The following is a 104,459-nucleotide window of genomic DNA, read 5'->3' as shown; positions in this document are numbered from 1 at the left end:
CAAGATATCAAAATTTTATTTATCGCTTTCAGCAAAAGATGTTAGCAAAAATATCGATGAAAGAAAATTCAAAAGTAATTGGTTGGAAATTAGAAGACCTGATGGGTCTAAAGTACATTATTTTGGAATTTATTGTAGACCAGATTATTATTCATTGGAAAATAATGTATTTATAATGCGCAAAAATTCAGATTTTGTAATAGATATAAGAGATATTTATTATAATTATTATTTTGTTCCAGGTGAAATGGTTATTATTAAGTATAATGGACCTCTTGGGGAAAGTAATGAAATCGAATGTAAAATTGGAAATATTCTCCCGTATGAATAATTTTTATTACTCCCACAAATTGCGATTTGTCGGGCTAAGGGGTAAAATTGACGTGAACAGGCCGGTACAGTTCCAATGCCATTGATGAAAATAAATGAATCAAATTTTCTGGAGGTGACTAAGAAATATCGTCGTTCGTTTTTTCTTGAAATGCAGTATAGGAAATACTATGTGGATTATTTCATAAGATATCTGGGAGATCAGAAAACTTATTGGGCCGAATGTAATACCTACAGAAACGGGTGTCATACGGGACGCGTTGATAATGTTATAAAGGTGAATGGAAAACTTGTTCCTGTTGAAGTTAAATTGAACATTGCATCTGAAGTTGATTTTGAAGGCCAATGTGAGCAGTATTGCAATGTGATGGCTTAATAAGATTCTGTAACATACCTATAAATTCACGTCGTCGTCTTAAAGTCATACATTCATATATTTTAATTAAAATTATTAAAAAAATGGAAAATCTTTCGCAGTAAAGTAAAAAATGATTTTCAGACTGCGAATAATTTCTGAGATTCTGCATGAATTTCAATTATGAGAAGTATTCTATGGCGATTCCAGTTAAAAATGCCTCAAATTTAATTTAACCGTTTTACCGTGTTAACAAAACGGTTAAAATCGGTTAAAATAGAAGAATCGAGGGATTTATGACAGAGATTGAAAAACTTGAGAATCAGATTGCAGAACTGCCAAAGGGATATGTAACTCATAGAACCGTAAACAAGAAAGTCTATTATTACCGGCAGGGAACAAATAATGGCGAACAATTTAGTATCCGCATCCCAGATGAAGAAGTTGATTTTGTTTCAAAACAAATTGAATTACGAAAACAACTTGAAACAAAGCTGAAATCTCTTGCTGTAAAAACTACACCAAAAAAAATTGCAAATCCCTCTCTGAACCTTTCAACCAGCTGTTCAACAGGACAAGCATTAAGAAATTTTGCAGAACCTTCCAGAAAATTTCAAAAGCGTGACTGTTATGAAACTGTAAAAAAATATGTTTATGGAGAAACAGAAGACAAAGTTTGTGTTGTATACGGACTCAGAAGAACTGGAAAAACAACAGTTCTAAAACAGCTTATTTCTGAATTTGACGAAGAACATTTTTCAAAAACAGCCTATATAAAATGCCGTACCACAGACACTATTGCAAATCTCAACAAAGACATCATTCAACTCCGTGATACAGGTTATAAATACCTTTTCATTGATGAAGTTACCCTTATAAATGATTTTATTGATTCGTCTTCGTTATTTTCTGATGTGTATGCTGCCCAGGACATGAAAATCGTACTTTCAGGAACAGATTCCCTTGGATTCCATTTTGCAATTAATGATGAACTCTATGACCGTGCCGTTATGGTTCATACGACTTATATTCCGTTTAAAGAACATTCAAGGCTTCTTGGCATCAACGATATTGATGAATATATACGATACGGAGGAACTCTAAAAGCCGGAGAAATTGACTTTGACAGCAAAGAGTTGAATGCAAAAGACGCTTCTTTTAGAGATGATGAATCAACACGCTACTATATCGATACTGCAATCTGTTCAAATATCCAGCATTCTCTTGAATGTTTCAAAGACGGCAGATATTTCCGACAGCTGAAGTCCCTGTATGAAGCAGATGAACTTACAAATGCCATCAACAGAATCATAGAAGACCTCAACCACAACTTTACGGTCAAAGTTATTACAAGACTTTTTAAGTCCAGAGATTTTGGTTCTGCTGCTCAAGAGCTTCGTTCTGCAAAAAATGATGAAAAACGAACAACGATATTAGACGAGATTGACACAACACAAATTCTGGAAACTCTAAAACAAATTCTTTCAATCAAAGAAAAAGAAGAACAGTCAATTGGAATTACACCTGTTCATATTGAAGAAATAAAGGAATATTTAAAATCACTGGATTTGATTGAAAAAGTTAATATTGAACAAAGATATGCAGATAATACAGCCCTTAACTCAACTGAATATTATTACATTTTTACACAGCCGGGAATGCGGTACTGTCAGGCACAGGCTTTAATTTTTTCATTGCTAAAAGATCCTCAAATAGATGGTCTTGATATTAAACTGAAAAATCTGATTAAAACAAAAATTTCAGAAGATGTTATCGGCCATATGCTTGAAGATATTGTTATGCTGGAAACCAGAAAATCGCTTTCAAAAAAATGGAACAACAAAAAAGAAGCCTTCAAACTGCAGTTTTCTGATGGTGAATTTGATATGATAATTACAGATTCTGAATCAGGGACTTGCCAGATTTTTGAAGTAAAACACTCAAAGGAAAGATTTGAAAAACAGTATCAGCATCTTATCAATAAAGAAAAGCTGGAACTCACGGAAAAAATCTACGGCACCATTCTTTCAAGAACTGTTCTCTATAAGGGTGAAAGCTGCATGGAAGAAAATGGCATAGAATATAAAAACGTAGAAGAATATCTGAAAGAATTATATTGAGCCAAAGGATTAGTAATAATGTCCCCAATCGATCTTCTTTCCCATTACATAATAGCTTCTGGTTGTAACAGAACAGTATCTGCTAATTTCCATTTGCTGGCTATAATTTAGAAAAAAAGAAGGCATATCTTGAATATCCTGATGGACACCGTGAATATGCCTGAAATAAAAATACAGGCAGCAATAAGAATGTGTGTTGATGATTTAACAAAGTATCTCATGAACAAGTATAATCTGTCACGGGATGTTGCATTTGCAAAGCTTCAGGGAACTGTTTTATTTTCTTTGTTGAATAATCAGGATTCCGGACTGATTTTTGAACAGAATGAATATTTATTTGAAGCTCTGGATATTGAACTTGATAAAGGTCCTGAAGCTTTGAATTCCTTCTTCATGAATAATTAATAGATTCTGGCTGAAAAAATATCACCTGAAATGTCAACTAGAAAAAAATCACCTTCATTATCACCTTAAAATTTGTGAATATTCATCGATATTTAACCCAAAAAGTGCTATAATTTGGGTATAAATCAGTAGATATCTATATGTAATATATCTTGAGCCCTTCAAAATCCAAGTTTTACAAGTCTTCTGCCGGAGTACTCTTTACAAAAGGTTTTCTGGAACAGAGGGGACAGACCCCTGACGAAAGCATTGCTCCCTAGAAGCAGGTGCTTTTCCTAACTTTCGTCACAAGAATCGCTGAAGCGATTCTTGGAACAAAGGGGACAGACCCCTATGTTTCAAACGCTCTTGTACTATTATATATAAACTGGTTTGAAAACTAGTTGATTTATAGTTGGATTTATCTTATCTTTATGTTGAGTGAGGTGGAAATATGGCTCTTTCACTTGAAAAACGATCGGACAATGCCTTTTCGGTAGGATCCTTTGCTGCCAAGACCTATTTTGCAGAACTTTTGCGCATGGTTGAAAATGGGTCAGTCATAACCATTACAAGAAATGGTCATGATGTTGCGACCGTGCAATCACCAGAGACAAAAGAAAACAAGAAGGCGCTCGCTGCATGGCGTGGTCTTTGTGCGATAGGAAAGGAATTGAGTTCCAGACAGAAGCCTGTTTCTCTTGATGAAATCCAGGAGTGGAAAAATGAAGGCAGAAAGTGAATTCGTGACAGTAAATTCCTGTGGTGAAATAGAGTCTTCTTTTCCTGCTGCCGTGGTTGACACTTCTTTTCTTGCAGGTGCGATTTTAAGTGATGTTGTTGGCGATGAATCAAAAGAGGCTGCAGAATTCATTGAAGATTTGATTTCAAAAAATGGTCAGCTTGTTGTTCCCCAATTGTTCTGGTTTGAAATTGGAAATGTATTTCTTAATGCCGTAAAACCTAAAAAGGACGGGCGAGAATCAAGGATTTCAAAGATGCAGCTGCTGAAAATAGAACAGCTGTTGACCGACCTTCCAATTTATACTGATTTACAGCCAGATTCTGAAACACGAATGCGTATCCGTGAAATAGCTATGGAATTTGATCTTTCGTATTATGATGCCTCTTATCTCGAGCTTGCACAAAGGAAAGGCCTGCAATTAAAGACCTTTGACCGACAGCTTCTGCAGGCAATCTCCCGTTGTGGAAGTTTGTAAGTTTTTTCTATATACTTTTATTTATGACAGAATTATTAGCTCCTGCGGGAAATATTGAAGCACTTGATGCCGCTATCGGTGAAGGTGCAGATGCAGTTTACATGGGACTCAAGAGCTTTAACGCTCGCCTTAGATCATCAAATTTTGCATGGAACCAGTTTGAGGCTGCAGTACAGAGTGTTCACCGCCTTGGAAAGAAAATCTATGTTACGGTAAATACGGTCAGCGAAGAGCACGAGACTGAACGACTTTACCGCTTTTTGAATTACCTCAATAAAATCGGTCCTGATGGACTTATTGTTCAGGATTTTGGCGTTGTAAGAATGTGCCAGGAATTCTGTCCTGATCTTGAGCTTCACGCATCTACACAGATGAATGTTGAGTCCGCCGCAGCCGCAAACCTTTTGAGCAAGGAAGGACTTAAACGAGTTGTTGTCGCACGAGAGCTTGGTCTTGAAGAAATCAAGCAGATCAAGGCTAAGACAAATGCAGAGATAGAGATGTTTGTTCACGGTGCGCTCTGTGTAAGTGAAAGTGGTCTTTGTCTTTTTTCAAGCTATCTTGGCGGAAAATCAGCCAACCGCGGTATGTGTACCCAGGCTTGCCGTCGCCTTTACAATGCGGAAATTCCTGGCAACCTTTCTACTGGATATTATTTTTCTCCTTGTGACCTTGAGCTTATAGGACAGGTTCCAGAGCTGATGCAGGCGGGAGTTGACAGCTTTAAGATTGAAGGCCGTATGAAGAGTGCAGAATATGTCGGTGCAGTTACAGCCGCATACCGCTATGTAATGGACCACTGGGAAAATGACAAGAAGGGTGCCATTGCAGAAGGACGCAGAATTCTTTCCACAGACTTTGCAAGATCCAAGACAGATTATTGGTATGGTTTCAAGACTGTTGAAGATGGCGTCGAAGAAGCTGGTGCAAAGATTCTTAATCCAAAGCAGGCGGGCGGTACAGGTATCTACCTTGGAAAGCTCAGCGGTCTAAGACCTGCCAGTGCAGAAGAAAAACAGCAGGCCGCAAACATTGCGGCAGAAAGCGAAAAGGCAACCGACATCCAGATGGCGATGATAAGTGGCGGTGACTATGATCCAGATCCTGGTGACAGCATCCGTCTTCATAAGCAGGATGACAGCGGCCGTGAAAGCCACAAGGTTCGTGTGCTTACCGTAGACGACAAGGAACAAAGATGGATCGATGTTCCTAATGGATTTGTAAAAGGAGACAGCGTATATCTACTCCAGACAAAGAGCATGTCCAAGAGATACAAGAGAATTCTTCCTCCTGATCTTTCTAAATTCAGAAAGCAGCCTGGACCAGAAAGGCTTCCAGTCCTTGACCTTACTCCTGTAGAGAAAAATGGACTAAGCTGGTTCCCTGAAGGACTCTATGTTGGAGTTTCAACGGTTGCAGATGCCCATCTTATGGGACCATTGCATCCTGTACGCGTTATCATTGAACTCAACTGTGAGACCACATATGACCTTCTTGTAAAGGACAAGCCAGAAAAACCTGTTCTGCCGTACAGCAAAAAAATGGTTATGATTTCGCTTGATCCTTTTGTACCTGAAGGCTCGGAACCAAAGCTTGAAGAAACCTTGAATAAGCTCATTGAAAAGGGATACACCACCTTTGTTGTCAACAACCTTGCCCACATCAACATCCTCAAAGGAAAGAAGGGCGTGCGTATGGTTGCGGGGCAGTATCTTTATACATTCAACAGATGGGCTGTCAGCTTCCTTGAAAACCAGAACATCATGGCTGTGATTCCTCCTGCTGAAAATTCGGAGCGTAACCTTAACGAAACATTTGAATCAGAAAATGAACGTTCTCGTGTTCTCGTAAGCGTTTTCTCTTATCCTGTTCTTTTCCGCATGAGGTTCAAGCTGCCTAAGGACTATGATTTTACATATTTCAGCGACAAGGAAAAGATGGGGTTCAAGGTGAACTCTACAGCCGACGGTTCCTTTGTAATGCCTGAAGCTCCGTTTAGTCTCCTGGACAAAATGGACAGCCTCAAGACAAAAGGCTGGAAGCGACAGCTTATCGACTTTTCAAAGACAAAGGTTACTAAGGGTGATATCCGCGGTCTCCTTAACCTGCTCCAGAGTCATGGATATATAGAAGGTTGTTCCCGCTTTAACTGGAAGGACGGATTCTACAATCCTGAAAAAATGGAAGCATACCAGGCTGCCAATGCAAGACGCGAGATGGAAGAAGCCACAGGAGTCAGAAGCGGCAGAAAACCATATCATGGCAAGCCTGGTAAAGGAAAAGGAAACGGCGGTAACCATCGTCGTTAGAAAACTGCTTCTTCTTCTACTGCATCCTCCTGTTCCTTCTGGGTGGCGGCGGCAACTTCTGCAAGCATTGCAAGTTTTTCCTTCTTGCTTGCAGAAGCCTTTGGTGCGCTTTCTGCACCCGCTTCCTCTGTTTCCTTGTCGCCGCTTTTCTTCAATACTGGCTTGAATTCAATGTGTTCCGCGATGATGTCGACACGGCTGTTTTTCTTGCCATTTTCATCGGTTGTCACATTCTGCTTGAGTCTTCCGACAACGCGGATTCCTCTTCCCTTGAGACACCATTTTTCGCAGGTCTCGGAAAGGCTTCCGAAGGTTGAAATGTCAAAGAATGAAACATCATCGACATATTCTCCGTTGGTATTCTTGTAGTATCTGTTTACTGCAATTGGGATTCTGCAGAAAGAAGCACCGTTCTTACATGTTTTCTTTTCTGGTTGGCGGACAACATTTCCTTCGATGATTACCTGGTTCAATGAATTCATAAAATATTCCTCACAAAATAAAAATGCGCATGCAGGAGAAAAATCCGCGCGCAATTTTTTCTTCCGCATACGCTTAAATTATTTTCGCAAAAAAATATTTTATGTCGGTTTTTAGAAATTATTTTTGAAAATTTCTATGCTGCGGTCAAGAATACCGTTTGCATGTGCAAGAAAAATTCCGTAGTTGCAGAAAGGAACCTTCTGATCTTGGGCGCATTTCATTCTGTAGAGAACTTCTTTTTCCGTTATCATGCATCCGCCGCAGTGGATTACGGCAGAATATTTTGAAAGATCCTCTGGGAAATCTGTTCCACTTGAGGTTTCTATGTTCAGTTTTTTGCCTGTAAGTTTTTTCAATGCCGCAGGAATTTTTACGGTTCCAATGTCGCCGCACTGCCTTCTGTGTGTGCATCCTTCACTGATTAAAACTGAATCTCCGTCCTTCAGCTCCTGGATTGTTTTTACGGCTTTGATGGATTCCTTTAAGAATCCCTTGTATCGTGCCATCAATATTGAAAAAGATGTAAGTTGAATTCCATCTGGAACTTTTTTTGACACGGAATTAAACGCCTGGCTGTCCGTTATTACAATGGCAGGTGGATTTTTTAGCATAGCCAATGTGTCTTCAATTTCTTCAGGCTGGATTACAATTGCCTTTGCGTGAATGTCCAGAAGTTCTCTCAGTACCATCTGCTGCGGAAGAATCAGCCTTCCTTTTGGTGCCGCTTCGTCAATTGGACATACAAGGATTACGGTGTCGGTTGCCTTTACAAGTCCATCAAGAATTGTTTTCCTGTTATGCAATGCCGATGAAAGTCTGATTATTTCCTGGACTGCCTTTTCTTTTATTGATTCCTTTCCCCGGGAAATAACTGCATATGGAATCCTTTTTTCTATAAGAAGTTTTTCAAAGTTTTTGTCTTCCGTTGTTTTTCCAACAGATTCATCTATGACAAGGAGAGCGATGTCTGTTCTGTTAAGGACTTGCTTTGTTTTTAAAACACGTTTTCCGCCAAGTTCTCCATCGTCGTCGTAACCTGCTGTGTCCGTAATTACAACTGGGCCAATGGGAAGCAGTTCCATGGCTTTGCTTACGGGATCTGTTGTTGTTCCTTTTGAGTCGGAGACAATAGAAAGATCCTGTCCTAGAAGTTCATTTGCAAGTGTTGATTTTCCTGCGTTGCGGCTTCCAAAAATCGATATGTGTATTCTCTCTGAACTTGGCGTATTCATTTTAAAACCTAAAATCCCTTTCATCTGATGTTTTTATCTTATCAATGTGGGCTGAGCATATTCCCCTTGTCTTTTCGCGTGGAATGTTTTTAAGTTCTTCTTCAATAAGTTTTTCTCCGACTGCCTTTGTTTCACTGGATGCATAGTCGGTAAGATATTCCTGCAGAGTCATCAGTGCATTTGGATGACAGCAATTTTGAATCTGACCTGTCTTGCAGAGGGACATGAAGCGGTCTCCAGTTCTTCCTTCCCTGTAACAGGCTGTGCAGAATGATGGAATGTGGTTCTGTTCTATGAGCCAGCCGATTACTTCGTCCAGGGTTCTTGTGTCGCTTACATCAAACTGTTCGGAGTCGTGGGGTCTTTCCTTTTCGGTATATCCGCCAACGCTTGTTCGTGATCCGCCGCTTATCTGGCTGATTCCTGCGTTCAATGCACGCCGTCTTGTTTCTTCATTTTCGCGGGTGCTGATGATCATGCCTGTGTATGGAACTGCAATCCTTATGCATGCAATTAGCTTTAAAAACATTTTGTCGCTGATGCCGTTGTCAAAAACATCAGGATCAATGTCGTCTGCCTTTTTTACTCTTGGAACAGAAATTGTATGAGGTCCAACGCCGTGAACCGCTTCAAGATGTTCCGCGTGCATTAAAAGGCCTGCAAATTCATAGCGGTATTTATCAAGGCCAAAAAGAACGCCAAGGCCTACATCGTCAATGCCGGCTTCCATAGCCCTGTCGTGGGCTTCCGTGTGCCAGCAGTAGTCGTGTTTTGGTCCAGTAGGATGAAGCTGCTCGTAGCTTTCCTTGTGGTAGGTTTCCTGAAAAAGAATGTAGGTTCCGATGCCTGCGTCCTTCAGCATTTTGTATTCTTCGACTGTAGTTGCGGCGATGTTTACATTTGCGCGTCGTATGGAACCGTTCCTGTGCTTTACGCTGTAAATGGTTTTCAGGCTTTCAAGAATGTATTCAATTGGATTGTTCTTTGGGTCTTCGCCTGCTTCTATTGCAAGTCTTTTATGCCCCATGTCCTGCAGAGCTTTTACTTCTGCTGCGATTTCTGCCTGTGTAAGTTTTTTTCTTGCAATGTTTTTGTTCTTCAGGTGATACGGGCAGTAAAGGCAACCGTTGATGCAGTAGTTGGAAAGGTATAGTGGAGCAAACAAAACTATTCTGTTTCCGTAAAATGCTTTTTTGATTTCTTCTGCAAGCTTGAAAATTTTACCGTTGATTTCTTTGTCTTCGCATGCAAGGAGAACGGAAGCTTCCCTGTGGGTGAGTCCATGGCAATGCCATCCCTTTTCTGTTTTTGTCGGGCGGGCTTTTTCTAAAAGTGAATCTATAAGTTCAATGTTGTTTTTGTTTTCGTCTGCAAATTTCAACGAGGCAAGAATTTCTTCGTGACTGATGAATTCTTCTGCCTTCATGGATTTTGGGTTATACATGGGTAACATTATAGAATTTCTTTGAAAAAATTCAAATTGACTTTTTTAGCCTTGAAGTGAATCACCTCTGTCTATGACAACTTCATATCCTATGGAATTCATCTGCTGTTTTAGGAATTCAAGTTTTTCTGCGGCTTGATTTCCGTTGCTGGATTTCCTGTCATAGAGGCTGTAATTGTTTCTGACTGAAACGGGTGTAAGGTTTGGCATTACTACATTGGCACCTGCTTTCATTCCCAGTGCAATGCCTTCGCTGCATATTGTCGCAAGGGCAGTGGTTGCAGGCAATAGGATCTTTGGATTTGCAAGTCGGACAAGGCTAAGGCACAGCAAGGTTTGATTCAATGTTCCGGCAGGATGATTATTAAACTCAGTGTCTTTGTGTGGAATGAAAGGTCCAAGTCCGCACATTTGCGGTTTTAAGCTCTGTATGAAATGCAGATCAGCGGCAAGGTTTCTTTCAGTCTGAAAAGGGGATCCAACCATAAATCCTGCCCCAATCTGGTATCCCATTTCCTTAAGGTTCCTTAGGCATTCCATTCTGTTTGTAAAAGACATTTCTGACGGATGGAGTTTCCTGTAGTGTTCTTCCGTTGCAGTTTCGTGCCGCAGAAGGTAGCGGTCGGCTCCAGCTTGCTTTAATTTTCCGTAGCTTTCAGAAGTCCGTTCTCCAAGCGAAAGTGTTACTGCACAGTCTGGAAATTCTTTTTTTATTCCTTCTATTGTTTTGCATAAAATCTCATCGGTGAAAAAAGGATCTTCACCGCCCTGAAGCACAAAGGTTCTGAATCCAAGTTCATGGCCTTTCCTACAGCATTGAAGGATTTCTTCTGGAGATAGGCGGTAGCGGATTGCATTCTTGTTGTCTCGTCTTATTCCGCAGTAGAGGCAGTTGTTCTTGCAGATGTTTGAAATTTCAATGAGTCCCCGGATGAAAACTCTGTTGCCGTAAATGGATTTCCTGACCTCATCTGCTTTAAAGGATGCGTACTCAATGTGCTTTTCTTTAGCAATTGAGATTATGAACTCATATTCCTGAATCGAAAGGTCTTGAGAAATGCGAAGTTTATCAATAAGTTCTACTACTTCCACGGAATGCATTCTAGCAGAAATTGAATGAGGATTCCACTTTTGAGATTGTTAAAAATGTTATTATTATTTTGATAATATCATTGACAAAATATTATTTAGGTGTTATTATTAAAATGTAAATAAGAAAGGTATCAAGGAGGTAACCTATGTTATTACAGCCAATCATTTCAAGTTTGCTTGAAACAGATCTTTACAAGTTTTCGATGGGACAGGCCATCTACCACCAGTATGCATCTTACAAAACAAACTGGACTTTCAAATGCCGCAATAAGGATGTTAAGTTTACCGGGCAGATGATTCAGGAAATCAAGGATCAGATCAAGCATTACTGCGATCTTAGGTTCACTGAAGAAGAGCTTGAATACCTTGCTGGTATCGAATGGCTTCATGAGGATTACATTGACCACCTTAGGTTGTGGCATGCCCGTTTTGAAGATTTTGAGATATCTGATGAGGCTGAATGCGGTCTGTCTATTGAAACATGCGGAACATGGCTCAATACCTCAATGTATGAAATTCCTGTTCTTGCAATTGTAAATGAAGTTTTCTTCAGGATGACATACAACTATGCTGAACTTTTTGAACAGTACAAGAGAAAGCTTGAAGAAAAAAAGAACTGGCTTGTCAGTGGAAAGTACAATATCGGTACATTCTCTGAATTCGGACTTCGCCGTCGTCTGAGTGCCGAAGCTCAGGAGCTTGCAGTAAAGACCTTGTGTGGGGCAAATGACAGCTACAAGGGTTCTAGGTGCGTTGGTACTTCAAATGTTTACCTTGCAAAAAAATACAAGGTTATTCCTGTAGGTACAATGGCACATGAATTCATCATGTGTGTAGGTCAGGGAAATCCAATGTTCAATCCTGCATATTCAAACAAATTTGCGATGGAAGCCTGGACAAAGGAATATGGCGTTCTTAACGGAACCTACCTGACTGATACTATCGGTGATGCAACAACAAAGCGTGATATGGGTTATACCTACTCAATCTGCTTCTCTGGTGTCCGCCATGATTCTGGAGATCCTTATGAATGGGGTGATGAATGGATCAAGCATTTTGAAGAGTATTACAACAAGTATCACGATGAAAGAGTCAATCCAAAAACAAAAACACTTTTGTTCAGTGACAGCCTTGATTTTGAACGTGCATCAAAACTGTATGATTACTTCAATGGCAAGATAAAGGTTGCTTTTGGAATTGGAACATACATCGCAAACGATACTGATGTGGCTCCATTAAACATTGTCATGAAGGTAACCGAATGCAATAACAGGCCTGTTGCAAAACTTTCAAATGCACCTGGAAAAACAATGTGCAAGGACAATGACTATGTCGAATACTTGAAGAAAACAATTGACTGGAGGTTGAATCACAAATGGGACTAAAGGAAGAAGCAGTTGAATTCGTAAAGAATTATTTTGCAAATAACGGTAATGAAAATACAAAGGTAGTAATCGGTATTTCTGGAGGAAAGGATTCAAGCGTTGTTGCGGCCTTGTGCTGCGAGGCCCTTGGTAAGGATCGCGTTGTTGGGGTCATGATGCCTAATGGTGTTCAGAAGGATATCGGCGATTCAAAAAGGGTCTGTGAAATACTTGGAATAGAAAACTATACGATAAACATTCAGGATGCTTACGCAGGACTTACTGGAGAATTCAAGAATGTATTCAAGGTTGATGGAACTCCAGATCAGTACAACACAAATACACCGGCCCGCTTGAGAATGGCGACTCTGTATGGTGTTGCGGCAATGATCGGCAATGCTAGAATTTCCTGCAACGGAAACCTTAGCGAAAGACTGGCAGGATTCTATACCCTTTGGGGAGATGGTGCCGGAGATTTTGCTCCTCTTGCCTATCTTTTTGTAAGCGAAGTCGTTCAGCTTGGTCTTGAACTTGGTCTCCCAGAAGAACTTGTCCGCAAGGCACCAAGTGATGGAATGTGCGGAATGACAGATGAAGACAAGCTTGGATTTACTTACGATGAACTGCAGAAAGTAGCTGAAGGTAAGAAGTCTGAAGTGTCACAGGAGAAGGCAGAAAAAATTTCTGCAAAGCTTAAAGCAATGGCATGGAAGAAAAGGCTTTTGAATCTTCCTTGTTTTGTTCCGTCTTGGAAAAATATTTCGGAGTGGCAGTAATGAAAATCATAATCTTCGGAGGAACTTTTGATCCCTGGACAAGTGCTCATCAGGAAATAGCTGAAAGGCTTTCAAAAAATTATGACAGCGTCCTGATAGTTCCGACTACAGTTCGTTACTATAAAGTTAACAAGCAGATGTTTTCTTTTAATGAGCGCTTTGAACAGGCAGAAAAGAAAGTTGCAGGTCTTAAGAATGTGGAGGTGTGTGACATAGAACGCTCTGTAGATGATGACTGGCGTTTTGTAGATACACTGGAAAAAATCATTGAGCTTAATGGAACCAAACATGAATACTATGTTGCCATTGGCTCTGATTCCCTTCAGAAATTCAAGACCTGGTATGAATGGGAGAAAATTCTTCAGCTGGCAAAGCTCGTTGTTTTCAACAGACCTGGATATGAAAGTGATTTCCCTGATATTCCTTTTGAATACCTTGAGATGAATAACAGCATCAGCTCAACGGCCCTGCGTCAGAAATTGATGCAGATAATGAGCGATGAAGAATTCGAGGATTTGCTTGATGAGGACTGGCTTATAAAAGGCCAGAAGAATTTAATGGAGGACTAAAATGAAACTTCTTGTAGTCGTTGACATGCAGAACGATTTTATCGATGCGGCATTGGGAACAAAAGAAGCCGTTGCCATTGTTCCTGCTGTCCAGAAAAAAATCGAAGAATACAGAAAGGCTGGTAATCCTGTAGTTTTTACAAGGGATACCCACCAGAAAAATTATCTTGAAACACAGGAAGGAAAAAATCTTCCAGTGGAACATTGCATTGAAGGAACAAAGGGCTGGGAAATTACAGAAAAGCTTGATGTTGCAGATTCAAAGGTAATCAACAAGCCTAGCTTTGGTTCTATGGAACTTGCTGATTATGTTGCAGGCCTTGCAGATCTTGAAGAGGTTGAACTTGTGGGGCTCTGTACTGACATCTGCGTTATTTCCAATGCATTCATCATCAAGGCAAAAGTACCAGAGCTGAAGATTACCTGTGATGGAAACGCTTGCGCTGGTGTAACTCCAGAGAGCCATAGTAATGCGTTGAATGCAATGAAGATGTGCCAGATAAATGTAATCTGAACGGACGGCCTTATGACGGAAAAAGAGTTTTTGGCAAATTACGATATTACAAAATATCCAAGGCCCAGCGTTACAGTCGACATCGTTACTTTTGGAGTAACGGGAGAATCTGAAAGAAACTATAGACAGGATGAAAAGAAAACGCTTTCATTACTCCTTATCAAGAGAGGTGGGCATCCTTTCATGAATAAGTGGGCTTTGCCTGGTGGATTTCTGAACATTGATGAATCCATAGAGGAGTGTGCCTTCAGGGAACTAAAGGAAGAAACAAATCTTGTGCCTTCCTCCCTCATGCCTATGGGTGCCTTCAGCGAAGTAGACAGAGATCCTCGCGGAAGAATCATTTCCAATGCCTACATAACGATTGTTGATGAGGAAAATGTAAAGGCTCTTGCTGGTGATGACGCCGTTGATGCCTTGTGGTTTAAGGTGAGTCTGGAGAAGACTTCCTCAAAAGGAAAATTTTTCCTACACCTTGATAATGATGATGTTAAACTTCACATCAAGGCTGAGTTGAAGTTGAGTAAGACTCGTTTCGGACAGAATGAATATGAGATAATTGACAGTGACCAGCTTGCTTTTGATCATGCAAAGGTTATTGCTACTGCCATAGGATTGATTAAAAAAGCTGCGGAAGACTTTGATTTTCTCTTTGATTTCATGCCGGAATGCTTTACCCTTACTGGCCTGCAGAAAGTTCAGGAAACCATCCTTGGTGTGGAAGTGGCCCCTGCAAATTTCAGGCGAAAGATCACTCCGTATGTGGAAGAAACTGATCGAGTAGTTACTGGAGCAGGACACAGACCTGCAAAGCTTTACAGAAGAAAAAAGGATTCATGATGCTTCGGCGGTTTATTTTGTAAGCCGCCGATTTTTTTTGTTTTGGATGGATTGCTTTGCTGAAAAATCTTGCGCTTTGTTCTATAGAAAATTCACTGCTTTATGTAGTATAATATTGTGATTATTTTATCAGGGGTTTTTATGGTAGAACTACATGAGTCTGGCGAAGACTATCTTGAAGCTGTCCTCGTTTTGAAAAGACAGAATGGAATTGCCCGTTCAGTTGATGTTGCAAGGAAACTTGGGGTTTCAAAGCCAAGCGTAAGCCGTGCGATGAGCATACTTACAGAAAATGGTTTTATTACTGATGGACCTATCGGCTCCCTTGAGCTTACAGAAGAAGGTCTCAAGCGTGCTGAATCAATCTATGCCCGTCATGTTCTTCTTACAAAATTCCTTATGAAAATCTGCGGAGTTGATGAAGAGCAGGCAGAAGCAAATGCATGCCGCATTGAACACGATATCGATGATGACATTAAAAACGGCATTGAAAAATGGATGAAGAAAAATTCATAAATCAATAAAAAACTGTAATGTGGTGGTTGAGCCTGTCGAAACCACCATGTTTTTGCGTTACTGCGATGATTTCGACAAGCTCAATCGACGCAGCAACCAGCATAAATTATGGGTGTAGGAATTCAAATTAAATAACAGAGGAAAATATGGCAGCAAAATCACACGGTACACATACTGATGACAATCACAAGGCACTTTGGTCTGGTCGCTTTGCAGAAGGACCTGATGCAGCAGCAGTAGAATTTGAAACTTCGATTTTCGTTGATGAGCGCATGGCTCTTGATGACATTCACGGTTCTATTGCACATGCAGAAATGCTTGGCGCAAGTGGAATCATCAGCAAGAAGGAAAGCGATGCAATCGTAAAGGGTCTTAAGTCCATTGAAAAGGATCTTGAAAGCGGAAAGCTTAAGATCGACTACAGCGCAGAAGACATTCACTCTTTTGTTGAAGCAACTTTGACAGACAGAATAGGCGAACCTGGAAAGAAAGTTCATACTGGACGCAGCCGCAACGATCAGATTGCTTTGGATGAACGTCTTTACCTTAAGAGAATCATTCCTTGCCTTCAGAATGAAATCATCACTTTGATTGAAACTTTGACAGCCATTGCAGACAAGAACAAGAAGACATTGCTTACTGGCTATACCCACATGCAGCATGCACAGCCTGGGACACTTGCACAGCATCTTATGGCATGGGCAACAATGCTCAAACGTGACTGGCTCCGTCTTGAAGATTCCCTCAAGCGTGTAAACCTTTCTCCACTTGGAGCAGGTGCACTTCAGGGAAGTACCCTTCCTTTGAACCGCGAACTTGTTGCAAAAAAGCTTGGCTTTGAAGGTGTTACAGAAAACTCTCTGGATACTTCTGCAGACCGCGACTATTGCATTGAATTTACATCTGACTTTGCAATCCTTCAGAGCCATCTTAGCCGTATGTGCGAAGAAGTTGTCCTCTGGTCTACAACTGAATTTGCTTTCATCGAGCTCAGTGAAAAATGGTCCACAGGTTCTTCTATCATGCCACAGAAAAAGAACCCTGACTTTGCGGAACTTATTCGCGGAAGAACAGGAAAGGTATACGGAGACCTCATCAACCTCCTTACAATGGTAAAGGGACTTCCACTTGCCTATGACCGCGACATGCAGGAAGACAAGGCGCCTTTGTTTGAAGCTCTTGATACAGTGGAAGGAAACCTTAAGGTTTTCACAGCAATGATTTCTTCTGCAAAATGGAATGTTGCGAACATGGCTGCTTCCTGCGAAGGCGGATTTGCAAATGCAACTGACCTTGCAGAATATCTTGTACGCAAGGGAATGCCATTCCGTACAGCTCATACAGTTTCTGCAACGGCAGTCAGAATGGCAATAGATGCTGGACTTACAAAAATAGAAGATCTTTGCATGGAAGAACTACAGCAGTGTTCAAAGCTTATTGAAGAAGACGTTTATGAATGTCTTTCTCCTGTTGCTTGTGTTGAGCACCGCCAGACAACAGGTGCTCCATCTTCAAAGACAACTTCTGTTCAGATCCGCAATATGAAGGCTTTCTGCAAGAAGAGCACAAAATAATCAGTGATTAATCCACTGTTCCTTGAGAACGGTGGAATTTAGTTTTTAGGAGTAGAATATGAAAAAAATTATGACAGTTCTTTGTGGACTCATGGCATGTCTTTCAATGGCATCGGCAGCAAAGAAGAATGCAAACAAGTTTGTTCTTGGTCTTGACGATTCATTCCCACCAATGGGATACCGCGATGCAGACAACAACATCGTAGGTTACGACATCGACCTTGCAAAGGAAGTTACAAAGCGCCTTGGTCTTGAGCTTGTATGCCAGCCAATCGACTGGTCTGCAAAGGAAATGGAACTTAAGACAGGAAAGATCGACTGCATCTGGAACGGCCTTACAATGACAGAAGAACGCCAGGCTAAGATGGCATTCACATCTGCATACCTTGAAAACGCTCAGGTTGTAGTTGTTCGTGCAGACAGCGGATACAAGACTCTTGCTGACCTTAAGGGAAAGAAAGTTGGTGTTCAGGCTGGATCTTCTGCTCAGGATGCATTGGACGAAGCAAAGGAATTCAAGGCTTCCCTCAAGGAAGTTGTAGAATTCCAGGAAAATGTTACAGCCCTCAATGACCTTGAAATCAAGAGCATCGACGGTGTAGTAATGGACCTTATCGTTGCCAACTACAGCATCCAGCAGGGAAAGAAGAATTTCGTTGTTCTCGGTGAAACACTTTCTCCAGAAAAGTACGGTATCGCTTTCAGCAAGAAGAACAAGAAACTTCGCGACAGCGTTCAGAAGACTCTTGAAGACATGGCAAAGGACGGAACACTTGCAGAAATTACAAAGAAGTGGTTCGGTTCTGACATTTCAAAAATCGGTAAATAATTTATAATTCATAAGGAGATGTCCAATAAGTATGATTTACGGTGGTTGAGCCTGTCGAAACCACCACGTATAGTGTCATTGGTCATTTCGACAGGCTCAATGACCCTGCCATGAATACTTATGGGCAGGCCCTTGTGAAATACCATTTAATTTTATGATTGAATACATTACAGACTACATTTCAGATTTAAGCTTGAACAAACTCATTCCTGCCATGCTTAAAAGTACTGGCGTTACTCTCGAAGTTTTTGTTCTTGTATTGTTGTTTTCAGTTCCACTTGCACTTTTGATCTGCTTTGGTCGTATGTCCCGCATCAAGGTGATTTCGGAAGTTACAAAATTCTTCCTTCTTGTCATTCGTGGAACTCCTTTGATGCTGCAGCTCATCTTTGTTTATTTTGCACCGCAGATGATTTTTGAAATCGGCTTTGACCGTTTTACAGCGGGTATCATCGCCATGGTGATAAACTATGCTGCATATTTTGCGGAAATCTATCGTGGTGGAATCCAGTCAATTCCCCAGGGGCAGTATGAGGCTGGAAAAGTCCTTGGCTTTACAAAGAATCAAACTTTCATGCGAATCGTAATGCCTCAGGTTGCAAAGAAAATAATTCCTCCTATGGGAAATGAAGTAATAACTTTGGTAAAGGATACAGCGCTTATTCAGGTTCTAGGGGTTGCAGAACTTTTCCATGTTGCAAAAACCCAGAGCGGTGCCCTTGTAAGCGTAATGCCTCTTTTTATTGCAGGCGTTTTCTATTTCATCATGAACTGGGCTGTTTCAAAGGCCTTTGATTACACGGAGAAAAAACTTGACTACTACAGATAATGAAATAATCAAGGTTGATCACCTTAAAAAATCTTTTGGCAGCCTTGAAGTTCTAAAGGACATTTCTTTTTCTCTTCATCAGGGAGAAGTTCTTGGAATTATCGGTCCAAGCGGTAGCGGAAAATCTACTTTGTTAAGATGCATCTGCCAGCTTGAAACTGTTACTGACGGAACAATAAACATCTCTGGAAGAAATCTTGTTGAAAACGGAATCTATACGGACAAAAATACACAGAGGGCAATAGGTCTTGATATCGGCCTTGTTTTCCAGAACTTCAATCTGTTTCCGCATTTTTCTGTATTGAGGAACATTACGGAAGCACAGCGCATTGTCCTTGGAAAATCAAAGGAAGAGTCAGAAGCCGTTGCCATGGAACTTCTTAAAAAGATGGGACTTGAATCAAAGGCAAGCAGCTATCCATGCGAACTTTCAGGCGGCCAGCAGCAGCGCGTTTCCATTGCCCGTGCTCTTGCCCTTAAACCACAGGTGCTTTTCTTTGATGAGCCTACATCTGCATTGGACCCGGAACTTACGGGAGAAATCCTAGCTGTAATCCGAGAACTTGCAAAGGAAAAAATGACCATGGTTATCGTTACACATGAAATGTCCTTTGCCCGTGATACAAGTGACCACCTTATCTTTATGGATGGCGGTGTAATCGTAGAGCAGGGTAATCCTGTTGAGCTCATAAACAATCCAAAGGAAGAAAGGACAATCCAGTTCCTTAAGAGATTCAACGATAAATAGTTTTTCAGGAAAATAAGGATGAAAAAAGTAATCATTATTTTCTTGATGCTGCAATTTTTTCCATCACCATTGTTAAGAATACAAACTCAAAATTCAAATATGGCTATTGGGAAATGACATATCCGAAACATTTGTCCAAGGTTTATGGTTTACTCCGTTCATATATGAATAATGTAGAATTTGATTTTAAAGAAATCTCTTATGATGATTCAGGTGCAGTTCAAATACAATATGTCATGATAATGAATAAAAACGCAAACCATCCCTTCAGTAAATTTATTGGAAAAAACGATGATGATGTCTTAAGAAAATATTCCAAAAATATTGATTATGAAAAATCCAATTCAGAATTAAGATATGATTCAGAAGATTGGACATCTTTCATTCAGTTTAACATAAAAGATGAAAAGGTTAGTCGGATTGTTATTGGGAAGAATTTATAAGCTTATGAAATGCTCTTTTGAATTTAATAGTTTCTCCCACAAATTGAAATTGATTGGGGATAATGGAAATGGAGATGTGATATGTTTTCTTTAGCATATGATGTAATTATGGTTTTTGTGAGTATTGCTATATTGCTTTATTCAATTTTTTACGTTTCTCGAAATGGGAAAAAGGATAGTAAATTATGGAGCAGGCGATTAAATGTAATAGCTACGGCTATGTTAGTTGGTTTTATAATTGATCTAATAATGAACTTTTTTTATTTTTGGTAAATCAAATTTAATTACTCCTATAAAATCTGATTATAAAAATTCAGCTTATTGTGGTATATTTATAAACAGATTAATTGAAGGTAAAGAAATGCCATACGATGTATTAGAAAAGACAATTAATTCATTGCCAGAAGAAGCAGTAATTGTTTAGTCAGATGATTTTAATAATGAACAGAAGAAAATCAAATATGATTTCATAATTTTACTTGCGATTATAGGTCAAATCTCATGAAGGTGTTTTTCATATCTGCCACTGTTTTAGGAATGCTTCTTTTTGTTGTACTTGATTCAAAGTTATATTTAATCGCTTCTGTAATAGGTCTTTTGGGACTTTGTTATTTTGTTTGGCAAAGGATTTCTCATAACAGTAAATCAAGTTATCTCGATTATAAGATGCTGGTGTTGTACATATCCGTGATAATTGCTTTCCTATATGTAATAATAAAATGATGAGAATTAATTCTTTAAATGAAAGGATTATTTTTTGTTTGTGGTTTAGTGATTTTGGGTTTACTTGTAATAATGGGTATTATATGCAGGGGGTTCTATGTTTATGAGGAAATTTATTGTTTTCATTTTTAGTATTGCATTTAATGCATCCATGATGTTTGGCTTGGGTTTTGGATGGTCAATTATTGAAACTAACAATCCCAAAATGGGGGAATGTTCAGTAGATGTGTTTGAAGGAACGGATCTATATGACTTTGCCTGCTTGGTAGACAAACAGGATGTAAATGGAATTAAAAACAGTTATTCAAAATATGAAGGACTTTTTGATTCGCTGGAATCGAAGGGGACTGATAATAAGCATGTCCATTTGAAATTGATGCATTGGGCAGTAGGCAATAAAAAATATGAAGCCTTGGAAACATTGCTTGTACTGGGAATGAATCCCAATGTGCTGGTTGAATATGGGGATTACAAATTATCCCCATTGTATTTTGCATTGTTCAATTCAAGAAATCATGGGATTAATGAAACCGATAAATTCATTTCACTCTTATTAAAATATAAAGCTGACCCTAATATTGGCAGATCTCCCTTGTGGTGTTTTACAAGTGCAGAATCAGTCAAAGGTGATTTGGGCAAGTTGAAATTATTGGTTGATAATAGTGACATCAATTTGGAACAGTATGGATATCTTGATAAACCTCTGTTCATGATTTTGATTGAAAAAAGATCTAGCAGCCTGGATTTGGCAAAATATTTACTGATAGATTGCAGCATAAACATTGACTGCAATTATTTCGATGATGATGGTTTAAAAAAGAAAAATGAAATGACCAATTCCATTGATAGAATTAAATTTCTTTCCAAAGATAAAAATTATAAATTCAAGAAAAACAAAGACTTTTTGTTGATACTTGAACGAGCAAAATCCTGTTCGAATTGAAATGGGAAAGTTAATTTTTTGATGAAATTTGATGCTGGCAGTTTGTCATGGCATGGTGTAAAATATTTGTATAGCAGTTAATTTAAGGGGTAAGTATGGGTAACATTTTTTCATTTCCAGGTTCAGGAAAAAAGACAGAAGGAAATTCTGAAGAAACAACAACAACTTTTGAATATGAAAAGCTTGTAGGCAAAATCTGCCACTCAAAGGAATTCTGCAAGACAGGCATGATTCTGGCTGTAAAAAAAGACGCAAAGGATAGAATTCAGTATCTGGTTTCAGATGTTGATGCAGGCCTTGGCCTTATAAGCGACAAGGATCTTCTTGAAAAATGGGACATTGAAGACTAGTTCCGCTCTTGATTACTAAATAATGAACCTGGAATGGCGGACTTAAGATTTGAGTATTTGCCATTCCAGGTTTACTTCAGCTGTTAGATCATTTCTTTATTCCGTTTCAAGTTCTCCTGTGAAATCATAGAATACTCTGACATAATTGGCGATTGAATATGTAGTTATGTCATGTGAAGCTGATGTACCTGCAGTTCCCGCAAAATGAGAAATTAAATTCAACTGATATGTATAAAAGTCCGTTGCTTTGTTGTCTATAGTAGAAGTCCAATATATTCCTGCTACATCAAGAGGAGTTACATTCAATGCATTCAGAGCGTTGTTTATCAATGAAAGTTCATTTTGAACGAAATTAAATTCCTTAACAGTTGGAATATACCATATTTCGCCTGTAAATCCATTTAATTCAATTGCAGAATAATGTGCTGCATAACTGAATGTAGGGAAACTTTGTGAAGAACTTGCTCTGGCATTACTTCCTGTAATTGCATAAGGCACATTGATACCAGCCCAATTCTGCATTGGCTTAAAAGCACTTGTCTGATATGTTTCAAGATTATCTTTTCCCATACCGTCGGTAGTTCCACAAATTGTTTGACTCGTTGTCTTTATAAGGTCTATAACCTGATATGATTTTGCTTTGTCCCCTGTTCCCAAAGTTTCTGTTACATCATTAAAGAACTTAAGTTTTCCAGGATAATAATAATCTTGTGTTGGAACCTTAAGTCCCATTCCAAGTATCTGTGTACATTCTGAAGCAGCTGGAGTGGCTGAATTAGTTGCATATCCGGTTCCAGAAACAATAAGCGCAATTGGTTCTCCAATAGAAGGATTTTCAAGATAGTCATCAAGGGCACATACATATTTTTTTGTAGAGTTCAATTTTCTGTAAACAATATCTCCTGGACCTGCTATTGAAGTTGTTAAACCAGACAAAGTTTTTCTTGAAGGAGTAAGGAATCCATATCTGTTTGCAAGTCTGATGTATGCAGACTGAAAAGCTGTTGAACGTTTAAGAATACTTACTGTTTCATCATATCCATTTGTACTGAAATATGGTTTTCTAAAATGACATCTACTAGTACTTGATGAATAATAAACTAGGTATGGATAATCAGTTGAAGTTGGATCATTATCTGTAATATATCGAACATAAACTGTTGTTCCCCCGGCTTTTCTCAAAGCAGCAGGTTTTTTTAAATTTGCACCCTGTTCAGAGTCTTTGAACTCAGGTCTTGGATATTCAAGACATATTGTTCTTTTTTCTGTTTCATTACCTTTAGAATCTATTGCCGAAATTTCAAACTGATGTATACCTCCAAATGGAATGTTGAAATTCAAACCAAAAGTAAAGGTTACAGTTGTGGTTTTTCCAGTTTGTTTACTTGATGTGAAATTTGCTGCAGTGGTTATTGTTTTGCAGGTTTCAATTAAATTGCCTGCACATGAATAAACCTCTGGATAAAGATCAGAATCAAAGGCTCTTGCAGAAGTTATGCGTACTGTAGACTTTTCATCATTTTCAGTCATGTAATACATGTTTGCATAAAGGCCAACAAGTTTTTCTGTTACTTTGACTTTTACAGGAACATAATCCTCATTTCCAGGGAAGTTTGCATTTGAAGCTTCCAATGTTACAGAGAAACTGTTAGAACCTGTTTCTCCTGTAAATACATTTTTCAAACTTGTTGAGGTATATTTTGCTTCATTGCTTGCAATCTGAGTTCCTCCAGCTGCAAGTGCCTTGGAATCTATGTAGTAATTCTGGTTCGTTGCAGGAGAAAGAGTTGTATTTGCAGAGATTGTAACAGTCTTAATCGCTGTTGTATTAGTCAAATCATAATATGAACCATTTTGAGTATTTGTGTATTTAACTGGATAATAACTTAATCCACAGCTTTCAAGGGTTGGTCCTAAAGAACCTTTTACATATACTGGAACAATTTTATATCCATCTACAGAAGGGGCTGTAACTGTCAGTGTTCCTGAAATTTTTTGTCTTGAAGCAGAAGCAACTGTAAGATTTGAGAATGAAAGTCCTGCAACAGATGTTCCTGCAGTTATTGAAGATGGACCTACAGAATAGGTTGATTTTAAAGTTCCTGCGGAATCATATACCTTAAATTCTTTAAGATAATAACCAGTGGATGCAGTGTAGATAAAGTTCAGCTTAGTCGAAAGCAAACTTGGAGATGAGTATGCCTGAGCCTGAGTTATATTGTTTATTTTCAGGGTACCAGGCGTTGTGTCATCTTCTTCGTAATATGGCTGCTCAAAATTGATGACTGGTATTTTATATACATTAGGCTTAAGTACGATATTTGCACCTTCAAAAGAACGAATCTTTCCTGTAAGTACATAGTTTGTACCATCGAAATTCTGTTCAATTTCATGTATTATTGTAAGGGTTTCTTCGTCTGCATCACCATTTTTATTGTACAAATTATAATCGCCATTATAACCGCATGAAAGTTCTTCATTTGCTGGAGAATACGCCTTTAATGATACTACTGCAGTATTTGGATTGGAATCTTCTGGAGACTCTGCGTTTTCTGTGTAAACAGCAAAGCCTTCCTTAAGTTTAATTGAGAATTCGTAATTTCTTGGTTGGCCGCCATTTGTATAAAGAGTCTGGGCTGAAATGCTGTCGCTGCTTGTACGCTGTCCGTTAAAGGTTATGCTTGTAATATCACCAGCATTGATGCTCTGAATTGCAATTTTAGGTTGTGTATAAATTCCTGGTTTGATTGTATATGTTCCGCTTTTTACGCGGATTTTAGCAACGGCTTTGTAGTTTCCATTTTCCATAGAAACAAGATGACAATCGTAAATTATAAGGTTGCTGTTAGAATTGAATGCAGGACATGTTGTAGATTCAGTAATCTGTAAACCTGTGGTTAAACGAGTTCCAGTTGAGTTGTATACTTTGAACATAGACTGTGAACTGTATTTATAAGCACCTTTGCTATCTGATGGAACAGCCTCAATATCATAGTCAATATATTTTGTAACATAAGTGGTTCCACTCTTTTCATAGTCGGAAATTATGGAAGCAGTAACTGATCCGCCTGATACTGTATTGTTTCCTAAAGTAAGTCGGGTTGTATCTCCACTAGTTTCTTCTGCCAATGTGATTCTTGGGAATGTAGTGATTTTCGGATTGAGGATAATTGTTTTTTCAGGTTCTTTTAACATGCGAAGTTTACCTGTTACAGTAACAACGCCTGTTTCTTTGTTTACGCTTGGTAAAAGATTATAGCACACTGCATCCTGCGTTGTGTAGTTTGAGAATGTTGGATTTATCGTGCTTCCTGCGTTTGCAACTGTTGCGCCAGAGAATGAGAGAGTGCTGTACATGTAATTGGTGTTTGTTACGATCCTAAAATCATAATCCCTGCCTTTTTTTACCATTGCTTTTGAAGTAGAAGAAGGAACAGATGTTGCATTTGTGTCGTCTGCTACATAGAAATATGAATGCTGATAAGTAACCGGGCTTACAATGATTTCAGAATTGATATCCTTTACTATCCTGAATTTTGCGGTAACTGTTTCTACACCTTCCGTTGCCTGGCTTTCAACTTTACTTGTTCTGTAGATTACTGCAAGAAGCTTGGAACTGTTGCTTGCAAGTGCTGTCTTTATGCTTGTCAGAGATTTTGTTCCTGTAAGCTCCTGGGTTGTTTCAAGGTCTACGACAAATTCTGCAGCGGAAGTTCCGGCGGAACCAGCAGCATCAGAAAGTGTCAGAACTGGAATTACTGAACCGTTGTTGGATACAGTCCATTTATCAAATCCATATCCGCTGGAAGAAAGATAGCTGATGTCGTAGTCTTCTCCGATGAAGATCGACTTCTTTATGGAAGGAGAAATTGATCCCTGGTCTGCGGCTGCAATGGACATCTGGAATCCTGGTTTGCCTTTTACCAAAGGTTTTACGGTAACTGTAGTGTCAGGAATCAATACTGTCAGAGTTCCTGTTACTCGTTTTTTTATCTGTCCCTGACCGTCAGCAATATTTTCTTCCCTGACATCATGAATTACGATTTTTGCATTGGCGGCCTTTGCTTTTGCCTGACTAAGAGTTCCTGTTGTCAATACATAAGAATCCGTAGAATTTTCAGATGAAGATATGTCTGTAAATTTTGTTGAATCTGCGGCAAATCCTTCGTAGGTAAAACCATAGGTTGTTTCAAGCTTTATTCCAATGCTGTTGTTTGCTACCTGATACAGGAATTCTGCTGAAGACGGACTTGTTGTACCGGCATCTTCTTCCTCTGTTGCATAATTAGCTGAACCTGAAAGAACCGGTACGGAAAAATTAACTTTAGTAAGTTCTGTAGCCGTTGGTGTAACTATTACAGCATCCCCGTGATTTTTTGTTGACTTAATAGTTCCCTTTACGGTGGTTACGCCATTGCTTGCAGTTGTCTGGCTTGTTACTGTTATGCTTGTGTTTGCTCCGTTTGCTGGTGTTCCAATAGAATTGAACTTATATCCTTCTTTTGTCTTAAGTTCAAAATTGAAAAATCTGTCTTTTGGGATGTAGACGGCAGTGTCATAAGAGGTTGCCTCAAATGCAGAACCTGTGCTGAACTTTATTGTGTTGTAGATTTCTGGAGTTACTGAAATCTGAAGGTTCTTTGGTGGAACTTTGTTTACATAAAGGGTTGCAGTCTTTGTAGTTATATATTCGCCCTGAATGTTAGGCTGTACTTCAGCTTCCCTGTCGTTGTTGTAGATTATGATGTTCTTTGTATTGAGCGCAGAATTGAGTGCAGATGTAAGATCGTTTTCCGTGTATCCTACGTTTCCGCTGTAGTCATCATATCCACCGGCTTCATTTAGAATCTTTACCTTCCAGATTTCATTTCCTGCCGTTGCATTTTTGGTAGATTTATAGGTAAGGTCGATTTTTGTTCCAAGATAAAGGTTTCTTTCATCTGATGGAGAAAGGGTGCCACAATCAGTTCCGTTGAGCACGAAGTTTACACTTGGTACAACCTTTATTACTGGAATAAGGTGAAGACTGAATCCATTAAGTTCTTTCTTGAAGGAAATATCCACTGTTGCTTTTGTAGTTCCTGCATTTCTTCCTTCTGCTTCAAAATTATATTTTGGATTTGATATTGAAATGTATGAAGCTGGATTGTCCGAGGCTGCAGAAGCGTCAAAAGAAAGGATGCTTCCATCAATGGCATCCGTCGTTGATTTTGTGCTTTCTGTTATCCAGCTGGATCTGCTGTTCGATGCATTTACCTTTTCAAGTCTCCATCCTTCAAAACTTAATCCTGCTGGTACATTGACGGTTGCGGTATAGATTTTACTTGCCGCCATCTTTACGGTTCTGTTGGAGTCTGTTCCAGATGTAATTGAGTTTCCTCCTGCAGAAAGTGTCACTCCACTTGGAGTTCCATCGGCGAAGGCAATGTTCATGCTTGGCTTTTGAACTACTACAGGCTTGATGTTGAGTGCAGTACCAAAATTATGTTTCAGCGTCACGCTTACGGAACATGTGCTTGCTCCTGAGTCGTCTGTCATTACAGAAGATCTTGCGATGTCGATTCTGGATTCATCTGCTGCATCTGCCAAGTTGATTCCTGGTGCTGATGTTTCATATACAAGCCACTTTGTGTCTGAAAAAGAATAGTCTTCAGTCGTTCTATATGTGATGGTGTATTCATAGCTGTTCATCATCATGCGGACGGTATCATTGTCCAGATAGCCTGCTCCTGTAAGGCTGAATCTTCCAGCTGAACTGTAACCGTCAGGATCCTTGATGTTTACTACAGGATATTTGAAAAATACTGGTTCAAGGAAATAGCTGTAACTCAGATGATCCATATCATCCTTGAGAGTAACTATGATCGATGAATTTACTTTTCCTGCAGTCTTGCCAGTTTCTGCAACTTCATAAGATGGATTTTTAACTTCTATGTATGAATCTGAATAGGTAGTGAAATTTCTTGTATCTGTCGTAGTCCTGCTGTCCGCTGCAAAACATTCTGTTTCGCTGTAAGGACTTGAATTGTTTCTCTTAAAAAGTCTCCAGCCTGAAAGGCCAACCGATGGATCCGTCTGCAATGTAAGTGTGTATGGCGTTCCCTTTGCCATGCTGACGATGCCAGAATGAGACATTTTTACAAGGTCTGCATATTCAGGTGCAACTTCTACATTCATTCTTGGATATGTTACAAGATTTGGAGAGACATAGAATCTTCCGCTGAAATCATTGTCGACAGTGATGTAGATTGTACTCTGGGATCTTCCATTGGCAAGCTGAGTTCCCGTGTTCTTTGTAATTGTTATTTTGTCTCCATTTATGATCTCAGTTTCGTTGCCGAGTCCGTTTTTTCTATAAACCTTCCAGCAGTCTTCTGCATTTTCAGGAAAGCCGTAATCAACCGTGGAGGTTGCTGTGATAGAATATTCCTGGCCTGGAGTAACTGCTTTTACTGTCTGAGGCGGATTGAACGAAGCTGGAGATGGTGTAAGTCCAGAAAGGGCGGCAGGCAAGCATACTTCCATGACAGGGAATGCCGATACTTCTGGAATAAGTCGTATCTGCTTACCGACTTCCTTCAATAATTTAACAGTTGCGGTAGTCATGGTCTGCGAGTTGTTCATGAATTCAACGTAGCTTGAATCCAATTCCACGCAGTTTTCTGGGACATCTGGGTCATACAGTGTGTATGCCTTCCATCCGACGAAATTTCCTGAGGTTGCTTTAAGATTGAAGGAGGCGTTGAAAGCATATCCAACCTTTGCTGAAATGGAATAGTTCAATACTCCGCTTCCGACAGTTCCATAATCGTCATTGTTGTATCCTATTACAACGTTTTCGCTTGCAGCCTTTGCGTATCTGATTTCTTCTTCCAAAGCTTCCTTGTATTCAAGATTTGAATTCAAGAAGTTGTCGCATGAAAAAAACGTGATGGTTGCGGTTAAAATAGCTGCACTTAATTTGAGGATGTTTCTTTTCATAATTATTCTTCCTCCCATGCTGTGTCGCCTTGTGATTCAGAAGCTCTTGCTGCTGCTGTACTTATTCCCTTTGAAGTCTTGTCATTGCTTTTGGCAACTGAACCTTTATTGATTTTATTTTTTTTAATCGTCCCTGCGGAACTTTTTTTGAAGATTATGAGGTTGCCCACGGAGTTTTCCTTTGGTCCACGAATGGTTATTTTTTTTGTTCCTGATATGAAGCCTATGCTTGATTTGTCTTCGATTTTGATGACTGTTTCATCAGTTATGATGGCGTCTTCTTTTATTTTTTTCCATTTGCCGTCTGGTGTCTTGGCGTATACTTTACCTATTGTGTTTGAAACCTTGTAGCTTTCAGTGAATGCGATGGCTGATGTAAGTGCCAATATAAAAAGTAAGATGATTTTTTTCATTGTTACAGATCCTTGTATTGTTTTTGCTTTTTACCAGTCAATAGATATTGTTGCCTTAAGAAGGCTTTCAATAAATCTTCCTTATGATCAAGCATTATTTCATGTTTTTTTTCAGGAGAGCTGATGGAACTGTACAGCTCCCAGTTTGAGTGGATTGGAAAAATCCTTGCTTCATCAATATATTTTTTCCATTCCTCTACACCGAATCTTATTGCACGGACAAATCCATCCTTGAGCATCGTTATCTCAAGTGGCTGCCATATTTTTCCTTCGTAGTAGATTTTGTCTTTGTAGAGAACAGGATGTTCCTCCTGTGCCCTTGGATCTTCTGTTTCTTCAAGACAGATGCCAGTATAAATATGTCCTGGGACAGTTATGAATGCACCTTCGATTCCTAAGGATTCAAGAAGAGAGCAGTAGAGTATGCTTAGGTCATCACAGTCCCCACCTCTATAGTTCAAGGTTTGATATGGAAACTGAAGGAAGTCTATTGATGATGTTCCTATGTTTGCAGAATAGCTTGAGCTTGGATCGACAACATAATTCAATCCATAAACATGAAGGGATTCAAAAAGAGCCAGTGCATATTGAATGTTTATGTTTTCTTCCCTGTCCAAGTGATCTCTGACCACGGATTTGACCTGTTTTGCAAAACTTAGTGCTTCTGAATCGTTGGGACATACAAAAACTGCAGCCATTCTGTCGTCATCCCAGCTTAGGTTGTTTCTGTTCAGAAAATATATAGAAAGTGGAATGTTTGTTTCCCTTTCTTCTCTGAGGAAATCGTATTTTATGTTTATGACTGCGTTTTTTTCTACAGGTTCTATAAGGTTTAGTACATTCTCGTTGAAAAACGCCGTAAGGTTTAAGTCGATGAAATCATTTTTTTTAATCATCGGAATTGTTTCATAAACTTTTGGCGTGTTCATGAATTCTTCCTGATAAAGTGAAATCCTTACATTTGTTATTGTTCCGTCTTCCTGATTGTAGACTTTTATGCTTCCAAAAGGATTTTTGTTATACCAGGAATACAGGGCAGGGAATATAGGGGTGGTCTCAACTACATCTACGCTCATGTTTCCTTTCCTGTCAAAAAGATTTGTAAGGTTCAGTCTGAATCCAAGAGAACATCCTGCTTTCATCATAGGAAAATCCTTGTGATAGAAATATGTGCAGCCTGTTTTTGCATAGATGGAATATATGGATGAAAGTTTGTAGTCGGTTTCGATTCCAACGCCTGTACTAATTCCTTTATAGTTTCCGAGCCTTGACGCGCTGTATAGTCCTACCTGCGCCATGGGAGATATGGTGAAATAGTCGTTCAAAGGAAAATATTTTTTTATGTCCACGGAATAGTTTGTGATTGAAACATCGGAGACTCCAGCAAGCTTGTTGCTGTATTTCCCATAGTCTATGCCGCCAGTTATCCCCCATGATTTTGTCGGTCGGAATTCAAATCCTATACCGCCGCCAATCGCTGGTTTAGGTTCTCCTATAGTTTCCTGTGAGCTTGAAGGAACGATTGGAAAGGAAAAAATTCCTTCGCCCTGGATGGTATATACCCTGGCTGCAAAAAGTTTTGAGAAGAATAGCAATGTCAGTGTGGACAGCAATGCCTTCTTCATTTATTTTCCCCTTTGATTTTTCAAACGCTCAAGTCCCTGTTTTGCACCGCCATGCTCAGGTTTAAGCTGAAGGACTTTCCTGAAATATATTTCCGCCTGGTTGTATTCTTTTTCGAGAAGATGGATGTTTCCCATGTTGGATAGTGAAGAAATGTTGTTGTGTGCCGCACCTAAGCCGAACCATTTTTTTGCGTTCTTGTAGTCTCCCATGCGAAGGTAGAACATTCCGACCGAATTGCTGTTTTCATCTGTTGGATTTTCGTTGTAGGTCTTTATCAATGATTTTCCGAGAGGAACCAATTCGTAAAGCTGATAGCTTTGGTAGGCTGCAGAAATACGGCTTCTCAGTTTGTCGGCATTTATGTATTCAAGGAATGCTTTTTCCGTCATTCCAAGGCTCTGGTAACTTTTCCATGCTTCTTCAAGGATTACCGTGTCCGCATTTTCTGCTGAATATATTTCTTCCAGAGCCTTGCTCCATGCTTTGTAATATCCAAGTTTCAATGATTTCATTGAAAGGGGAAGGTAGATTTCCCCATCGATTTCAATCAGTCTGTCCAAGGATGAAAAAAGTTTTGATGCTGCCTTACCGCTTGTGTTGAGGTTGACTCCCACGACAACATCGTCAGGAAGGAATACGATTGAAGATTTTATGCCTACTGAACTGAGCATTGCAGAAAACAGAACGGCAAGATCGTCGCAGTCTCCGCTTTTGAAATTTATTGTCTGGAATGGAAATTGAATCGTGTCTATTTCATCCAGATCAATATGTGTTTCATCGTATGGAGTCAATGTGTCTTTTTCGTAGATGATTCCGTAGGTGTTGAGGGCTTCAAAAAGAGCCATAGAAGATTCAAGGTTTTGATTTATGCCTGTGTGGTTGTTGTCTCTTGCTATTCCGATGATGCCTTTTGTAAATTCCAGCACTGTCGCGTCATTTGGAGAAATAAGTGAAGCTATTGCATTTGGATCTGACCATGAGAAGGCGTTTCGTTTGTAAGTGTTGATTACGACTTCCTTTACTTCCGTCATCTTTTTCCCCAACAGGGTGTATTCTATTATGAGCTCCGCATTGAACATTCCGTCTTCCGTGAAGGTTGAAAGGGCGTTTGAAAAGTCTCCTGTGATTGGAATTTCTGCGGATTTATTCTTTCTTAATATTGGAATGGTCTTGCATTTGAAAGCGGAAGATGTGTAATTGTCTGCACGGAATGAAACGGTTATGTCTTTGATTTCCGCATTGTTTCTGTTTGTGACATAAGCAAAGGCAAAAGGTGCTGACTTGTATGCAAATGAAAAAAGAGGATAGAGGCTATCTTCCTGCAGAAGATCTATTTCTATTTTATTAGGCCGTTTCCTTGTGTCGAAGATTTTTCTTACGCTTACTCCAGCTATGATTCCTTTGGTTATGGATTTATCTTCATCGTACAGATAGTCTGCATACCCGCCTGTGATTCCCATCGTAAGGTTTGGACTGAATCGGAATGAAATGTCTGCGGTACCCTTGTAGTAGAAATTATTCATTATGAATGATTTTTTTTCATATCTAGATAGATAGGATTTTTCATCCGGACCAAGTCTTCCATCGTAGGTATATGGTGCAAAATTAAATCCGTATGCTCCATTTAGGCTGAGCATAATTCTGGATACTGGTGCCCAGTAAAATCCCAGGTTTGCTCCGATACTGTAGTCAAAAAATTGTTTCTGTTCGCCATCTTTAGGGACAACGAAAAATGAGAGCTCAGGGCCGAGGGAAATGAAATTGAAGAGATCGATGTCGGCGTTTATTGTTCCACCGTAGGAAAGTCCTGTTGCGATTGTATTGTCTGTGGCTAATGGAATTACAGCTGATGGCGTGAATTTAAATCCAAGTTCAATTGCGTGCAGATTAATGGACAGAAATGATAATAGTACAAGGAGGAAGAATTCTTTATGAATCTTATTCACTATATATATATATATATATATATATGTATAATGTATAGGTATATTTGCCTTGTAAAACTTAAAACTCATAAAAAAAATTATAAGGCATATATTAAAATACGACAACTTAATAGAAGAGAATGATGTAAAAATAATGTTATTTTATAGAAATATAGTTCCGAAAATTACAAGAAACATTCAGTTGCAAAGATATATAGTAGACGAAACAAAGACGTTTTATGCATGGGCGGAATTTCGATTCCTCTCTGGTATAAAGCGTCTTTTTTATTTTTTTGGGGGTTACAATATGTGTGGATTTGTTGGAGCATTTGACCTTGCCAGTGGAAGCAAACCAGTAGAAGAAGGACTTAAGGAGCAGCTTCGTTCCCAAGTTCTTGAAATGTCAAAAAAGATTCGTCACCGTGGTCCAGACTGGAGCGGTGTTTATACAGGCGACAATGCTATTCTTTCACATGAACGCCTTGCCATCGTTGACCCATTCAGCGGAAAGCAGCCTCTTGTAAGTGATGACGGAAAAATCATCCTTGCTGCAAACGGTGAAATATACAACCACAAGGAAATCCGCAGTGAATTTTCTGGAAAGTATGAATTCCAGACAGGTTCAGACTGTGAAGCAATTCTTCCCTTATATAAGAAATATCGCGAAGGCGGAAAGTTTGAAGAAATGATTGAAAAGCTTTCTGGAATTTTTGCTTTTGCTCTTTATGATTCAGAAAAGGACATGTATCTTATTGCCCGTGATGAAATCGGTGTTGTTCCTCTTTATCAGGGTTGGGACAAAGATGGCCGCTATTATGTCGCTTCGGAACTCAAGGCTCTTGAAGGCCACTGCATTACAATAGAAGAATTTCCTAACGGATGCTATTACTGGTCAGGTGACGAAAAGCCAACAAAGTGGTATAAGCGCGACTGGGAAAGCTATGATGCAGTAAAGGATGCACCTTGCGCAACTGATGACAAGGGTGAATTGATTGATCCTTCTGTAATCGCCAAGGTTCGTGACGGGCTTGAAAGTGCAGTTAAGGCTCAGCTTATGTCCGATGTTCCTTACGGTGTTCTTCTTTCAGGCGGTCTGGATTCAACTGTAATTGCCGCAATCACTCAGAAGTTTGCAAAGAAGCGTGTTGAGACAGGTTCCCTTAAGGATGCCTGGTGGCCACAGCTCCACTCATTTGCAGTCGGTCTTGAAGGTTCTCCTGATCTTATCGCTGCAAAAAAGGCTGCTGACTACATCGGCACAGTTCATCATGAAATCCATTTTACAATTCAGGAAGCATTGGATGCCCTTGAAGATGTAATCTATCATATTGAAACCTACGACATCACGACAGTCCGTGCCTCAACTCCTATGTATCTTTTGGCCCGCGCAATCAAGGCAATGGGTATCAAGATGGTTCTTTCAGGCGAAGGTTCTGACGAGCTTTTTGCAGGTTACCTTTACTTTCACAAGGCTCCTGATGCAAAGGAACTTCATGAAGAATTGGTTCGCAAGATGAGCAAGCTTCACCTTTATGACTGCCTCCGTGCAAACAAGTCCCTTATGGCTTGGGGAATCGAAGGTCGCGTTCCATTCCTTCATAAGGAATTTATAGACATTGCCATGAGGTTGAACCCGACTGACAAGATGAGCATCAAGCTTCCAAACGGAAAGCAGCGCATTGAAAAGTGGATTGTCCGCAAGGCATTTGAAGACATTCTTCCACCTGATGTTTGTTGGAGACAGAAGGAACAGTTCAGCGACGGCGTAGGCTACAGCTGGATTGATACACTTAAGGAAATGACAAACCAGAAGGTCAGTGATGCGGAATTTGCACAGAGGGAAAAGAGATTCCCTGTAAACACACCTTCTACAAAGGAAGAATATTTCTACCGCGAAATCTACGAAAAGCTATTCCCAAGCCCAACAGCCGCTTTGTGTCCTCCTCATGAAGCAGGTGTTGCCTGTTCAACAGCAAAGGCCCTTGAATGGGACGAAGCATGGAAGTCTTCTAACGAACCGTCTGGAAGGGCTATTTCAGGAGTTCATGATCAAGCTTACTAGAGTAGATCTAAAAGCTCAAGGTTGCTTGCAACCTTGGTAGTGAGCATAAGGAGCTATAGCGACTGAAGCGAACGACACGAGCCATCAGGACGTGCAATTGCTGCCGTGCATGAACAGGCATATTAATTTAACTGTTACTATAGTAGAAGGGGATTTCCCAAAAGTATGTAGCGTAGCGCTCATTGAGCTTGTCGAAATGACTGCTACGCTATTAGAGGTGGTTTCGACAGGCTCAACCACCGTGAATCATACTTATTGGACATCCCCTTTTTTTATGTAAAAATTACAGGTGCTGGTGAAAAAAGTTCCGTTTTTTACAATGAATGTTTTTCTTAATTCAATAGTATTGTCCAGAAACAAAGACGTTTTATAAGAGGACAGACTGTCTGTTTAAAGGTGGCCTGTAATTTTGTAAAACGTCTTTTTTTATTTTGCGGAAATAGGGGTTACTTATGAAAACACTTTATGAGCCACAGTTTGAACATGATGCATGCGGTATCGGTGCAGTAGTCAATATTGATGGCAAGCAGACACACACAATCGTAGACAATGCTCTTTCCATTGTTGAAAAGCTTGAACACCGTGCGGGTAAAGACGCCACTGGCGAAACTGGTGACGGTGTTGGAATCCTTGTGCAGATTTCACATAAGTTTTTTAAGAAAGAAGCAGAAAAAATCGGAATTAAACTTGGAGAAGAAAGGGATTACGGTATCGGTATGTTCTCCTTCCCACAGGATAAATATGTAAGAGCTCAGGCAATGAAGATGCTTGAAACTCTTTCTGAGAAGGAAGGACTCAAGTTCCTTGGCTGGCGTGAAGTTCCAGTTCGTGATGATGTTCTTGGTAAGACAGCCCGCGACTGCATGCCTGCAATCTGGCAGTGTTTCATCGAGCGCCCTGCTGATGTAGAGAAGGGTCTTGCCTTTGACCGCATGCTCTACACTGTTCGCCGTCAGTTTGAACACACAAGCTTTGATACTTATGTTTGTTCCATGAGCAGCCGTACAATCGTCTACAAGGGTATGTTCCTTGTTCAGCAGTTGAGAACTTTCTACAATGACCTTCAGTCTGCAGAATATGTTTCTTCACTTGCCCTTGTTCACTCACGCTTCTCTACAAATACACAGCCATCATGGAAGCGTGCCCATCCAAACAGATTCATCGCACACAACGGTGAAATCAATACAATCCGCGGAAACGCAGACAGAATGCTTGCCCGTGAAGAAACAATTTCATCTCCTGTATTCAGCGAAGAAAAGATCCGCGAAATTCTTCCTGCAGTAGATACGACTGGTTCTGACTCGGCAATGCTTGATAATACTTTGGAATTCCTTGTAATGAACGGAATGCCACTTCCACTTGCAGTCATGATCTGTATTCCTGAACCATGGAAGCACGATGACAGCATGGATCCACGTAAGAAGGAATTCTATCATTACTGGGCAACAATGATGGAGCCATGGGATGGACCTGCAGCAATCCTCTTCTCTGATGGTGATGTTGTCGGTGCAACTCTTGACCGCAACGGACTCCGCCCAAGCCGTTACTACATTACAAAAGACAATGAACTTATCCTTTCTTCTGAAGTCGGTGTTCTTGATATTCCTGAAAGCCAGATCGTAAAGAAGAGCCGCCTTATGCCAGGCCGCATTCTTCTTGTTGATACAAAGCAGAAGAAACTCATCAGCGACTTTGATGCAAAGAAAGAATACACAGACCTTTATCCATACGGTGAATGGCTCAACATGAACCTCAAGCATCTTGGTGACCTTAAGATTCCTAACAAAAAGATTCCTGTATATACACAGGAAGAACGCGACATCATGTACCGCGCATTTGGATGGAACTATGAAGATGTAAACGAAATGATTCTTCCTCTTGCACAGAACGGCATTGAGCCAACTGGAGCAATGGGTGTTGATACTCCGCTTGCAGTTATGAGCGACAAGCATCCTGCTTTGTTCAGCTATTTCAAGCAGCTTTTTGCACAGGTTACAAATCCTCCTATTGATAGCCTTCGCGAAAAGATTGTTACAGATACAACAGTTTATGTTGGTAGCGACGGAAACCTTCTTGAACCAAAATCAAAGAACTGTACTGTTCTTGAAATCAACAATCCTATCCTTACTGGAACAGACATGATGAAGATCAAGGCATTGGATCTTCCTGGCCTTAAGACATCTGTCGTTTCTCTTCTTTACTACAAGAATACTTCCCTCAAGGATGCTTTGGACAATGTGTTTGTTGCAATTGACCGTGAATACAGAAACGGAAGCAACATCATTGTTTTGAGTGATCGCGGTGTTGATGCAAACCATGTTGCAATTCCATCGCTTCTTGCAGTATCTGCCGTTGAACAGTACCTCATCCGCACAAGAAAGCGCACTGCTATTTCAATCATCCTTGAATCTGCAGAAGTGCGCAACGTTCACCAGAGTGCAATGATTTTGGGTTACGGTGCACGCGCAATCAACCCTTACCTTGCACACGAAGCAATCGCAGAACTCATTGACCAGAAACTTCTGGACAAGGATTACCATACAGCAATCGACGACTACAACAAGGGTATCATCGGTGGCATCGTAAAGATCGCCGCAAAGATGGGTATCAGCACAATTCAGTCTTACCAGTCGGCACAGATTTTTGAGGCCGTTGGTATTGCAAAGGATGTAATCGACCTTTACTTTACAAATACAGTTTCCCGTGTCGGCGGTATCGGCCTTAAGGAAATTGCAGAAGATGTAAACTTCCACCACAACAAGGCATTCGATCCGCTTGGACTTACAGTCAACACTCATCTTGACTCTGTTGGTGTTCACAAGTTCCGCCGTGGTCCAACATGTGAAGATCACTTGTATTCTCCAGAAATCATCATCAGCCTCCAGGAAGCAACAAAGACTGGCAGCTATGAAAAGTTCAAGGAATATACTTCACTTGTAGATGCAAATGCTCATCCACATACTCTCCGCGCAATGCTCAAGTTTGCTTTTGAAAACGCAAAGGAAATTCCACTTGATGATGTTGAAAGCGTTGAAGAAATCGTAAAGAGATTTAAGACAGGTGCCATGTCTTACGGTTCGATTTCCCAGGAAGCACATGAATGCATGGCTCTTGCAATGAACCACCTCAAGGGAAAGTCAAACTCTGGTGAAGGCGGTGAAAAACCAGAGCGTCTTGGTACTGACAAGAATTCTGCAATCAAGCAGGTTGCATCCGGTCGTTTCGGTGTTACAGAAGAATATCTTTTGAGCGCAAAGGAAATCCAGATCAAGATGGCACAGGGTGCAAAGCCTGGTGAAGGTGGACATCTCCCTGGAAAGAAAGTTTATCCATGGATTGCAAAGACTCGTTATGCAACTCCAGGTGTAAGCCTCATTTCCCCACCACCACATCACGATATTTATTCTATTGAAGGTCTTGCTCAGCTTATCTATGACCTTAAGAATGCAAACAGAGCTGCACGCATTTCCGTAAAGCTTGTTTCAGAAGCAGGTGTAGGTACAATCGCAGCCGGTGTTGCAAAGGCAGGTGCCCAGGTTATCCTTATTTCAGGTCACGACGGTGGAACAGGTGCCGCTCCATTGAGCTCAATCCATCACGCAGGTCTTCCTTGGGAACTTGGTCTTGCAGAAACACATCAGACACTCATCCAGAACGGACTCCGCAGCCGCGTTGTAATCGAAACAGACGGTAAGCTTATGAGTGGCCGTGATGTTGCAATCGCATGTCTCCTTGGTGCAGAAGAATTTGGTTTTGCAACAGCACCTCTCATTACAATGGGTTGTGCAATGATGCGGGTATGGAACCTTGATACATGTCCATTCGGTGTTGCTACTCAGAACAGCGAACTCCGCAAGAGATTCACAGGTAAGCCTGAATATGTTGAAAACTTCATGAAGTTCATTGCACAGGAACTCCGCGAAATCATGGCAAAACTTGGTTTCCACAGCGTAGAAGAAATGTGCGGTCACAGCGAACTTCTTGGAATCAAGGAAAAGGGTGCCTTTGAAAGAGCAAATCTTGTAGACATGAGCCGAATCCTTGCAGGTGGAGAAGCAGCTTCTCACTTTGTTCCTGAAGATGTATTTGATTTTGAACTTGAAAAGACAGTTGACGAAAGCATCCTTCTTAAAGAATTCGCCAAGGTTAAAAAGAGCGGAAAGGGTAGCTTTGACGTTAAGGTCAGCTCTACAGACAGAACTGTAGGTACAATCCTCGGTTCAGAAATCCAGAAAGAATTCGGCAACAGCCTTGAAGAAGACAGCTTCGTAGTAAATGCAATCGGTGGCGGTGGACAGAGCTTTGGTGCCTTCATTCCAAAGGGACTTACTCTCCGTCTTACAGGTGATGCAAACGATGGTCTCGGTAAGGGCTTGAGCGGCGGTAAGATTGTTGTATCTGTTCCAAAGGATGCAGCATACAAGGCAGAGGAAAACATTATTGTAGGTAATGTCTGCTGCTTTGGTGCTACAAGCGGACAGGCTTTCATCAACGGTATTGCTGGTGAAAGATTCTGCGTAAGAAACTCTGGCGCTACAGTCGTAACGGAAGGTTGTGGCGACCACGGTCTTGAATACATGACAGGCGGTACAGCAGTAATCCTTGGTTCAACTGGACGCAACCTTGCTGCAGGTATGTCTGGTGGTGTTGCCTATGTTCTTGATGAAAATCATGATCTTTACCAGCGCCTTAACGGTCAGCTTGTGACAATGAGTGAGCTTTCTGAAAGTCATGACATTGACCTTGTAAAATCTCTTATACAGAAGCATGTTGATGAAACAGGCAGTGCAAGGGGTAAGGAAATACTTTCTGACTGGGATAAGAGCCTAAAGAGCTTTAAGAAGATCATTCCTAATGACTACGCTAAAATGCTTAAGTTGATTGCTGAAGAAGAATCTAACGGCGTTGAGCATGATGATGCAGTTTTGAATGCTTTCAAAAAATTTACGGCTTGAGCGAGTTTTGCAATTCATAATTCATAATTAAAAATTATGAATTATGAATTGTGAATTATGAATTGTGAATTGGAGATTTTATTATGGGAATGTCTAACGGATTTATTAAATATACAAGAATAGAAAACGACTGGATTGATCCAAAGATCCGTCTCAAGAACTTTGAAGAAATGCACGTTCTTTTGAACGATGAAGACCGTCGCAAGCAGGCAAGCCGCTGCATGAACTGCGGTGTACCTATGTGCCAGAGCGCAATTAAGCTTGGCGGAATGGTAACAGGATGTCCACTCCACAACTTCATTCCTGAATGGAATGATGCACTTTACAAGGGACAGTATGACATGGCTGCCTGGAGACTTTTAAAGACTTCAAGCTTCCCAGAGTTTACAGGACGTGTTTGTCCTGCCCTCTGTGAAAAGGCTTGCAACTGTATCAGCATGGAAAAGAATTACAGCGATGGAAAGGACATCAAGGATCCTGTAACAATCCACGACAACGAACTTTACATTATCGAAAAGGCTTTTGAATCAGGATACATGAAGCCACAGGTTCCAAATGTTAGAAGCGGAAAGAAAATAGCAGTTGTAGGTTCAGGTCCTGCTGGTCTTGCTGTTGCAGATTTGCTTAACCGCCGCGGACACAGCGTTACTGTATTTGAACGCGAAGATCATGTTGGTGGACTTTTGATGTACGGCATTCCAAACATGAAGCTGGATAAGAAAGTCATCGACCGCCGTGTTGACCTTATGAAGGCAGAGGGTGTTGAATTCGTATGCAATGCAAATGTTGGTGCAGACAAAAAGGCAGAAGAACTTCTTAAGGATTTTGATGCAGTAGCACTTTGCTGTGGTGCAAAGAAAGCACGCAAGCTCAATGTTGCCGGTGAAGATTCAATGGGTATCTATCCTGCAGTTGATTTCCTTACTGCAGTTACAAAGGAAGTTGTAAAGGGCAGCCAGCCATTCGCTTTGGGTGACATGGATCCAAGAGGTAAGAATGTAATCATCGTTGGTGGCGGTGACACAGGAAACGATTGTACAGGGACTTGTGTACGTCTTGGAGCTGCAAATGTTGTAGCCCTTGAAATGATGCCAAAGCCTCCTGTTGAGCGTGCTGAAAACAATCCATGGCCACAGTGGCCTAAGGTTCTCAAGACTGACTACGGCCAGATGGAAGTTATCGCAACACAGGGAGAAGACCCTCGCGTATACAAGACAACAATCAAGGAAATCTACCAGAAGGACGGTCATGTAACAGGAATCAAGACTGTTCAGGTTGAATTCAGAAATGTAGACGGCCAGAGAAAACTCTGTGAAATCGAAGGTACAGAAAAGGAACTTAAGGCAGATATGATTCTTGTGGCAGCAGGTTTCCTTGGTGCTGAAGAATATACTGCAAAAGCTTTCGGTACAGAAATGACACAGCGTGGAACTGTTGCAGCCGACGAAGGCAAATACAAGACAAGCGTAGAAAAAGTTTTTGCCTGCGGTGACATGAGACGCGGTCAGTCTCTGGTTGTATGGGCAATCGCTGAAGGTCGTGAATGCGCAAGGGAAATCGACAGGTTCCTTATGGGATACAGCAATTTGTAGTCGAAATATCCATTGTAAAAATCGGAATTGCATCCTAAAACTCGTTCAAAAAAGTTGGGCAAAGTGATAGGATACAATCCCGTATACGACAATGAGGTCGCATGCAAAATTTCCTTATGAATGCCATGGGAGATTTTGTCTGCGGCCTCTCTTTTTGTGGGGTTATATGAAAAATACAAAGTACATTTTCGTTACGGGCGGTGTAGTTTCTGGTCTTGGAAAAGGAATTACAGCTGCAAGTCTTGGTCGTCTTTTAAAATCCAGAGGATTGAAAGTAGCATCTCAGAAGCTTGATCCATATATCAATGTTGATCCTGGTACAATGAGTCCTTATCAGCACGGTGAAGTTTATGTAACTGAAGACGGTGCAGAAACAGACCTTGATCTTGGACACTATGAACGCTTCATCGACGAAGACCTGAATAAATATTCAAACCTCACTTCAGGAAAAGTTTACTGGAATGTACTTAACAAGGAACGCCGTGGAGAATATCTTGGTGAAACGGTTCAGGTTATTCCCCACATCACAAACGAAATCAAAGAATTCATCTACAATGTAGGCAAGCAGTCTGATGCTGATGTTGTAATTACAGAAGTCGGTGGTACAACAGGTGACATTGAAAGCCAGCCTTTCATCGAAGCCATCCGTCAGGTAGGACTTGAAGTTGGCCGTGAAAATGCAATCTACATTCATGTTACTCTTCTTCCATTCTTGAGCGGTTCAGACGAACACAAGACAAAGCCGACCCAGCACAGCGTAAAGGAGCTTCAGGGTATGGGAATCAAGCCTGATATCATCGTTCTTCGCTGTGATGAAAAACTTGAGCCCGCAATCTTCAAGAAGGTTGCCATGTTCTGTAACGTTTCAGAAGACTGTGTTATTGAAAACCTTACTTTGCCTAGCCTTTATGAAGTTCCGGTAATGCTTAAAAAACAGCATATGAGTGATACAGTTTGCCGTCTCCTTGGAATTACAAGTCCGGAAGCAGACATCACAGAATGGAGCGCAATGCTGGACAAAATCCATAATCTTAATAAGAAAGTGACCATCGGTCTTGTTGGAAAATATGTACAGCTTCATGATGCCTATCTTTCCGTAGCAGAAGCTTTGCGCCATGCAGGTTATGGCCTTGGTGCAGAAGTAAGCATCAGGTGGATCGACAGCGAGACCATAAATGATTCTACAATCGTAGAAGTTCTTTCAGGAGTTGACGGTGTAATCGTTCCAGGTGGATTCGGTGAACGTGGAATCGAGGGAATGATTCTTACTGCAAATTACTGTCGCAAAAACAATGTTCCTTATCTTGGAATCTGTCTCGGCATGCAGATTGCAGTAATCAGTTTTGCCCGTTTTGTTGCAGGCCTTAAGAATGCAAACAGCGGTGAATTTGATGCCGACAATCAGTACAAGGTAATCGACTTTCTTCCTGATCAGAACGACAGCGTTGCAAAGGGCGGAACTTTGCGCCTTGGAGCTTATCCTTGCAAAATCAAGGCCGGTACAAAAATGGCAGAATGCTATGGTGCAGAAAAAATCAGTGAACGTCATCGCCATCGCTATGAATTCAACAATGAGTTCCGTGAGACGTTGGAAAATGCAGGTCTTACAATCAGCGGTACAAGTCCTGACGATTACATCGTAGAAACTGTAGAAATTGCAGAAAACGATTTCTATGTGGGAGTTCAGTTCCATCCTGAATTCAAGAGCCGTCCTAACAGACCTCATCCACTTTTCACAGGCCTCATAAAGGCAAGCTTGGGAGCTAAATAAATGTTCGAAGAAAACAAATTGCATGAAGAATGCGGTGTATTTGGAGTTTGGTCCGACAAAAAAAGTGACCTTGCATCTAAAGTTTATCTTGGACTTTTTTCACTCCAGCATCGCGGACAGGAATCCTGCGGTATTGTCGTAAACAACGGAGGTGAATTTTCTTCCTGCAAGGATCTGGGACTTGTTTCCGATGTTTTTACAAAAGAAAGCCTTGCATCATTAGGTGAAGGAACCATGGCTGTAGGTCATGTCCGCTACGGAACAACCGGTGCAAACATTCACGCCAATGTTCAGCCTATTGAAGTTCACCGCCTTAACGGAAATCTTGCTGTTGCCCATAACGGAAACCTTACCAACTCCCGCGAACTCCGCCAGCAGCTTGAGCTTCAGGGATCGATTTTTCATTCAACTAGCGATACAGAAACAATTGCATATCTTATTACAAAGGAACGTCTTACCTGCGCAAACATTGAAAGTGCCATCAGTTCCACGATGCTTAAAATCGAGGGGGCCTATTCCCTTGTCATCATGACTGGTGATAAACTTGTGGCAGCCCGTGATCCAAAGGGATACAGACCTTTGTGTTATGGAAAGCTTGACGACGGTCAGTATGTGATCGCTTCGGAAACATGTGCCCTTGATGTTGTCGGTGCTGAATTTGTCCGCGACATTGAACCTGGTGAAATCCTTGTATTCAGCGAAGATGGAATCAAATCCATAAAGACTCATTGCAAGAAGGAAAAAAAATCTCTCTGTGTCTTTGAGTATATCTATTTTGCTCGTCCAGATTCAATTATAGACGGTGTAAGCGTTCACGAATCCCGCGTAAAAGCAGGACGTACTCTTGCAAAGGAACATCCTGTTGCAGCAGATGTTGTAATCGGTGTCCCTGACAGCGGTCTTGATGCTGCCATCGGTTATGCGGAAGAAAGCGGAATTCCTTATGGAATCGGTTTTGTAAAAAACAAGTATATCGGAAGAACTTTCATTAACCCTGGACAGACAGAAAGAACCAATAAGGTTAAAATAAAGCTTAATCCTATATCTACTACAGTAAAGGGAAAAAGGGTTATACTTATCGACGACTCGATTGTCCGCGGAACTACAAGCGGTCACATTGTTCAGCTTGTGCGTGATGCTGGAGCTACAGAAGTCCATGTAAGGATTTCTTCGCCACCTTTTGTAGCACCTTGCTATTATGGAACAGACGTTCCAGACTGCAAGAACCTCATTGCGTGCAACAACAGCCTTGATGAAATTGCAAAAATCATCGGGGCGGATTCCTTGGGCTACCTTAGTCTTGAAGGAGCCATGAGCCTTGGAGCAGATGACGGGTTGTGCAACTTCTGCTTCAGAAAAATGAATGAAAAGAATAGCTAAAACATAGATTGGAGGACAAAGTGAAAAATACTGCTTATCTGATTCTTGCCAATGGCCGTGTCTTTGAAGGAACAGCCTTTGGTGCAGAAGGGGTTATTACAGGTGAAACAGTTTTTACAACAGGAATGAACGGTTACCTTGAAACACTCACGGACCCAAGTTATTTCGGTCAGATTGTCACACAGACTTTCCCGCTCATAGGAAACTACGGTGTAATAGATAAGGATTTTGAAAGCGACAGATGTCATGTCCGCGGTTACATTGTTCGTGATATGTGCGAAGATCCTTCAAATTTCCGCTGTGGAGGAAAGCTTGAAGACTGGCTCAAAAAGCAGAACATAATCGGTCTTGCAGGCATTGATACCCGTGCCCTTACAAAGATTCTTCGTGAATCCGGCGTAATGAACGGAATGATCGTAAGTGGAGAAGGGGAAGAAGCAAAGGCTGTTCTTGCAAGCCTCAATGATGAAGGAAAAAAGTCAGAACTCCTTGAAAAAATCAAGTCATATAAAATCGAACAGGCTGTTGAAAGCGTAACTGGAAGTGCCAGTGCAATTGAAGAAGATGCTGCAACAGTATTTACAGAATCGGCAGAATACAGGTTCGTACCTGTTAAAAATGACGGAACAAAAATCTACGACCAGGCAGAAGCCATGAAGGACGGAAAGGGCAAGAAAGTTGTCCTCTGGGACTTCGGTGCAAAGGCAAACATCCGTCGTGAGCTTCTCAAGCGCGGCCTTGAAGTTGAGACTGTAAGCGCTCTTATGACTGCAGAAGAAATCCTTGCAAAGAATCCTGACGGAATCATGCTCAGCAACGGTCCTGGAGATCCTAAGGAAAATACAAGAATCATTTCGGAGATTCAGAAACTGGTTGTTAAGAAAGTCCCGATTTTTGGAATCTGCCTTGGACATCAGCTCCTTGCCCTTGCCATGGGTGCGGACACGGAAAAACTCAAGTACGGTCATCGCGGACCAAACCAGCCTGTAAAGCAGCTTTCAACTGGCCGCGTCTATATTTCAACCCAGAACCACGGTTATGCAGTTAAGAATGAAACATTGCCAGCCGGTGCGGAACTCAGCTTCATAAATACAAACGACAATACCTGTGAAGGTGTCAGATATACAAGCACTCCTGCCTTCAGCGTTCAATTCCATCCTGAAGCCTGTGCGGGTCCTTTGGATACAAGCTTTTTGTTTGATGATTTTGTAAAGTTGATTAACGAAGCTTAAGGTAAATGGGAGAAAGACTATGCCACTTAATAAAGACATACATAAAGTAATGGTGATTGGCTCAGGTCCTATTATCATTGGACAGGCCGCAGAATTTGACTACGCAGGAAGCCAGGCATGTAAGGCTTTGAAGGAACAGGGACTTGAAGTTGTTCTTGTAAACTCAAACCCTGCGACTTTGATGACTGACCACACAATGGCAGATCAGATTTATATTGAACCGTTGATTCCAGAGACAATCCAGAGAATCATCGAAAAGGAAAAGCCTGATTCGCTTCTTTCTACTTTGGGTGGACAGACCGGCCTTACACTTTCGATGGAGCTTGCAAAGTCAGGATTCCTTGAAAAGCACAATGTAAAGCTTCTTGGTGCAAAACCAGAGACCATCGACAAGGCAGAAGACCGCCAGATGTTCAAGGACACAATGGAATCCATCGGTGAGCCTTGCATTCCGTCTAAGGTTGTAACGACTTATGAAGATGCCTATGACTTTGTAAAGAATGTAATCGGTTATCCTGCAATCATCCGTCCAGCCTTTACGCTCGGTGGTACTGGTGGCGGTATCGTTCACAACGACGAAGAGATGGATGAAATCGCACACAATGGTCTTCATCGTTCTCCAATCCATCAGATTCTTGTTGAAAAATGTATTTCCGGCTGGAAGGAAATCGAATTTGAGGTTATGCGCGACAGTGCAGGAAATGTTCTTACTGTCTGTTCAATGGAAAACTTTGATCCTGTCGGTGTTCATACAGGTGACTCCATTGTTATTGCTCCTGCAGTAACTTTGAGCGACAAAGAATACCAGATGCTCCGTTCAGCTGCACTCAACATCATTTCTTCACTTGGAATGGAAGGCGGCTGTAACTGTCAGTTTGCCCTTAATCCTGATACATTCGAATATGCAGTTATCGAAGTTAACCCTCGTGTAAGCCGTTCTTCTGCTCTTGCTTCAAAGGCAACAGGATATCCTATTGCAAAAGTTGCGGCCCTTATTGCCATCGGCTATACCCTTGATGAAATTCCAAACTACGTTACAAAGAAAACCGCTGCATGCTTTGAACCTGTTCTTGACTATGTTGTAGTTAAGATGCCTAAGTTCCCGTTTGAAAAGTTTGTTTATGCAAAGCGTGATCTTGGAACTCAGATGAAGGCTACCGGTGAAGTTATGGCCATCGGTCAGACTTTTGAACAGGCCATCATGAAGGCTGCCCGCGGTGCGGAAGTTGGCGTAAAGTCCCTCAATCTTCCTGTGTTTGAAGAAGAGGATGATGAATCAATCAAGGCCCGTGTAGCCCACTGCACAGACCAGAGAATCTTTGCAATCTTCCAGGCAATCAAGCGCGGAATTCTTACACTTGAAGAAATCCACAACATCACAAAGGTTGACATGTGGTTCCTTTGCAAACTTCAGAATCTTGCAGATATGGAACACAAGCTTGCAAAGGAAGAAGTTACAACTGAACTTTACCTCAAGGCAAAAAATCTTGGATATCCAGATGCAGTGATCGAACAGCTTAGCGGAATCAAGATTGTTGGTTCAGGCGGAAAACTTGCAGATGCAGAAAAGGCCGCAGCTCTCGTAAAGGAAGGCAAGCTTGCCCACGTTCCTTCAAGCTTTAAAATGGTTGATACTTGTGCAGGAGAATTCAATGCGGAAACTCCATACTTCTATGCAACCTATGATGCAGAAAACGAAGCTGCAGAACACCTTGCATCAAAGAAAGCATCCGGCAAGGGAACGATCATCGTTCTTGGTTCTGGTCCAATCCGCATCGGTCAGGGAATCGAATTCGACTATGCTTCAGTTCAGTGTGTATGGGCTTTGAAGCGGCTTGGCTATGATGTAGTAACAATCAACAACAATCCGGAAACAGTTTCCACAGACTTTGATACTTCTGACAGGCTTTATTTTGAACCTCTTTTCCCTGAAGATGTAATGGGCGTAATCAATACTGAAAAGCCTGTTGGCGTCGTAGTTGCCTTTGGTGGCGGAACTGCAATCAAGCTTGCAAACTTCCTTGCAGACCAGGGAATCAGAATCCTTGGAACAAGCGCAGATGCCATTGACCTTGCAGAAGACCGCGAACGCTTTGACGAACTTTGCGAACGCCTTGACATCAAGAGACCAAAGGGACTTACTGTTCTTACAGAAGCAGAAGCCCTCAACGCAACAAAGGAGCTTGGTTATCCTGTCCTCCTCCGTCCAAGCTATGTTCTTGGCGGTCAGAACATGATCATCGCTTTCAATGATGATGACGTAAAGGAATACATGAAGATCATCCTTGCACAGGGAATTGAAAATCCAATCCTCATTGACCAGTACAAGATGGGTACTGAACTTGAAGTTGATGCCATCTGCGACGGTGAAGACATTCTCATCCCTGGAATCATGGAACACATTGAACGAACTGGTATTCACTCGGGTGACTCAATTGCCGTTTACCCAAGCTGGAACCTTAATGATGTTATCCGTGAAAAAATCATCCGTCAGTCCCGTGAACTTGCCCTCGATCTTGGAACAAAGGGACTTGTAAACATCCAGTACCTCATTTACAACAATGAACTTTTCATCATTGAAGTAAATCCTCGTTCAAGCCGTACTGTTCCATACATTTCAAAGGTTACAAATGTTCCGATGGTAGATCTTGCTGTCCGTGCAATGCTCGGTGAAAAAATCAAGGACATGGGATATGGAACAGGCCTCTACAAGATTCCGCCTTACTTTGCAGTCAAGGTTCCTGTATTCAGCTTTGAAAAGCTCATGGATGTTGATACTCACCTTGGACCTGAAATGAAGTCAACGGGTGAAGTTCTTGGAATTGCCTCTACAATGGAAGAAGCTTTGTTCAAGGGACTCATCGGTGCCGGATACAACATGAAGCGTTCTGGCGGAGTACTGTTCAGCGTAAGAAAGACAGACCGCTACGAACTTCCTTCACTTGCAAGAAAGTTCTATGAAATGGGATTCAAGCTTTATGCAACTGAAGGTAATGCAGAAACCTTGCGCGACTTTGGCATGGAAGTTGAAACTGTAAACAAGATTCATGAAAATGCTGAAGACAATCTTCTTACGGTGATGGATTCAGGTAAAATCGACTATGTAATATCAACATCAGCAAAGGGAAGAGACCCTCGCGCCGATTCAGTCAAGATGAGACGCCATGCTGTTGAACGTGACATTCCATGTCTTACAGCAATAGATACAGCCAACGCCCTTGCCAACTGCCTCAAGTCAAAGTACAGTGCAGAAAATGTTGAGCTCATCGACATCAACAAGCTGCGTACAAGCCGTCAGACAATCAAGTTTACAAAGATGTCTGCGACTGGAAACGACTTCATCATCATTGATACACGCGAACAGTTCATCAACAATCCTGGTGGACTTGCGGTTCGCCTTTGCAACAGACGCGACGGAATCGGTGCAGACTCCCTTGTTCTTGTTGGAAATTCAGACAAGGCTGATGCAAGCATGAGGTTCTTCAATCAGGACGGTAGTGAAGGTCAGACAGCTGGTAACGCAATGCGCTGTGTTTCAAAATATCTCTACGACAACAATATTTCAGGAATTGCAGACCGCCACAACAAGGAAGAAACTACAGCAGAGATTACGATCAAGACCCAGGCAGGCGTAAAGAGACTAAAACTCTACAAGCTTGCAGGCAAAACAGATACAGTTACAGTCAACATGGGGTACATTGAATTCAAGAGCGACCTTATTCCAACAGCACTCAAGGAAAAGAAGGTTGATTCCCTCAATGTAAATGCAGTAGTTAATGAGGAACTTGATGTGGCAGGAACAAAGTACAACGTTACCTGTGTTAACATCGGTAACCCTCACGCCGTAGTATTCTGCGACTTCGTGGACAAGGTTGATGTTCCTGCAATCGGACCTCTCTTTGAGCATCACGAAGCCTTCCCTGAAAGAATCAATACTGAATTCGTTCGCGTAGTCGGACCAAACGAACTCAAGATGCGTACATGGGAACGCGGTAACGGTGAAACTCCAGCCTGTGGTACCGGTGCATGTGCTGCTGTCGTTGCTGCCATCCTCAACGGTTACTGTAAGATCAATGAAGATATTACAGTTACTGTCCGTGGTGGAAAGCTTACTGTTTCTTACGATGGAATGAACGTGTTCCTTACTGGTGACACAAAGGTTCTCTTCCAGGGAGAAGTTGAAATCTAACGAATGGTCTTGCTGCCCTTGGAAGTAAGGGTGGTTTAGTTCCGAAAATTACAAGTAACAATTTTTAGAATACTGTAGAGTATTCGCATACGACAAAGGCGCCGTTGAATCCGATGGAGGAATCAGCGGCGTTATTTTTTTAGTAAAACTTTTGAAAGGCGACAATGGAGTCGCGTACTGGCAGTCGTGTCACTACGCATATCCTGTCGCCTTTTTAATTTATGGGGGTTATAGTATGACAAACGTTCCTGAACTTTTTGGAAGCATGGTATTCAACCAGAAGACAATGAAAGATCGCCTTCCAAAAGAAACATTCAAAGCTCTTAAAAAGACTTTGGATAATGGAGAACCACTTCAGCTTGATGTTGCTAATGTTGTAGCACACGCTATGAAGGAATGGGCTATTGAAAACGGTGCAACACACTTTGCACACTGGTTCCAGCCACTTACTGGAATTACAGCTGAAAAGCACGACAGCTTCATCAATCCTCAGGATGACGGAACTGTAATCATGACATTCAGCGGAAAGGAACTCGTAAAGGGTGAACCTGATGCTTCTTCTTTCCCTAACGGCGGTCACCGTGCAACATTCGAAGCCCGCGGTTATACAGTTTGGGATCCAACTTCATACCCATTCATCAAGGAACACACACTTTGTATTCCTACAGCTTTCTGTTCTTACACAGGTGAAGCACTCGATAAGAAAACACCTTTGCTCCGTTCTATGGACGCATTGAACGTTCAGGCAAAACGTATCCTCAAGCTCTTTGGTAAGGATGTAAGCCGTGTTGCAACAACAGTAGGACCTGAACAGGAATACTTCATTGTTGACCATGAACTCTGGTCACAGCGCAAGGACCTTCGTATGACAGGCCGCACACTTTTTGGTGCAAAGCCTTCAAAGGGACAGGAAATGGAAGACCAGTACTTTGCAGCTCTTAATCCAAGAATCGTAAAGTACATGGAAGACCTTAACGAAACTCTCTGGAAGTACGGAATCCTTTCAAAGACAGAACATAACGAAGTTGCTCCAGCTCAGCATGAAATGGCTCCAATCTTCAGCACAACAAACCTTTCTGTTGACCAGAACCAGCTTGCGATGGAAGTAATGAAGAAGGTTGCAAAGAGACACGGTCTTGAATGTCTTCTCCACGAAAAGCCATTTGCAGGTGTTAACGGATCTGGTAAGCACAACAACTGGTCTATGTCTACAAACGAAGGTGAAAACCTCCTTGAACCAGGAAAGACACCTGAAAGCAACGCACAGTTCCTTTTGTTCCTTACTGCAATTCTCAAGTCAGTAGATGAGAACCAGGACCTCCTGCGCATTTCTGTAGCATCTGCTGGAAACGACCATCGTCTTGGAGCTAACGAAGCACCTCCAGCAATCATTTCCGTATATCTTGGTGATGAACTCTACAAGGTACTCGAAGCTATCAAGGACGGAAAACCATATGCAAACGACAAGTCATCTAAGATGACAATCGGTGCTGATGTTCTTCCTGCAATTCCAAAGGATTCAACAGACCGCAACAGAACTTCACCATTTGCCTTCACAGGTAACAAGTTTGAATTCCGTTCTTGTGGATCTTCACTTTCAATCGCAGGTCCAAACACAGCATTGAACTCAATCGTTGCATACACACTCAAACAGTATGCTGACGAACTTGAAAAGGCATCTGATTTCGAGCAGGCATTAAACGCCCTTATCGAAAGAGAAGTTAAGGAACACTGGAGAATCGTATTCAACGGAAACGGTTACGACGAATCATGGAAGACAGAAGCTGCAAAGCGCGGTCTCATGGAGCTCAAGACAACTCCAGATGCAATGGCACACTACATGGATGCTAAGAACGTAGAACTCTATACTTCACTTGGTGTTTACAGCAAGGAAGAAATGGAAGCCCACTACGAAACAAAGCTTGAAAAGTACAGCCAGATCCTGAATATCGAAGTCAACACAATGATCGAAATGATCTACAAAGATATTCTTCCTGCTGCATACAGCTACATTGATTCTGTAAGCAAGACTGTAATTGACCTTAAGGCAGTAGTTCCTGGCGCAAAGGCTGGAGCACAGGCTAAGGTTCTTGCAAAGCTTGATGCACTTACAGATGAGCTTTCTTCAAAGGCTGAACTTCTTGAATCTGCACATGAAAAGGCAGAAAGCGCAGGAGATACAATGGCTGTAGCTCGTGCTTATGTAGATGTTGTTCTTCCTTTGATGGGTGAAGCACGCGCAGTATACGACGAGATGGAAGGTCTCATCGGTGAAGGTTACAAGCCTTTCCCATGCTACGAAGATCTTCTCTTCCGCGTATAGTTTAATTAATAATTCACAATTCATAATGCATAATTATAAATTGTGAATTACAAAATTATTTGGGGATTTTTAATTCTTAATTGTGAGTTACTAATTCTCAATTGTTTATGGCACAATGGCGTGCTGTTGAGTTTTGTCCATGTAACCCCGGACGTTCAACAGTACGCTTTTTTTTGGAGGTTCTTAATATGGAAGAAGCAATGTCTGCTTTGACTAGCCAGCTCTTTGGAGTTTGGTTCCTTATTGGTGCAGCCCTTGTATTCTGGATGCAGGCTGGATTTGCCATGGTTGAAACTGGTTTTACCCGCGCAAAAAACGCTGGTAATATCATTATGAAAAACTTGATGGACTTCTGTATCGGTACAGTAACGTTCATGCTCATAGGTTTCAGTCTTCTCTTGGGAGAGGATGTTGTAGGTCTTATCGGTAAGCCTGGTTTTGACCTTTTTGGTTCATATGCAAACTTTGACTGGTCAAACTTTGTGTTTAACCTTGTATTCTGTGCAACAACAGCAACAATCGTTTCTGGTGCCATGGCAGAACGCACAAAGTTCCTTTCATACTGTGTATACTCAGCAGTTATTTCTGGATTGATCTATCCAATCGAAGCACACTGGATCTGGGGTGGCGGTTGGCTTGCCCAGATGGGATTCCATGACTTTGCAGGTAGCTGTGCCATCCATATGGTTGGTGGTATTTCTGCTTTGATCGGCGCAAAGTTCCTTGGACCACGTCTTGGAAAATTCTCTTATGACAAGAGCGGAAAGATCACAAAAGTAAATGCATTCCCTGGACACAACCTTCCAATGGGTGCTCTCGGATGTTTCATCCTCTGGTTCGGTTGGTACGGATTCAACGGTGCTGCTGCTACATCACTTGATCAGCTTGCATCGATCTTCCTTACAACAACAGTTGCTCCTGCCCTTGCAACAGTTACTTGTATGATTTTCACATGGGTTAAATACAAGAAGCCTGATGTTTCAATGTGTCTCAACGCATCATTGGCAGGTCTTGTTGCAATCACAGCTCCTTGTGATGTTACAGATGCTTCAGGTGCTGCAGTCATCGGTATCGTTGCAGGTCTTCTTGTAATCTTCGGCGTATGGTTCCTTGACAATGTGCTTCATATCGACGATCCAGTAGGTGCTGTTGCAGTACACTGTCTCAACGGTATCTGGGGTACACTTGCTGTAGGTCTTTTCGCAAATCCTAGCGTGCCTGGAGCTTCTGAAATCGGCGCTGGTGTATTCTACGGTGGTGGAATGGCACAGTTCAAGATTCAGCTTGTAGGTTTCGGCGCAGTAGCTATCTATACAGCTGTCATGATGTTGATCGTATTCACAATCATCAAAAAGACACTTGGTCTTCGCGTTACTGCAGAAGAAGAAATCGTTGGTCTTGATAAGCTTGAACACGGAATTGAATCTTCTTATGCTGGTATTTCTGTTCAGTATTCTTCAGAAGAAGTTGCAGAAGCTGCAGAAGTTGGAATCAGCATCGACCAGGCAGTTCCAGTTGTTGTACCTGCTACAACACCAAGTTCAACTGAAAGCGCAATGCACAAGGTTGTAATCATTACCCGTCAGAACAAGTTCAACGCACTCAAGTTTGCCATGAACTCTATCGGCGTAACTGGTATGACAGTTGTTAACGTAATGGGTTGTGGTATGCAGAAGGGTGCAAGCGAATACTACCGCGGTGTTCCAGTTGACATTCAGCTCCTTCCAAAGATCAAGGTTGAAATCGTAGTTGCAAAGATTCCTGTTAAGGAAGTTGTTGAAGCTGCAAAGAAGGCTCTCTATACAGGTCACATCGGTGATGGAAAGATCTTCGTATACGAAATCGCCGACGTAATCAAGGTAAGAACAGGTGAATCTGGATACGATGCATTGCAGGATTCGGAATAGTATATAGCAATAACGCTATTTAAGTATCCCCGTCAGAAATGGCGGGGATTTTTTTACGTCTATAAAATTAAATATAACAAAATTGAAATTTAGTAGTATAATATCTTTTCAGAGGAAAAATATGGAAAAAACAACTATCTCGGGTCCGATTTACGATGCTCGTGAACTCGGTACACCAAAGACACTTGTGCTAGGTGTTCAGCACATGTTTGCTATGTTCGGTTCTACTGTTCTTGTGCCACAGCTTACAGGATTAAGCGTTTCGGCAACACTTCTTTTTGCAGGTCTTGGAACCCTTCTGTTCCATCTTGTTTCAAAGAGAAAGGTTCCTGCATTCCTTGGCTCTTCATTTGCATTCCTTGCTGGCTATTTTGCGATTGCTCCAAATGGTGAAAAGAACCTTCTTCCTTATGCATGTCTCGGTGTTGCATGTTCTGCAATCCTTTACTTTGTTCTTGCAGGATTCATCAAGGTTTTCGGTGTAAAGAAAGTAATGAAGTTCTTTCCTCCAGTAGTCACAGGTCCTATCATTGTGTCTATCGGCCTTACGCTTTCACAGTCCGCAGTCAACAGCTGTTCTACAAACTGGTTCATTGCACTGGTTGCAATTCTTGTGATCGTAGTTCTTAACATCTGGGGAAAAGGAATGGTAAAGATCCTTCCAATTCTTCTTGCTGCAATCGCATCTTACATTGTTGCCGCAATAATGGGAAAGGTTGATTTTGCTCCTGTTGCAAACGCCGCATGGATTGGACTTCCTGTAAAATCTGAAGACACTGTTTTTGCAATTTTCAAGAATCCAGACACATCGCTAATCATCACATCTATAATTACAATCATGCCTCTTGCCATTGCGACAATGATGGAACATATCGGTGATATCGCTGCAATTTCTTCCACAGTCAACAAGAATTTCTTTGATGATCCAGGACTTCATAGAACACTTGTCGGTGACGGACTTGCAACTCTTGCCGCATCAATCTTTGGTGCACCTGCAAACACAACATACGGAGAAAATACTGGCGTCCTTACACTTTCAAAGGTTTATGACCCTCGTGTAATCCGCCTTGCAGCTTGCTTTGCGATTCTTTTCTCTTTCTCTCCAAAGTTTGCAGCTCTCATCAGCTGTATGCCTGCGGCAACTGTAGGTGGTATTTCTATCGTTCTCTACGGAATGATTTCTGCAGTTGGTGTACGCAACATCGTTGAAAGTCAGGTTGACTTCAAGGAAAGCCGCAATGTAATCATCGCTGCCCTCATCCTTGTTCTTTCAATCGGAATCAAGTTCAGCGCTGCAGGTGCTGTCAACATCAATTGTGGCTCAATTACAATCGGACTTTCAGGTCTTGCTGTGGCTTCCCTTGTTGGTATTGTCCTCAATGCAATTCTTCCAGCCCGTTCAGAATCTGGTGAAACTTCAATCAAAAAGGATGTTGAATAATGAACAGCGAAAATATTTTTTACCTTAACCATCCGCTCATTCAGCACAAGATTTCCCGCCTTCGTGATGAAAATACTGGTACAAACGAATTTCGAAAGCTTGTGGAAGAAATCACAATGCTCATGGGGTTTGAAGCACTTCGAGAGCTTCCTGTTGAAGATGTAGAAATCAAGACACCTATCGAAAAGTGCAAGACTCCAATGCTTGCAGGACGCAAAATGGTAGTTGTTCCAATCATCCGTGCAGGTCTTGGCATGATGAACGGAATCCTTGATCTTGTTCCGTCTGCAAAGGTTGGACACATTGGTCTTGCCCGCAATGAAGAAACCCATCAGGCGGAAGAATACTACTGCAAGATGCCTGACCTTCTTGACCAGCGCCCGATAATCGTTGTTGATCCAATGCTTGCAACAGGTGGTTCCGCAATCGATGCAATCAGCATGATCAAGAAGCGTGGTGGAAAGAACATCAAGTTTATGTGCATCATTGCCGCTCCTGAAGGACTTAAGAAACTTTCGGAAGCACATCCTGATGTAAAAATTTATGTTGGCCACCTTGACCGTTGTCTTAATGAAAATGCCTACATCTGCCCTGGCTTGGGTGATGCTGGCGACAGAATCTTTGGAACCGACAACTAAAATGCTGAAAGGACTGTCTAGAAAGACAGTCCTTTTTTTAGTATTATCTATAATTATGAAATTCAATCACAAGATAGCTGCTGCATTTGCAATCACCTTACTTTCAATATTCATGACATCTTGTTCTGGAGTCATCGGCTACGGTGTTCTTCTATGGAACGACAATGAACATAAAATTTCAGATGGAACGGTTGTTCCTGTCTACCTGAAATCAAACATCTCAAAGGTGTATGTAATCGGACTCCCTGATTCAAAGGAGAAGGTTGAAGTACCATTGTGGCAGCTCTCTGTTCCAGAAAAAAAATCAAAGGCAATCAAGCGTGCCGCAAAGTATGAGGAATATAAAAACACCTACGCCAAGAGCGCCATAGACGGTCTTCCTATTCGTGCAGACAAAGTGAATACTTCAAAGCAGGTCTATCGCCTTCGAAAGAATGAGACTGTGAAAACCTTGTACAAGGGTAACGGTGTCGCTCCACAGAACGGTGGAGTGCCTCTTGAAGGTGAATGGCTTCACGTCCTTACATCAAACGGTACTGAAGGCTGGTGCTTTAGTTATAACCTCCGTCTTTTTGAAATGAGGGCAGAGGAAGTTGTAGCCCAGACCGTGACGGTTGCTGAAAGCTCGGAAGAAGAAGTCGATACTCTTATCGGTGATGTCCTCAATACAACATGGTATCCTGACTTTTATGGCTCGATGATTTCAAAGAAACAGATTGACCTTGAATATTTCAATTCATCTTACAAATTCAATACGGGCTACTCGAGCGGAAAGATTTCCATTGTTCTACCAGATCTAGAACTTGAATTTCCTTTTTCGGGAGTTACAAAAACTGAAGACAAGGAATATGACTTCAACGATAGTCCCCTTCATCTTGTCGTAAGAAATTCAAGATCCATTGTCATCAAATATGCAGATGAAAAAGGAATGCCACGTTCATATAATTTTGTTTCCATCAGTGGGAAAAGCATTGAACAGATTATTTCAGAGGAACTGGAACGCCGACAGAATGAATACAAGGCAATTTCTTCTTCAGGTCCTGATTTCAAGAGCGGTAACTATGGAAAGATTTCCTTTAATGATGGAAACCAGTTTGCGTGGTCAGGATTCAACAAGCTTGTTCCTTCTGTCATTCCAAGCGGTGCAAAAGGTAACGGGGAGATTGAAATAAAATATTTTGTGCCTGCTGAACTTAAGTCATCGTGGGATGGAATCATGACTTTCAATTTTGAAGGAGCGGACAAAGAAGTGAATTTCCTTTACAAGAAAGAAGGAAATGGAATCCGTCTTACAGCGGGAAGCGTGTCAAAACGTTACGAGGCAAAATCGGGAAGAAACATAAGTACAGTATCACTTCCATCAAATTCACTTGTGCTTTTCTTCCAAAAGTAATTTAGGATCATATAATGGCATTCATTCAGTTTTCAAAAGTTTCACTGGCTTTCGGCGACAGGGATATTTTAAAAGATGTTTCGGTTAATCTTGCAACTGGAACAAAGGCTGCCCTTACAGGTGCCAACGGAGCAGGCAAATCAACACTCATAAAAATCATGGCAGGTCTTGTTGAGCCTGATAGCGGTGAACGCGTTGCTCAGAAAGATGCCCGCATCGCATATCTTCCACAGAGCGGTCTTGTTCATAGCGGCTGCACTTTGAAGGAAGAAGCAGATAAGGCTTTTGAGTGGGGCTATGAAATCCAGCGTAAGGCAGAAGAACTTGGAGAGCAGCTTGCGTCAAATCCTTCCAACGCAGAAAAAATAGCCATCGAACATTCTGAACTTCTTGCAAAGCTTGAAGAAAGCGGCTGGTACCGTCGTGAAGTTCTTGCAGAAAGTGTTCTCATCGGTCTTGGTTTTGACCGCAGCGATTTTGCAAAACGAACTGAAGAATTTTCAGGCGGATGGCAGATGCGCATTGCCCTTGCAAAAGCCCTCATGTGCGGACCGGATATCCTTCTTCTTGACGAACCTACAAACTACCTTGATATTGAAGCCCGCAACTGGCTTGAAAAATTCCTTTCGGACTTCCATGGCGGATTTCTTCTTGTTTCCCATGACCGTTATTTCCTTGACCATACAATCAACGAAGTATACGAACTCTTTGGCGGAGATCTTAAGCGTTACCCTGGAAACTTCAGCCATTATGAGGAAGTGCGCAAGGTGGAACTTGATTCCCTCATCGCAGCCTACAATCAGCAGCAGCAGGAAATCGCTCATCTCGAGGAATTCATAAACCGTTTCGGTTACAAGGCAACAAAGGCCGCTCAGGCTCAGGAACGCCAGAAGATGCTGGACAAGATTCTTGAAAATAAGATTGAGATTCCTGAAAGCCTCAAGAAAATCCATTTTACTTTCCCTGCCGCTCCTCATTCAGGTCAGCTTGTGCTTACACTGGAAAAAATCTGCAAGAACTATGGCGGACCAAATGTCGTAAACAACCTTGATCTTGTTGTTGAAAAGGGTGAGCGTCTTGTCGTTGCAGGCCGCAACGGTGCAGGTAAATCAACATTGCTCAGAATGATCGCAGGTGTGGACAGCGACTACACTGGAAATGTCAAATATGGAGCAGGAGTTTCCGTAGGTTACTTCAGCCAGGACAGTGCAGAAAAGATTTCCGGCAACCAGACAATTCTTGAATATATGGAAGAGCGCAGTCCGTTGGATCTCATTCCAAAAATGCGTGATATGCTTGGTGCATTTCTTTTCCGCGGCGATGATGTTTTTAAGAGCATCAACGTTCTTTCAGGAGGAGAAAAAAGCCGCATAGCCTTGCTTGAACTTTTGCTTCGTCCTGTAAACCTTCTTGTTCTCGATGAACCTACAAACCACCTGGACATGCATTCCAAGGATGTTCTCCTTGAAGCTCTGCAGGGATTCGGTGGAACTGTAATCTTTGTAAGCCACGACCGTGGATTCATCGAAGACCTTTCAACAAAGGTTCTTGAACTCCATCCTGGGGTTTCCCGTGAATTCCCTGGCGACTATAAATACTACATGCAGCGTCTTGAGGATGAGGCAAACGGTGTTGTGGGAGATTCATTTGCTGCTGTAGAAAATAAGGCAGCCGTAAAGAAAGTTGAAGAGCCAGCGGAACAGAAATCTGCCGGCAAGCTTGATTACGAAGAAAAGAAAAAGCAGGAAGCTGAACGCCGTAAGCTCCAGAAGGAAGTTGACCGTCTGGAAGCAGAAATTGCAAAGACTGAAGAACAGAAGGCAGATCTTGAAAACCAGATGGGACTGCCTGAAGTCTACAGCAACGGTGAAAAAGCAAAGGAAGTTCAGAAGCAGATAGAAGAACTTGCTGTAAAACTTGACGAGCTCAACGAAGCCTGGATGGAAGCCGCCGAAAAGCTTGAGTAGAAACCCGTCGTCGCTGGGGCCCGCCTCTCCTATGCCTTGCGAAAGCATACAATATCAATGTATATCAATTAAATGCATTCTATAAGACTAAAAAAGTGCGTAGGTGAGAATAATACTAATAAATGTGGTGGGACGCAGGTAAAAAGGATAAGGAGGGACCCGCCAAGTAAGCACAGCGCTTTATGCGATGAAGCGGGAGGTTTCCATTATCCTTACTGCCGTCGCTGGGACCCGCACCTTTTATGACCGATTCTCGCCGAGAGCACTTTTTTATATTTTCTATCTATAGTGCTTAATTGAATTTCAGAGCTTAAATATTGTATACTTTCGCATTATGATCGTAATGAAATTTGGCGGCTCATCAGTTGCAAATGCTGAGCGCATTAGACACGTTGCTGAGATTATTCAGACTTACAAAGACGAACTTCCTGCAGTAGTACTTTCTGCCATGGGAGACACAACAGACCACCTTCTTGAAGCTGCAGACATGGCAGTCAATGGAACAGTAGACATTGAAAAGGTGGAAAAGCTTCATTTTGATACGGCAAAGGAACTTGAAATCGAAGTTCCTGCAATCAAAGAACTGCTTGATGAACTCAAGACGCTTCTTACTGGTATCAGCATGCTCAAGGAACTTTCAAAGCGTTCCCGCGATTACCTTGTTTCTTTCGGCGAAAGAATGAGCGTACGCATGATGGCAGCATACCTTACAAAGCTTGGTACACCTGCAAAGTTCTACGATGCATGGGACATCGGAATGGTTTCTGACAGCAACTACATGGCTGCTGAACTTCTTGATGAAGTATGGGACAACATTCCAAAATATTTGAACGACTACAAGAACGGCAAGCAGAAGGAAATTCCGATCATTACAGGCTTCATTGCAAAGGACAAGCACGGAACAATCACAACCCTGGGACGCGGTGGTTCTGACCTTAGCGCAACAATGATCGGTTCTGCAATGGGTGCAAAGGAAATCCAGACTTGGAAGGATGTTGACGGTATCATGACAACAGACCCTCGCCTTGTTAAGGATGCAAAGCCAGTTCCAGAAGTAACATATGAAGAAGCACAGGAACTTGCAATCTTTGGTGCACAGGTTCTTCACCCACGCTCAATGATTCCTTGCCGCAAGACAGGAACACCAGTCCGTGTAAAGAACAGCTACAACATCAAGAGTGAAGGAACTTTGATTGTTGAAAAGCACACAGGTACAGTACCTGCAGTTACAGCAATTACAAAAGTAAAGAACGTTACCTTGATCGATATTCAGTCAAGCCGCATGCTTGGTGCCGCAGGATTCCTTGCCCACATCTTCAACCAGTTCCTCAAGTGGAACATCAGCATCGATGTGATCGCAACTTCTGAAGTTTCAGTTTCTTTGACAGTAAACACAAAGGCTGACCTTTCAGGCCTTCTTGAAGACCTTGGTCGTGTTGCAGAAGTTAAGGCAACTGGTGACAAGGCAATCATCACTGTAATCTGTGACGCAAGCCACTCAAGTGCAATTCTTGCAAAGGCATTTGACGCCCTCAATAAAGAAGGCATCAACGTTCAGATGATCAGCCAGGGTGCAAGCAAGGTAAATGTAAGCTTCCTCGTTGACATGGCTGAAGCAGACAAGACAGTTCAGGTTGTTCACGCAGCTTTGTTCTAATTGGAGAGGGAAATGAAAATCGCATTAGTCGGATACGGAAAAATGGGGCACATGATTGAACAGGCTGCCCTTGGTCTTGGTCACAGTGTTGTAACTACAATCGATGTTTTTGCAGAAGATGCAAAGGTAAAGATTGCTGCAGGTGACACAAAGGCAATGGTGGATGCTATTGTTGCAAGCGGTGCAGAAGGTGTCATTGAGTTTACTCATCCAACATCTGTAATGGACAACATCAAGGCTCTTTTGCCAACAAAACTTCCTATCGTAGTTGGTACCACAGGATGGAACGATAAGAAGGATGAAGTTGCTGCTCTTGCTGCTTCTTGCGGCGGTACGATCATGACAAGTGCAAACTTTTCCATCGGAGTAAATGTTTTTTACAAGATTGTTGAAAATGCATGCCGCCTTATCGATGTTTTTGAAGAATATGATGCAGCCCTTTGGGAAATGCACCACAACCAGAAGGCAGATAGTCCATCCGGAACTGCTCTTGACCTTGCAAAGCACGCAATGGAATTCCTTTCTCGTAAGGATACCATCGTGACAAACGAATTCAAGGCTCGTCCAAAGCCTAATGAACTTCATGTTTCTTCTACAAGATGTGGAAGCGTACCTGGTACACACAAGATTTTCTTTGACAGTGCTGCGGATACAATTGAACTTTCACATACTGCAAGAAGCCGTCAGGGGTTTGCAAGCGGTGCGGTTCATGCCGTAATCAACATGAAGCAGCTTCTTGATGAAGGCAAGCTTCAGACAGGAAAACTTTACGGAATGGATGACGTCTTCCCAGGCGTGTTCTAAAAAATAAGAGCTTACGGCATGTTGTGCAGTGTCGTAAGCTTTTAAATTATAAAATATTTTACTCGGATTAAATCTGGTTTAGAAATTTAGTCATTATTATAAGGGGTTACAATATGACAAATGTTCCTGAACTTTTTGGCAGCATGGTTTTCAATCAGCAGACCATGAAGGAAAGACTGCCAAAGGAAACTTTCAAGGCTCTTAAGCGTACATTGGATAACGGTGAACCGCTTCAGATTGATGTTGCAAATGTAGTTGCTCATGCCATGAAGGAATGGGCGATAGAAAAGGGTGCAACTCACTATTCACACTGGTTCCAGCCGCTCACAGGCGTTACTGCGGAAAAACACGACAGCTTCATCAATCCTCAGGACGACGGAACGGTCATCATGTCTTTCAGTGGAAAGGAGCTTGTAAAGGGTGAGCCTGACGCATCTTCTTTTCCTTCTGGCGGTAAACGTGCAACTTTCGAAGCCCGCGGTTATACAGTTTGGGATCCAACTTCATATCCTTTTGTAAAGGAACATACCCTCTGCATTCCTACTGCCTTCTGTTCTTACAACGGTGAGGCTTTGGACAAGAAGACACCTCTTCTCCGTTCAATGGAAGCCCTCAATGAACAGGCACTTCGCATCCTTAAGCTTTTTGGCAAAAATGATGTTACCCATGTAAGTACAACTGTAGGTCCTGAACAGGAATATTTTATCGTTGATGAAAAACTTTACTTTGAACGGAAGGACCTTCAGATGACTGGTCGCACGCTTTTTGGTGCAAAGCCTTCAAAGGGACAGGAAATGGATGACCAGTATTTTGCAGCCCTCAAGCCAAGAATTGCAAAGTATATGGAAGACCTTAACGAAACCCTCTGGAAGTACGGAATCCTTTCAAAGACTGAACACAACGAAGCCGCTCCTGCCCAGCACGAAATGGCTCCAATCTTCAGCACTACAAACCTTGCTGCTGACCAGAACCAGCTTACCATGGAAGTGATGAAAAAGGTTGCCCGTCGCCATGGTCTTGTATGCCTTCTTCACGAAAAACCATATACCGGCGTAAACGGTAGCGGTAAGCACAACAACTGGTCCATGAGTACTAACCTTGGTGAAAACCTTCTTGAACCTGGTGATACTCCTGCAAAGAATGCCCAGTTCCTTCTGTTCCTTACAGCAGTGCTTAAGGCTGTTGATGAAAATCAGGATCTTCTGCGTATTTCTGTTGCTTCTGCTGGAAATGACAATCGTCTTGGTGGTTATGAAGCTCCACCTGCAATCATTTCCATGTATCTGGGTGATGAACTTCATGCTGTCCTTGAATCAATAAAGGATGGAACTCCCCTAAATGCTACAGGTTCTTCCAAGATGACCATCGGTGTTGATGTTCTTCCTCCAATTCCAAAGGATTCAACTGACCGCAACAGAACAAGCCCATTTGCTTTCACTGGCAACAGGTTTGAATTCCGTTCAGTAGGTTCAAGCCTTTCCATCAGCGGACCAAATACAACAATCGATGCAATGGTTGCCTATACTCTCAAGCAGTTTGCTGATGAACTTGAACAGGCTGATGATTTTGAAACTGCCCTTGCAGAACTTATCAAGCGTGAAGTAACCAATCACTGGAGAATCATTTTCAACGGAAATGGCTATGACAATTCATGGATTGAAGAAGCAAAGAAGCGTGGTCTTTTAAATCTTGGTTCAACCCCAGACGCAATGGAACATTATCTTGCAGAAAAGAATGTAAAGCTCTTTACGGAAATGGGTGTCTATACTGAAGATGAAATGAAGAGCCACTATGAAATCAAGCTTGAAAAATATTCAAAGATGCTCAATATCGAAGTGAATACAATGCTTGAAATGATCAGTAAGGATATTCTTCCAAATGTCTTCAGATACATCAAGGATGTAAGCCAGACTGTAATCAACCTTAAGTCAGTTGTTCCTGGTGCAAAGGCTCAGGCTGAATCTAAGCTCCTTGCAAAACTTGATGCTCTTGCAGATAAACTTACGGATGAAACTGACATTCTTTATAAAGTTCATGAAGAAGCAAGAAATGCAGAAAATGTTACAAAGTCTGCAAGAATCTATGCTGACAAGGTTGTTCCTCAGATGGCAGCCGTAAGAAAGATTTACGATGAAATGGAACCTTTGCTTGGCGAAGACTATAAGCCGTTCCCGAGCTATGAGGATCTCATGTTCAGAGTTTAATTTTTTTTCTTTCAGAAAAAAATTATTCGAGGTAATCTGCACGGCCGCACGCGCCTGCTACGACCGTGTGTTTAGAGTATGATTTAAAAAGCAAAAGGCAGTGATAGGATTTCTACCACTGCCTTTTTGTTTAGCACTGTCTGAGTGTTTTACTGTAATCCAGCTGTCAAATCTGCTTCTGAAGCATCACAGCCCTTTGATTTAGCCCATTCAACAAGCTGTCCGTTATCTACAGCTGTTTCGAATTCAGCTGCGAGATTTGCATCCGAAAGAATTGCTTTTTTAAGTTCATCTATAGTCATACATCTACCTCACAAAATTATCTTTATATCTATGATTTTAACTCATTTTTCCCAAATAAACTAGTTATTCTTTGTTTTATTTGAAATTTTCATATTTTAAGGCTATATTTTGCTTATGGATTCAGAGAACATTCTTTCAGTATTGAATCCAGAACAGAGAGAGGCCGTTGTTCATGAAGGCTCTCCGCTGCTTATACTTGCAGGTGCTGGTTCTGGTAAGACACGCGTAATAACTACAAAGATAGCCTGGCTTATATCAGAGCGTAAATATAATCCCTCTTCCATTCTTGCTGTCACCTTCACAAAAAAAGCCGCAAATGAGATGAAAGAAAGGGCAGTGGCACTCGAACCTCGATCCGCATGGTCCCAGATAAGGACTTTCCATTCCTTTGGTGCGTATTTTCTCCGCACATACGCTTCCGAGGCAGGAGTTGGTCTGGACAGCAATTTCACGGTCTATGACGATGACGATATGGTTACCCTCATTACAAAAGCAGTGCCAGAACTTACCAAAAAGGATGCAAGCCATTATGCCCATCTCATCTCTCTTGCCAAGGATTACTGCCTTAAGCCAGACAGTCTTTCACTTGGTATCATAGACGAAGATCCAAAATTTCCTGAGATATATGCAGCCTATGAAAAACGGCTTCGTTCCACTGGAAATGTTGATTTCGGTGACCTTATCATGTTGCCTTATCTTATCCTTAAGGACAACGAGCTTATCCGTACAAGCATCCATTCAAGGTACAAGGTCATAATGGTCGATGAATACCAGGACTCCAATGTTGCCCAGTTCAAGTTGCTGCAGGAGCTTTCTGGTTATGGCATGGAATCGGGACATAAGGCTTATGTCTGTGTTGTTGGTGACGATGACCAGTCCATCTATAAATTCCGCGGTGCTGAAGTTCAGAACATCCTTAACTTTAAGGATCAGTTTGAAGGAACGAAGATTGTCAGACTCCAGACAAACTATCGATCGACTTCTGAAATCCTGGACTGTGCCTCAAGCGTAGTAAAGAACAATGAAGGACGTCTTGGCAAGGAACTTGTTGCTGCCCGAGGAAAGGGAAAGAAACCGACCCTTGTTTTTCTACCGACACAGGATGATGAGACGGAATTCTGCTACAGTTTGATTGAGCAGGCGGCGGAGCAGGGGGTGCCTTACAGTGATTGGGCTATCCTTTACAGAACCAATGCCCAGTCCCTTGGCTTTGAAACAGAATTTCTTCATATGAAGATTCCGTATCAGGTCGTAGGCTCATTGAAATTCTATGAACGCGAGGAAGTAAAGGACAGCATAGCTTGGCTTTCTTTTGTCCTTAATCCGCGTGATGAAATTTCATTCAGAAGAATCATCAATAAACCTGTCCGTGGAATCGGAACCAAGACCCAGGACAATATCGTCGAATCAGGTCTTGGCCGTTCATTGGTAGAGGCAATCGCCGATGTAAAGCTTTCAAAAAAAGCAAAGGAAGGTGCAGACGGATTTGTAGCACTTGTTGAAAAGTTCAATTCCCTGTTGCCCGATGTTCCAGTGTCGTCAGAAGCCCAGAACCTTGCGGAACAGGCGATAAATCCTGAAGAAGAAAACAAAAACAATCTGGAACGGAAGCTTTCGGAATTTGTCCAGGCTGTTGTTACGGAAACAGGACTTGAAGAATTCCACAAGGAGCAGGATGAAGTTACTGGCAGTCAGAAGGTCGCAAACCTGGAGGAGCTTGTCAACAGTGCGGTTCTCTATCCATGTACAAGACAGGGGCTCATAGATTTTCTGGACCATATAAATCTTGACCGTACCCTTGACGCCGCAGATGAAAATTCTGGAGATACAGACCGTGTGACGTTGATTACCCTCCATAACACTAAAGGTCTTGAATTTCCTCGCGTAATTATTACTGGCCTTGAATCGGGTATTTTCCCTCGTGACGGTAAGACTGATGATGAACTTGAGGAAGAACGCCGTCTTTTCTATGTTGGAATAACACGTGCAAAGGATGAACTCTATTTCACTAACTGTGGAGTGCGCCGTCTATATGGAAAAACAAATTCCATGATGCCAAGTCCTTTCCTTTCTGAACTTGGTGATGGCAATGTTCGCATACTTGGACAAAAGCCTGCGACTTTCAGCTCCTATGCTGGAGCGAAGGATCCACTTGAAAGCAGGTACTGCCGTGGAGCAAATGTCTACCATGATGACTGGGGATATGGTGTGATTGTTAAGACTGAACACAGTGATGAAGGTGAGTATGTGGTGACCGTTAATTTTGATACGGGAGGCTACAAGAAGTTTCTTCCTAAATATCAGAAGTCATCCCTGCTTGTGGTGGAATGATTTTTTCCTCTAGTTTGCGATTGCATCCAGTTCTTTTTTAGAATCTGAGATGCCTTCAATATAGATTATTATTCCGTTTGGAAGGCAGGCTGCCCATTGGTTTGGTCTGCTGATTTTTCCAGATTCAACGCAGATCTTGTTGTCGCATGGTGAATCGTCAAACCAGGCTTCACCTTTTGAAACCGTGATGTGTGATTTGCCTAAGAGTCCTTCGAATTCAAGATGAAGTTCCTTTTCCATGGAGTAGGCAAATTTATCCGCTCCTATCTGCACCATGAGTGTTTTGCTTTCAGACTTGACGCAAAATAATTTTGCCGAAAAGAAAACTGTCATGGCTGCGAAGGTGAAAAGAATTGGAATGTCAAAAGGTCTTATTTTGACTTTGAACTTCATGACCATATTCTAGCAAAATCCAGACATTTCCACTACAATATTCACCATGAATGAAATCGAGTTTTTGGCTGATGAAATTTTCAAGCGTTACGGAACAATAAAAAGGGCCAGAGGACCATTCCTTTACACCGCAAAAAGAACACGCCTTACAGACCTCTATCAGGAGGGTGGAAGGGCAATCCTTGGTTGGGGTGGTGGAAGTGCATTCACAATGCTCAAGAATGCCCTTGACCGTGGTGCGACAGGCAGCTACAGAACTGATTTTACACAGCGTCTTGAAAAGGCAGTGAATGAGCTTTTCCTTGGTGAACATCGCAAGGTCTTTGTTTTCGCATCAAAATCCGATGCTGTTTTATCTGGAATCGCAGTCAGCAAGGATCATACCTGCGTCTATCATCCATGGCATCAGACGGAGGTTGATTGGGGAACAGTTGATTGCATAGTGATAGAACCTCCTCTTCCATGGACGTCGAATGTTTTCATTCTTGCTGTCAAGGATAATGAAGAAAATTCATCAAGACTTGAAGAAGCCATTAAGAAACAGATCCGTCTTTCTTCTCCTATGGAAGCAGCTCTTGCCCGTTCAATCCATAACCTTATCTCTGCACTGCAGACAAGACAGGAAAAGGACTGGTTCATCTACGACAGCATCATCTGTAGATACTGGGAAAGAAAAGGACCTTATCTTTTCCCAAAAATTCCTATGGACAGTTACAGAAACTTTGTCCTCCATTGTCTTGACCTTGGTATTGTGATCAGTCCAATCTATGAAAATCCAAGCATAGTACCTTTCGGGGCTGACCGTGGAGTCTTTGCTGTCCTCAAGAAAAATCCTTTTCCTTCCGAAAATTAAGGAAGGAGATTATTAGGATATGCCACAGAGCGAACTTATTCTTTATGTAATCAAACTCGTGTTGGGCGGAATGGCAGCCTTTACAGCAATCCTTTTGTGGAGCAAGACAGGTGAAGCATCATGGATGTGCATCATTGCAGCTATTGTCATCGGCTACGGCGGAACTGTCTACAGTCTCCTTGTTGAAATGGGGATACTTTCAGTTGATAGGCTCAAGCTTGGGGTCATCCCTTTGACTTCCTTGATCTTTGCCATTCTTCCGCCACTTTTCTATATCCTTGGTTTTGGAATAATGATTTCAAGAACAAATTCTGGAAAGTAATGTGACTTGTATTTTTCAATAATTGCATTAAAATTTTAACATCGACCATTTTAAGGAGGAATATAGAATGGGAAAGAACGATACTAAGAATGCTCTTGCATCACTTATTCTTACACTTGCAGTTGGATGTATGCTTGCCATCAGCGGAATCTACGCATTGCAGGGAAAGGCAGCTGGGGATCTCGCTGTAAAGGGACTCAAATCTATCTTTGATGGAAATGCAGAAAGCATCATCATTACGGTTTTCGGAGTAGTTGAACTTCTTGCTGGTGTCTTCATCGTGCTCAAGTGTTTCATCGGCGACAGAATGGGGTCATTCGGCAACATCGTTTCATTGATCGTTGTAATCGTATGGGTTGTTGTTATTGTCCTTGCAGACATCGTGAACGGAATCGGTAAGCCTAACTTCCTTGCATGGCTCCTTCAGTTCTCAAAAGACCTGATCATCTTTGGTGCCATCTGGGTTTGCTGCAGATAATCTATCTGTCTTCAATCAGAAAGCGGAATTTCCTTACGGAGATTCCGCTTTTTTATTTAGCCAATGTGTTGTAATCAAGCTCTGCAAACGCGCAGGTCTTTTTTAATACCGCCTATTATTGCTTGTAGAAGTTCTTTGTCAAAGTGTTCGTAATAGTATAATTTGAAGTATCCGGCAATGCTTCAGCATATTCTTTTGGAGCACGGACATGTATGTATGGTTTATCAGCTGCAAAATAATGCTGAAAAACTGCAATATATCTTTTCTGCTGATTATCTTCGAGAATGCATGCATATGTATTATTATTTGTCATTTCTCCCCATGTTTTAAATTCTACACAAGTATAATCTATACCAGCATATGAGACTGATGATCCATCAATTATCAATACAGGACTATTTTCAACAGTTCGTTTATAAGTTCCTTTCATATTTGATGGCAATTCGATTCCCGAAGGTCCTTTATCCTCCAACTCAACATAAACATTACATCCCACACTATAAACCGGATTACTGTCCGAAATATAATTATACGCATTCAAACCAAATGCACCTGTGTGATACCACTTCTTGCCGGCTTTCTTACCATCTGGTATTTTTCCTGCAATCTTTGAATCAAGACCTGCTGCTGTAAACAGCTGTGACCATGTCATGCTTGGAGCACTCACTCCACGGTAAACATATGTTGTAATAGCTTCCCCGAGATTTGCTTCAAATGCTGTTTTGTTGCTCTTGCAGTCATCCATCTGACCAAAATAGAAAGTATACTTCACTTCCTTAAGCTTGATTTCTTTATCAAATATTCCGCTCTGATCCAAAGTTCCATTTAAAGCCTCATATGGGCTGTCAGACCATTTTGAAGACCATTCAACTTTTGATTTACCGGATTCTGCAGGCGAAATCTTCATAAAGTTCCAGAAGGTATTCTGACTTACACGGAAAGGTTCCTTTGAATTGTTACCTGTTACACCAGGATCCATATTTGATTCATGAACGAGAAGGAAGTCATAAACATTGTTGTTCTCTTTTATGTCCACAACGCTTGCAAACCAGTATTCACTATCTGATTTTTTAATCTGAATTTTTGCTCCCACATTGAACTGCATTCCAGTAGAAAGATCGTAATTTCCTGCAAGGGAAGAAAAATATTCTGTATTAACTGCAGGAAGCTTTGGCTTTGCAACATCCACACCTTTGTAGCTTATCATTTCAGTTTTTGTAAAAAGATTTTTATATTTTTCAGTAGTGGAATCATCTGCTGTAAAGTTAAGCTTGTAGCCTGTCATGGAATAGGTAAACTTAACTGGAGTTCCAATTTCACGAACGCTGTCTTTGGAATGTTTTACCAGCGCTTCCACAGTTCCAGTTTCGGAATTTTCTGATTTTACCTGAATAAAATATGTGTCTGTGAGAGAGTCAGGGAGACAGCGGATGTATTTTGTTCCATCATCGTCTATGAACTGATATTCGGCATCGCCTGCAAACCAGGCGTGTCCCCATGGTGTCTGGACATCTTTGTCAGCAATGAGCTGATTGACGATTGCATCTGCGGCGGGGTCTTCGCACGAAACAAACAGGCTGCCCGTCAAGGCAAGAGCACATAAAAACAATAATGCTTTCTTCATAAGTCCTCCTATTGAACTATGAACATGTAAGAGATTTTTTTACGACGTCTGACTTTAACAGTAGAATAGACTGCTCTGACTTTCACAGAATTGCCGCATGAATTGTAGAATGATTATAATGAAAAAAAAATCTTATGTGTATAACTATTTGATATGTCAAAGTAATCAAAGTGCACTTGAAGATTAGATTTTATAACCTGAATTCCTTTCCGCTGAGCTTTGGCTTAAGCTCTTCGTACCAGTATTTGTCTTCGATCGTGCTTTTGCCAGCGGTGTGTCCTATTTTTCTGTCTGCCCTTACTTTTTCGCCGTGAAAGTCGCTTCCTGCCGTAGCGATCATCCCAAGCTTATGGGCAAGATCTTCAAGACGATATGCTTCTGCCACGCGGATTCCAGGATGCCATGCTTCAAGTCCTTCGACTCCAGTTGACTGTATTTCTATGATCTTGTCTTCGATTTTACCCCAGGATACATACATGGAAAGTGGATGTGCCTGAACGGGAATTCCCCCTGATGATTTTATTGCTTTTACTGCAGTTTCCAGATCCAGTCCTGTGCGTTCCACATAGCAGGGTCTTCCTTTTGCAAAATAACGGTCAAAGGCCTGCTGACGAACTTTTATGAATCCCTTTTCGATCATGAGTGAAGCAAAATGTGGCCGCCCGATGGTTTTGGTTCCAGCCATCTTTACGACCTCGTCATAGGTGATGTCGATTCCCTGCTCCCTAAGTTTTTCCGCCATCTTCTTATTTCTGTCGTCACGCTCCTGTCTGAGGAATTCAATGGCAGAAAGAAGTTCAGCTGATGCAGTTTCAAGTCCAAGCCCAAGCAGATGAAATTCACCTGTAGGCCATTGTATTGAAAGCTCTATTCCAGGAATGAATTCAATATCAAGACCTTTGGCTTTTTCCTGAGCTGCAGCTATTCCGTCTATCGTATCGTGGTCTGTAAGCGCTAGTGCCTTTATTTTTTTTGAGTGTGCATATGTAATCAGCTCTTCAGGTGTATAGGTTCCGTCGGAGGCAGTTGAATGCGTGTGCAAATCTATCATCTTTTTCTCTGTTTTTTTTCTAATTTCTGGTTTATTGTAGCATAATTTATGTTCTTATGATAGAATACTAAGACAGTACATTGGGATTTACTGGAATTGCGGGTGAAAGAGGGATTCTAGTTTTTACAAGGGGAATTGAGTAGTATGCCAAAGACAGTTCAATTTACACAGGGCTCCATCATTTTCTTCGAGGGCGACAAAGACTCAAATATATATATCCTTCAGTCTGGTGCTGTTGCCTTGAAATCACGCGACCTTGAGACTGGTGTCCAGATTTCGGAACAGGTTAGGATCGGTGAATTCTTTGGCGTTAAATCAGCATTGGCCCATATGCCTAGTCTTGTTACTGCTTCCGTACTCGTCAATTCTGTTGTCGTTACAATGACTGTTTCAGAATTTGAAAAACTCTTCAGCTCAAAGCAGGCAATCACAGAGAAGATGCTCCGTGTTTTCTCAAAGTCTTTGCGTGACATCCATAGAAAAACAGAAGACTTCCTTAAGAGCGGTTTCGTTGCAATTTCTCCAGAAGTTGGAATGCTTTCAGTCGCTCAGGCTTTCTTCAATGATGAACAGTACAAGAGCTGTGTTGATGTTCTTACAAGAATTTCACAGATTAATTCAAATCCTTCAAACAAGGCAGATATTGAAAAGCTTTATAGGGAAGCTAAGAGAAGGGTTGACAGCAGCAGAACTGGAAGAGCGGCATTCGTATCGGATCCTGCTCCATCAACCGCAACTGGACTTGCTGTAAACCAGTTCTCCCTTCCAGCCTTTGATCGCTTTACAAAGAAATATTCCCGTGGTGATGTCATCATCTCTGAATTTGAACCTGGCGAGACATTCTATCTCATCAAGTACGGTGAAGTTCAGATCTGTAAGTGCATAAAGGATCAGAACAAGAGCCTTGATATCCTTACAAGCGGTTCTTTCTTTGGTGAAATGGCCATTCTTGACAACAGCCAGCGCAGTGCCTCTTGTGTTGCCCGTACTGATGTTGCCTGTCTTGAATTCAACAAGGCAAACTTTAAGGCTCTGGTTCTCAGCAATCCACAGATTGTAATGAACCTTCTTAAGATTTTTACAAAGCGTATTTATGACCAGTACAGACAGTTCAAGATCATTCTCATAAAGGATGTTCCTGTTCGTGTCTGCGATGTGTTCCTTATGTATGATGAACTTCAGGGGACAGCATCAAGAAATGACGATGACAATCCAAAGCGTAAGTTCAATATCAGCGTAAATGATATTGCATCATGGGCAGCTGTATCTCAGCAGGTTGCGCATGAAGAGCTTTCAAAGCTCATGGACCGCGGTAAGATTGAAATCTTCGAAGGCTATATCGTAGTAAAGAACATCCACGATATGCGCCGCATCGTAGACAACTACTACATGAAGATAGAGGCCCTAAACAAGTCTCAACAGCAGTAGTTTAAAATATAAAAATATTGCCAACTTAGCTCACCTGGTAGAGCAGTTCCCTCGTAAAGAACAGGTAGACAGTTCGAGTCTGTCAGTTGGCTTAAGACCTCCAATTAAGAATTGGAGGCCTTTTTATTTTAAAAGAAGAACAAGCAGATCGAACTGTCTAGCCGAGCAGGGGCGAGGAAAAGCGTGCATGGATGCACGCGGCAGAGAGCGAAGACGCCCGAAAGGAGCGGACAGGAGGTCAGCGACTGGAGGGGTCGGTTCGAGTCTGTCAGTTGGCTTAAGGCTTCCAATTAAGAATTGGAGGCCTATTTATTTTAAAAGAAAAACAAGCAAATCGAACTGTAAGGTTGGAACAGGTCATCAAGAATAAATTGTTGATATAAAAGATTTTATTAAGTTATAATCAAGAAACAGGTAAAGCGCCTTGCGATTCTTGAAGTGATGTTAATCTCAGAGAGGTTTTTTTTATTATGAAAAGTAAGAAGTCAAATCCAATATATTGCATAATCCTATTTTTGTTTTCTATTTTTCTTTTGGGATGTGAAAATTTCTTAGATGGTGCGGACTTAAAAAATAAAATTGAAAAAGAAATAGCGCTAAATACTGCGGAAAACTATAAAGTAATTTTAACTCCAGGACAGACTGAATCTGGTTATTTTCTGGACGGTGTAAAAGAAATCAAGGTTGGTGTTCCTACCGAAATACAGTTTTCACTAAATAACAATTATTCTTTCGATGAAATTTATGCCATTGATTCATCGTCGGGAAGACTATTAGATGATTGCTTTGATTTTTCATTGCTTAGCAAGGACATGGGGATTTATAAGTATCAGATTGAGCTGTTGAAACCTGCCAGCAATATTACAATTATTGCCCGCTGTTCATTAAAAAGTGATACTAAAAAACCCGAAATTGATTTTATCAATATCTATAACACGTCAGATATAAACCACCCGTATTATCACCAGTTGACCGATAAATTGTATACCCAGAATCAGTGGGGCAATTCCAGCGAAGATATAGAAAGAAACTTCCATAAAAATCACGTTGCCAATCTTTATATTGAGGCAAGCGGAATTGATACAGACAGTGGGATTTTTACCATTGGAATTAAAGAGACTTACCTGCGTGATACCACAGATTCAACCGTTCCTAAAGAAGAATACATAAACTATTTTGGCGTAACAGATAATATTTCTGATTTTGAATTAAAGAATAAAAGTAATTATTCTTATTATCATGATTTTACTTATACTTTTAAAAGTTCTGGAAATGGACTTGTTTCCCTGGAAATGTTTTTTGTTGATAAAGCAGGAAATAAAGGAGAGTCAAAAACTTTTGAAGTTATAAAAGACACTAATGCAAAAGATATATCCAAAATATTTACAGATTTTTCATTAACAAATATTCCAGAATCTACATTTAACAACCTTACAAAAAAATACGAATCTGATTTTTCTTTTTCTTCATTTGCGTTTAATGAGGAACAATTTTATTTAAGTTGTACAAAAAGCAGATATTATTCTCTCAGTCTAAAAAACATTTCTGATTCAGAATATACATCCATAATCAGTAAAAAAGAACATAAATCCCCAAACCAAGAAAATGATTTTATAACATCTGAAATTTTGAACAGTGGCTTTAAAAGAAATGTTGATGAAGATTTATATGCTAAATTTGATATATGGCTGGAAAACGGTCTTTACGAGGAAATAGAATACATTATACCTAAACGAACACAATTAATGGCATATAGAGAATTTCCTGACGGAGCAGATAATGTAGTGGAATTACTGTTTTCTGGTAAAGGAGATTATGTACTAACCTATTACAATCGAATTGTATATACTTTCCAAAAAACAGTAAGTGACGAGCCAACAGCATTAGCATATGCAGTCTCTACTTTAAATCCTAATTACACTTCTTCTATTCAAAAAGCATTTTTTGAACAAAATGGTAATGGAATATATACCTTTTATCCTGTTTCTACACTGTCTAATAACAATACATCGTTAGACAGTCCATTGGGAAGACCATATGTTTATTATTATAAAACCGAAAATATAAATCCAACGGCACCGTTTCCTGATTTTTCTATTGATGAAACTGCTATAGAATTTCCAGTTAATTCTGGCAAAGTCTTAATAAAAGTTGACGTAGAATTCCCAGTCAATGACTTTATTTATTACATCAAAGCTTTAGATAGTCGAACAGGTTCATATATTCCGAAACTTTCTGATTCAAAAACAGTTACGGCAGATAACGGGTGCGATTATACAATTTCTTTGGTAGCTTATACTAAGGATGGAATATATGCTGGAGAATCAGAGAAAAAAATACCGCTTGTCTTGCAGAGAATAGATAATTATCCTCCAGTTTCTATATCTGATAAAACACCTATAAAGTATGAAACCCCTGAAGGAATTATTTACAGCGGAAAATTTTATGACACAGATAAAGATTTTCATATAAAATATGATATAAATGAATTGGAATTTTATTTTGTTCCAAGAGAATATGGTTCAACTTTAACAGAAGATTTTGTAAAACAGAATTTCCCAGTAATAAAAAAGCCTTATAACAATGAAAGATATGGTATTTCTGATTATTATTTGCCTTATGATGGGCTGTCTGATGGAAAATACTATTTATATATAAAAAATACTGATAACTCAGAATATAAAAACACACTTTTCCAGGCTATTGATATAGCAGGTTACTCTGGTGTTAAATTTGACGTTAAAAAAGTTATACTTAATGAAACTCCTGCTATTGAATATAAGAATGATACATTCAATATTTCAATTCCTACATATAATAAGGATATTCATGATAGAATTAAAAATAAGTTTTTTACTGGTATAAGCTATTCAGAATATCCTGCAAAACTAACTTGTTATACCTTAGGTAGTGATTTGCAATGGAAAAGCAAGCTTTCTTTTGCAGACATGACAGCTGATTCTCCAACAAAGAAAAGTAACTATTCTTTAGATAAAACTACAATTGGTTCAGAAACTAGTTTTATTAAGATATATTCAAGCTATTTATATAAATACACTTATGCAAGTGCTTCTATAAAATACCCTTGTTTTTACCTGCCGGTCTATATTTGTCCTAAATATTATTTTGATAAATTGGAATGTGATTCTTGTGATTGGTTAAGAACTGAAAATGGCATTCAAATTTTCTGTGATGCCCCTTGTTTTGTTCATACAATGTACTGTTCAAAAAAGCTTACCGAAGGAACTGGTGAACTCGATGCTGCTATTTGGGAAGCAAATGGACAGGAAACTGGAATTATGGTAAAAGATCGAAATTTCACATATAAAAGTACTAATTTGGATGGTATTGAAAAAGGAAAATTCTATACAACGATTATGCATTTTGCCGATGGCACAGTTCTTATGACAGAACCTCGAGAAAAATAGTATAAGATTCACATAGTTCTGTCAGTTGGATCTTAAGGTTTCATCTTTGGCTTTGTGAATTTGAAGAACTTTGGGGCTTTGCCGCTTATTGTCCACCCTCCGTCATAGAATCCGTTGTCGTCTGCGGTCGGAAAAACGAATATTACCTTTGCAGGATTGTTCGTGTCGTATATGAATTCATTGGAAGTCCAGTCGCGATTGGCGTTTGGGTAAGGGTATTGCTTGTCTGCTGGTGTGCATACTGTGAACCTGTATCTGCCTGGCTTGATGCTGTGTAGATACATTGCCATTCCACCGCTTAGGTAATAGGTCCTTTCATATTGATAGAGCTGCTTGGGGTTGGAAATCCATATGTAGTGAGCCTTGGTTGCAGTGTATGTAACGTCATTTCCATCCATGTCTTCAATTTTGAGCCAGCATCTCACTTCATTCATCTTCTCTGAATTTTCGGGGCGATAGATGAACAGCTCCCATGGGTTGTGCTTGATTTCACCATCTGAAAATGCATTTAGGGAAAATAGAATTGCGGCCAGGAAAACTATCAGATGTTTCATTCAATATGATTATATATGGGGAATTTGAAAAATTAAAGAGCTCCTTTAATGACACGATGGAAAAAAAATGATATAGTTTGAACATCATTTGCTGGTTTTCAAAGGCGAAAATTTAAACGGAGGATACCCATGGTAGTCGTAAAAAACGTCAAGCGTGTCAAGCATCTAAAGCGTCAGCATCATGCCGTGCGTCGTTCGTTTATTTTTGAGAATGGAGCCAACAAGGTTTTTTAATTCGACCTACACTTGATATTCATAGGTTGGCTCCTGGACTTTATTAGGTCCGTAACTAAAAGGAGATCAACATGAATACTACAATCTATACATCTAACTGCAATTCAACTTACATGACAAACGGTACTGCTAGGACTTTCATGAAGCCTGTAGTAAACCTTTCTGCAACTGGAATGAACATAAAGTCCTTGATGAAGAGTTCTGGTGTTTCTGCACGCCAGCTTCAGTTCCTTATGGATTTTCCCTATATACAGACAATCTATAACTGGACCCGTGGAATCAATCTTCCTACCATTGATAATCTTGTTGTGCTTTCAAAGATTTTCAATGTTTCCATCAATGATATTGTCATAACGGACATGGTTGAGATTTCATTGAATCCTGCCGCTGAGATAATGAGTGCTTGAGGAATTTACTGAAGGTTGAGTTTTTGCAGAAAGCTATGATTCACTCTTTTACGACAAAATCATTGATGGTGATGGTGTGTTTCCCCGCAGACTTTGACTTGTAAAGGGCTTCGTCTGCAAGGTCAAACAGCTCCTTGCAATATCCGTTTTCCGAGAATGCGATTCCTATGCTGATGGAGGATTCTACTGTGCTTGCTGATGCATCGTTGAGTGCCAGTTGGACCCTTTCGAATTTGCTCTTTACAAGAGTTTCAAGGGATTTTTCGATTCCGTTGAAGATGACAAGGAATTCATCTCCACCATAACGAATGACATTGTCTGTTGCTCTTGCGATTGTATTGAGATGAAATGCAACCTTCTTGATGATTTTGTCTCCCATTTCATGTCCGTACTGGTCGTTGATTTCCTTGAAGTCATCTATGTCGATTATGGCGAGACAGATGTTTTTTTCCTGCTTCTTTTCATACTTTGAAATGATGCTTCTGTTGTAGACTCCTGTCAACGCATCGTGTTCAGCCTTGAATGTCAGAATTGCCTTGTGAGCTCTGTCCCGCTCGTAGACAATGATAAGCAATATGATGATGAGAAAAACCAGTGAAATGAAAAATGTAAAAGATGAAAGATTGTGCCTTATGAAGTTCTTTAGGGAATAATCGCTTATCTGTGAATTTCGGTTGAGGGAATCGGTGATTACGCTTGCATTCAGCTGCGATATGGCTGACTCAAAGATGGAGAACAGACTTGTGTTTGATTTTGATACGGCAAAGGAATAGCCGACATCGTCTTCGAGCATTACATATGAAAGTCCGTCACTTGCGTCGCATGCCTTTGACCAGTAGTTCCAGGAAACTATGTCCATCAGTGTGAAGTCTATTGTTTTTCTATGGATGGCTTGAAGGGTTGCTTCTTCGGTAGAGATTCCGACTCTCTCTGTTCCTAATTTATGTTCGATTGCATACACATGCTGGGAAGGAGATCCGATGGTATAACCGAATTTCTGATATGCATCAACTTCCTTGTATTCACCTTTGTAGACAAGTCCCATTCTTTCGCGTGAAACTGGTGTTGTCTGTGTGTAGCCTATCTGCTCGGAAAGCCATACATCGTCCATTACAGGATATGCACAGTCGATTTCACCAGCCTTGAGGGAAGCTATCATGGCATTGTTGTCATGAAATTTGTAGGTTTCAAATTTTACATCAAGAGATTTCTCAAACTGTGTAAGGATGTCGGCTAGAAGTCCTGTCATTTCGCCTGTCTTCGGATTTTCTCCGCAGTAAGGCATGGTGCTTGTCCTGTATCCTATTTTTATTGTTGGATGGTCCTTTAGATATATAAGCTCATCGCTTGTAAAGGTTGTCCTTACGATGGACTTCTTGAAGAACTTATCGCGAAGCTGGTTGTTGTAGTTTGGATTTGATTCGTGGTTGTGCATCATCGCTGAATTAAGCTGCTTTAAAAGGTCCGGTCTGTTTTTCTGGACGGCAAAGAAAAATGGACTGCTTCCAATGGAGAAGGTAGGACGAAATCCATCCATAGAGAAACCGTCAGTCGTTACCATCGCATCGATTTTCCCTGAGTTGATCTTTTCAAGCCTGTCCTGTACCCCGTCGCATGGAACTACTGTGCAGTCCAGGTTATGCTCCCTGATGAAATTTTCCAGAAGTGTTTGATTCATGCTGTTTTTGTTGACACCGATTTTCTTTCCGTTGAGACTTGCGATGTCCAGCATGGAAATCCTTGTTTCCTGTTCTGGAACAAAAATGTAATAATGTTCTTCTCCCATGGGCATTGAAGAAAAATTCATCAGCTTCCGTCGTTCATGGGTAATGGAAACATCGTCGATGATATCTATTCTTCCTGCAAGAAATTCTTCATAGACTTCGGACCATGTTCCATAGCAGTATTCATAAGTCCAGCCTGTGTAGTTGGCAATCATTGAATAGTATTCGTAACCGTATCCTTTCTTGATTTCCAGATCACTTTGACCAACATGGAAAACATTGTCAGAAAAATATCCTACGCGGATTTTTTTAATGTCATCTGCAAAGGATGAGAAAACAAATGCGACCAAGAGTGCAAGTAAAAGACTCTTTTTATAGATAAAACTCAACATATTCACTTTAAGGATAATTAATCTTCATTCAGATTTTCTTCGGAAGATTCGGAATTCCTTTCAAGAAACATTTCGGCATCTTCATGACCATGTTTCTTGTTCCATTCAGTATAGGTTCCTGGAGTCTGGTCGGCAGTCTTCCTTTTGTTTTCCGGCGTCTTTCTTATCTTTATAGGATTGGAATATTGCCTTCTCATCATTGCATAATATTCACTGTCGTCCATATGGTAACCCCTTGTGATGGATATTATATCATGATTTTTAGGTTTTGTAGTCAATATTGTGGTATAATTCTTCCATGGCAATTCAAATTTTCGGTACAACTAAATCTTTTGACGTAAAAAAGGCTGAGCGTTATTTTGCGGAACGACGAATTCCGTTTCAGAAAATCGATCTTAAGGAAAAAGGAATTTCCAAAGGTGAGCTGGAAAGCGTTGTTGCATGTCTTGCAAGAAAAGCAGGGGGAAGGACCCAGGCGATTGAAATGCTTGCAGACAAAAACAACAAGGACTATGCAAGCTTTGCATATCTTGATGACGGCGATAAGGAAGCAAAGCTGCTGGAAAATCCTCTGTTAATGGTTCAGCCAGTGGTACGTAACGGAAAGGATGCAGCTACAGTAGGTTATGACCCTGAGACATGGAAGAGCTGGTGTTGATTTTTGAAAACACCAATTTAAAATAAAAGGCGCCTGGAATTGCAATGCAGTCCCAGGCGTTTTTTTTACTTTTTCCAGAATGAAGGTGTAAGGAATACAAAAAGGGTGAACATTTCAAGTCGCCCTGCAATCATGGCAAAGCAGTAGAACCATTTTACTGGAGTTGCCAGCCAACCGAAATTGCATGATGGACCCAATGCGTTGTATCCAGGTCCGATGTTTCCAATCATCGAAGCCGCACCTGTAAAGGCAGTCAATACATCCATTCCAAAAAGGGCTCCAAAGAAGGTCGTGAATATCAGAAGAAAGAAGTAAAGGCAGAAAAATGCCATTACTGTCGGAATGATTTCTTTTCTTGCAGTCTGCTGGTTCAGTCTCACTGTAAAGATTCCGTGTGGATGGATCATTTTCTGAACTTCCATCTTCAATACCTTGTGGAAGATTATCCATCTTACGACCTTTACTCCTCCTGATGTTGAGCCGGAAGAACCGCCGATGAAAAAGAGCATGAAGATCAGTGCCTGGCTTGCTGGAGACCAAAGGGTAAAGTCGCTGGTTGCAAATCCTGTGGTGCTTACAATCGTTGCCACTTGGAATGAAGTAAACCTCAATGTCCTGAATATGCTTCCAAACTGTCCTCTTTCAAAAATTGTCAAAAGGATTATTGAGATGATGTTGAGTCCAAGGTAGCACTTCAACTCTGAATTGTTCTTAAGCTCTGAGAACTGCCTTGCAAATACATAGAAGTAGAGAGAGAAGTTGATTCCCGAGAGGAACATGAATGTAAAGCAGATCATGTCGATCGCCGTGCTGTTGTAGGCTGCGATGCTTTCGTTTCGTGTGGAAAATCCACCCGTTCCCAAGGTCGAGAAGGCGTGGCTTAAGGCATCAATGAAATCCATTCCTGCAAGCTTAAGGAGTATTGCTTCCGTTACGGTCATTCCAAGATAGATGAACCAGAGAATTTTTGCTGTCGTTGTGATTCTTGGTGTGAACTTTCCTTTTTCTGGACCTGTGGTTTCGGCTTTTATGAGCTGGAAGCCACCGATGCCGAGGATAGGAAGAAGGGCGACAGTAAGGGCTACGATTCCCATACCTCCAAGCCAGTGGGTAAGACAGCGCCACATGTTTATGCTGCGTGGAAGGCTTTCTATTTCGGACAGAATTGTCGAACCTGTAGTAGAAAAACCTGATACGCTTTCAAACACCGCATCGGTTATGCTTGGTATTGCACCGCTTGCATAGAGTGGAATTGCACCGAAAAGACAGGCTCCTATCCATGCCACTGCGACAACGACAAAACTTGCCCTTGCGGTGAGCTTTGCCTTCTGCCTGTGCTTTATGCTCAGGAATAAAAGTCCGAGCACAATGCTTATTGCCATCGGTATCAGAAAAGAAGGAATCACTGAATATTCTTTGCAATAGACTGCTGTTGCTACAGGAATTGAGAAGGAAAACCCTACTATCGCAATTATAAGAAAGAGTACCCTGAATACTGTTATTGTTACTGTTGATTTGTATTTCATTTGCTGAATTTTTCCAGGACCTTTTTGTCCCCTGTCTTTTCGATTATTACAAGGTGGTCGCCTGCAGATAGCACTGTGTTTCCCTGTGGAAGCTCAAAGTTCTTGCTTCCTGGTTTCTTGATCAAGAGAACCAGATACTGACCTGGGTTTGCAATGTCCTTCAATGCCTTGCCTGCAAATTTGCTGTTTGCAGAAAGATCACATTCAACGATTTCAAATTCTCCGTTTGATACAGTATGAATTCCTGTAACGCTCTTTCCGTGAAGATGGCTAATGATGGAATCTACCAGGGTGTCTCGCATAGGAATTGCAACTTCAATGCCAAGCCTGCGTGCGATGTTTCCGTATTGGGCCTGATTAACGAGTACGATGGATTTTTCAACTCCAAGGGATTCAAGATAGGCTGAAATTACCATGTTAAGCTCATGGTTGTGTGTGGCGCAGATAAGAAGGTTGCATTTATCAAGCCTTTCTTCTTCAATAATGTCTCCGTCTGTAATGTCGGCATGAACAACATTTGCCGTAGGAAATTTATCTTTTGCGGCTTCGCATAGATCATGATCCGTGTCGATGATGGTGACTGACTGTGTGGATTTTTTTGTAGCCCCGAAAAGTCTTGTAAGGAGTGAATTCTTTTCCCTTTCGATGATACGCTCTGCGACAATTGTTCCGACTCTTCCGATTCCGCAGAGGCAGATCCTCTTTATGACATCGATCTGGATTCCGCAGAGGTTAAGCATTTCCGCAATGTTTTCCTTTGCCGTAATGATACCGATTCTGTCACCAGCGTGAAGAATTGTTTCTCCACTTGGAAGTGCGCTCACCATGTTGTCGGAGTCAGGATCTCTTGTTTCCTGATAGACTACAAGGAATTTCTTGTCTGTAAGGTTTCTGATGTTCTTGAGTGCTGTACCGTCAAGCATGCTGTCCTTTTCGATCTGAAGGGCAGTTACTTCATATTCCCCGTTTTCGCCGAAGTCAACGATGTCACTGATGGCTCCATGCTCAACAGCCTTTACGATAGCCTCCGCTGCTTCAACATCTGGGTGAACCATGTAGTCGATTCCATAAAGTGGGCGATGGTTTCCTTTGAAAGTATCGGCGTGGTGTTTTGCCGCATCATTTGTGTTCACATAGTATGCGTAATTTCTTACACGGGCTATCTTGAGGATGTTTGGATAGACGGCATCGACAAGTGAACATGTGATCATGTTTACTTCGTCGTTGTTTGTCACTGCAACAAGGGCATCCTGTTTTTCAATTCCGTGTTCCTCAAGATTTTCAAGGTTGTTTCCGTCCACTGCAAATGCATCGCAATCTAACTGACCCTTTACGTTTTCGATGGTCTCTTCATTGTTGTCGATGATGGTTACTGTGTTCTTCTCATTGAGCAGGCGTTTTGCAAGCTGTATGCCTGTGAAACCTGCTCCGATAATCATAATGTTCATTTGCTTCAATTATATCATTTTTATTTGCCAATTTCACCAATTATTCCTATATTCTATTAATATGAAATTTCTACATACAAGTGACTGGCATCTGGGGAAAGTTCTATTTGACCATTCCCTGATAGAAGACCAGAGACATTTTCTGAATCAGATCATCGATGAACTTGAAAAGGCGGAATCTGAAAATTCTGCCTACGATGCACTTATAGTTGCAGGCGACATTTATGACAAGGCGATTCCTGCTCCAGAAGCTGTTCCTCTATTCAGTGAATTCCTTCGTGAAGTCCATGAAAAATTTCCTGGGCTGGAAATGTTCTTCTCTTCGGGAAACCATGACAGTCCTACAAGATTGAGTTTTGCTTCTGGGCTTCTGCATAGTCAGAACATTCATATCGTGACGGAGGGTAAGGAATGCGACAGAGGTGTTGTTGTCGGTGATGCTGTGGTGTATCAGATTCCATTCCTTTTGCAGGGTTCCTTGCTTGATGAAGAAGGAAAAGTACTTCGCCATCAGGATGAGCTGATTGAAGAGGCGTGCAGAAGAATTCTTAAGGCGCATGAGCAGTACAGTTGTAAAAGCATTCCTTCTATCGTAAGCGCCCATGTCTTTGCAAGCAACAGTGATCTTTCAGGCTCAGAAAGGAATTTTGTCGGGACTGCAGAACAGGTTGATGCAAAGAAATTCAAGGCTTTTGACTATGTGGCACTGGGGCATATCCACGGTAAGCAGAAAACCTGCAGTGAAAATGTCTGCTATTCAGGTTCTCCTCTTTCATATAATTTCGGTGAAGGTTCAGATAAGGTGATGCTCAGTGTCACAGTTACAAAGGATGGAGTTGAAAAAAGAGAAATCCCTTTTGTTCCATTGCACAAGGTCACAAGGATAGAAGGTAAATACGAGGATTTCCTTGGCAGCAGATACGATGAACATAAGGATGATTACCTTGAGCTTATATGCACCGATAATATCGTTCATGAAGCTCCATTGGAAACCCTGCGGAATAAATTTCCTAACATACTGTCTTTCCGTGTCGCTAGGACTGAATCGAGCGGCCAGAACATGGCGGTGGCAGAACGCAAGAAGGCTTTGGACAACATAGCTTCTGGTGATTATGGAAAAATATTTGACCTTTTCATAACGGACGTGTATCGAAACCATCCAGGCGAGGAAATGACTGAAGTCTATGAGGATGAAAAGAAGCTTTTTACAAAAACGGCAAAAGAAGTAGAGGCTGAAGAGTAAAAGGATACAAGGACAATCAGATGAAACCATTGAGCATACACATGAAAAATATAGGTCCTTTCGTGGACGAAAAATTGGATTTTACCCAGTTGGACGAAGTGTTTCTTCTTTGTGGGGACACAGGAGCTGGAAAAACTACTATCTTTGATGCAATGACATTTGCGATTTATGGAGAATTTCTTGGAGCAAGAAAAGGTAAGGCAAAGGATTTTCGTTCCCAGTTTGCGAAAGAAGATGACGATAGTTCCGTTGAACTGGAATTCTCTTCAGATGGTGAAAAGTACAGGGTTGTCAGAACTCTTCCCCGTCCATATGTAAACAGGAACAAAAAAGCATCTGTGGAAGCATCAAAGCTTACGGTGGAAAAATGGAACGGAAGTTTGTCTTCGTATGAATTCCTTAACGCGGGTAAAGCTGAGTTGGATGCAATGCTTGTTGAAATCGTAGGTCTCAGTGCTCCTGAATTTTCAAAGATTGTTGTTCTTCCACAGGGAGAATTCTCAGAATTCCTTCGTTCCAATTCAAATGTAAAGCAGGATATCCTCAAGAAACTTTTCCCCGTGGATTTCTATCAGTCTATTGTGGAAAAGGTTAAGGAAAAAAATGATGACCTTAAGAAAAAAATCGATCTTGCGGATGTTGAGGTAAAGGGACTTCTTAAGAATGTTGATTTTACTGATGCGGAGGAAAAACTTGCTTCTTTGGATAAGGATCTTGAAGATAATAAAAAGGATCTGAAGGCATTGAGGATCAGCAAGGAAGATTTTGAAAAAGAGACAACCAGGCTTGATGCTGAACTGAAACTGGCGGTTGAACTTGAAGATGCTGTTTTGGAGAGGGACACTCTTGAAAAGAAGATTCCAGAGATAGAAGGAATAGAAAGAAAACTTAAGCTTGCAGATGATGCGGATGCTGTCGTGCCTTTCATTGAAAACAAGAAACAGCGTCAGGAAGACGAGTTGAAAGCAAAGGCGTATCTCGAAGAAGTCATAGGGCTTGCAGAAGCTGCAAAAGAAAAATATGACGATCTCAAGGGAAAAGAAAATGATATTTTGAAGCTGTCAAAGGCAAATGAGGAAAACAGGATTGCCCTCAAGGACTACAATGACAAGCTTGATGCTGCTGAAAAGCATGCCGTTGAGATGAAACGCAATGCTGTTGCTAAAGAAAAAGCTCAGAAAGCAAAGGAACTTCTGTCTAAGGAAATGGATTCCCTTGAAAGCTTTGAAAGGGCTTTGAGTGCTCATGCAGAATCTGTTGGCATACCTTGCAAAGATATGAAGTCTGCTGAAATCTATCGACGTATTGTGGACAGCTTTAACGAGGCAAGGGAGCTGAGTCATACGGCTGCACAGTTGTATAACTATGCAGTTGAAGCCGAGGAATGTGCATCCAACATTGATTCCACCCAAAAGGAACTGGTGGATCTTGAAAAGGAAAAGGAAAACTGTTCAAGGCAGATAGAGAACAACAATTCTCTGCTTGCCGAGTATAAAGAAAGAAAAGAAGATGAGGCTGCAAAAAATACTGCTTTTACACTTGTATCCCGTCTTAAACCTGGGTGTCCATGTCCTCTCTGTGGTGCTACTGAACATCCATCTCCTGCTGTAGCTCCGAAGGAATTGCTTGATCTTGATGAAAAGATTGCGACAGCGGAGCGTTCCGTCAAGACTGAGACAGAACTTCTTGCAAGGCTTTCAGAAGAAATTGCTTCAAAGAAAACTATCCTTGAAAAGTTCAGGGAAGATCTTTCTGTATGCAATGAAAAATGCAAGGGCATCACTCTGGAAAAGGCAAGGCTTGACGCAGACTCGGCAAAAGAAAAAATGTATGCGCTCCAGAATGTTTCCGAGGCCTGCAGTAGGTTTGTCGAGAATATTGATGAATCCAATGCAAGAATTGAAGAACTTAAGGATCTTGTTTCCAGATCTGATGCTGAACTTGCTTCCATCGCAGCAACCATAAATGCTTATGAAGAGCAGATGAAGAAAATCGGTGGAAAAGTTACATCTGTAGATGAAATCAGAAAAAACATAGAAAACCTTGAGTCTCTTATGGATGAGCAGCAGGAAAAGGTTGATGACTTTAAAAAGGCTTTTGAAGATGCTGGACTTAAGCTTGAAAAATACAATGCAATGCGTGGAGAAAGCCAGAATTCCCTTGGTGCCGCAGAGGAAAAACATAAAGAGGCACAGTCCATTCTTTCCGAAAAGCTTGGAGAATCAAAGTTTGCCGATGAAGATGAAGCCTTGTCCTGCTTTGTTGAAAAATCTGAGAAAAAACTGATGAAGGAATCTGTAAAGGAATTCCGTGACAGGCAGTCCAAGCTTGAGACAGGTATTTCTGTTCTTTCTAAGAAGGTGTCTGAAAAATCTTCCGTTCTTCAAAAAAAGGCAGAAAAACTTGAAGCGGAAATTGAAGCGCTTGATGTACGCATTGATGAAGTTTCGGCAAAGATTGAATCCATTTTTGCTGACAAGACAGGATTCGAGAAAGACTATTCAAAGTACAGGGAAAAGTCAGCGGAGCTTTCAAGACTGGAATCAGAAGGTAAGGCAATCTCGCAGCTGTGGAAGGATCTCTCTGGTGGAAATCCTTCAAAGGTTCAGTTTGAGACCTGGTTCCTGGGACTTTATTTTGATGACGTCGTAGTATGTGCCAACCGTCATCTCCTTAAAATTTCCAGTGAGCGTTATGAATTCAAGATGGACACAGATAAGACAGGTGGAAATTCCTACCATGGGCTTGATCTTGTTGTTCATGATTATCAGGTGAACAAGGACCGTGATACAGCGACACTCAGCGGTGGTGAAACCTTCATGGCATCCATAAGTCTTGCACTAGGCCTTACGGAGGTCGTCCAAAAGACAAGCCGCCTTGATTCCCTTTTCATAGATGAAGGTTTTGGTTCTCTGGATAAAGAAAGTCTTGAGATGGCGGTAGGAGTTCTTCAGGACATAGGCAATACCAGGACCGTTGGAGTTATATCCCATGTTGAGGAAATGCTGGATGCCATTGCCTGTCATGTATATGTGAAGAAGACAAAAAAAGGCTCACACATTTTATTGTAAATTTCGGAAGTGATATGGGAATTTAGTTAGATTTTACTTTGCAAAATACTTAAAAAAGTTTAGTATTACTTAAGTTATAGTCGCAGTATTGTGGCTTAAAAATTGTAAGGGGTTATAGTATGGAATACAAAATTACTAACGCTTATTGTAAACGTGTTTGGGATGATCTCAGCGCTCGCTATGCAGATCAGGGGCACTTCCTCCAGGCTGCAGGTCTCGTTCTTCAGACAATTTCACCTGTAGTAGACAAGATGCCAGAACTTGAAAAGACAGCAGTTCTTGAAAGACTTACAGAACCAGAAAGAATCATCATGTTCCGTGTACCTTGGACAGATGACAAGGGTGTACCACACGTAAACCGCGGATACCGCGTTCAGTTCAACAGCGCAATCGGACCTTACAAGGGAGGCCTCCGCTTCTCTCCAGAAGTAGGTCTCGACGTTCTCAAGTTCCTCGGATTCGAACAGATCCTCAAGAACTCTCTTACAACACTCCCAATGGGTGGCGGAAAGGGTGGTTCAGACTTTGACGCTCACGGAAAATCAGAAGGCGAAGTTATGCGCTTCTGCCAGTCATTCATGACAGAACTTTATCGCCACATCGGTGCTGACACAGACGTTCCAGCTGGAGACAAGGGTGTTGGTGGACGCGAAGTAGCTTGGATGTTCGGTCAGTACAAGAGAATCGCAAACGTATGGACAGGTGTTCTTACAGGTAAGGGACTTGACTTCGGTGGTTCTTTGATCCGCCCAGAAGCAACAGGTTACGGTCTCATCTACTTTGCAGAATGTATGCTTGCAAAGATGGGAACAGACTTCAAGGGAAAGACATGTCTCGTTTCTGGTAAGGGTAACGTTGCTCAGTACGCAACAGAAAAGATCAACCAGCTCGGTGGTAAGGTTATCACACTTTCTGACTCGTCTGGATACATCCTTGATGAAGATGGAATCGATGCTGAAAAGCTCGCATACATCACAGAACTTGCAAACACAAAGGCACGCATTTCTGAATATGTTAAGAAGTATCCAAAGGCTAAGTTCTTCGCTGGAGAAAAGCCATGGGGAGTTAAGGCCGACTATGCATTCCCTTGTGCTACACAGGATGAAATCTACGAAGAAGATGCAAAGAAGCTCGTAGCAAACGGCATCAAGCTTGTTGCTGAAGGTGCTAACATGCCAACACGTGCAGAAGCTATCGCTTACCTCCAGGCAAACGGTGTACGCTTCGCTCCTGGTAAGGCAGCTAACGCTGGTGGTGTTGCAGTATCTGGTCTCGAAATGTCACAGAACAGCGAACGCCTCTCATGGACACGTGAAGAAGTTGATGCAAAGCTCAAGAACATCATGACACAGATCCACGACAACGCATGGAACACAGCTAAGGAATTTGCAACAGAAGGCGACTACGTTTCTGGCGCAAACATCTACGGCTTCCTCAAGGTTGCTCGTGCAATGATGGCACAGGGACTTTGTTAATAAGATCCATCCTCGAGTCTGCGTAAAGCCGAGCCGCGTTATGCGAGGTAGCAGACTCGTAGAGGAAACTGCCTGCAGTTTCCTCCTGGCTCAGGGTCTCTGCTAATGGGCGGAAGCATTTGCTTCCCTAGGAGCTGATTCCTTTTGTAACTTCCGCCGCACGAATTGCGCGGCAATTCGTGTAAAGGCTGTTTAGTTATGCGGGATAAAAAAAGCGGTTAAGGTTTTCCTTAGCCGCTTTTCTATTTTAAATTGTCTGTCAGTTTACTTTAATATCCAGCTGCCGCCTACGCAGAAGACATTTTTCAGTTCAGCATAGTCCTTGTAGTTCCTTTCGTTTATTCCACCTGTGGGCATGAACTTTACCTGTGGAAACGGTCCTGAAAGTGCTTTGAGCATTTTGATTCCGCCTAAAGCCTCTGCAGGAAAAAACTTAAGGTGGGTAAGTCCGTAGGATAGGGCAAGTTCTATTTCGGATGGTGTTGCGACTCCTGGAAATACAGGCGCTCCGTTCTCAAGACACCATTCTACGGTTGCTGGATTCAATCCCGGAGAAACTATGAATTCGGCACCTGCATCCTTTGCCATTTCGGCAAGTTCCGCATTGATTACGGTTCCGGCTCCTACCATAAGTTCTGGGTATTTTTCACGGACAGACTTTATTGCTTCTGCAATCATCCTGTGGCCTGAAAGTCCTTCAGTTGTGCGGAAGGTAATTTCTACAGCTCCGATTCCTTTTTCAATGGCTTTTGCTGCTGTCTCAAGGGCTGAATCAATATCCTTTACCGTTATTACCGGAATGACACCTGTGCGTGCCATTTTTTCTGCCGTATTTTCAAACATGCTTCTATTTTAGATTAGAAATGGATTTTTTACTACTGAAAATGAAAATTGGAAACGTTATGATTTTTGTATCATTTTCTTAAAATTTATAAAAAAAAAGTTTGACAGCAGTAATCAACACGTGTATACTAATCGTGTTGAGCAAACGTTTTTTCTTGTTTTTGTTAAAACAGTGAATTAAACTTTAGTTACATATCGGGAATTGAGTATGGAAAGAGTGGCATCGGCAGTTACAATTGCAGATATTGCAGAAAAACTTGGTGTTTCCAAGTCTACTGTGTCTCGTGCGATCAATTGCAAGGGGCGTATCGGTGCGGAAACTCGCCGTAGAATCATAGAAATGGCGGAGTCCTGCAACTATATTCCTAATCAGATGGCAAAAGGTCTGGTCTTAAGGCGTACTTTCAACATCGGCGTAGTCATTCCACGGGATGCTGATAAAGGCGATATTCCTTTCTTTCAGAATTGCCTGGTTGGTATCTCAGAGGCAGCCTATAAGCTCGACTATGATGTGGTTCTTGTTGTCCAGGCTGGAAATGATATCACTCCCTTAAGGAGGCTTGTTGCCAACAGGAAAGTTGACGGAGTCATCCTTACGCGACTTGAGGAGGATGATGAGTCTGTAAGGTTCCTTAAGAAAGAGAGAATACCTTTCCTTGTCTTCGGTACTTCCGATGATGAGGAACTGTATCAGATAGACAGCGACCAGGTTTCAGGCTGCTTTGAAATGACCAGGTTCATGATAAGCAAAGGGTGCAGCCGTGTCGCGGTGCTGGGAGGCAACATCAACTACAGGGTGAATGCATTCCGCTACAAGGGGTTTGTGGATGCATGCATATCAAGCGGTATTTCCCTTGATGGCTGTCCTGTTTATTGGGATATGGACAATCAGAAGGCTTTGGATGAAACACTTCCAGATATTATGAAGGATAATCCACAGTGCCTTGTCTGCATGGATGATGCGATCTGTGTCTATGTACTCAAGTGGTTGAGGCAGAATGAATATGAGATTCCTGCGGATATCCAGGTGATTTCTTTCTATGACAATCAGGTTTTGGAAAACAATACTCCACCTGTAACGGCATTGAATGTCAATGTTTCCAATTTTACAGGAGAAGCAAGCAAGGTGCTGATCGGTCTTGTTGAAGGAAAGGAAGTCCCAAGGAAGACCGCTGTTGGATATGAGCTTAGGATAAGGGAATCATTCCGTTGATTCGGTTTGTATAGATTTGTAATCAATATCGGCCTGGATAAAAGAGAAAATTCCAGAGCCTGATTCTTCATTGTCTAGGAGGATTTATATGAAGAAAGTTGTATTTGCAGCAGCTGCTATCGCTGCAGGTGTTCTTGCTTTGACAGGATGCTCAAAGAAAGAAGGAGCTTCAGCAAAGAAGTCTGAAGAAAAGGTTGTTCTCACAGTTTGGGAATCTCTCCAGGGGCCTGATGAATTCATCAAGCAGGCTGGAGAAGCATATTCAAAGGCTCATCCAAATGTAGAAATCAAGTTCGTGAATGTTGAACTTGGTGATGCTGCAGGACAGATTGCCCTTGACGGACCAGCTGGAGTAGGACCGGATATTTTTGCAGCTCCTCATGATAAGCTTGGAGAACTTGTAAATGGTGGTCACGTTCTTCCTACTGCTAATCCTGCTGCAGTTGCAGAATCAGTTCTTGGTGCATGTTCTGCAGCCCTTACATATGATGGAACAATGTATGGATATCCAGTTTCTGCAGAGACATATGCATTGTTCTACAATAAGGATCTCATTTCAGAATCTGATGTTCCAAAGACATGGGATGACCTTGCAAAGTGGACAAAGGAATTCAATGCAAACAAAAGCGGAAAGCGCGGATTTGTAATGGATGTCGGCAACGGATACTACACAATCCTCTTTACAACAGCAGGTGGAAACCGCCTCTTCGGAACATCAGGAACAGATACATCATCATCTTACCTCAACACAGCAAATGCTGTTAACGGCATGAAGTTCTTCCAGTCACTTAAGGACGCTCTCAATGTTCCAGCAGCTGACCTTGATACAGGTAACTGTGACGCAGCATTCCAGGGTGGAAACGCAGCAATGCACATCACTGGACCATGGAACATCAAGAACTTCAAGGATGCAGGCCTCAACTTCGGTGTTGCAGCAATTCCAGCACTTCCTGGCGACAACAAGCCTGCAGCTTCATTCTCTGGTACACGCGCTATGTTCGTATCTGCTTACTCTGATCATCCTGCAGAAGCAGCTGACTTTGCTCAGTTCCTCATCTCTGCTTCTATGCAGCAGCTCCGCTTCGACTTGACAGGTGCTATGCCTTCAGTCGATACACCAGTTTCAAGCCCATACATCGGCGGCTTCCTCAAGCAGCTTGACTACGCATTCCCAATGCCATCAATTCCTGAAATGGCAAAGTTCTGGGAAACAATGGGTAACACATCAAAGAACATCTGGGACGGTGCAGACGTACAGGCAGAACTTGATGCATGTAACGCAGCTATCATTTCTAAATAATTTTTAGATAGTTTGCTCGGTGTGGGGAAGCGTAAAGTTTCCCCGCATCTTCGGACGCTCAAGAAAAAGAGATTGTTTCCCTTGAGTTTCCGAAGATGTATGGTTGAATGAATCATGCAGTTTGATTGAGTTTATTTTATTAATTGCGAGGTGCCTTATGCGGATAGAATCCGACGGAAGTTCAGCAAAGAAGGTAAAGATGACGGCCTGTGGTTTCATGGGACTGTCTCATATTCTTTACCTTAAACAGTATTTGAAAGGCGGACTTTTTGCAGCAGTAGAAGTCCTCTTCCTTTGTTATTTGCCAACAGTATGCAAAAAGGTTTATGACCTGATTACTCTTGGTGATCCACAGCCAGATGTCCCTCTTAAGCTCCGTAACAATTCCATGTTCATGCTTATTGATGGTATCCTTACGCTTTCAATCGTTGCAGTTTTTGCAATCCTCTACTGGATTTCTGTAAAGAGTGCAAATCGCGGTTACTGCGAATATACAAGAACTAAAAGGTTCATGTCACAGAAAACTTCAATGGCAGAAATCGGAAGCAATGCTTTCCCAATTTCAGGTCTTGCACCTTGCGTGCTAATGCTCCTTGTGTTTGTTGTTGTTCCTTTGCTTTTCAGCGTTTGCGTTGCCTTTACAAACTATTCGGCTCCAGAACACATCACTCCTAAAAACACCGTAGACTGGGTTGGATTCACAAACTTCAAGGACCTTCTTTTTGGAGGAACAACCTGGTCAAAGGGATTTGCACGCATTGCACTCTGGACCCTCGTATGGGCAGTTGCTTCAACCTTCACCTGTTACTTCTGCGGACTTCTTGTTGCTGTTCACCTTACTGAAAGTGGCGTAAAGTTTTCATCAGTGTTCAGGTTCATCTTCATCCTTCCGTATGCAGTACCTTCCGTAATCACAATGATTCTCTGGAAGCACATGCTCAACGGAACTTTCGGTATCGTAAACAGAACTCTTCAGGCTATTGGAATCCTTCGCCTTGACCAGACGATTCCGTGGCTTGGAAATGCAAATCTTGCACAGCTCATGTGCGTTGTGGTCAACCTTTGGGCTGGATTCGGATACTTCATGATGCTTTCCATGGGAACGATGACCGCCATTCCAAAGGATATGTATGAGGCTGCAAAAATCGATGGTGCTTCAAGCTTTCAGACGCTCAAGAGCATAACATTGCCTTTGGTCCTTTACCAGACAATGCCATTGATCATCATGAGTTTTACACACAACATCAATAACTTCGGAATCATCTTCTTCCTTACTGGTGGTAATCCTGTTGTCAAAGACAGTACTGCAACAATGGCAGGCGGAACAGATATTCTCGTTACCTGGATTTACAAGCTCACAATTACATTGCAGAAATACAATTATGCTTCGGTTATTGCAGTACTCATCTTCGTTGTGCTTGCTCCGTTTGCAATCTATCAGTTCAGAAATACAAAGGCTTTCAAGGAAGGTGAAGTATGAAAATTCAGAATTCAGTACGCACGCTCAATTTAACTTTTTCCTACATTTTATTCGTAATAATTTCGCTCATTGTTTTCTATCCTTTGGTTTATGTTGTGTCTGCAGCCTTTGCTCCAGGAAACAGCATTGCCAACTTGAGCATCATTCCTTTTGGCAACGGTCATACAATCCGTCTTTCAAGCGATCTGACAATTGCGGTGGGAAATGGATTCACCCTTGATCACTTCAAGTATCTTTTTACAAAGACTGACTACTGGATGTGGTTCAAGAACACTCTCTTTGTTGCCCTCTGGACTACAGCCCTTACAGTTGTTATTTCGTCATTGAGCGCCTATGTATTCTCTCGCTTTAGGTTTGCCTTCAAGCACAGCCTTTTGATGAGCCTTCTTGTCCTTCAGATTTTCCCTTCTTTCGTAGGAATGATTGCCATCTATGTAATCCTCATGCGCATCGGTGGACTTGATACCCTCTGGGGACTTGTACTCATCTATGTTTCAGGAAACATTCCTTACAACACCTGGATGGTAAAAAGCTACATGGATACAGTAAGCAAGAATCTTGATGAAGCCGCCCGCATTGACGGTGCAAGCCACTTCAGGACTTTTGCCACAATCATTCTTCCGGTAACAAGGCCAATCATTACCTTCCTTGCAGTTTCAAGCTTTACAGGCCCTTGGATGGACTTCATTTTCCCTAAGATGGTTTTGAGAAGCCCAGAAAAGCAGACCCTTGCCCTTGGTTTGTTCTCTTTCGTTACTGACAAAAAGAACGAGTTTACGAACTTTGCCGCAGGTGCCCTTGTAGTTGCAATTCCGTTCGTCATCTTCTTCCTGTTCAGCCAGAAAGCCATGATGATGAGCATGAGCACGGCAGCGGTTAAGGAATAATGGAATAAAGATAGGGTGCGCAATTAGTTGCGCACTTTATTTTGATTGGGTATCAACACGCGTTGACCTATTTCTGTTCTGTGCTATATTAGAGCTGAAGGTACGACAGAGGGGACAGACCCCTAAAACAGCAAACAAAGGGGACAGACCCCCTTTGAAAAATGAAAAAGTAAAAGGAAATGTTGCAGATACATAGGGGTCTGTCCCCTCTGAAAGTGCATCATGACAGTAAATAAGAAGGGGTCTGTCCCCTCTGACATGGAGATTCTATGACAACTTATTCTTTTGACAATAAAAGCCTTTTGAAGGACGGTAAAAGATGGTTCCCTGTAATGGGAGAAATCCATTATTCCCGATATCCAGATTGCGACTGGAAGGAAGCCCTTCTTAAAATGAAGGAAGGCGGAGTCGATATCGTTTCTTCCTATGTTATCTGGATTCATCATGAAGAAATTGAAAATGAATTTGACTGGACCGGTTGGAGAAACCTCCGCAAGTTCGTTGAAACCATTAAGGAATGCGGACTTACAATGGTTATCCGCATTGGACCTTGGAGCCATGCGGAAGTTCGCCACGGTGGATTCCCTGACTGGCTTTTGGCAAAGTGCCCTGATGCCCGTTCCACAAACGACGAAAAATATTTTGCAGAAGTTGAAAAATGGTACAAGGCAATCTATGAACAGGTTGAAGGTCTGTTTGTAAAAGACGGCGGTCCAATCATCGGCGTTCAGATTGAAAATGAATACGGACACTGCGGCGGACTTTCCGGAGCGGAAGGCGAAGCACACATGAAGCGCCTTGAAAAGATGGCCCGCGAAATCGGATTTGATGCACCTCTCTATACTGCTACAGGCTGGGGTGGAGCGGTTACTGCCGGAATGCTTCCTGTAATGGGTGGCTATTGCGAATCTCCTTGGGATCCACGCATCACTGAAATTGAACCAAGCGGAAACTATGTGTTCACCCATGAAAGAAACGACCATGCCATTGGTTGTGACTTTGGAATCGGCGAAACAATTACCTTCGACATGACAAAATTCCCGTACCTTACTGCGGAACTCGGCGGTGGACTTCAGGTTACCTTGAAGCGCCGTCCTGTTGCCCAGCCTAAGGACATAGGCGGAATGAGCCTTGCAAAAATGGGAAGCGGCTGCAATCTCCTTGGCTACTACATGTATCACGGCGGACAGAACCCTGAAGGAAAACTCACGACCCTTGAAGAAAACATAGCTACAGGTTCTCTCAACGACATGAGCGTAAAGAACTATGACTTCCGTGCACCTCTTGGGCAGTACGGAATGCCAAACGGCACATACAACGAAATAAAACTCTATTCAATGTTCGTGCATGACTTTGGAGAAAAATTTGCTGAGACCGACACTTTCCTTCCTGAAAGCAATCCTGTAACGGCGGCAAACTTTACGGATCTTAGAACAAGCTGGAGAGCCTATAACTGCAAATGCGGTAAAAAGCGCGGATGGACTTTTGCAAGCAGCTTTCAGAGACGCTATATAATGGCTGACCATAAAAACATAGTGCTTGAAAACAAGGAATATGATGTTAAGTTCCCTGCTGTTGATGTTCTTGACGGAGATTTTTTCTTTATTCCGTTTAATATGAAGTGCGGTGAAAGTGAAATTGCAACTTCCCTTTGTACTCCTTTGTGCAGGCTTGATAATGAACGCAAGGCTTTTGTTTTCTACAGCAATGCACGTCCTGCCGGTGGAACTTTTGTAAAGGCAAGCAATGTTGCATCATCCGACAAGACTGACGGAACCTATTATCAGTTTGTTGGAAATCCAACAGGCGATGAAGATATAATAACATTGACGAGAGAAGATGCTGAAAATGCCCATAAGGTTGTGTCTGGCGGTGTTCAGTATCTGCTCATAGCAAGGGATGTTATGTATCAGGATAAGACAGATGGTGATGATATCCTTAATTTCCAGTCAAATGGAGATGTCGAATTCAAGATTTATCCTGCACTGAAAAGGATTCCTGATGGATTTGAAAAGAAGGGAACAGAAAACGGATTTGAAGTGTACGCTAAAACTGGATGTGCAAGAAAAGCTCCGACAGTAAGCTTTGAAAAGATTTCTGATGACGAAAAAACAGCAGCATATAAGATAAATGTGGAATCCTTTGAAAACCTTGATGATGCCTTCATTGATATTGCATACACGGCAAACTGTGCAAGGCTGTATGAAAATGGAAAACTCATTGATGATGCAATATATGCAGGTGATGACTATCCATGGTCCATTGGTCTCAAGCGCTATGGAAAGAACTCCCATGAATTCATGCTGGAACTTGATTTACTTGAGAAAGATGCAAAGATATTCATTGAAAAGTGGCCTGAGTTTGGCGATCGTTCCTCCCATATGACTGTCAGGGCCATTGCTTCGAGAGCCTATGTAAATACTAGGGTAAAACTGTAGCATACTCCTCCTTTGGACTGTCTGTAGTATTCAGGCAGTCCTTTTTTTGTTGTTCTCTCCATGGTATAATGCTTCTATGGCAGACATAAAAAATGCAAGTGAACTCCTTGCTTTCATAAAAAAATCACCGAGCTGTTTTCATGCAGTTTCAAATATTGTAGAAATTCTCAAGGCTAAAGGTTTTATTGAACTCAATGAAAATGAAAGATGGAAGGTTGCAAAAGGAAAATCCTATTTTGTAAAACGAAATAATTCTTCCATCATTGCTTTCTCCATACCTGAAGACACTTTTTCGCGGTTCCTCATCTGTGCAAGCCATAGCGATTCTCCGTGTTTTAAAATAAAGGAAAATCCTGAGATGCTTGCAGAGGATACATATGTTCGCCTCAATGTTGAAAAATACGGAGGCATGCTATGTGCTCCTTGGTTTGACAGGCCTCTTTCCGTTGCTGGACGCTTGATTCTAAAGACGGATTCTCCATTGAAGTTTGAAGAAAAGCTTGTCTCTATTGATGAAGACCTTCTTATAATTCCCAATCTTGCGATACACATGAATCGCGAGGCAAACGATGGAATGAAATATAATGTCCAGAACGATATGCTTCCTGTTTTTTCATGCAATAAAGAAATTAAGCTTGTTGAATATGTTGCAGAATCAGCTGGCGTAAGTATGGATGAAGTGAAAGGCAGCGATCTCTTTCTCTATTGCCGTGACGAAGGAACTTTTATTGGTGCCGATAGAAACATCATAGCTTCTCCAAGGCTGGATGATCTTGAATGTGCCTGGACCACATTGCAGGGATTCATCGATTCAAAAAATGAAAGTGCTGTAAAAGTTTTCTGTGTCTTTGACAATGAAGAGGTTGGAAGTCTTACGCGGCAGGGTGCTGATTCAACATTTATGGAAGATGTTTTAAGGAGGATCAATTCTGCCTGTGGAAGGAGTGAAGAAGATTTCCATGTTGCCGTTTCCGATAGCTTCATGATAAGTGCAGACAATGCCCATGCCCTGCACCCTAACCACAGTTCAATCGCTGATCCTGTCAACAGACCTATGCTCAACAAGGGTCCGGTTATCAAATTCAATGCGGCACAAAAATATACTACTGACGGTGTAAGTTCTGCCATGTTCCGTTCCGTCTGTGAAAAAGCAGGGGTTCCTGTCCAGGTTTATACAAACCGTTCTGACATTGCAGGGGGATCCACATTGGGAAATCTCAGCAACGCCCATGTTTCCCTACGCTGTGTCGACATAGGTCTTGCTCAATGGGCAATGCATTCACCTTATGAGACTGCGGGAGTGCAGGATGTTGATTATATGATATCAGCAGTGAAGGAGTTTTACTCTGCTGAATAAAGACTGAATTTGAATTTTCTGTTGAAGTTTATTATATTGTTGGTGTTACTTATTGCTAACTTAATGAGGCGTATATGCAGAAATTCAATATATCGGGAATGTCCTGTGCGGCTTGTGCTGCAAGAATAGAGAAAGCGGTTTCCAAGGTTAAGGGGGTTGAAAGCTGTGCCGTCAATCTTCTTGCCAATTCAATGTCCGTCGAAGGTAGCGCGGAATCACAAAAGGTCATCGATGCTGTCGTAGATGCTGGATATGGTGCTTCTGCCTTAGATGAATTTTCAAAGAAAATTTCAGTTGAAAATAAATCTGATGACGGCAATTCTGAAACTCAGATGTTGAGGAATCGTCTAGTTTCATCTCTTTGTGTTCTTGTTGTACTCATGTATTTTTCCATGGGGCACATGATGTTCAAGGCTCCATTGCCTTCCTTCTTTGACGGAAATCCTGTTGCTTTTGCCCTTGTTCAGTTCATTCTTTCTGCCTTTATCCTTTTGGTCAATCGGAAATTCTTTATAAGCGGTACAAATGCGTTTAAGAAACTTTCTCCAAACATGGATTCTCTTGTAGCCTTGGGATCAGGAATTTCCTTTCTGTATTCTACAGTGGTTCTTTTTATGCTTACGGATGCTGTCGTTAAAAATGATGGCTCTTTGACAGCTCTCTGCCTGAAAAACCTTTATTTTGAAGGTGCTGCAATGATTGTCACCTTGATTACAGTCGGAAAGCTTTTGGAATCGGTTTCAAAGGGAAAGACCACGAACGCAGTAAAATCCTTGATGGAATATGCTCCTTCGACGGCAATTGTGGAGCGTGACGGTATTGAGGTTACTGTTGCTGCTGGAGAAATTCTTGCAGGTGAAACCATAATCGTAAAAAACGGTGCAAAAATTCCTGCGGATGGAACTGTAATGGAAGGTCATTGTTCCATCGATGAATCTTCATTGACTGGTGAAAGCATCCCTGTTGAAAAAAAGGCAGGCAGCAAGGTCTTTGCTTCTACATTATGTACCCAGGGCTTCATGAAAGTCCGTGCGGAGAAAGTAGGGCAGGATACTGGTTTTTCAAAAATCATTCAGATGGTCATGGATGCATCTTCTGGAAAGGCTCCTGTGCAGCGCATTGCAGACAAGGTTTCGGGAGTTTTCGTTCCAGTTGTTATTTCCATAGCCCTTTTGACATTTTTCATATGGATTCTAAAAGACGCCGATATGTCCTTTGCTTTGTCCCGAGCAGTCGCAGTTCTTGTCATAAGCTGCCCATGTGCCTTGGGTCTTGCTGTTCCTGTAGCCATCATGGCAGGCTGTGGAGTAGGTGCAAGAAATGGAATTCTATTTAAAAGTTCTGCTGCTCTTGAAAATGCAGGCCGAACAAAAATTGTCTGCTTTGACAAGACTGGAACTTTGACGAAGGGAATTCCTGAAGTCACCGATGTTGTCTGCTATTCATCATCTGAAAATGAACTATTGTCATTTGCCGCTAGTCTTGAAAGCAGAAGCAGCCATCCTCTCGCTCGGGCCGTAATGGAAAAAACAGTAGGAATGAAATTTGCAGAAGCTGAAAACTACGAAGAAATTCCTGGAAGCGGAATAAAAGGAACTGTTTGTGGAAAGAATGTTCTTGTCGGAAACAGCAGCTTTGTAACAGGTTTGGATGAAGTAGCAAAAGATGAACTTGAGAGACTTGCAGGTGAAGGAAAAACGCCTCTTCTCTGTTCCGTTGATGGAAAGCTCATAGGTATTATTGCAGTGGCAGATTCCCTTAAGGAGGATGCAGCCATAGCGATTGAACAGTTCAGGAAAATCGGTGTAGAGACTGCCATGATTACTGGCGACAATGAAATCACAGCAAAGGCAGTAGGAAAAAAGGCTGGTATTTTAAAAGTTTTTGCAGGTGTAAAGCCTGATGAAAAATCTGTGATTGTGGCTGAGTTGAAAAAGAAATTCGGATCTACGGCAATGACAGGCGATGGCGTTAACGATGCGGTCGCTTTGACTTCAGCTGATACAGGTATTGCCATAGGAGCTGGAACTGATGTTGCCATTGATGCTGCAAGTGTTGTTCTTGTAAAAAGTCGGGTGCTGGATTGTTTTGATGCCATAAGGCTGAGCCGTTCTGTTCTCAGAGTCATCCATCAGAATCTTTTCTGGGCGTTCATCTACAACATGCTTGGAATACCTCTTGCCGCAGGTGTCTTCCATCACAGATTTGGACTTGACCTTAATCCGATGGTTGCCGCTGCCTGCATGAGCCTTTCAAGTTTCTGTGTTGTAACCAATGCCTTGAGGTTGAATTTGTTCCGTGCAAAAAAATACGATACAATTAACGAAGACCAAAAAATCCAGAATAGGAGGAACGATATGGAAAAGACATTTAATGTAGAGGGTATGATGTGTTCTCATTGTGAAGCACATGTAAGGGAAGCAGTTGGAAAAATTGCTGGAGTCACAGAGGTTGTGGCTGACCATAACGCTTCAAAGGTAACGGTAAAGCTTTCTGCAGATGTTGATGACTCTGCAATCAAGGCTGCGATCGAAGGTGCAGGTTACAAAGTAAACTGATTCATCCTCTCGTATTTATTCATCAGTGCTGACGATTCTGTTCTTTCCTGTCTGCTTGCCGTGGTAAAGACGGGAGTCGGCGATGCCTATGGTTTCGTTGAGTGTGCTGTTCATTTCTGAAACTGCACATCCACCTGTTATGGTCACCTTGAATTTTGTTCCGTCTGAATTGAATTCAAGCTGTGATATCTTTGATGCGATTTTCTGAACAAGGTCAGTCATCGAGTTCTTGTATATTGAATTCTGCCTTATTATTAAAAACTCTTCTCCACCCCATCTGCAAGCCGTTGTTATTTCATTCTCATAACCTTGAAGCACCTTGCCTATTCCTTTAAGTACAATGTCTCCCATGTTGTGACCATAGGTGTCGTTGATTTTTTTGAAGTCATCGATGTCAAGGATTGCTATTGAATATGGAATACCCTCTGCGTGCAGCGTATCAATGGCTCTGTCCAGTTCAGCACGGATACCTCTGCGGTTATAGAGCTTTGTAAGTTCATCCCTGAATGCCTGTTTCTTTATAAGGTATGCAAAACGGATTGCGTTCACTCTGAACAGGTTTGAAAGGAATGCCAGTCCAAAGAAAGTACTTATGTAATTGATCAGGACAATCTTGTCTACTGCAATTTCAGGTATTTGATAGAGAGGCTTGAGATGTCGGGATATGCCGTAGCTTATGAAGAACAAGGCTGTTGAAGTAAGTCCTAAGAATTTCTGTCTGAAGGAAAGCTTTCTTGATTCAAGTGAAAATGACATGAGTACGGAAAACACCATGATTCCAAGATAATAGTATTGGAACTGAAGCTCCCATCCCATAAAAATTATTGCCATGAAAACCTGCAGCTCAAGTTGAAAAAGAGCAAAAAAAATGAGAAGGAACGGATTTGTTTTCTTCCTGAACATCAGCAGGGTAGTCATGATGATGCATCCTATGGTGTTCTGTGCTGTACATGCATAGACTCCGTGAACCGCTGAATGAATGAGCATGAAAATATGCGTGATGAGTACGATGGAAAGAAATGCCGTAAGATAGAATAGGGTTCCTGATTTTGGTTTCATCACCTCTCCTCTCGATTTCAGTATGTCACAAATCTATCATTTTGTTCAATATAATGGGATTTTATTATCATTTTGTGCGTAAATGAATATAGAACAAGATATTTTCTTGACAATTCATCATAGTGGTATTACACTCAAGATGGCAACCGGTTGCCAAAATTAAAATTCCGGAAATCTTAGGACTCTGTTCGGGTGAACAGAAAAAAAATATATCCAATTAAGGAGCAAACACACTATGGCAAAGTTTGAAAACATCCCAGATGTAAAACTTGGTATCATCGCAGTAAGCCGCGACTGTTTCGTAATCTCTCTTTCAGAAAAGAGAAGAGCAGCTATCGTTAAGGCTTTTGCAGGCAAAGGCGAACTCTACGAAGCAAAGACAACTGTAGAGAATGAAAAGGACATGCTTAAGGCTGTTGATGAAGTAAAGAACGCTGGATGTAACGCTCTTGTTGTATTCCTCGGAAACTTCGGTCCAGAAACACCAGAAACACAGATTGCACAGAAGTTTGACGGACCTTGCATGTTCGTAGCTGCTGCAGAAGAAACACAGAACGACCTTATCAACGGACGTGGTGACGCATACTGTGGTATGCTCAACTGTTCATACAACCTCAATCTCCGCAAGATTCCTGGAATCATTCCAGAATATCCAGTTGGAACAGCTGATGACATCGTAAAGATGATCGAAGAATTCATTCCAGTTGCACGCGCAATCATCGGTCTTGCAAGCCTCAAGATCATCACATTCGGACCACGCCCACAGGACTTCTTTGCATGTAACGCACCAATCAAGGGTCTCTACGACATCGGTGTTGAAATCCAGGAAAACTCAGAACTTGACCTTCTCGTTGCATACCGCGCACACAAAGACGACAAGCGCATTGCAGATGTTGTAAAGGAAATGGAAGCAGAACTTGGTTCAAGCGGAAACAACTTCCCTGATCTTCTTCCACGCATGGCTCAGTTTGAACTTACTCTCCTTGACTGGGCAGAAGCAAACAAGGGCTGCAAGAAGTACGTTGTATTCGCAGACAAGTGCTGGCCAGCATTCCCTAAGGAATTCGGCTTTGAACCTTGCTATGTAAACAGCCGCCTCGCATCACGCGGAATCCCTGTTGCATGTGAAGTAGATATCTTTGGTGCCCTCTCTGAATACATCGGTACATGTATCTCAGGTAGCCCAGTTACTCTCCTTGACATCAACAACTCTGTTCCACAGGATATGTACGATGAAAGCATCAAGGGCAAGTTCTCTTACCCATATGTTCTCAACGACACATTCATGGCATTCCACTGTGGTAACACACCATTCTGCTGCATGAATAAGGCTTGCAACCCTGGCGTTAAGTTCCAGCTCATCCAGAACCGCCTCCTCGAAAACGGTGGTACACCAGACTTCACACGTGGTACTCTCGAAGGAGACATCATGCCAGGTCCAATCACATTCTTCAGATTGCAGACAACTCCAGATACAAAGCTCCAGGCATACATTGCACAGGGTGAAATCCTCCCAGTTGCAACACGCTCATTCGGTGGTATCGGTGTATTCGCAATTCCAGAAATGGGAAGATTCTACCGCCACGTTCTCATCCAGAAGAACTACCCACACCACGGTGCAGTTGCTTTCGGACACCACGGAAAGGCATTGTTCACATTGTTCCAGTACCTCAAGATTGCTGATGTTGCATACAATCAGCCAAAGGGAACATTGTACCCAACAGAAAATCCATTTAATTAATTTCTAGTTGATTTTTTCGGTCCCCCTGGATTCTGTTCAGGGGGATTTTTTGTTTGATGAATTTACAATCTAAGTGCAACAAATGAAAAGACCCATAAAATCAACTATAATGGTGTTTGTTCAAGACATTATTACAGGAGATAAAATGGGTCACTACAAACATCTTAGCACAATAGAGCGAGAAATCATACTG

The 104,459-nt window shown here is 41.6% G+C and carries 74 protein-coding genes and 1 tRNA gene; 56 read left to right on the top strand and 19 right to left on the bottom strand.

Annotated features, from left to right (window positions below; all coding sequences use genetic code 11):
• The 7 genes from ACKI39_RS07135 to ACKI39_RS07105 all read left to right on the top strand — a co-directional run.
• A partial coding sequence (locus tag ACKI39_RS07135) for a hypothetical protein (RefSeq protein ID WP_407399057.1) occupies window positions 1-331 on the top strand: 331 nt, incomplete at its 5' end.
• Between the two features lie 84 nt (window positions 332-415).
• On the top strand, window positions 416-706 hold the full coding sequence (locus ACKI39_RS07130) for a hypothetical protein (protein WP_407399055.1): 291 nt from the start codon (window positions 416-418) through the stop codon (window positions 704-706).
• A gap of 275 nt (window positions 707-981) precedes the next feature.
• Window positions 982-2,805 (top strand): AAA family ATPase, encoded by a 1,824-nt coding sequence (locus ACKI39_RS07125; protein WP_407399053.1) that lies wholly within the window; start codon window positions 982-984, stop codon window positions 2,803-2,805.
• 129 nt (window positions 2,806-2,934) lie between these two features.
• Window positions 2,935-3,210 carry a hypothetical protein gene (locus tag ACKI39_RS07120; RefSeq protein WP_407399051.1) on the top strand — a complete coding sequence of 92 codons (276 nt, stop codon included), beginning with the start codon at window positions 2,935-2,937 and terminating at the stop codon, window positions 3,208-3,210.
• A 433-nt stretch (window positions 3,211-3,643) separates the two neighbouring features.
• A complete protein-coding gene (locus tag ACKI39_RS07115; protein WP_407399049.1) occupies window positions 3,644-3,931 on the top strand; it encodes a type II toxin-antitoxin system Phd/YefM family antitoxin in 288 nt (95 codons plus the stop codon).
• Window positions 3,915-4,409, top strand: coding sequence for a type II toxin-antitoxin system VapC family toxin (locus ACKI39_RS07110; RefSeq protein WP_407399047.1), 495 nt, complete (start codon window positions 3,915-3,917; stop codon window positions 4,407-4,409). The genes ACKI39_RS07115 and ACKI39_RS07110 overlap by 17 nt, the downstream gene beginning before the upstream one ends.
• A gap of 23 nt (window positions 4,410-4,432) precedes the next feature.
• The gene (locus ACKI39_RS07105) at window positions 4,433-6,718 is read left to right on the top strand and encodes a peptidase U32 family protein (RefSeq protein ID WP_407399045.1); all 2,286 of its coding nucleotides are present in this window, start codon (window positions 4,433-4,435) and stop codon (window positions 6,716-6,718) included.
• Here ACKI39_RS07105 and ACKI39_RS07100 read toward each other — a convergent pair.
• The 4 genes from ACKI39_RS07100 to hydE all read right to left on the bottom strand — a co-directional run bounded on the left by ACKI39_RS07100 (window position 6,715) and on the right by hydE (window position 10,969).
• Entirely contained in the window at window positions 6,715-7,200 is a 486-nt protein-coding gene (locus ACKI39_RS07100) for a single-stranded DNA-binding protein (protein WP_407399043.1), read from the bottom strand. The two genes, ACKI39_RS07105 and ACKI39_RS07100, sit on opposite strands and share 4 nt — an antisense overlap.
• A 111-nt stretch (window positions 7,201-7,311) precedes the next feature.
• The gene (hydF, locus tag ACKI39_RS07095; protein ID WP_407399041.1) at window positions 7,312-8,457 is read right to left on the bottom strand and encodes a [FeFe] hydrogenase H-cluster maturation GTPase HydF; all 1,146 of its coding nucleotides are present in this window, start codon (window positions 8,455-8,457) and stop codon (window positions 7,312-7,314) included.
• Window positions 8,435-9,877, bottom strand: coding sequence for a [FeFe] hydrogenase H-cluster radical SAM maturase HydG (gene hydG / locus ACKI39_RS07090; RefSeq protein WP_407399039.1), 1,443 nt, complete (start codon window positions 9,875-9,877; stop codon window positions 8,435-8,437). The genes hydF and hydG overlap by 23 nt, the downstream gene beginning before the upstream one ends.
• 45 nt (window positions 9,878-9,922) lie before the next feature.
• Window positions 9,923-10,969, bottom strand: a complete 1,047-nt coding sequence (gene hydE / locus ACKI39_RS07085; protein ID WP_407399037.1) for a [FeFe] hydrogenase H-cluster radical SAM maturase HydE — start codon at window positions 10,967-10,969, stop codon at window positions 9,923-9,925.
• A gap of 146 nt (window positions 10,970-11,115) precedes the next feature.
• Here hydE and pncB point away from each other — a divergent pair, with 146 nt between their 5' ends.
• From pncB to ACKI39_RS07020, 13 genes are all read left to right on the top strand, one after another.
• A complete protein-coding gene (gene pncB, locus ACKI39_RS07080; protein WP_407399035.1) occupies window positions 11,116-12,354 on the top strand; it encodes a nicotinate phosphoribosyltransferase in 1,239 nt (412 codons plus the stop codon).
• Window positions 12,345-13,109 (top strand): NAD(+) synthase, encoded by a 765-nt coding sequence (gene nadE, locus ACKI39_RS07075; protein ID WP_318690635.1) that lies wholly within the window; start codon window positions 12,345-12,347, stop codon window positions 13,107-13,109. The genes pncB and nadE overlap by 10 nt, the downstream gene beginning before the upstream one ends.
• Window positions 13,109-13,678: a nicotinate-nicotinamide nucleotide adenylyltransferase gene (locus ACKI39_RS07070; protein WP_318690634.1), complete on the top strand. Its 570-nt coding sequence runs from the start codon at window positions 13,109-13,111 to the stop codon at window positions 13,676-13,678. The genes nadE and ACKI39_RS07070 overlap by 1 nt, the downstream gene beginning before the upstream one ends.
• 1 nt (window position 13,679) lies before the next feature.
• On the top strand, window positions 13,680-14,192 hold the full coding sequence (locus ACKI39_RS07065) for a cysteine hydrolase family protein (RefSeq protein WP_407399032.1): 513 nt from the start codon (window positions 13,680-13,682) through the stop codon (window positions 14,190-14,192).
• Between the two features lie 30 nt (window positions 14,193-14,222).
• Window positions 14,223-15,032, top strand: coding sequence for an NUDIX hydrolase (locus ACKI39_RS07060; RefSeq protein WP_407399030.1), 810 nt, complete (start codon window positions 14,223-14,225; stop codon window positions 15,030-15,032).
• A gap of 141 nt (window positions 15,033-15,173) precedes the next feature.
• The gene (locus tag ACKI39_RS07055) at window positions 15,174-15,548 is read left to right on the top strand and encodes a metal-dependent transcriptional regulator (RefSeq protein WP_318689161.1); all 375 of its coding nucleotides are present in this window, start codon (window positions 15,174-15,176) and stop codon (window positions 15,546-15,548) included.
• A gap of 146 nt (window positions 15,549-15,694) precedes the next feature.
• Window positions 15,695-17,122, top strand: a complete 1,428-nt coding sequence (gene argH, locus ACKI39_RS07050; protein WP_407399028.1) for an argininosuccinate lyase — start codon at window positions 15,695-15,697, stop codon at window positions 17,120-17,122.
• 58 nt (window positions 17,123-17,180) lie between these two features.
• Window positions 17,181-17,951 carry an amino acid ABC transporter substrate-binding protein gene (locus tag ACKI39_RS07045; RefSeq protein ID WP_407399026.1) on the top strand — a complete coding sequence of 257 codons (771 nt, stop codon included), beginning with the start codon at window positions 17,181-17,183 and terminating at the stop codon, window positions 17,949-17,951.
• Window positions 17,952-18,105: 154 nt separating this feature from the next.
• The gene (locus ACKI39_RS07040; RefSeq protein ID WP_407399024.1) at window positions 18,106-18,780 is read left to right on the top strand and encodes an amino acid ABC transporter permease; all 675 of its coding nucleotides are present in this window, start codon (window positions 18,106-18,108) and stop codon (window positions 18,778-18,780) included.
• Window positions 18,764-19,528, top strand: a complete 765-nt coding sequence (locus ACKI39_RS07035) for an amino acid ABC transporter ATP-binding protein (protein ID WP_407399022.1) — start codon at window positions 18,764-18,766, stop codon at window positions 19,526-19,528. The genes ACKI39_RS07040 and ACKI39_RS07035 overlap by 17 nt, the downstream gene beginning before the upstream one ends.
• A 164-nt stretch (window positions 19,529-19,692) precedes the next feature.
• Window positions 19,693-19,971, top strand: a complete 279-nt coding sequence (locus ACKI39_RS07030) for a hypothetical protein (protein WP_407399020.1) — start codon at window positions 19,693-19,695, stop codon at window positions 19,969-19,971.
• Window positions 19,972-20,797: 826 nt separating this feature from the next.
• The gene (locus ACKI39_RS07025) at window positions 20,798-21,637 is read left to right on the top strand and encodes an ankyrin repeat domain-containing protein (protein WP_407399018.1); all 840 of its coding nucleotides are present in this window, start codon (window positions 20,798-20,800) and stop codon (window positions 21,635-21,637) included.
• A 95-nt stretch (window positions 21,638-21,732) separates the two neighbouring features.
• Window positions 21,733-21,987, top strand: coding sequence for a hypothetical protein (locus ACKI39_RS07020; protein WP_407399016.1), 255 nt, complete (start codon window positions 21,733-21,735; stop codon window positions 21,985-21,987).
• A 96-nt stretch (window positions 21,988-22,083) separates the two neighbouring features.
• Here ACKI39_RS07020 and ACKI39_RS07015 read toward each other — a convergent pair whose 3' ends face one another.
• The 4 genes from ACKI39_RS07015 to ACKI39_RS07000 are packed head-to-tail and all read right to left on the bottom strand — an operon-like array spanning window position 22,084 to window position 32,953.
• Window positions 22,084-28,968: a hypothetical protein gene (locus tag ACKI39_RS07015; protein WP_407399014.1), complete on the bottom strand. Its 6,885-nt coding sequence runs from the start codon at window positions 28,966-28,968 to the stop codon at window positions 22,084-22,086.
• 2 nt (window positions 28,969-28,970) lie between these two features.
• The gene (locus ACKI39_RS07010; protein WP_407399012.1) at window positions 28,971-29,381 is read right to left on the bottom strand and encodes a FecR family protein; all 411 of its coding nucleotides are present in this window, start codon (window positions 29,379-29,381) and stop codon (window positions 28,971-28,973) included.
• Between the two features lie 2 nt (window positions 29,382-29,383).
• Window positions 29,384-31,006 carry a hypothetical protein gene (locus ACKI39_RS07005; RefSeq protein ID WP_407399010.1) on the bottom strand — a complete coding sequence of 541 codons (1,623 nt, stop codon included), beginning with the start codon at window positions 31,004-31,006 and terminating at the stop codon, window positions 29,384-29,386.
• Entirely contained in the window at window positions 31,007-32,953 is a 1,947-nt protein-coding gene (locus tag ACKI39_RS07000) for a hypothetical protein (RefSeq protein ID WP_407399008.1), read from the bottom strand.
• 286 nt (window positions 32,954-33,239) lie between these two features.
• On the opposite strand from ACKI39_RS07000, the gene asnB reads away from it, so the two are divergent.
• The 16 genes from asnB (at window position 33,240) to ACKI39_RS06920 (ending at window position 64,447) form a co-directional block, all read left to right on the top strand.
• Window positions 33,240-34,994: an asparagine synthase B gene (asnB, locus tag ACKI39_RS06995; RefSeq protein ID WP_407399006.1), complete on the top strand. Its 1,755-nt coding sequence runs from the start codon at window positions 33,240-33,242 to the stop codon at window positions 34,992-34,994.
• A 452-nt stretch (window positions 34,995-35,446) separates the two neighbouring features.
• On the top strand, window positions 35,447-39,949 hold the full coding sequence (gene gltB, locus ACKI39_RS06990; RefSeq protein WP_407399004.1) for a glutamate synthase large subunit: 4,503 nt from the start codon (window positions 35,447-35,449) through the stop codon (window positions 39,947-39,949).
• Between the two features lie 89 nt (window positions 39,950-40,038).
• Window positions 40,039-41,541, top strand: coding sequence for a glutamate synthase subunit beta (locus tag ACKI39_RS06985; RefSeq protein ID WP_407399002.1), 1,503 nt, complete (start codon window positions 40,039-40,041; stop codon window positions 41,539-41,541).
• 166 nt (window positions 41,542-41,707) lie between these two features.
• On the top strand, window positions 41,708-43,312 hold the full coding sequence (gene pyrG, locus ACKI39_RS06980; RefSeq protein WP_407399000.1) for a CTP synthase: 1,605 nt from the start codon (window positions 41,708-41,710) through the stop codon (window positions 43,310-43,312).
• Window positions 43,313-44,692: an amidophosphoribosyltransferase gene (purF, locus tag ACKI39_RS06975; RefSeq protein ID WP_407398998.1), complete on the top strand. Its 1,380-nt coding sequence runs from the start codon at window positions 43,313-43,315 to the stop codon at window positions 44,690-44,692.
• Between the two features lie 20 nt (window positions 44,693-44,712).
• The gene (locus ACKI39_RS06970; RefSeq protein ID WP_407398996.1) at window positions 44,713-45,924 is read left to right on the top strand and encodes a carbamoyl phosphate synthase small subunit; all 1,212 of its coding nucleotides are present in this window, start codon (window positions 44,713-44,715) and stop codon (window positions 45,922-45,924) included.
• A 19-nt stretch (window positions 45,925-45,943) separates the two neighbouring features.
• Complete coding sequence (carB, locus tag ACKI39_RS06965) at window positions 45,944-50,113, top strand: carbamoyl-phosphate synthase large subunit (RefSeq protein ID WP_407398994.1); 4,170 nt, start codon at window positions 45,944-45,946, stop codon at window positions 50,111-50,113.
• Between the two features lie 235 nt (window positions 50,114-50,348).
• The gene (locus tag ACKI39_RS06960) at window positions 50,349-52,436 is read left to right on the top strand and encodes a glutamine synthetase III family protein (protein ID WP_407398992.1); all 2,088 of its coding nucleotides are present in this window, start codon (window positions 50,349-50,351) and stop codon (window positions 52,434-52,436) included.
• Window positions 52,437-52,624: 188 nt separating this feature from the next.
• Window positions 52,625-54,343 carry an ammonium transporter gene (locus ACKI39_RS06955; RefSeq protein WP_407398990.1) on the top strand — a complete coding sequence of 573 codons (1,719 nt, stop codon included), beginning with the start codon at window positions 52,625-52,627 and terminating at the stop codon, window positions 54,341-54,343.
• 121 nt (window positions 54,344-54,464) lie between these two features.
• Window positions 54,465-55,784 carry a uracil-xanthine permease family protein gene (locus ACKI39_RS06950; protein WP_407398988.1) on the top strand — a complete coding sequence of 440 codons (1,320 nt, stop codon included), beginning with the start codon at window positions 54,465-54,467 and terminating at the stop codon, window positions 55,782-55,784.
• A complete protein-coding gene (upp, locus tag ACKI39_RS06945) occupies window positions 55,784-56,422 on the top strand; it encodes a uracil phosphoribosyltransferase (RefSeq protein ID WP_318691870.1) in 639 nt (212 codons plus the stop codon). The genes ACKI39_RS06950 and upp overlap by 1 nt, the downstream gene beginning before the upstream one ends.
• A gap of 55 nt (window positions 56,423-56,477) precedes the next feature.
• Entirely contained in the window at window positions 56,478-57,815 is a 1,338-nt protein-coding gene (locus tag ACKI39_RS06940; protein WP_407398986.1) for an SH3 domain-containing protein, read from the top strand.
• A 14-nt stretch (window positions 57,816-57,829) separates the two neighbouring features.
• Window positions 57,830-59,782, top strand: coding sequence for an ABC-F family ATP-binding cassette domain-containing protein (locus tag ACKI39_RS06935; protein WP_407398984.1), 1,953 nt, complete (start codon window positions 57,830-57,832; stop codon window positions 59,780-59,782).
• 334 nt (window positions 59,783-60,116) lie between these two features.
• The gene (locus ACKI39_RS06930; protein ID WP_407398982.1) at window positions 60,117-61,439 is read left to right on the top strand and encodes an aspartate kinase; all 1,323 of its coding nucleotides are present in this window, start codon (window positions 60,117-60,119) and stop codon (window positions 61,437-61,439) included.
• 12 nt (window positions 61,440-61,451) lie between these two features.
• Window positions 61,452-62,243, top strand: a complete 792-nt coding sequence (gene dapB, locus ACKI39_RS06925) for a 4-hydroxy-tetrahydrodipicolinate reductase (protein ID WP_407398980.1) — start codon at window positions 61,452-61,454, stop codon at window positions 62,241-62,243.
• 113 nt (window positions 62,244-62,356) lie between these two features.
• Window positions 62,357-64,447, top strand: a complete 2,091-nt coding sequence (locus ACKI39_RS06920) for a glutamine synthetase III family protein (protein WP_407398978.1) — start codon at window positions 62,357-62,359, stop codon at window positions 64,445-64,447.
• 149 nt (window positions 64,448-64,596) lie between these two features.
• Here the strand turns inward: ACKI39_RS06920 and ACKI39_RS06915 are convergent, their stop codons facing one another.
• Window positions 64,597-64,749, bottom strand: coding sequence for a hypothetical protein (locus ACKI39_RS06915; protein ID WP_318691864.1), 153 nt, complete (start codon window positions 64,747-64,749; stop codon window positions 64,597-64,599).
• A gap of 115 nt (window positions 64,750-64,864) precedes the next feature.
• On the opposite strand from ACKI39_RS06915, the gene ACKI39_RS06910 reads away from it, so the two are divergent.
• Window positions 64,865-67,081, top strand: a complete 2,217-nt coding sequence (locus ACKI39_RS06910) for an ATP-dependent helicase (RefSeq protein WP_407398976.1) — start codon at window positions 64,865-64,867, stop codon at window positions 67,079-67,081.
• Between the two features lie 9 nt (window positions 67,082-67,090).
• Here the strand turns inward: ACKI39_RS06910 and ACKI39_RS06905 are convergent, their stop codons facing one another.
• Window positions 67,091-67,474: a NusG domain II-containing protein gene (locus ACKI39_RS06905; RefSeq protein ID WP_407398974.1), complete on the bottom strand. Its 384-nt coding sequence runs from the start codon at window positions 67,472-67,474 to the stop codon at window positions 67,091-67,093.
• 46 nt (window positions 67,475-67,520) lie between these two features.
• On the opposite strand from ACKI39_RS06905, the gene ACKI39_RS06900 reads away from it, so the two are divergent.
• The 3 genes from ACKI39_RS06900 to ACKI39_RS06890 all read left to right on the top strand — a co-directional run bounded on the left by ACKI39_RS06900 (window position 67,521) and on the right by ACKI39_RS06890 (window position 69,127).
• Window positions 67,521-68,327 (top strand): hypothetical protein, encoded by an 807-nt coding sequence (locus ACKI39_RS06900; RefSeq protein ID WP_407398972.1) that lies wholly within the window; start codon window positions 67,521-67,523, stop codon window positions 68,325-68,327.
• 19 nt (window positions 68,328-68,346) lie between these two features.
• A complete protein-coding gene (locus ACKI39_RS06895; RefSeq protein WP_407398970.1) occupies window positions 68,347-68,649 on the top strand; it encodes a hypothetical protein in 303 nt (100 codons plus the stop codon).
• Between the two features lie 67 nt (window positions 68,650-68,716).
• The gene (locus ACKI39_RS06890; RefSeq protein WP_407398968.1) at window positions 68,717-69,127 is read left to right on the top strand and encodes a hypothetical protein; all 411 of its coding nucleotides are present in this window, start codon (window positions 68,717-68,719) and stop codon (window positions 69,125-69,127) included.
• Between the two features lie 115 nt (window positions 69,128-69,242).
• On the opposite strand, the gene ACKI39_RS06885 is transcribed toward ACKI39_RS06890, so the two are convergent.
• Together ACKI39_RS06885 and ACKI39_RS06880 are read right to left on the bottom strand one after the other, a co-directional pair.
• A complete protein-coding gene (locus ACKI39_RS06885; RefSeq protein ID WP_407398966.1) occupies window positions 69,243-70,751 on the bottom strand; it encodes a hypothetical protein in 1,509 nt (502 codons plus the stop codon).
• 190 nt (window positions 70,752-70,941) lie between these two features.
• Window positions 70,942-71,802: a PHP domain-containing protein gene (locus ACKI39_RS06880; protein WP_407398964.1), complete on the bottom strand. Its 861-nt coding sequence runs from the start codon at window positions 71,800-71,802 to the stop codon at window positions 70,942-70,944.
• Between the two features lie 144 nt (window positions 71,803-71,946).
• Between ACKI39_RS06880 and ACKI39_RS06875 the strand changes: the two genes are divergently transcribed.
• The 3 genes from ACKI39_RS06875 (at window position 71,947) to ACKI39_RS06865 (ending at window position 76,658) form a co-directional block, all read left to right on the top strand.
• Window positions 71,947-73,230: a Crp/Fnr family transcriptional regulator gene (locus ACKI39_RS06875; RefSeq protein WP_407398962.1), complete on the top strand. Its 1,284-nt coding sequence runs from the start codon at window positions 71,947-71,949 to the stop codon at window positions 73,228-73,230.
• A gap of 19 nt (window positions 73,231-73,249) precedes the next feature.
• Window positions 73,250-73,322 (top strand) — tRNA-Thr (locus ACKI39_RS06870).
• Between the two features lie 378 nt (window positions 73,323-73,700).
• The gene (locus ACKI39_RS06865) at window positions 73,701-76,658 is read left to right on the top strand and encodes a hypothetical protein (protein ID WP_407398960.1); all 2,958 of its coding nucleotides are present in this window, start codon (window positions 73,701-73,703) and stop codon (window positions 76,656-76,658) included.
• Window positions 76,659-76,690: 32 nt separating this feature from the next.
• On the opposite strand, the gene ACKI39_RS06860 is transcribed toward ACKI39_RS06865, so the two are convergent.
• Window positions 76,691-77,212 carry a hypothetical protein gene (locus ACKI39_RS06860; protein ID WP_407398958.1) on the bottom strand — a complete coding sequence of 174 codons (522 nt, stop codon included), beginning with the start codon at window positions 77,210-77,212 and terminating at the stop codon, window positions 76,691-76,693.
• 305 nt (window positions 77,213-77,517) lie between these two features.
• On the opposite strand from ACKI39_RS06860, the gene ACKI39_RS06855 reads away from it, so the two are divergent.
• A complete protein-coding gene (locus ACKI39_RS06855) occupies window positions 77,518-77,853 on the top strand; it encodes a helix-turn-helix domain-containing protein (protein ID WP_407398956.1) in 336 nt (111 codons plus the stop codon).
• Between the two features lie 40 nt (window positions 77,854-77,893).
• Here ACKI39_RS06855 and ACKI39_RS06850 read toward each other — a convergent pair whose 3' ends face one another.
• Window positions 77,894-79,927: a diguanylate cyclase gene (locus tag ACKI39_RS06850; RefSeq protein ID WP_407398954.1), complete on the bottom strand. Its 2,034-nt coding sequence runs from the start codon at window positions 79,925-79,927 to the stop codon at window positions 77,894-77,896.
• A gap of 59 nt (window positions 79,928-79,986) precedes the next feature.
• Entirely contained in the window at window positions 79,987-80,193 is a 207-nt protein-coding gene (locus ACKI39_RS06845; RefSeq protein ID WP_407398952.1) for a hypothetical protein, read from the bottom strand.
• 74 nt (window positions 80,194-80,267) lie between these two features.
• On the opposite strand from ACKI39_RS06845, the gene ACKI39_RS06840 reads away from it, so the two are divergent.
• Complete coding sequence (locus ACKI39_RS06840; RefSeq protein ID WP_407398950.1) at window positions 80,268-80,627, top strand: arsenate reductase family protein; 360 nt, start codon at window positions 80,268-80,270, stop codon at window positions 80,625-80,627.
• A 65-nt stretch (window positions 80,628-80,692) separates the two neighbouring features.
• Here ACKI39_RS06840 and ACKI39_RS06835 read toward each other — a convergent pair whose 3' ends face one another.
• Window positions 80,693-82,153: a TrkH family potassium uptake protein gene (locus tag ACKI39_RS06835; RefSeq protein WP_407398948.1), complete on the bottom strand. Its 1,461-nt coding sequence runs from the start codon at window positions 82,151-82,153 to the stop codon at window positions 80,693-80,695.
• Window positions 82,150-83,601, bottom strand: coding sequence for an NAD-binding protein (locus ACKI39_RS06830; protein ID WP_407398946.1), 1,452 nt, complete (start codon window positions 83,599-83,601; stop codon window positions 82,150-82,152). Before ACKI39_RS06830 ends, ACKI39_RS06835 begins: the two co-directional genes overlap by 4 nt.
• Before the next feature lie 61 nt (window positions 83,602-83,662).
• On the opposite strand from ACKI39_RS06830, the gene ACKI39_RS06825 reads away from it, so the two are divergent.
• The 3 genes from ACKI39_RS06825 to gdhA all read left to right on the top strand — a co-directional run bounded on the left by ACKI39_RS06825 (window position 83,663) and on the right by gdhA (window position 89,390).
• Window positions 83,663-84,844, top strand: coding sequence for an exonuclease SbcCD subunit D (locus ACKI39_RS06825; RefSeq protein ID WP_407398944.1), 1,182 nt, complete (start codon window positions 83,663-83,665; stop codon window positions 84,842-84,844).
• A gap of 41 nt (window positions 84,845-84,885) precedes the next feature.
• Window positions 84,886-87,915, top strand: coding sequence for an AAA family ATPase (locus ACKI39_RS06820; RefSeq protein WP_407398942.1), 3,030 nt, complete (start codon window positions 84,886-84,888; stop codon window positions 87,913-87,915).
• Between the two features lie 119 nt (window positions 87,916-88,034).
• Window positions 88,035-89,390 carry an NADP-specific glutamate dehydrogenase gene (gdhA, locus tag ACKI39_RS06815; RefSeq protein ID WP_407398940.1) on the top strand — a complete coding sequence of 452 codons (1,356 nt, stop codon included), beginning with the start codon at window positions 88,035-88,037 and terminating at the stop codon, window positions 89,388-89,390.
• 264 nt (window positions 89,391-89,654) lie between these two features.
• Here the strand turns inward: gdhA and eda are convergent, their stop codons facing one another.
• A complete protein-coding gene (eda, locus tag ACKI39_RS06810) occupies window positions 89,655-90,233 on the bottom strand; it encodes a bifunctional 4-hydroxy-2-oxoglutarate aldolase/2-dehydro-3-deoxy-phosphogluconate aldolase (RefSeq protein ID WP_407398938.1) in 579 nt (192 codons plus the stop codon).
• Between the two features lie 208 nt (window positions 90,234-90,441).
• Here eda and ACKI39_RS06805 point away from each other — a divergent pair, with 208 nt between their 5' ends.
• From ACKI39_RS06805 to ACKI39_RS06775, 7 genes are all read left to right on the top strand, one after another.
• A complete protein-coding gene (locus ACKI39_RS06805; RefSeq protein ID WP_407398936.1) occupies window positions 90,442-91,446 on the top strand; it encodes a LacI family DNA-binding transcriptional regulator in 1,005 nt (334 codons plus the stop codon).
• A gap of 88 nt (window positions 91,447-91,534) precedes the next feature.
• Entirely contained in the window at window positions 91,535-92,746 is a 1,212-nt protein-coding gene (locus tag ACKI39_RS06800) for a sugar ABC transporter substrate-binding protein (RefSeq protein ID WP_407398934.1), read from the top strand.
• Between the two features lie 157 nt (window positions 92,747-92,903).
• Window positions 92,904-94,226, top strand: coding sequence for a carbohydrate ABC transporter permease (locus ACKI39_RS06795; protein WP_407398932.1), 1,323 nt, complete (start codon window positions 92,904-92,906; stop codon window positions 94,224-94,226).
• Window positions 94,223-95,113, top strand: a complete 891-nt coding sequence (locus ACKI39_RS06790; RefSeq protein ID WP_407398930.1) for a sugar ABC transporter permease — start codon at window positions 94,223-94,225, stop codon at window positions 95,111-95,113. The genes ACKI39_RS06795 and ACKI39_RS06790 overlap by 4 nt, the downstream gene beginning before the upstream one ends.
• 269 nt (window positions 95,114-95,382) lie before the next feature.
• Entirely contained in the window at window positions 95,383-97,551 is a 2,169-nt protein-coding gene (locus ACKI39_RS06785) for a beta-galactosidase (RefSeq protein ID WP_407398928.1), read from the top strand.
• Window positions 97,552-97,627: 76 nt separating this feature from the next.
• Window positions 97,628-98,908, top strand: coding sequence for a M18 family aminopeptidase (locus tag ACKI39_RS06780; protein WP_407398926.1), 1,281 nt, complete (start codon window positions 97,628-97,630; stop codon window positions 98,906-98,908).
• A gap of 74 nt (window positions 98,909-98,982) precedes the next feature.
• Window positions 98,983-101,466 carry a heavy metal translocating P-type ATPase gene (locus ACKI39_RS06775; RefSeq protein ID WP_407398924.1) on the top strand — a complete coding sequence of 828 codons (2,484 nt, stop codon included), beginning with the start codon at window positions 98,983-98,985 and terminating at the stop codon, window positions 101,464-101,466.
• A gap of 15 nt (window positions 101,467-101,481) precedes the next feature.
• Here the strand turns inward: ACKI39_RS06775 and ACKI39_RS06770 are convergent, their stop codons facing one another.
• Entirely contained in the window at window positions 101,482-102,525 is a 1,044-nt protein-coding gene (locus tag ACKI39_RS06770; protein ID WP_407398922.1) for a GGDEF domain-containing protein, read from the bottom strand.
• A 235-nt stretch (window positions 102,526-102,760) separates the two neighbouring features.
• On the opposite strand from ACKI39_RS06770, the gene ACKI39_RS06765 reads away from it, so the two are divergent.
• Window positions 102,761-104,266, top strand: coding sequence for an L-fucose/L-arabinose isomerase family protein (locus ACKI39_RS06765; RefSeq protein ID WP_407398920.1), 1,506 nt, complete (start codon window positions 102,761-102,763; stop codon window positions 104,264-104,266).
• Window positions 104,267-104,459 lie beyond the last annotated feature (193 nt).

Origin of the sequence: Treponema sp., from assembly GCF_045641405.1 — a bacterium.
Lineage (GTDB): Bacteria > Spirochaetota > Spirochaetia > Treponematales > Treponemataceae > Treponema_D.
The sequence above is the reverse complement of the archived record's forward strand: the minus strand, read 5'-3'. Positions and strand labels throughout refer to the sequence as shown.

Excerpts from the sequence above, each read along its gene's own strand:
- ACKI39_RS07130 (WP_407399055.1), top strand. The coding sequence starts at position 416 with ATGAAAATAAATGAATCAAATTTTCTGGAGGTGACTAAGAAATATCGT.
- ACKI39_RS07125 (WP_407399053.1), top strand. The coding sequence starts at position 982 with ATGACAGAGATTGAAAAACTTGAGAATCAGATTGCAGAACTGCCAAAG.
- ACKI39_RS07115 (WP_407399049.1), top strand. The coding sequence starts at position 3,644 with ATGGCTCTTTCACTTGAAAAACGATCGGACAATGCCTTTTCGGTAGGA.
- ACKI39_RS07110 (WP_407399047.1), top strand. The coding sequence starts at position 3,915 with ATGAAGGCAGAAAGTGAATTCGTGACAGTAAATTCCTGTGGTGAAATA.
- ACKI39_RS07105 (WP_407399045.1), top strand. The coding sequence starts at position 4,433 with ATGACAGAATTATTAGCTCCTGCGGGAAATATTGAAGCACTTGATGCC.
- ACKI39_RS07100 (WP_407399043.1), bottom strand. The coding sequence starts at position 7,200 with ATGAATTCATTGAACCAGGTAATCATCGAAGGAAATGTTGTCCGCCAA.
- hydF (WP_407399041.1), bottom strand. The coding sequence starts at position 8,457 with ATGAAAGGGATTTTAGGTTTTAAAATGAATACGCCAAGTTCAGAGAGA.
- hydG (WP_407399039.1), bottom strand. The coding sequence starts at position 9,877 with ATGTATAACCCAAAATCCATGAAGGCAGAAGAATTCATCAGTCACGAA.
- pncB (WP_407399035.1), top strand. The coding sequence starts at position 11,116 with ATGTTATTACAGCCAATCATTTCAAGTTTGCTTGAAACAGATCTTTAC.
- nadE (WP_318690635.1), top strand. The coding sequence starts at position 12,345 with ATGGGACTAAAGGAAGAAGCAGTTGAATTCGTAAAGAATTATTTTGCA.
- ACKI39_RS07070 (WP_318690634.1), top strand. The coding sequence starts at position 13,109 with ATGAAAATCATAATCTTCGGAGGAACTTTTGATCCCTGGACAAGTGCT.
- ACKI39_RS07065 (WP_407399032.1), top strand. The coding sequence starts at position 13,680 with ATGAAACTTCTTGTAGTCGTTGACATGCAGAACGATTTTATCGATGCG.
- ACKI39_RS07055 (WP_318689161.1), top strand. The coding sequence starts at position 15,174 with ATGGTAGAACTACATGAGTCTGGCGAAGACTATCTTGAAGCTGTCCTC.
- argH (WP_407399028.1), top strand. The coding sequence starts at position 15,695 with ATGGCAGCAAAATCACACGGTACACATACTGATGACAATCACAAGGCA.
- ACKI39_RS07045 (WP_407399026.1), top strand. The coding sequence starts at position 17,181 with ATGAAAAAAATTATGACAGTTCTTTGTGGACTCATGGCATGTCTTTCA.
- ACKI39_RS07040 (WP_407399024.1), top strand. The coding sequence starts at position 18,106 with ATGATTGAATACATTACAGACTACATTTCAGATTTAAGCTTGAACAAA.
- ACKI39_RS07030 (WP_407399020.1), top strand. The coding sequence starts at position 19,693 with ATGAATAATGTAGAATTTGATTTTAAAGAAATCTCTTATGATGATTCA.
- ACKI39_RS07025 (WP_407399018.1), top strand. The coding sequence starts at position 20,798 with ATGAGGAAATTTATTGTTTTCATTTTTAGTATTGCATTTAATGCATCC.
- ACKI39_RS07020 (WP_407399016.1), top strand. The coding sequence starts at position 21,733 with ATGGGTAACATTTTTTCATTTCCAGGTTCAGGAAAAAAGACAGAAGGA.
- ACKI39_RS07015 (WP_407399014.1), bottom strand. The coding sequence starts at position 28,968 with ATGAAAAGAAACATCCTCAAATTAAGTGCAGCTATTTTAACCGCAACC.
- ACKI39_RS07010 (WP_407399012.1), bottom strand. The coding sequence starts at position 29,381 with ATGAAAAAAATCATCTTACTTTTTATATTGGCACTTACATCAGCCATC.
- ACKI39_RS07005 (WP_407399010.1), bottom strand. The coding sequence starts at position 31,006 with ATGAAGAAGGCATTGCTGTCCACACTGACATTGCTATTCTTCTCAAAA.
- asnB (WP_407399006.1), top strand. The coding sequence starts at position 33,240 with ATGTGTGGATTTGTTGGAGCATTTGACCTTGCCAGTGGAAGCAAACCA.
- gltB (WP_407399004.1), top strand. The coding sequence starts at position 35,447 with ATGAAAACACTTTATGAGCCACAGTTTGAACATGATGCATGCGGTATC.
- ACKI39_RS06985 (WP_407399002.1), top strand. The coding sequence starts at position 40,039 with ATGTCTAACGGATTTATTAAATATACAAGAATAGAAAACGACTGGATT.
- pyrG (WP_407399000.1), top strand. The coding sequence starts at position 41,708 with ATGAAAAATACAAAGTACATTTTCGTTACGGGCGGTGTAGTTTCTGGT.
- purF (WP_407398998.1), top strand. The coding sequence starts at position 43,313 with ATGTTCGAAGAAAACAAATTGCATGAAGAATGCGGTGTATTTGGAGTT.
- carB (WP_407398994.1), top strand. The coding sequence starts at position 45,944 with ATGCCACTTAATAAAGACATACATAAAGTAATGGTGATTGGCTCAGGT.
- ACKI39_RS06960 (WP_407398992.1), top strand. The coding sequence starts at position 50,349 with ATGACAAACGTTCCTGAACTTTTTGGAAGCATGGTATTCAACCAGAAG.
- ACKI39_RS06955 (WP_407398990.1), top strand. The coding sequence starts at position 52,625 with ATGGAAGAAGCAATGTCTGCTTTGACTAGCCAGCTCTTTGGAGTTTGG.
- ACKI39_RS06950 (WP_407398988.1), top strand. The coding sequence starts at position 54,465 with ATGGAAAAAACAACTATCTCGGGTCCGATTTACGATGCTCGTGAACTC.
- upp (WP_318691870.1), top strand. The coding sequence starts at position 55,784 with ATGAACAGCGAAAATATTTTTTACCTTAACCATCCGCTCATTCAGCAC.
- ACKI39_RS06940 (WP_407398986.1), top strand. The coding sequence starts at position 56,478 with ATGAAATTCAATCACAAGATAGCTGCTGCATTTGCAATCACCTTACTT.
- ACKI39_RS06935 (WP_407398984.1), top strand. The coding sequence starts at position 57,830 with ATGGCATTCATTCAGTTTTCAAAAGTTTCACTGGCTTTCGGCGACAGG.
- ACKI39_RS06930 (WP_407398982.1), top strand. The coding sequence starts at position 60,117 with ATGATCGTAATGAAATTTGGCGGCTCATCAGTTGCAAATGCTGAGCGC.
- dapB (WP_407398980.1), top strand. The coding sequence starts at position 61,452 with ATGAAAATCGCATTAGTCGGATACGGAAAAATGGGGCACATGATTGAA.
- ACKI39_RS06920 (WP_407398978.1), top strand. The coding sequence starts at position 62,357 with ATGACAAATGTTCCTGAACTTTTTGGCAGCATGGTTTTCAATCAGCAG.
- ACKI39_RS06915 (WP_318691864.1), bottom strand. The coding sequence starts at position 64,749 with ATGACTATAGATGAACTTAAAAAAGCAATTCTTTCGGATGCAAATCTC.
- ACKI39_RS06910 (WP_407398976.1), top strand. The coding sequence starts at position 64,865 with ATGGATTCAGAGAACATTCTTTCAGTATTGAATCCAGAACAGAGAGAG.
- ACKI39_RS06905 (WP_407398974.1), bottom strand. The coding sequence starts at position 67,474 with ATGAAGTTCAAAGTCAAAATAAGACCTTTTGACATTCCAATTCTTTTC.
- ACKI39_RS06900 (WP_407398972.1), top strand. The coding sequence starts at position 67,521 with ATGAATGAAATCGAGTTTTTGGCTGATGAAATTTTCAAGCGTTACGGA.
- ACKI39_RS06895 (WP_407398970.1), top strand. The coding sequence starts at position 68,347 with ATGCCACAGAGCGAACTTATTCTTTATGTAATCAAACTCGTGTTGGGC.
- ACKI39_RS06890 (WP_407398968.1), top strand. The coding sequence starts at position 68,717 with ATGGGAAAGAACGATACTAAGAATGCTCTTGCATCACTTATTCTTACA.
- ACKI39_RS06885 (WP_407398966.1), bottom strand. The coding sequence starts at position 70,751 with ATGAAGAAAGCATTATTGTTTTTATGTGCTCTTGCCTTGACGGGCAGC.
- ACKI39_RS06880 (WP_407398964.1), bottom strand. The coding sequence starts at position 71,802 with ATGATAGATTTGCACACGCATTCAACTGCCTCCGACGGAACCTATACA.
- ACKI39_RS06875 (WP_407398962.1), top strand. The coding sequence starts at position 71,947 with ATGCCAAAGACAGTTCAATTTACACAGGGCTCCATCATTTTCTTCGAG.
- ACKI39_RS06865 (WP_407398960.1), top strand. The coding sequence starts at position 73,701 with ATGAAAAGTAAGAAGTCAAATCCAATATATTGCATAATCCTATTTTTG.
- ACKI39_RS06860 (WP_407398958.1), bottom strand. The coding sequence starts at position 77,212 with ATGAAACATCTGATAGTTTTCCTGGCCGCAATTCTATTTTCCCTAAAT.
- ACKI39_RS06855 (WP_407398956.1), top strand. The coding sequence starts at position 77,518 with ATGAATACTACAATCTATACATCTAACTGCAATTCAACTTACATGACA.
- ACKI39_RS06845 (WP_407398952.1), bottom strand. The coding sequence starts at position 80,193 with ATGGACGACAGTGAATATTATGCAATGATGAGAAGGCAATATTCCAAT.
- ACKI39_RS06840 (WP_407398950.1), top strand. The coding sequence starts at position 80,268 with ATGGCAATTCAAATTTTCGGTACAACTAAATCTTTTGACGTAAAAAAG.
- ACKI39_RS06835 (WP_407398948.1), bottom strand. The coding sequence starts at position 82,153 with ATGAAATACAAATCAACAGTAACAATAACAGTATTCAGGGTACTCTTT.
- ACKI39_RS06830 (WP_407398946.1), bottom strand. The coding sequence starts at position 83,601 with ATGAACATTATGATTATCGGAGCAGGTTTCACAGGCATACAGCTTGCA.
- ACKI39_RS06825 (WP_407398944.1), top strand. The coding sequence starts at position 83,663 with ATGAAATTTCTACATACAAGTGACTGGCATCTGGGGAAAGTTCTATTT.
- ACKI39_RS06820 (WP_407398942.1), top strand. The coding sequence starts at position 84,886 with ATGAAAAATATAGGTCCTTTCGTGGACGAAAAATTGGATTTTACCCAG.
- gdhA (WP_407398940.1), top strand. The coding sequence starts at position 88,035 with ATGGAATACAAAATTACTAACGCTTATTGTAAACGTGTTTGGGATGAT.
- eda (WP_407398938.1), bottom strand. The coding sequence starts at position 90,233 with ATGTTTGAAAATACGGCAGAAAAAATGGCACGCACAGGTGTCATTCCG.
- ACKI39_RS06805 (WP_407398936.1), top strand. The coding sequence starts at position 90,442 with ATGGAAAGAGTGGCATCGGCAGTTACAATTGCAGATATTGCAGAAAAA.
- ACKI39_RS06800 (WP_407398934.1), top strand. The coding sequence starts at position 91,535 with ATGAAGAAAGTTGTATTTGCAGCAGCTGCTATCGCTGCAGGTGTTCTT.
- ACKI39_RS06795 (WP_407398932.1), top strand. The coding sequence starts at position 92,904 with ATGCGGATAGAATCCGACGGAAGTTCAGCAAAGAAGGTAAAGATGACG.
- ACKI39_RS06790 (WP_407398930.1), top strand. The coding sequence starts at position 94,223 with ATGAAAATTCAGAATTCAGTACGCACGCTCAATTTAACTTTTTCCTAC.
- ACKI39_RS06785 (WP_407398928.1), top strand. The coding sequence starts at position 95,383 with ATGACAACTTATTCTTTTGACAATAAAAGCCTTTTGAAGGACGGTAAA.
- ACKI39_RS06780 (WP_407398926.1), top strand. The coding sequence starts at position 97,628 with ATGGCAGACATAAAAAATGCAAGTGAACTCCTTGCTTTCATAAAAAAA.
- ACKI39_RS06775 (WP_407398924.1), top strand. The coding sequence starts at position 98,983 with ATGCAGAAATTCAATATATCGGGAATGTCCTGTGCGGCTTGTGCTGCA.
- ACKI39_RS06770 (WP_407398922.1), bottom strand. The coding sequence starts at position 102,525 with ATGAAACCAAAATCAGGAACCCTATTCTATCTTACGGCATTTCTTTCC.
- ACKI39_RS06765 (WP_407398920.1), top strand. The coding sequence starts at position 102,761 with ATGGCAAAGTTTGAAAACATCCCAGATGTAAAACTTGGTATCATCGCA.